At 72.9% G+C, this 112,683-nt stretch carries 101 protein-coding genes, 3 tRNA genes and 1 riboswitch (1 of these 105 running past the window's edge); of the genes, 46 read left to right on the top strand and 58 right to left on the bottom strand.

Features of this window, described 5'->3' with window-relative positions; translation table 11 throughout:
* Window positions 1–507: the 5' portion of a LacI family DNA-binding transcriptional regulator gene (locus tag ACFYSC_RS11580; protein WP_389960003.1), read on the bottom strand. The gene continues 447 nt to the left of window position 1, outside the view; the window shows 507 of its 954 coding nt (coding positions 1–507); its start codon is at window positions 505–507; its stop codon lies off the left edge, out of view.
* 200 nt (window positions 508–707) lie between these two features.
* Between ACFYSC_RS11580 and ACFYSC_RS11575 the strand changes: the two genes are divergently transcribed.
* Both ACFYSC_RS11575 and ACFYSC_RS11570 read left to right on the top strand, forming a co-directional pair.
* Window positions 708–1,625: an amidohydrolase gene (locus ACFYSC_RS11575; RefSeq protein WP_389960000.1), complete on the top strand. Its 918-nt coding sequence runs from the start codon at window positions 708–710 to the stop codon at window positions 1,623–1,625.
* Entirely contained in the window at window positions 1,622–2,263 is a 642-nt protein-coding gene (locus tag ACFYSC_RS11570) for a cysteine dioxygenase (RefSeq protein ID WP_389959998.1), read from the top strand. Before ACFYSC_RS11575 ends, ACFYSC_RS11570 begins: the two co-directional genes overlap by 4 nt.
* A gap of 60 nt (window positions 2,264–2,323) precedes the next feature.
* On the opposite strand, the gene ACFYSC_RS11565 is transcribed toward ACFYSC_RS11570, so the two are convergent.
* Both ACFYSC_RS11565 and ACFYSC_RS11560 read right to left on the bottom strand, forming a co-directional pair.
* Window positions 2,324–4,075 (bottom strand): cytochrome bc complex cytochrome b subunit, encoded by a 1,752-nt coding sequence (locus ACFYSC_RS11565; protein WP_389959995.1) that lies wholly within the window; start codon window positions 4,073–4,075, stop codon window positions 2,324–2,326.
* 314 nt (window positions 4,076–4,389) lie between these two features.
* Complete coding sequence (locus ACFYSC_RS11560) at window positions 4,390–5,715, bottom strand: MFS transporter (RefSeq protein WP_389959992.1); 1,326 nt, start codon at window positions 5,713–5,715, stop codon at window positions 4,390–4,392.
* A 101-nt stretch (window positions 5,716–5,816) separates the two neighbouring features.
* Between ACFYSC_RS11560 and ACFYSC_RS11555 the strand changes: the two genes are divergently transcribed.
* On the top strand, window positions 5,817–6,803 hold the full coding sequence (locus ACFYSC_RS11555) for an ArsR family transcriptional regulator (RefSeq protein ID WP_389959989.1): 987 nt from the start codon (window positions 5,817–5,819) through the stop codon (window positions 6,801–6,803).
* Window positions 6,804–6,972: 169 nt separating this feature from the next.
* Here ACFYSC_RS11555 and ACFYSC_RS11550 read toward each other — a convergent pair whose 3' ends face one another.
* Together ACFYSC_RS11550 and ACFYSC_RS11545 are read right to left on the bottom strand one after the other, a co-directional pair.
* Window positions 6,973–7,755, bottom strand: coding sequence for an AMP-binding protein (locus tag ACFYSC_RS11550; RefSeq protein WP_389959986.1), 783 nt, complete (start codon window positions 7,753–7,755; stop codon window positions 6,973–6,975).
* A gap of 578 nt (window positions 7,756–8,333) precedes the next feature.
* Complete coding sequence (locus ACFYSC_RS11545) at window positions 8,334–10,820, bottom strand: ATP-binding protein (RefSeq protein ID WP_389959983.1); 2,487 nt, start codon at window positions 10,818–10,820, stop codon at window positions 8,334–8,336.
* Window positions 10,821–11,224: 404 nt separating this feature from the next.
* On the opposite strand from ACFYSC_RS11545, the gene ACFYSC_RS11540 reads away from it, so the two are divergent.
* The gene (locus ACFYSC_RS11540; RefSeq protein ID WP_389959980.1) at window positions 11,225–13,186 is read left to right on the top strand and encodes an ABC transporter ATP-binding protein; all 1,962 of its coding nucleotides are present in this window, start codon (window positions 11,225–11,227) and stop codon (window positions 13,184–13,186) included.
* A gap of 136 nt (window positions 13,187–13,322) precedes the next feature.
* Here ACFYSC_RS11540 and ACFYSC_RS11535 read toward each other — a convergent pair whose 3' ends face one another.
* Together ACFYSC_RS11535 and ACFYSC_RS11530 are read right to left on the bottom strand one after the other, a co-directional pair.
* Window positions 13,323–14,846, bottom strand: coding sequence for a peptidoglycan D,D-transpeptidase FtsI family protein (locus tag ACFYSC_RS11535; RefSeq protein ID WP_389959977.1), 1,524 nt, complete (start codon window positions 14,844–14,846; stop codon window positions 13,323–13,325).
* Between the two features lie 182 nt (window positions 14,847–15,028).
* Window positions 15,029–15,391, bottom strand: a complete 363-nt coding sequence (locus ACFYSC_RS11530; protein ID WP_389959975.1) for a MerR family transcriptional regulator — start codon at window positions 15,389–15,391, stop codon at window positions 15,029–15,031.
* 92 nt (window positions 15,392–15,483) lie between these two features.
* On the opposite strand from ACFYSC_RS11530, the gene ACFYSC_RS11525 reads away from it, so the two are divergent.
* Complete coding sequence (locus ACFYSC_RS11525; RefSeq protein WP_389959972.1) at window positions 15,484–16,422, top strand: aldo/keto reductase; 939 nt, start codon at window positions 15,484–15,486, stop codon at window positions 16,420–16,422.
* Between the two features lie 145 nt (window positions 16,423–16,567).
* Here the strand turns inward: ACFYSC_RS11525 and ACFYSC_RS11520 are convergent, their stop codons facing one another.
* Window positions 16,568–17,224, bottom strand: coding sequence for a TetR/AcrR family transcriptional regulator (locus ACFYSC_RS11520; RefSeq protein ID WP_389959969.1), 657 nt, complete (start codon window positions 17,222–17,224; stop codon window positions 16,568–16,570).
* A gap of 71 nt (window positions 17,225–17,295) precedes the next feature.
* Between ACFYSC_RS11520 and ACFYSC_RS11515 the strand changes: the two genes are divergently transcribed.
* The 3 genes from ACFYSC_RS11515 (at window position 17,296) to ACFYSC_RS11505 (ending at window position 20,713) form a co-directional block, all read left to right on the top strand.
* Entirely contained in the window at window positions 17,296–18,627 is a 1,332-nt protein-coding gene (locus ACFYSC_RS11515) for a GH1 family beta-glucosidase (protein WP_389959967.1), read from the top strand.
* Between the two features lie 311 nt (window positions 18,628–18,938).
* Window positions 18,939–19,337 carry a hypothetical protein gene (locus tag ACFYSC_RS11510; RefSeq protein ID WP_389959965.1) on the top strand — a complete coding sequence of 133 codons (399 nt, stop codon included), beginning with the start codon at window positions 18,939–18,941 and terminating at the stop codon, window positions 19,335–19,337.
* Between the two features lie 32 nt (window positions 19,338–19,369).
* Complete coding sequence (locus ACFYSC_RS11505; RefSeq protein ID WP_389959963.1) at window positions 19,370–20,713, top strand: hypothetical protein; 1,344 nt, start codon at window positions 19,370–19,372, stop codon at window positions 20,711–20,713.
* 229 nt (window positions 20,714–20,942) lie between these two features.
* On the opposite strand, the gene ACFYSC_RS11500 is transcribed toward ACFYSC_RS11505, so the two are convergent.
* Entirely contained in the window at window positions 20,943–21,869 is a 927-nt protein-coding gene (locus tag ACFYSC_RS11500; RefSeq protein ID WP_389959960.1) for a coiled-coil domain-containing protein, read from the bottom strand.
* A 186-nt stretch (window positions 21,870–22,055) separates the two neighbouring features.
* On the opposite strand from ACFYSC_RS11500, the gene ACFYSC_RS11495 reads away from it, so the two are divergent.
* Both ACFYSC_RS11495 and ACFYSC_RS11490 read left to right on the top strand, forming a co-directional pair.
* Complete coding sequence (locus ACFYSC_RS11495; protein ID WP_389959957.1) at window positions 22,056–23,489, top strand: aldehyde dehydrogenase; 1,434 nt, start codon at window positions 22,056–22,058, stop codon at window positions 23,487–23,489.
* A gap of 577 nt (window positions 23,490–24,066) precedes the next feature.
* Complete coding sequence (locus tag ACFYSC_RS11490) at window positions 24,067–25,218, top strand: serine hydrolase domain-containing protein (RefSeq protein WP_389959955.1); 1,152 nt, start codon at window positions 24,067–24,069, stop codon at window positions 25,216–25,218.
* A 95-nt stretch (window positions 25,219–25,313) separates the two neighbouring features.
* Here ACFYSC_RS11490 and ACFYSC_RS11485 read toward each other — a convergent pair whose 3' ends face one another.
* From ACFYSC_RS11485 to ACFYSC_RS11470, 4 genes are all read right to left on the bottom strand, one after another.
* Window positions 25,314–26,444, bottom strand: a complete 1,131-nt coding sequence (locus tag ACFYSC_RS11485; RefSeq protein ID WP_389959952.1) for an acetate/propionate family kinase — start codon at window positions 26,442–26,444, stop codon at window positions 25,314–25,316.
* A gap of 82 nt (window positions 26,445–26,526) precedes the next feature.
* Entirely contained in the window at window positions 26,527–28,572 is a 2,046-nt protein-coding gene (gene pta / locus ACFYSC_RS11480; RefSeq protein ID WP_389959950.1) for a phosphate acetyltransferase, read from the bottom strand.
* A gap of 159 nt (window positions 28,573–28,731) precedes the next feature.
* Window positions 28,732–29,664 carry an alpha/beta hydrolase gene (locus ACFYSC_RS11475; protein ID WP_389959947.1) on the bottom strand — a complete coding sequence of 311 codons (933 nt, stop codon included), beginning with the start codon at window positions 29,662–29,664 and terminating at the stop codon, window positions 28,732–28,734.
* Window positions 29,665–29,886: 222 nt separating this feature from the next.
* Window positions 29,887–30,861, bottom strand: a complete 975-nt coding sequence (locus ACFYSC_RS11470; RefSeq protein WP_362941422.1) for an AMP-binding protein — start codon at window positions 30,859–30,861, stop codon at window positions 29,887–29,889.
* 350 nt (window positions 30,862–31,211) lie between these two features.
* Here ACFYSC_RS11470 and typA point away from each other — a divergent pair, with 350 nt between their 5' ends.
* Window positions 31,212–33,065 carry a translational GTPase TypA gene (gene typA / locus ACFYSC_RS11465; RefSeq protein ID WP_389959944.1) on the top strand — a complete coding sequence of 618 codons (1,854 nt, stop codon included), beginning with the start codon at window positions 31,212–31,214 and terminating at the stop codon, window positions 33,063–33,065.
* Between the two features lie 297 nt (window positions 33,066–33,362).
* Window positions 33,363–34,013 carry a superoxide dismutase family protein gene (locus tag ACFYSC_RS11460; RefSeq protein ID WP_389959941.1) on the top strand — a complete coding sequence of 217 codons (651 nt, stop codon included), beginning with the start codon at window positions 33,363–33,365 and terminating at the stop codon, window positions 34,011–34,013.
* 84 nt (window positions 34,014–34,097) lie between these two features.
* Here ACFYSC_RS11460 and ACFYSC_RS11455 read toward each other — a convergent pair whose 3' ends face one another.
* Both ACFYSC_RS11455 and ACFYSC_RS11450 read right to left on the bottom strand, forming a co-directional pair.
* Complete coding sequence (locus ACFYSC_RS11455; protein ID WP_389959938.1) at window positions 34,098–34,931, bottom strand: polysaccharide deacetylase family protein; 834 nt, start codon at window positions 34,929–34,931, stop codon at window positions 34,098–34,100.
* Between the two features lie 320 nt (window positions 34,932–35,251).
* The gene (locus ACFYSC_RS11450; protein WP_362941434.1) at window positions 35,252–35,827 is read right to left on the bottom strand and encodes an XRE family transcriptional regulator; all 576 of its coding nucleotides are present in this window, start codon (window positions 35,825–35,827) and stop codon (window positions 35,252–35,254) included.
* Between the two features lie 85 nt (window positions 35,828–35,912).
* Here ACFYSC_RS11450 and ACFYSC_RS11445 point away from each other — a divergent pair, with 85 nt between their 5' ends.
* Window positions 35,913–36,761, top strand: a complete 849-nt coding sequence (locus ACFYSC_RS11445; RefSeq protein WP_389959935.1) for an EamA family transporter — start codon at window positions 35,913–35,915, stop codon at window positions 36,759–36,761.
* A gap of 57 nt (window positions 36,762–36,818) precedes the next feature.
* Here ACFYSC_RS11445 and ACFYSC_RS11440 read toward each other — a convergent pair whose 3' ends face one another.
* On the bottom strand, window positions 36,819–37,406 hold the full coding sequence (locus ACFYSC_RS11440) for a sigma-70 family RNA polymerase sigma factor (protein WP_389959932.1): 588 nt from the start codon (window positions 37,404–37,406) through the stop codon (window positions 36,819–36,821).
* Window positions 37,407–37,683: 277 nt separating this feature from the next.
* On the opposite strand from ACFYSC_RS11440, the gene ACFYSC_RS11435 reads away from it, so the two are divergent.
* On the top strand, window positions 37,684–38,772 hold the full coding sequence (locus tag ACFYSC_RS11435; RefSeq protein WP_389959929.1) for a PLP-dependent cysteine synthase family protein: 1,089 nt from the start codon (window positions 37,684–37,686) through the stop codon (window positions 38,770–38,772).
* Window positions 38,773–38,883: 111 nt separating this feature from the next.
* Here the strand turns inward: ACFYSC_RS11435 and ACFYSC_RS11430 are convergent, their stop codons facing one another.
* Window positions 38,884–39,912: an ABC transporter substrate-binding protein gene (locus tag ACFYSC_RS11430; RefSeq protein ID WP_389959926.1), complete on the bottom strand. Its 1,029-nt coding sequence runs from the start codon at window positions 39,910–39,912 to the stop codon at window positions 38,884–38,886.
* Between the two features lie 98 nt (window positions 39,913–40,010).
* Here ACFYSC_RS11430 and ACFYSC_RS11425 point away from each other — a divergent pair, with 98 nt between their 5' ends.
* The 3 genes from ACFYSC_RS11425 (at window position 40,011) to ACFYSC_RS11415 (ending at window position 43,062) form a co-directional block, all read left to right on the top strand.
* Window positions 40,011–41,066 carry a FecCD family ABC transporter permease gene (locus ACFYSC_RS11425; RefSeq protein WP_389959922.1) on the top strand — a complete coding sequence of 352 codons (1,056 nt, stop codon included), beginning with the start codon at window positions 40,011–40,013 and terminating at the stop codon, window positions 41,064–41,066.
* 68 nt (window positions 41,067–41,134) lie between these two features.
* Entirely contained in the window at window positions 41,135–42,220 is a 1,086-nt protein-coding gene (locus tag ACFYSC_RS11420; RefSeq protein WP_389959919.1) for a FecCD family ABC transporter permease, read from the top strand.
* Between the two features lie 59 nt (window positions 42,221–42,279).
* Window positions 42,280–43,062 (top strand): ABC transporter ATP-binding protein, encoded by a 783-nt coding sequence (locus ACFYSC_RS11415; RefSeq protein WP_389959916.1) that lies wholly within the window; start codon window positions 42,280–42,282, stop codon window positions 43,060–43,062.
* 66 nt (window positions 43,063–43,128) lie between these two features.
* Here ACFYSC_RS11415 and ACFYSC_RS11410 read toward each other — a convergent pair whose 3' ends face one another.
* Complete coding sequence (locus tag ACFYSC_RS11410) at window positions 43,129–44,043, bottom strand: LysR family transcriptional regulator (protein ID WP_389959913.1); 915 nt, start codon at window positions 44,041–44,043, stop codon at window positions 43,129–43,131.
* Between the two features lie 153 nt (window positions 44,044–44,196).
* Here ACFYSC_RS11410 and ACFYSC_RS11405 point away from each other — a divergent pair, with 153 nt between their 5' ends.
* The 3 genes from ACFYSC_RS11405 (at window position 44,197) to ACFYSC_RS11395 (ending at window position 49,570) form a co-directional block, all read left to right on the top strand.
* Window positions 44,197–45,138 carry a zinc-binding dehydrogenase gene (locus ACFYSC_RS11405; RefSeq protein WP_389959911.1) on the top strand — a complete coding sequence of 314 codons (942 nt, stop codon included), beginning with the start codon at window positions 44,197–44,199 and terminating at the stop codon, window positions 45,136–45,138.
* Window positions 45,135–46,136, top strand: coding sequence for an alpha/beta hydrolase (locus ACFYSC_RS11400; protein ID WP_389959908.1), 1,002 nt, complete (start codon window positions 45,135–45,137; stop codon window positions 46,134–46,136). The genes ACFYSC_RS11405 and ACFYSC_RS11400 overlap by 4 nt, the downstream gene beginning before the upstream one ends.
* Window positions 46,137–46,345: 209 nt before the next feature.
* On the top strand, window positions 46,346–49,570 hold the full coding sequence (locus tag ACFYSC_RS11395; protein ID WP_389960318.1) for a penicillin acylase family protein: 3,225 nt from the start codon (window positions 46,346–46,348) through the stop codon (window positions 49,568–49,570).
* 229 nt (window positions 49,571–49,799) lie between these two features.
* On the opposite strand, the gene ACFYSC_RS11390 is transcribed toward ACFYSC_RS11395, so the two are convergent.
* The gene (locus ACFYSC_RS11390; RefSeq protein ID WP_389959905.1) at window positions 49,800–50,405 is read right to left on the bottom strand and encodes a YdeI family protein; all 606 of its coding nucleotides are present in this window, start codon (window positions 50,403–50,405) and stop codon (window positions 49,800–49,802) included.
* Window positions 50,406–50,574: 169 nt separating this feature from the next.
* Complete coding sequence (locus ACFYSC_RS11385; RefSeq protein ID WP_389959902.1) at window positions 50,575–51,012, bottom strand: carboxymuconolactone decarboxylase family protein; 438 nt, start codon at window positions 51,010–51,012, stop codon at window positions 50,575–50,577.
* A gap of 183 nt (window positions 51,013–51,195) precedes the next feature.
* Between ACFYSC_RS11385 and ACFYSC_RS11380 the strand changes: the two genes are divergently transcribed.
* Window positions 51,196–52,146 carry a helix-turn-helix transcriptional regulator gene (locus ACFYSC_RS11380; protein ID WP_389959899.1) on the top strand — a complete coding sequence of 317 codons (951 nt, stop codon included), beginning with the start codon at window positions 51,196–51,198 and terminating at the stop codon, window positions 52,144–52,146.
* Window positions 52,147–52,376: 230 nt separating this feature from the next.
* Here ACFYSC_RS11380 and ftsY read toward each other — a convergent pair whose 3' ends face one another.
* The 12 genes from ftsY to ACFYSC_RS11320 form a co-directional block, all read right to left on the bottom strand.
* Window positions 52,377–53,495: a signal recognition particle-docking protein FtsY gene (gene ftsY / locus ACFYSC_RS11375; RefSeq protein ID WP_389960316.1), complete on the bottom strand. Its 1,119-nt coding sequence runs from the start codon at window positions 53,493–53,495 to the stop codon at window positions 52,377–52,379.
* 231 nt (window positions 53,496–53,726) lie between these two features.
* Window positions 53,727–57,425 (bottom strand): chromosome segregation protein SMC, encoded by a 3,699-nt coding sequence (smc, locus tag ACFYSC_RS11370; protein WP_389959896.1) that lies wholly within the window; start codon window positions 57,423–57,425, stop codon window positions 53,727–53,729.
* Between the two features lie 404 nt (window positions 57,426–57,829).
* A complete protein-coding gene (locus ACFYSC_RS11365) occupies window positions 57,830–58,021 on the bottom strand; it encodes a hypothetical protein (RefSeq protein WP_179824786.1) in 192 nt (63 codons plus the stop codon).
* A gap of 188 nt (window positions 58,022–58,209) precedes the next feature.
* Window positions 58,210–58,485, bottom strand: a complete 276-nt coding sequence (locus tag ACFYSC_RS11360) for an acylphosphatase (RefSeq protein WP_362941498.1) — start codon at window positions 58,483–58,485, stop codon at window positions 58,210–58,212.
* Window positions 58,482–59,348, bottom strand: coding sequence for a bifunctional DNA-formamidopyrimidine glycosylase/DNA-(apurinic or apyrimidinic site) lyase (gene mutM / locus ACFYSC_RS11355; RefSeq protein ID WP_389959892.1), 867 nt, complete (start codon window positions 59,346–59,348; stop codon window positions 58,482–58,484). Before mutM ends, ACFYSC_RS11360 begins: the two co-directional genes overlap by 4 nt.
* A gap of 168 nt (window positions 59,349–59,516) precedes the next feature.
* Window positions 59,517–60,257 carry a ribonuclease III gene (rnc, locus tag ACFYSC_RS11350; RefSeq protein ID WP_362941504.1) on the bottom strand — a complete coding sequence of 247 codons (741 nt, stop codon included), beginning with the start codon at window positions 60,255–60,257 and terminating at the stop codon, window positions 59,517–59,519.
* A gap of 210 nt (window positions 60,258–60,467) precedes the next feature.
* Complete coding sequence (rpmF, locus tag ACFYSC_RS11345) at window positions 60,468–60,647, bottom strand: 50S ribosomal protein L32 (RefSeq protein ID WP_179824792.1); 180 nt, start codon at window positions 60,645–60,647, stop codon at window positions 60,468–60,470.
* Window position 60,648: 1 nt separating this feature from the next.
* Window positions 60,649–61,203, bottom strand: coding sequence for a YceD family protein (locus ACFYSC_RS11340; RefSeq protein WP_389959890.1), 555 nt, complete (start codon window positions 61,201–61,203; stop codon window positions 60,649–60,651).
* A 65-nt stretch (window positions 61,204–61,268) separates the two neighbouring features.
* Window positions 61,269–61,745 (bottom strand): pantetheine-phosphate adenylyltransferase, encoded by a 477-nt coding sequence (gene coaD / locus ACFYSC_RS11335; RefSeq protein ID WP_389959887.1) that lies wholly within the window; start codon window positions 61,743–61,745, stop codon window positions 61,269–61,271.
* A 16-nt stretch (window positions 61,746–61,761) separates the two neighbouring features.
* A complete protein-coding gene (rsmD, locus tag ACFYSC_RS11330) occupies window positions 61,762–62,331 on the bottom strand; it encodes a 16S rRNA (guanine(966)-N(2))-methyltransferase RsmD (protein WP_389959885.1) in 570 nt (189 codons plus the stop codon).
* Between the two features lie 481 nt (window positions 62,332–62,812).
* Complete coding sequence (gene recG, locus ACFYSC_RS11325) at window positions 62,813–64,984, bottom strand: ATP-dependent DNA helicase RecG (protein WP_389959883.1); 2,172 nt, start codon at window positions 64,982–64,984, stop codon at window positions 62,813–62,815.
* 175 nt (window positions 64,985–65,159) lie between these two features.
* Window positions 65,160–66,749, bottom strand: coding sequence for a DAK2 domain-containing protein (locus ACFYSC_RS11320; protein WP_389959880.1), 1,590 nt, complete (start codon window positions 66,747–66,749; stop codon window positions 65,160–65,162).
* Between the two features lie 224 nt (window positions 66,750–66,973).
* Here ACFYSC_RS11320 and rpmB point away from each other — a divergent pair, with 224 nt between their 5' ends.
* Window positions 66,974–67,159 (top strand): 50S ribosomal protein L28, encoded by a 186-nt coding sequence (gene rpmB / locus ACFYSC_RS11315; protein ID WP_179824804.1) that lies wholly within the window; start codon window positions 66,974–66,976, stop codon window positions 67,157–67,159.
* A 184-nt stretch (window positions 67,160–67,343) separates the two neighbouring features.
* Here the strand turns inward: rpmB and thiD are convergent, their stop codons facing one another.
* The 3 genes from thiD to ACFYSC_RS11300 all read right to left on the bottom strand — a co-directional run bounded on the left by thiD (window position 67,344) and on the right by ACFYSC_RS11300 (window position 70,423).
* Window positions 67,344–68,138, bottom strand: a complete 795-nt coding sequence (gene thiD / locus ACFYSC_RS11310) for a bifunctional hydroxymethylpyrimidine kinase/phosphomethylpyrimidine kinase (RefSeq protein WP_362941523.1) — start codon at window positions 68,136–68,138, stop codon at window positions 67,344–67,346.
* Window positions 68,139–68,284: 146 nt separating this feature from the next.
* Window positions 68,285–69,226 carry a hypothetical protein gene (locus ACFYSC_RS11305; protein WP_389959876.1) on the bottom strand — a complete coding sequence of 314 codons (942 nt, stop codon included), beginning with the start codon at window positions 69,224–69,226 and terminating at the stop codon, window positions 68,285–68,287.
* Between the two features lie 231 nt (window positions 69,227–69,457).
* On the bottom strand, window positions 69,458–70,423 hold the full coding sequence (locus ACFYSC_RS11300; RefSeq protein WP_389959874.1) for a thiamine-phosphate kinase: 966 nt from the start codon (window positions 70,421–70,423) through the stop codon (window positions 69,458–69,460).
* A 51-nt stretch (window positions 70,424–70,474) separates the two neighbouring features.
* On the opposite strand from ACFYSC_RS11300, the gene ACFYSC_RS11295 reads away from it, so the two are divergent.
* The 3 genes from ACFYSC_RS11295 to ACFYSC_RS11285 all read left to right on the top strand — a co-directional run bounded on the left by ACFYSC_RS11295 (window position 70,475) and on the right by ACFYSC_RS11285 (window position 72,003).
* On the top strand, window positions 70,475–70,708 hold the full coding sequence (locus tag ACFYSC_RS11295; protein ID WP_362941532.1) for an Lrp/AsnC ligand binding domain-containing protein: 234 nt from the start codon (window positions 70,475–70,477) through the stop codon (window positions 70,706–70,708).
* Between the two features lie 130 nt (window positions 70,709–70,838).
* Window positions 70,839–71,318, top strand: coding sequence for a DUF3515 domain-containing protein (locus ACFYSC_RS11290; RefSeq protein WP_389959871.1), 480 nt, complete (start codon window positions 70,839–70,841; stop codon window positions 71,316–71,318).
* A gap of 175 nt (window positions 71,319–71,493) precedes the next feature.
* Complete coding sequence (locus ACFYSC_RS11285) at window positions 71,494–72,003, top strand: hypothetical protein (protein WP_389959869.1); 510 nt, start codon at window positions 71,494–71,496, stop codon at window positions 72,001–72,003.
* 120 nt (window positions 72,004–72,123) lie between these two features.
* Here ACFYSC_RS11285 and ACFYSC_RS11280 read toward each other — a convergent pair whose 3' ends face one another.
* The 3 genes from ACFYSC_RS11280 to ACFYSC_RS11270 all read right to left on the bottom strand — a co-directional run bounded on the left by ACFYSC_RS11280 (window position 72,124) and on the right by ACFYSC_RS11270 (window position 75,182).
* Window positions 72,124–73,233, bottom strand: coding sequence for a D-alanine--D-alanine ligase family protein (locus ACFYSC_RS11280; RefSeq protein WP_389959867.1), 1,110 nt, complete (start codon window positions 73,231–73,233; stop codon window positions 72,124–72,126).
* A 207-nt stretch (window positions 73,234–73,440) separates the two neighbouring features.
* Window positions 73,441–74,448, bottom strand: coding sequence for an NAD(P)H-dependent glycerol-3-phosphate dehydrogenase (locus tag ACFYSC_RS11275; protein WP_389959864.1), 1,008 nt, complete (start codon window positions 74,446–74,448; stop codon window positions 73,441–73,443).
* A gap of 20 nt (window positions 74,449–74,468) precedes the next feature.
* Window positions 74,469–75,182, bottom strand: a complete 714-nt coding sequence (locus ACFYSC_RS11270) for a lysophospholipid acyltransferase family protein (protein ID WP_389959861.1) — start codon at window positions 75,180–75,182, stop codon at window positions 74,469–74,471.
* 78 nt (window positions 75,183–75,260) lie between these two features.
* On the opposite strand from ACFYSC_RS11270, the gene cofC reads away from it, so the two are divergent.
* Window positions 75,261–76,001, top strand: coding sequence for a 2-phospho-L-lactate guanylyltransferase (gene cofC, locus ACFYSC_RS11265; protein WP_389959858.1), 741 nt, complete (start codon window positions 75,261–75,263; stop codon window positions 75,999–76,001).
* Window positions 76,002–76,030: 29 nt separating this feature from the next.
* Here the strand turns inward: cofC and ACFYSC_RS11260 are convergent, their stop codons facing one another.
* A complete protein-coding gene (locus ACFYSC_RS11260) occupies window positions 76,031–77,482 on the bottom strand; it encodes an MFS transporter (protein WP_389959856.1) in 1,452 nt (483 codons plus the stop codon).
* Between the two features lie 210 nt (window positions 77,483–77,692).
* Here ACFYSC_RS11260 and ACFYSC_RS11255 point away from each other — a divergent pair, with 210 nt between their 5' ends.
* Both ACFYSC_RS11255 and ACFYSC_RS11250 read left to right on the top strand, forming a co-directional pair.
* Window positions 77,693–78,529 carry a TetR/AcrR family transcriptional regulator gene (locus ACFYSC_RS11255; RefSeq protein ID WP_389959853.1) on the top strand — a complete coding sequence of 279 codons (837 nt, stop codon included), beginning with the start codon at window positions 77,693–77,695 and terminating at the stop codon, window positions 78,527–78,529.
* A gap of 151 nt (window positions 78,530–78,680) precedes the next feature.
* Entirely contained in the window at window positions 78,681–78,890 is a 210-nt protein-coding gene (locus ACFYSC_RS11250; protein WP_389959850.1) for a hypothetical protein, read from the top strand.
* Between the two features lie 135 nt (window positions 78,891–79,025).
* Here the strand turns inward: ACFYSC_RS11250 and ACFYSC_RS11245 are convergent, their stop codons facing one another.
* From ACFYSC_RS11245 to leuC, 4 genes are all read right to left on the bottom strand, one after another.
* Complete coding sequence (locus ACFYSC_RS11245; RefSeq protein WP_362945925.1) at window positions 79,026–79,325, bottom strand: HU family DNA-binding protein; 300 nt, start codon at window positions 79,323–79,325, stop codon at window positions 79,026–79,028.
* Window positions 79,326–79,469: 144 nt separating this feature from the next.
* Window positions 79,470–79,724 carry a hypothetical protein gene (locus ACFYSC_RS11240; protein ID WP_389959847.1) on the bottom strand — a complete coding sequence of 85 codons (255 nt, stop codon included), beginning with the start codon at window positions 79,722–79,724 and terminating at the stop codon, window positions 79,470–79,472.
* Window positions 79,703–80,290: a 3-isopropylmalate dehydratase small subunit gene (gene leuD, locus ACFYSC_RS11235; RefSeq protein WP_389959844.1), complete on the bottom strand. Its 588-nt coding sequence runs from the start codon at window positions 80,288–80,290 to the stop codon at window positions 79,703–79,705. The genes ACFYSC_RS11240 and leuD overlap by 22 nt, the downstream gene beginning before the upstream one ends.
* 5 nt (window positions 80,291–80,295) lie before the next feature.
* Window positions 80,296–81,684, bottom strand: a complete 1,389-nt coding sequence (leuC, locus tag ACFYSC_RS11230) for a 3-isopropylmalate dehydratase large subunit (RefSeq protein WP_389959842.1) — start codon at window positions 81,682–81,684, stop codon at window positions 80,296–80,298.
* Window positions 81,685–81,755: 71 nt separating this feature from the next.
* Between leuC and ACFYSC_RS11225 the strand changes: the two genes are divergently transcribed.
* Window positions 81,756–82,472 carry an IclR family transcriptional regulator gene (locus tag ACFYSC_RS11225; protein ID WP_362945935.1) on the top strand — a complete coding sequence of 239 codons (717 nt, stop codon included), beginning with the start codon at window positions 81,756–81,758 and terminating at the stop codon, window positions 82,470–82,472.
* A 64-nt stretch (window positions 82,473–82,536) separates the two neighbouring features.
* Window positions 82,537–84,282 (top strand): hypothetical protein, encoded by a 1,746-nt coding sequence (locus ACFYSC_RS11220; RefSeq protein ID WP_389959839.1) that lies wholly within the window; start codon window positions 82,537–82,539, stop codon window positions 84,280–84,282.
* 144 nt (window positions 84,283–84,426) lie between these two features.
* Here ACFYSC_RS11220 and ACFYSC_RS11215 read toward each other — a convergent pair whose 3' ends face one another.
* From ACFYSC_RS11215 to ACFYSC_RS11195, 5 genes are all read right to left on the bottom strand, one after another.
* Window positions 84,427–85,263: an SGNH/GDSL hydrolase family protein gene (locus ACFYSC_RS11215; RefSeq protein ID WP_389959836.1), complete on the bottom strand. Its 837-nt coding sequence runs from the start codon at window positions 85,261–85,263 to the stop codon at window positions 84,427–84,429.
* Window positions 85,260–86,225 carry a redoxin domain-containing protein gene (locus ACFYSC_RS11210; RefSeq protein WP_389959833.1) on the bottom strand — a complete coding sequence of 322 codons (966 nt, stop codon included), beginning with the start codon at window positions 86,223–86,225 and terminating at the stop codon, window positions 85,260–85,262. The genes ACFYSC_RS11215 and ACFYSC_RS11210 overlap by 4 nt, the downstream gene beginning before the upstream one ends.
* 332 nt (window positions 86,226–86,557) lie before the next feature.
* Window positions 86,558–86,630, bottom strand: a tRNA-Glu gene (locus ACFYSC_RS11205).
* A gap of 17 nt (window positions 86,631–86,647) precedes the next feature.
* Window positions 86,648–86,723, bottom strand: a tRNA-Glu gene (locus ACFYSC_RS11200).
* 62 nt (window positions 86,724–86,785) lie between these two features.
* Window positions 86,786–86,857: transfer RNA gene (locus tag ACFYSC_RS11195), tRNA-Gln, on the bottom strand.
* Between the two features lie 186 nt (window positions 86,858–87,043).
* Here ACFYSC_RS11195 and ACFYSC_RS11190 point away from each other — a divergent pair.
* Complete coding sequence (locus ACFYSC_RS11190) at window positions 87,044–89,020, top strand: M3 family metallopeptidase (RefSeq protein ID WP_389959831.1); 1,977 nt, start codon at window positions 87,044–87,046, stop codon at window positions 89,018–89,020.
* A 96-nt stretch (window positions 89,021–89,116) separates the two neighbouring features.
* Here ACFYSC_RS11190 and ACFYSC_RS11185 read toward each other — a convergent pair whose 3' ends face one another.
* Window positions 89,117–89,677, bottom strand: a complete 561-nt coding sequence (locus ACFYSC_RS11185) for a PadR family transcriptional regulator (protein WP_389959828.1) — start codon at window positions 89,675–89,677, stop codon at window positions 89,117–89,119.
* A 53-nt stretch (window positions 89,678–89,730) separates the two neighbouring features.
* On the opposite strand from ACFYSC_RS11185, the gene ACFYSC_RS11180 reads away from it, so the two are divergent.
* The 3 genes from ACFYSC_RS11180 (at window position 89,731) to ACFYSC_RS11170 (ending at window position 93,062) form a co-directional block, all read left to right on the top strand.
* On the top strand, window positions 89,731–91,098 hold the full coding sequence (locus ACFYSC_RS11180; RefSeq protein ID WP_389959825.1) for an MATE family efflux transporter: 1,368 nt from the start codon (window positions 89,731–89,733) through the stop codon (window positions 91,096–91,098).
* Window positions 91,099–91,274: 176 nt separating this feature from the next.
* Window positions 91,275–92,114: an ErmE/ErmH/ErmO/ErmR family 23S rRNA (adenine(2058)-N(6))-methyltransferase gene (gene erm / locus ACFYSC_RS11175; RefSeq protein WP_389959822.1), complete on the top strand. Its 840-nt coding sequence runs from the start codon at window positions 91,275–91,277 to the stop codon at window positions 92,112–92,114.
* A gap of 126 nt (window positions 92,115–92,240) precedes the next feature.
* A complete protein-coding gene (locus ACFYSC_RS11170; protein ID WP_389959821.1) occupies window positions 92,241–93,062 on the top strand; it encodes a MerR family transcriptional regulator in 822 nt (273 codons plus the stop codon).
* 168 nt (window positions 93,063–93,230) lie between these two features.
* On the opposite strand, the gene ACFYSC_RS11165 is transcribed toward ACFYSC_RS11170, so the two are convergent.
* The 4 genes from ACFYSC_RS11165 to ACFYSC_RS11150 all read right to left on the bottom strand — a co-directional run bounded on the left by ACFYSC_RS11165 (window position 93,231) and on the right by ACFYSC_RS11150 (window position 96,100).
* On the bottom strand, window positions 93,231–93,548 hold the full coding sequence (locus ACFYSC_RS11165; protein ID WP_389959818.1) for a type II toxin-antitoxin system PemK/MazF family toxin: 318 nt from the start codon (window positions 93,546–93,548) through the stop codon (window positions 93,231–93,233).
* Window positions 93,545–93,742, bottom strand: coding sequence for a hypothetical protein (locus ACFYSC_RS11160; RefSeq protein ID WP_389959815.1), 198 nt, complete (start codon window positions 93,740–93,742; stop codon window positions 93,545–93,547). The genes ACFYSC_RS11165 and ACFYSC_RS11160 overlap by 4 nt, the downstream gene beginning before the upstream one ends.
* A 221-nt stretch (window positions 93,743–93,963) precedes the next feature.
* Window positions 93,964–95,295 carry a glutamate--tRNA ligase gene (gltX, locus tag ACFYSC_RS11155; protein ID WP_389960314.1) on the bottom strand — a complete coding sequence of 444 codons (1,332 nt, stop codon included), beginning with the start codon at window positions 95,293–95,295 and terminating at the stop codon, window positions 93,964–93,966.
* Between the two features lie 28 nt (window positions 95,296–95,323).
* Window positions 95,324–96,100 (bottom strand): fumarylacetoacetate hydrolase family protein, encoded by a 777-nt coding sequence (locus ACFYSC_RS11150; RefSeq protein WP_362945951.1) that lies wholly within the window; start codon window positions 96,098–96,100, stop codon window positions 95,324–95,326.
* A gap of 332 nt (window positions 96,101–96,432) precedes the next feature.
* Here ACFYSC_RS11150 and ACFYSC_RS11145 point away from each other — a divergent pair, with 332 nt between their 5' ends.
* The 8 genes from ACFYSC_RS11145 (at window position 96,433) to ACFYSC_RS11110 (ending at window position 101,674) form a co-directional block, all read left to right on the top strand.
* Entirely contained in the window at window positions 96,433–96,930 is a 498-nt protein-coding gene (locus ACFYSC_RS11145) for an Asp23/Gls24 family envelope stress response protein (RefSeq protein WP_389959812.1), read from the top strand.
* Window positions 96,927–97,193 (top strand): hypothetical protein, encoded by a 267-nt coding sequence (locus ACFYSC_RS11140; protein WP_362945953.1) that lies wholly within the window; start codon window positions 96,927–96,929, stop codon window positions 97,191–97,193. The genes ACFYSC_RS11145 and ACFYSC_RS11140 overlap by 4 nt, the downstream gene beginning before the upstream one ends.
* Window positions 97,190–97,378, top strand: coding sequence for a hypothetical protein (locus ACFYSC_RS11135; protein WP_389959809.1), 189 nt, complete (start codon window positions 97,190–97,192; stop codon window positions 97,376–97,378). The genes ACFYSC_RS11140 and ACFYSC_RS11135 overlap by 4 nt, the downstream gene beginning before the upstream one ends.
* Complete coding sequence (locus ACFYSC_RS11130) at window positions 97,375–97,812, top strand: Asp23/Gls24 family envelope stress response protein (protein WP_389959806.1); 438 nt, start codon at window positions 97,375–97,377, stop codon at window positions 97,810–97,812. Before ACFYSC_RS11135 ends, ACFYSC_RS11130 begins: the two co-directional genes overlap by 4 nt.
* Window positions 97,813–98,090: 278 nt before the next feature.
* Window positions 98,091–98,597, top strand: a complete 507-nt coding sequence (locus ACFYSC_RS11125) for a DUF6286 domain-containing protein (RefSeq protein ID WP_389959803.1) — start codon at window positions 98,091–98,093, stop codon at window positions 98,595–98,597.
* Window positions 98,598–98,604: 7 nt separating this feature from the next.
* A complete protein-coding gene (locus ACFYSC_RS11120) occupies window positions 98,605–99,192 on the top strand; it encodes a hypothetical protein (RefSeq protein WP_362945963.1) in 588 nt (195 codons plus the stop codon).
* Window positions 99,193–99,251: 59 nt separating this feature from the next.
* On the top strand, window positions 99,252–99,644 hold the full coding sequence (locus ACFYSC_RS11115; protein WP_389959800.1) for an antibiotic biosynthesis monooxygenase family protein: 393 nt from the start codon (window positions 99,252–99,254) through the stop codon (window positions 99,642–99,644).
* A 350-nt stretch (window positions 99,645–99,994) separates the two neighbouring features.
* The gene (locus ACFYSC_RS11110) at window positions 99,995–101,674 is read left to right on the top strand and encodes a heparinase II/III family protein (RefSeq protein ID WP_389959797.1); all 1,680 of its coding nucleotides are present in this window, start codon (window positions 99,995–99,997) and stop codon (window positions 101,672–101,674) included.
* Window positions 101,675–101,743: 69 nt separating this feature from the next.
* On the opposite strand, the gene cimA is transcribed toward ACFYSC_RS11110, so the two are convergent.
* Window positions 101,744–103,321, bottom strand: coding sequence for a citramalate synthase (gene cimA, locus ACFYSC_RS11105; RefSeq protein ID WP_362945970.1), 1,578 nt, complete (start codon window positions 103,319–103,321; stop codon window positions 101,744–101,746).
* A 293-nt stretch (window positions 103,322–103,614) separates the two neighbouring features.
* On the opposite strand from cimA, the gene ACFYSC_RS11100 reads away from it, so the two are divergent.
* Window positions 103,615–104,268, top strand: a complete 654-nt coding sequence (locus tag ACFYSC_RS11100) for an O-methyltransferase (protein WP_389959795.1) — start codon at window positions 103,615–103,617, stop codon at window positions 104,266–104,268.
* Window positions 104,269–104,383: 115 nt separating this feature from the next.
* Window positions 104,384–104,968, top strand: coding sequence for a Uma2 family endonuclease (locus ACFYSC_RS11095; RefSeq protein WP_389959793.1), 585 nt, complete (start codon window positions 104,384–104,386; stop codon window positions 104,966–104,968).
* A gap of 206 nt (window positions 104,969–105,174) precedes the next feature.
* On the opposite strand, the gene ACFYSC_RS11090 is transcribed toward ACFYSC_RS11095, so the two are convergent.
* Both ACFYSC_RS11090 and ACFYSC_RS11085 read right to left on the bottom strand, forming a co-directional pair.
* Window positions 105,175–106,269, bottom strand: a complete 1,095-nt coding sequence (locus tag ACFYSC_RS11090) for a branched-chain amino acid aminotransferase (protein ID WP_389959790.1) — start codon at window positions 106,267–106,269, stop codon at window positions 105,175–105,177.
* Window positions 106,270–106,446: 177 nt separating this feature from the next.
* The gene (locus ACFYSC_RS11085; protein WP_389959788.1) at window positions 106,447–107,493 is read right to left on the bottom strand and encodes a 3-isopropylmalate dehydrogenase; all 1,047 of its coding nucleotides are present in this window, start codon (window positions 107,491–107,493) and stop codon (window positions 106,447–106,449) included.
* 141 nt (window positions 107,494–107,634) lie between these two features.
* A riboswitch (cyclic di-AMP (ydaO/yuaA leader) is annotated at window positions 107,635–107,867 on the top strand.
* Here ACFYSC_RS11085 and ACFYSC_RS11080 point away from each other — a divergent pair.
* Complete coding sequence (locus ACFYSC_RS11080) at window positions 107,855–108,559, top strand: C40 family peptidase (protein WP_389959785.1); 705 nt, start codon at window positions 107,855–107,857, stop codon at window positions 108,557–108,559. (Overlaps the previous riboswitch by 13 nt.)
* A 674-nt stretch (window positions 108,560–109,233) precedes the next feature.
* Here the strand turns inward: ACFYSC_RS11080 and serA are convergent.
* A complete protein-coding gene (gene serA, locus ACFYSC_RS11075; protein WP_389959784.1) occupies window positions 109,234–110,823 on the bottom strand; it encodes a phosphoglycerate dehydrogenase in 1,590 nt (529 codons plus the stop codon).
* A 212-nt stretch (window positions 110,824–111,035) separates the two neighbouring features.
* Between serA and ACFYSC_RS11070 the strand changes: the two genes are divergently transcribed.
* Window positions 111,036–111,902, top strand: a complete 867-nt coding sequence (locus ACFYSC_RS11070) for a hypothetical protein (RefSeq protein ID WP_362947360.1) — start codon at window positions 111,036–111,038, stop codon at window positions 111,900–111,902.
* A gap of 177 nt (window positions 111,903–112,079) precedes the next feature.
* On the opposite strand, the gene ACFYSC_RS11065 is transcribed toward ACFYSC_RS11070, so the two are convergent.
* Window positions 112,080–112,683, bottom strand: a 604-nt coding sequence (locus ACFYSC_RS11065; RefSeq protein ID WP_389959781.1) for a hypothetical protein, incomplete at its 5' end; no start/stop codon positions are given.

Below are 112,683 nucleotides of genomic sequence, written 5' to 3'. Positions count from 1 at the left end.
GTGCCCCCGGTCGCGCAGGTGCTCCAGTGCCAGGGTCACCCCCGCGCGGTTGTCGAAGACGACCTCCCCCGCCGTACGGGCCCCGGCCAGCGCGTCGCCGATCGACACCACCGGCAGGCTCTCGCACAGTTCAGCCCAGAACGGCGCGGCCGGATCGACCGGCTGCACGATCAGGGCGTCCACCCGCTGGTCCCGGAGCTGCCGGGCCAGCGTGCGCTCCCGCGCCGGGTCGCCCGCGGCGTCGAGGATCAGCGCGTAGCGGTCGTTGTCCTTCAGCGCCCGGCCGATGCCGACGGCCAGGGCCTGCTGCCAGAGGTCCTCCAGGGATCCGCAGAGCAGGCCGATCATCCCGGTCCGGCCGCTGGCCAGCGCGCGGGCGATGGGGTCGGCCTCGTAGCCGAGCTCGGCGGCGGCCCGCCGTACCCGCTCGATGGTCTCGCCGGACACCTGCATCCCGCGCAGCGCGTACGAGACCGAGGCAGGGGACAGGCCGGTGGCCTTCGCCACCTCACGTATCGTCGCTCGTTTCCGTGGCTGGGGCACCAGCCCAGGGTATGTCGCGGTCCGCCCCGGCAGGGGTCTCCCGCGCGGTATTCCGCTGTTTCAGCCTGTCACCTGGGGCGGTCCGACACGCCATCGCAAGAACGAGGATGCGGGCCGCCCAATTACCTGTATTCTAGGTAGGGAATAACAGAAGGGAGGTTCCGATGACCGTTGACGTGCACCAGCACCTGTGGACACCCGCGTTCACCGACGCGCTCCGACGCCGTACGGCCGCGCCGCGCCTCGACGGCTGGACGCTCCACCTGGACGGCGAGCCTCCCTACGAGGTGAACCCCGCCGACCACGACCCGGCCACGCGCCTGGCCGCCGACCCCGGCCTCGACCTGGCGCTGGTCTCGCTGTCCAGCCCGCTCGGCGTGGAGTCGCTGCCGCCCGAGGACACCTGGCCGATCATCGACGCCTACCACGAGGACGCCCTCGCCCTGCCCGCCCCCTTCGGCGCCTGGGCCGCGACCTGCCTGAGCGACATCGACCCCGGCGCGCTCGCCGGAGCCCTCGACCGGGGGGCGGCCGGGCTCCAGCTGCCCGCCACGGCCGTGGGAGACGCCGCCGGCCTGGCGCGGGTCGCCCCGCTGCTCGACGTGCTCGCCGAGCGGGACCTGCCGCTCTTCGTGCACCCGGGCCCGGCCGCGCCCGCCGTACCGGCGGCGGGCCCCGGGGCGCCCGCCGCGCCCGGGTGGTGGCCGGCCGTCGTGCCGTACGTGCAGCAGATGCACGCCGCCTGGTTCGCCTTCGCCGCCTTCGGCCGCCCCCGCCACCCCGGACTGCGCGTCTGCTTCGCGCTGCTGGCGGGCCTGGCACCGCTCCACTCCGAGCGGCTGGCCCGCCGGGGCGGCGACGGCCGGGGAGAGGTGGACCGCGACGTGTTCCTGGAGACCTCCTCCTACGGCCCGCGCGCCATCGACGCGATCGTGCGCGAGCTCGGTATCGACGTGGTGGTCAACGGTTCCGACCGTCCCTACGCCGAGGCCCCCGACCCCGCACTCGGCGAGGCCGCCCGGCACGCCGTCACGGTGGTCAATCCCAACCGCCTGCTGAACCGGAAGGAGACCGGAAGATGAACCAGGTGATCGCCCCGGCCCGGGAGCGGCACGCGCTCCCCCAGGGGCCGGGCACGGACGGCACGGGCGGCACGGGCTACGAGAGCCTGCCCGCGCGCCCCCTCGACCGGCGCGAGCTGCGCACCCTCGTCGAGGAGCTGGCCGCCGACCCGTCGCGCTGGGAGCGTCAGGTGGACTTCCCCGCCGAGGGGGGTCGCCACTACGCCTCGCTGCACCGCGACTCGCACGTCGACGTCTGGCTGCTGTGCTGGCGGCCCGGGGACGACACCGGCTGGCACGACCACGACATCTCCTCCGGGGCCGTCAGCGTGGTGGCCGGGGCGCTGCGGGAGTGCAACCCCAGGATCGGCGGCGAGCACGTGGAGACGCTGATCGAGGCCGGGGAGTCGTTCTCGTTCGGTCCCGACCACATCCACCGGCTGAGCGGGGCGGCGGAGGGCAGCGTGTCGATCCACGCCTACTCCCCGCCGCTGTGGCGTCTCGGGCAGTACTCGATCGACGAGGGCGGGGTCATGCGCCGCGTCTCGGTGAGCTACGCCGATGAGCTGCGGCCCGTGGACCCGTCGGAGGAGCCGCCGGGGACGCCGGACGTGCCGGACGTGCCGGACGTGCCGGTCGGCGAGGCCGTCCCCGTCTGACGTGGCCGGCCCCCACGGGGCCGGCCCGGCCGATGGGGCCGGTTCCCGGGCGGGGCGCGTCTAGCGGGGACCGCCGTTCCCGGCCGTTCCGCCGTTTCCGCCGTTTCCGGTCGCGCCACCGCCCTGGCCCGCGCCGCCGCCCCGGCCGCCCGCTCCGCGGGTGGCCATGACCGCGTGCTCCTCCTCCTCGTGCCTGCGGTACTCCTCGTGGCTCTCCTCCAGCGGCACCTTCTCGCCGCCGTAGGCCCGGCTCATCCTGGCCCGGAGTCTGCCGAGCCGGCCGCGCAGCTCCTCGGGCGGGACCGCGCCCTCCCCGTCGCCGTTCCCGTGACCGTTCCCGTGGCCGTCTCCGGCCCCGTGCAGGACCGGGATCAGCTCCTTGCCGCGGACCCGGTCCTCGAGGTCCGGGGTCGGCGGAGCGTGCACCTCGACGTACTCGCCGTTGGGCAGCCGCTTGATGACTCCGGCCTCCACACCGTGGGCGAGGATCTGGGAGTCGCGGCGCTGCAGGCCGATGCAGATCCGGTAGGTGACGAGGTACGCGAGAGCCGGCCCCAGGAAGATCAGGACGCGGCCGATGTAGATCAGGTCGTTCATCGAGAAGTGGAAGTACGCGGCGATCACGTCGTTGGAGGCGGCCAGCCACAGGATGCCGTAGAAGGTGACCGCCGCCATGCCGATCGAGGTGCGGTGCGGGTTGTTGCGGGGCCGGTCGGCGATGTGGTGCTCGCTGCGGTCGCCGGTGACCCACCGTTCCAGGAACGGATAGAGGACCAGGCCCAGCACGATGATCATGAGCGGGACCAGCGCCGGGATCAGCACGCTCAGCGTCAGCGTGTAGCCGGCGAAGTCGATCTCCCAGCCGGGCATCAGCCGGAGCGCGCCGTCCAGGAACCCCATGTAGAAGTCGGGCTGGGTGCCGGCCGAGATGTTCGCCGGGTTGTAGGGGCCGAACAGCCAGATCGGGTTGATCTGCGCGAAGCCGCCCAGCAGCGCGACGGTGGCGAAGGCGAACATGAAGTACGCGCCCGACTTGATCATGAAGGCGGGCCAGAACGGCGAGCCCACCACGTTCATGTTCGTGCGGCCCTTGCCCGGCATCTGGGTGTGCTTCTGCACCCACATCAGGATGAGGTGGGCGGTGATCAGCGCCAGCAGCACACCCGGGATGAGCAGGATGTGCAGCGAGTAGAACCGGGCGACGATGTCCTCACCCGGGAACTCCCCGCCGAAGAGCAGGAAGGTGGACCAGGTGCCCACGATCGGGATCATCTGGGCGATGCCCGCGGTGATCCTCAGGCCGGCGCCGGACAGCAGGTCGTCGGGCAGGGAGTAGCCGGTCAGGCCCTCGGCGAGGGTGATCAGCAGCAGGGCGACGCCGATCAGCCAGTTCAGCTCGCGCGGCTTGCGGTAGGCGCCGGTGAAGAACACGCGGAGCATGTGGATCATCAGGCCGCCGATGAACAGCAGGGCCGCCCAGTGGTGCATCTGCCGCATCAGCAGGCCGCCGCGCACGTCGAAGCTGATGTCCAGCGTCGAGGCGTACGCCTCGGACATCATGACGCCCTTGAGCGGCTCGTAGGAGCCGGTGTAGGCGAGTTCCTGCATGCTGGGTCTGAAGAAGAACGTCAGGAACGTGCCGGTCAGCAGCAGGATGACGAACGTGTAGAGGGCGATCTCCCCCAGAAGGAAAGACCAGTGGTCAGGAAAGATCTTCCGTAGGTTCCGCCGGAGGAAGTTCCCCGCCCCCAGACGATCGTCCAGGAAGCTGCTCGTGCTCGCTATGGGCTTCGGAACGGTTCCGCTGCTCACGCGTGGCCTCCGTTCTCAGGGCCTCGGCTCCGGCACGATCCGGCGCCCGGTGACCGGACCGGGGTGTACGGCGGAGCACGCCGTCGCCGACCAGGTCCTTCCATCATCCACAGCGGGTTACAAACGAACGTAAAGTCGGAAACCACGCAATACGCACGAAATGCCTAGAACTTATTCACCGGTCGGGTACGGGGCACCGAACGGGCCATCCGCACGGCAGGCGACGGCAGGGCCTTTGCCGCCCCTATACGTTCCCGGCCTGCTCCGTCACCCCTCCCGGATGACGCGGCGACGCCCGGTCGCCCGGACGGCGGTCAGGCGGGCTCCGGGCTCAGGTGACGGTGAAGCGCGAGCGAGCAGCCGATGACCGCGACCCCCGCCAGGACGATCGCCAGGTGCGGCGCGGTCGCCTCGGCCACCGCGCCCGCCAGGGCGGCGGCCAGCGCCTGACCGGTCATCGCTCCCGCACCCGCCAGGCCGAACGCCTGTCCGGCGACCGCTTCGGGCACCGCCGCCACGAACCGACGTTGCAGCCCGAGCGCGTAGGAGCCGCCGGCCATCGTGGCCAGCAGGACGAGGAGCGCGGCCACCGCGAGTCCCGGCCGGAGGACGAAACCGAGCAGCGGAACACCCGCCAGGGCCGCGAGCGGCAGTGCCAGGCGTTCCCGGCCGGACGGGGAGGTCAGCCGTCCCACCGCGAGGTTGCCGGCCGCCAGCCCGGCCGAGGCCGCGGCGAGCGCCACCCCGGCCGCGTCGCCGAGGTAGGGGACGAGCACCGCCTCGGCCGCCGTCACGAACGACACCGGCAGCCACTGGGCGAGCAGCAGCCCGCGCACCCGGGGGTCCGCCAGCAGCGCCCGGTTGACGCGCAGCGTCTCCCGCACGGCCCCGCCCCCCGCTCCCCGAGCCCGCGCGCCGGCCCCGCCCTCTTCTCCGCCCTGAGCCCGCGCACCGCCCGTGCCCTCGCGTCCGTCCCCGTCCTGAGCCCGCGCGCCGGCCCCGTCCTCACCCCGGACCCGCACGCCTCCGCCCCCGGCACGGGCCGGTACGTCCGGCAGGCCGAGCCGGAGCAGCACGGCGGCCACGGCGGACAGTCCCGCGGTGGCGGCCAGCGCGCCCGCGGGGCCGGCCGCGGCCAGCACGCCGCCGCCGGCCGCCAGCCCGGCGATCTGCCCGCCCGCGGCCGTCACCGACAGCACGGACCTGCCCAGGACGAACGCGTCCCCGGGCAGCAACGCGGGCAGCAGGGCGTTGCGGGACGCCATGAAGACCGGCGAGAACAGGCCACCGGCCAGTACCAGCGCCAGCATCGCCCAGACGGGCAACCCGGCGAAGGCCAGCAGCAGGCAGGTCACCGCCCGGACCAGCTCACCGACGATCATCAGCGTGCGGGGCCGGACGCGGTCGGCCAGGGAGAGCAGGAACGTCCCGCCGACGACGTACGGCAGGAAACCCAGCATGTAGGCCGCGGCCGACAGCCCGGGCGAGCCGGTCCTCGCGTACACCAGCGCCGACAGGGCCAGCGCCTTGACCTGGTCCCCGGCGATCAGGAGGGCGAAGCTCGCGAACAGCGTCCGGAACTCGGCGACGGCGAAGAGCTCTCTGTAGGTCGCGGCCCGTTCCCGCGAGGTGATCGTCATGTCCGTCAGGGTGGGGCGTCCCGCCGCCCGGGGATAGGCTTTCGGAAATCGCCGAAAGATCGCCGGGCGGCCCGCCGCGCCGGGACCGTCAGGGAGACGTCATGGCCATCAGGATCGAGGTCAGCCCGGGAGACGTCGTGGCCGCCAGGTTCGCCGTCTCCCCGCTCATCGTCACCAAGCTCGCCCTGTGGGTGCTGTCCGGCAGGAAGCAGGCCGGGATCTGGCGGGCCTGGGCGGACCGGCAGCGGAAGCCGTACGAGAGGTTGCGGGCCGAGCGGCCGGGGCTCGGGGCGATGGTGGCGCTGTTCCGCGACCGGAGTTACAACGTCGACTTCGCCGCGCCGCCGCCGGCCGGGGTGGGCACCCCGTTCGAGGCGGAGCTCGCGGTGGTGCGCGCCACCTCCGCGGCCCAGGCGCACCGGGAGATCGCCAGGAACCTGGACGGCATGCCCCGGCCGCCGGCCGCCGTGCTGGACGTCCTGTCCTCGCCCGACGTGGTGACGCTCTTCGCCGACGCGCTCCAGGCCCTCTGGGAGGAGATCGTCGCCCCCGCGTGGCCCCGCTTCCACGCGATCCTGGAACGCGACGTGATCCAGCGGTCCGGCCGCCTGGCGACGTACGGCTGGGCGGCGGCGCTCGCCGACCTCAGCCCGCGGGTGCGCTGGCATCCCGACGGGGTGATCGAGGTGCGGGCGGAGAGCCCCGGCGAGACCCGCCGGCTCGGCGGGCGCGGCCTGCTGTTCGTGCCCTCCCCCTTCCCGTCCGGGGTGGGCTCCTACCTGGAGGACGCCTGGCCGTACGCGATCTCCTATCCGGCACGCGGGGCCGGGATCCCGCACGAGGCGCCGGACGGCCTGACCGGGCTGATCGGCCGGACCAGGGCGCGGGTCCTGCTGGAGCTGGCCGTCCCGGCCACCACCAGCCATCTCGTCGCACTGCTCGGCCTGGGACTGGGAACCGTCGGCGACCACCTGGGCGCACTGCGGCGCGCGGGCCTGGTGGCCCGGTGCCGTACCGGCCGCGCCGTGCTCTACCACCGCACGGCGCTCGGCGACGCGCTGGTCAGCCCTTCGGTGCCCCCGCCATGAGACCGGGCGCGAAGAACCGCCCGGCAGGACGCATGGCCGCCGGAACGGACCCGCCGGGACGGCGGGCGGGTGACGGGAAGGGTGTGGGGGCCCCGCCCCGCCGCGGGACCCCCACCAGGCGCGCCTCAGGGGCCGCGCCGCCCGCCTGTGTCGTGGCGGGCCGCGCCGTTCACCCCTGGACGCGCTGGATCGCGCCGTCGGGCAGTGCCATCACGGTGACGCCGAAGTCGTGGACGGTCGCCGACAGCTCCTCGGGGGAGAGGCCGGGGGCCACCACGACCAGCGCGCCGCGCATGAGCGCCAGGCCGATCAGCGTGGTCATGGCCAGGACGCAGGTCAGGGACCACGTCACCAGCAGGACGTCCGACTTCTCCAGGACCACGAGCCGGTCGAGGACGTGCATCCGGCCGATGAGGTCCTCGTGGGTGAAGACCCCGGCGTCCTGGGTCAGCAGGGCGGGCTGGACCGACGGGTCGAGCAGGGGCAGCGGCCCGGGCTCCAGCAGCAGCAGGTCGGCGAAGTCGACGGTGTCCCGCGCCTGACCGAACGTGATCACCTGCCGGACCCTGGACGCCTCAGCCGCCCGCAGCGACGCCTCCGCCAGCCCGGGGGTCGTGATGAGCAGCCGGGCGTCCCACCGGGCCAGCAGCGTGCCGACCTCCCCGCTTCCGGGGTCGACGGGGGCCGCCACGCCCCCCGCCGCGATGACGGTGTGCACCGCGAGGGTCTGCGCCGCGGCGTCACCGACGTGGATCCCGGCCACCTGACGCCTGCGGGCGCCCCGCCGGACCAGACCGGAGGCGCCCAGCGTCACCTCGCCGGCCAGGCGGCGGTAGCCGTACACGACTCCGGCGCCGAGGTCGATCAGCGCGGGCCGGTCACCCCGTTCGTACGCGCGACCGAACACCGCCTCGGTGACGGTTCCCCTGATGGAGGAGGAGGTCGGTCTCATGGCGCCGACCGTAAGGCCGCTCTGACGGCCGGGGCATCGTTCGATGTATGTAGATGAGTGTGTATTCGAGATCGTCCTTTCCGGGGGTGCGGGCCCGAGCCCTGCGCGGCTCGGACCCGCTGTCGCGTGCCCCGTGGCCCCGAAGTCCCCACCCCTCCGAGGAGACCTCGGCCGACGGGCGGGACACGCGACGCCTCCGGTGTGCCCGGCCGTGACGCCGGGGATGGTGTGGGCCCGCCGCGTCCGCGGCCCTCGCCCCGGGCGGGACGGCGCGGAAGGCCGGCGTCACCGGCCGAACACGAGGGAAACGTACGGCGGACACCCGGGGCCGCACATGCGCCGAACTGCGTATCCCGAGGTGTAGCCGTACGGCCGCCGGGGTGTGTAGGCCGGGCGGCCGGCGCTCCCCGCCCGCCGGAGCGCCTCAGGAGCGCCGCGTACGGCCCGGCGGCCCCGGGCCCCGATCCGCCCCTTTCCGGCCGGGGCCGCGTCCCTCGGGCGCGGCCGTGGCCCGATGACCCTTCAGGCGCGATCGTGCTCCATGACCCTTTCAGGCGTGGCCGTGCTCGATGACCCCTTCAGGCGCGGTTGTGCTCGATGACCCAGGTGGCGACCTGGGTGCGCGAGGAGAACCCCAGCTTCGCCAGGATGTTGGCCACGTGCCGGGCCGCGGTCGCCGGGCTGATCACCAGTTCGTCGGCGATGGCCTTGTTGCTCAGGCCGCGGGCCACCAGCTCGGCGATCTCCCACTCGCGGCCGGTGAGGGTGGTCAGCGGGGTGGCCGCCGGGCCCCGGGCCGCCGGCGGCGGCAACCCGGCCTGCTCGCCGTCCGGCTCATCGTCCTGGAGGGCGTAGCGGATCGCCTGCTCCTGCGTCATCTCCTGGCCGTGCGCCCAGAGCTGGGCGACGAGGGCGTCGCCCAGACGCGTGCGGGCCGGCTGGAGCAGCTCCTCCATCCGGGCGCCGAACCCCGACGGCAGGAAGGCGCCGCACATCGAGCCGCGGATCGCGGCGGAGGCGCCGGCCAGCCGTACGGCCCGGCGGTCGTCCTCCTCGGCCAGCGCGAGCTGCGCGAGCGTCTCGATCCGCCGGGCGACGCCGAGCCGCTGGCCGGTGCCCAGGCACAGCCGCAGGCTCTCCACCAGCCGGGCGCGGGCGGTCGCCAGGTCGCCCTGGGCGAGGGCTATCCGGCCCAGCCCCGACAGGCAGGTGATCGTCTGCCAGTGCGAGGTGATGTCCTGCAGCAGGTCGAGGGCCTGCTCGTAGTAGGCGCGGGCCTCGGCCAGGTCGCTGCGCAGCCAGGCGACCTGCGCCAGGCCGATGAGCGCGACCGGCTCGGCCCAGTGGTTGTCGAGCTCGTGGGCGATGGCCAGTGCCGCCTCGAACGACCGCTGCGACTCCTTGGCACGACCCTCCGACAGGGCGAGGGTCCCCTCCATGGAGCGGATCACCATCTCGTGCCAGGGGTCGTCCACCTTCCGCACGGCCTCCAGCGCCTCGTCCAGGCAGGCCCTGGCCGCCTCGGGCCGCCGCTGGTAGATGGCCACCCAGGCCAGGATGGCGAGCGCCCCGCTCAGCGGCCCGTGCAGGCCCGTCGCCCGGCACAGCTCGGCGGCGGCCGCGCAGGCGACCTGCGCGGTGTCGGGGTCGCCCTGGCCGAAGGCCACCTGGCCGCGCAGCACGAGGGCGTCGCCGCGCACCCGCGGGGACAGCAGCGCGGGCTCGGTCTCCAGCAGGCGGTCCAGCCACTCGTCGGCCGGGGTGAACCTGCCGCCGGCGATGGTCGGCCAGCGCAGCAGCACCAGCAGGCGCAGCGCGCTCTCGGGTTCGCCGGTGTCGGCCGACCATCGCACCGCCGCCCAGATGTTGGACTGGAGCTCGTCCAGCAGGACGAGCTGCGGGCAGATCTCCTCCCACGTGGGGCGGGGGTGGCGGACGATCAGCCGGTGAACCCGGTCGGCGATGCCGATCATGTGGTCGCGGTGCCGCTGCCGCAGCGGGCACTCCTCGCCCGAGGCGTCGAGCTGCTCGGCGGCGTACTGGCGGATCGTCTCCAGCATCCGGTAGCGCGTCTCGCCCGCGGCCGCCGCGTCGGCCAGCACCAGGGACTTGTCGACCAGGCCGCACAGCACGCTGAGGATGTCCTCGGCGCCCAGTCCGTTGCCGGAGCAGACCTGCTCGGCCATGTCGAGCGTCCAGCCGCCGGTGAAGACCGCGAGCCGCCGCAGCAGGATCCGCTCGGGTTCCTTGAGCTGCTGGTAGCTCCAGTCGACGGTGGCCCGGAGCGTCTGGTGCCTGGCGGGGGCGGTGCGGTCGCCGGCCGACAGCAGCCGGAAGCGGTCGCGGATGCGGGCGTGGATCTGCTCCACGGTCAGCGCCCGGCACAGGGCGGCGGCCAGCTCGATGGCGAGCGGCATCCCGTCGAGCGCCTCGCACAGGCTGGCGATCTCCGCGGCGTTCTGGTCGGTGACGGCGAAGCCGCGCGAGGCGGCGCCGGCCCGGTCGACGAACAGCCGTACGGCCTCGCTGCCCGCCGGGTTCTGGGCGTCGTCCCCCGGCAGCGAGAGCGGAGGCACCCGCCACACCGTCTCCCCCGCCACCCGCAGCGGCTCGCGGCTGGTGGTGAGCACCCGCACCTCGGGACAGACGGTGAGGACCATGCGGCAGAACCGGGCGCACTCCTCGACGAGCGACTCGCAGTTGTCGACGATGAGCAGCAGCCGCCGGTCGGCGAGGGCGTCGATCAGCGTCTCGGCCAGCGGGCGCGACGGCTCGGCGGCGACGCCGAGCGCGGCGGCCACCCGGGGCACGATCTGGTCGCCGGGCACCGCCTCGGCCAGCTCCACCAGCCACACGCCCCCCGGGAAGCCGTCCGCCACCTGGGTGGCCACCCGGACCGCCAGCCTGCTCTTGCCGATGCCGCCCGCCCCGCACAGCGTCACCACCCGGGCGACGCCGAGCAGATGGGCGAGCTCCTCCACGTCGGCCTCGCGGCCGATGAAGGCGTTGGGTTCGAGGGGCAGGTTGCCCGCGGTGAGGGAGGAGTGCGCGGTGTCCTGTGTCATCGGCTCTTGGTCGCGGTGTCCTGGTCTCGGCGGTCGATGGCATCCGGTGGTGCGTCGCGGGGCGGCCGTCACGGAAAGTGTGACACCAATTACCGTGCCGTGCCCAGGCTTAACACCTTTTCGGATCTCCGGATCACCTGACCGTATCCCCTCACGAGCCCCCGATCGCCCCTCACGGCCCCGTCGCCGCCGTCACGGGACGCGGCCGGGGAAAGGGGCATCCGGTGGTGAACCCGCGTAACGATCAACGGCCGCATCCCACCGAACCGCCCACATAACGGTCATCCCTCACGTCCCGGCGGCAAGCCGCACGAGGGCCGCCGGCCGACCCGGGACGCGACCGGCTCCGGCCATCGGCAGCCGCCCTTCACCGGATTGTCAGTACCCGACTCCACACTGTCACCATGCCAGCCGAATCCCCAGCCCCAGCCACCGCCGCCTCCTCCGCCCCGGCACCGCGCGACGGCCGTGCGGGGCCCCCGGACCCCCCCGATCTCGCGGAGCCTTCGGACCTGACGGAGCTCGGCGAGCTCACCGCGCCCGACTGGTACGCCTTCTCGGAGCGGCTCTCCGGGATCGGGTTCCTGACCGTCGCCCGCCGGCTCCCCGCGCTGGTCCGCCGGGCGCTGGGCATGGCCTGGCGGGCGAGCCCCCGCGACACGGCGGCCACCGTCGTCCTCAGCCTGCTCGGCGGGGTGTTCACCGCCTTCGGCCTGCTGGCCACGACCGGTGTGCTGAGCGCCCTGTTCAGCGCCGGGCCCACCCCCGAGCGGGTCAGGGCGGCGCTGCCCTCCCTGGCGCTGGTCGCCGGGGCCGCCTGCCTGCGCTCCGCGCTGCAGGCGGGCGCCGGCTGGGTGCAGGGCCGGCTCCGCCCGCAGGTCGGCCGGATCACCGAGGAGCGGCTGTACGGCCTGACCAGCCAGGTCGACCTGGTCGCCTTCGACGACCCCGAGTTCCACGACGCGCTGCAGCGGGCCCAGGCGCGCGGGATGGACACCGCGCGCGTGATGGTGGACAGCACCATCGACACGATCACCGGCCTGATCGGCATCGCCGCCGCGGCGGGCGTCCTCGGCGTGCTCCACCCGGTGCTGCTGCCGCTGCTGGTGCTGGCGGTCCTGCCGGACGCCTGGGCGGCGGTGCGCGCCGCGAAGATGGGGTACGCCGCCGACCACTCGCTGATCTCGGCCCGCCGCCGCAAGTGGATCCTCGCCGACCTGATGGCCGAACGGGAGACGGCCGCGGAGGTGCGGTCGTTCACGATGCGCGGCTTCCTGATGCGGATGTACGACGCGGTGGCCCGGGCCGAGCAGCGGGTCATGCTCGACCTGGCCAGGCGCCGGGCCCTCACCCGGGTCATCGGGGAGGCGCTCGGCGGCCTCGGCACCCTGACGGTGTACGTGGCGCTGGGCGTGCTGCTGTCCCTCGGCACCGTCGCGCTGGCGGTGGCGGGCACGGCGGTGCTCGCCATCCGCTCGGGCAAGGGATCGCTGGAGAACCTCATGTTCGCCGTCAACCGCCTCTACGAGGGAGGCCTGTACTTCACCGACTTCCTGGAGTTCTGCTCCCTGGCCGAGCGGTACCTGCCCCCGCCCCGCCAGCGCCCGGCCCCCGAGGGGTTCGAGCGGATCACCGCCGAGGAGGTCGTCTTCACCTACCCCGGGGCCGACCGTCCGTCCCTGTGCGGCGTCTCCGTCCGCCTCGACCGCGGGGAGGTCGTGGCGCTCGTCGGGGAGAACGGCTCGGGCAAGACCACGCTGTCCAAGATCCTGGCGGGGCTCTACGAACCCGGTGGCGGCCGTGTCCGCTGGGACGACGCAGACCTGTCGGAGGTCGATCCCGCCTCGCTGCGCCGCCGCGTCGCGGTGATCGCCCAGGACCACAGCCGCTGGCCGCTGACCGTCCGGCACAACATCACCATGGGCGACGGCAGGGGGGAGGCGGCGCTGGTCTCGGCCTCCGAGGTGGCGGGCGCCGACGAGGTCGTCTCCGAGCTGCCGCGCGGCTACGACACCCTGCTCGACCGGCGGTTCAAGGACGGCAGGGAGCTGTCGGGCGGCCAGTGGCAGCGGATCGCGGTGGCCCGCGGCTTCCATCGCGACGCCCCGCTGCTGATCTGCGATGAACCGACCGCGGCACTCGACGCCCGGGCCGAGCACGCCCTCTTCGAACGGGTCAGGCGGCACGCCGAGGGTCGCACGGTTCTGATGATCACCCACCGGCTGGCCAGCGTCCGGCACGCCGACCGCATCTACGTCCTCAGCCGGGGCGAGGTCGTCGAGCAGGGCACCCACGCCGAGCTCATGGAGCTCGACGGCCTGTACGCCGAGCTGTACAACCTCCAGGCCCGCGCCTACTCCCCCTGACCGGCCCGCTCTCCCGGGTACGGCCCGCTCGGGCACGGCCCGGTCTCCGGGCCGCCCCGTCCCCCGACCGGTCTGCTCCTCCTACCCTCCTGCCCCCTGCCGGCCGGCGTCCGAGCCGGTCCGCGTCCCGGCCGGCCTACTCCCCCTCGGTCTCCCCCTCAGCCTCCCCTTCGGCGGCCCGCTCCTCCCGGCCGGGGGACGGAAGGACGGCGCGCATGACGGCCCTGGCGATCGGGGCCGCCACCTCGCCGCCGAATCCGCCGTGCTCCACGACGACCCCCACCGCGACCCTGGGGGCGTCGGCCGGGGCGAACCCCGTGAAGATCGCGTGGTTCTCCCGGGACGGGGCGTTCTCGGCGGTGCCGGTCTTGGCGGCGACGTCGATCCCCGGGATCGCCGCCGCCGCGCCGGTCCCGCCGGGCCTGGTGACGGCGACCATCATCGCGGTGAGCCGGTCGGCCTCGTCGGCGCCGAGGACCCGGCGATACCTCGACGGCTCGGCGTTACCGATCACCGTGCCGTCGGCGAGGCGGACCTCCTCCACTAGGTAGGGGCGCATCAGGTCACCGTGACCGGCGACCGCGGCCGAGAACATCGCGATCATCAGGGGGGTGGCCCGGGTGTCGAACTGTCCCAGCGCCGACATGGCGGTCTGTGCCCGGCTCATCCGCTCCGGGTAGACGCTCACGGCCACCGGCATGGGCACGGCGAGGTCGGCCGCGCCGAACCCGAACGCCTCGGCCTGCTCGCGCAGCGCGTTCTGGCCGAGGTCGAGGCCGATCTTCGCGAACGGGGTGTTGCAGGAGACCTTGAACGCGTAGGCCAGTGACGGGTGGCCGTCGCCGCAGGCCGCGCCGCCGGAGTTGCGCACGCGCACGCGGGTGCCGGGCAGGCGGAGCGAGGCGGGCGCGCTGACGGCGGTGGCCGGGCCGTACCGCTCGGAGCTGAGCGCGGCGGCGGTCGTGACGACCTTGAAAGCCGAGCCGGGCGGGTAGGTCCGCTGGATCGCCCGGTTCAGCAGCGGCCGGCCGGGGTCCCTCTGCAGCCGCCGGTCGGCGGCGTCGAGCGCGGCGGTGTCGAAGACCGTGTACAGGTTCGGGTCATAGGAGGGGTAGGAGGCCATGGCCAGGATCGCGCCGGTGTTCGGGTTGATCGCGACGACGGCCCCGGGCTTCCCGGTGGCGCGCAGCGCCCGGTAGGCGGCCCGCTGCGCACGGCCGTCGAGGGTGAGCTTGAGGGTGGCCCCGCTGCGGATGCCGTCCATCAGCGAGCGCACCCTGACCCCGGGGTCGCTCCCTGACAGGTCAGGGTCCTCGGCCGCCTCGATGCCGGAGGATCCGTAGAGGGAGAGGTAGCCGGTCACCGGCGCGTACAGGGGCCCCTGGGGGTAGACGCGCCGGTACCGGTAGGTGCGGTCGCCGCTCCTGCGGCTGGTGGCGATCACCGTCTCGTCGCGGAGCACGATGTCGCCCCGGGGGCCGTCGAAGCGCTCGATCATGCCGTGCCGGTTGCGGGGGTCCCCGGCGAGCCGGTCGGCCCGGAACGCCTGGATGTAGGTGGTGTTGACGAGCAGCGCGAACAGCATCACCTCGCACGCCACGGCGACGCGTCCGAGCGGAGCGTTCATCCGCCGCGCACGCTGCACCGTCACGGACCTCATGGCCCTCCCCCCGATCCCCTTTCCCGGTGTAACAGTCAGACCGGAAAGGGGCCGCCGCACAGGGGCAAAGCGCCCGTACGGCTTGCGCTCCGCCGCCGGGGCGAGGAGCCGGGCCGGGAAGGGCGGGGGCTGCGGGAAAGGGCCGAGGGGCCGTGGGAAGGCCGGGGCCGCGGGAACGGGCTCTAGTCCACCACGGACCGGTAGTAGCCGATCTTGGCGCGGATGGCCCGCTGCTGCTTCTGGAGGATGGCGATCTGCGCCTCCACTCGCTCGTCGTGGGCCTCCAGCACCGCGATGCGGTCGCGGACCGTGTGGTCCCCGGCCCTGGTCAGCTCAGCGAAGCGGATCATCTCCGCGATCGGCATGCCGGTGTCGCGCAGGCAGCGCACCATGCCGAGCCAGCCGACGTCCTCCTCGCTGAACCTGCGCTGGCCGGCCGCGTTGCGGCGGATCGACGCCAGCAGCCCGATCCGCTCGTAGTAGCGCAGGGTGTCGAGGCTGAACCCGGTCTCCTCGGCCACCTGTCCCGGTGTGTACACGCTCACGCCCGGCAGCATCCCACCTGGAGCCCACTCCACGTCAAGCACGACAATCCGAACTTGACCTGGAGCCCGCTCCAGGTTCCACAGTGGATCACATGACGCAGATCCCTTTTGCTCTGGGCACGATTCCCTTCGGCACCGCTCTGGACGACCGGGCGACCTTCGAGATCCTCGACCGGTTCAGTGAGGCCGGCGGCACGATTCTGGACACCGCGAACAACTACCCGTTCTGGGTGGAGGGCGCGACCGGCGACGAGAGCGAGCTGGCCATCGGCCGCTGGCTGGCCGCGCGGGGCAACCGCGACCGGATCACGCTGAGCACCAAGTGCGGCGCGCGTCCCACCGTCCCGGGCGACCGCACCCTCGACTCGATCGAGGGCCTGTCCGCGGCGGCGATCCGCTCGGCCGCCGAGGGCAGCCTGCGCCGGCTCGGCACCGACCGCATCGACGTCTACTGGGCGCACATCGACGACCGGTCGGCGCCGCCGGAGGAGACGCTGGGCGCGTTCGCCGAACTGGTCGAGGCGGGCAAGGCCCGGGAGATCGGCGCGAGCAACCTGACGGCCTGGCGGCTGGAGCGCGCCCGCGCCGTGTCGGCGGCGCACGGCCTGCCCGCCTACACCCACGTGCAACTCCGCCACACCTACCTCCGGCCCCGTCCGGGGACGCGGGTGCCGGAGGGCGGGCATGTCCTGGTCCAGGACGACATGACGGACTACCTGCGCTCGGAGCCGGGGCTGACCCTGTGGGCGTACAACACGCTGATGGCCGGCGCGTACACCCGTCCCGACCGGCCGCTCCCGGAGATCTACGACCACCCGGGCACCACCCGGGGGCTCGCCGTGCTGCGCGAGGCCGCCGCCGAGCTGGGCGTGACCGTCAACCAGGTGGTGCTGGCCTGGCTGATCGGCGGCGACGTCCCGACGATCCCGATCATCGGCGTGAGCTCCCTGTCCCAGCTCGACGAGGCGCTCGGCGCGGTGGACCTCAAGCTCGACGACGAGCTGCGCGCCCGCCTGGACGCCGCACGCTGAGCGGCCCGGCCGCCGTACGGCGACCCGCTCGACCCCGTACGGCGTGCCACCCGGACACCGCCCTCCCCGTACGGCGGGCCACCCGACGCCGTACGACGCAGCGGGCCGAACCGCCGGCGGGACGGGCGGCCGGCGGGACGGGCGGTCAGGTCCGGGGCAGGAGACCGGCGAGGTAACGGCGGACCAGCAGCTTGCACTCGGCGATCAGGTCGGGGTCGCCGTCGGGCCGGGTGCGGAAGGCGAGCTTGAGGACGGCGTCGGCCGCCTCGACCGCGACGACGAGCGCGCGGTCGAGTCCCGGACCGGCGGCGGCACCGGCCTGCTCGACGACGACGGCCCGGAGCCGGTCGGCCACGATGGCGTTGTTCTCCAGCGCCGCGTCGAGCATCCGCTCGGTCCCCCGGATCGCCGGGCCGCCGGGCGCGGACAGCACCTCGCCGAAGTCCACGACGCCGAATCCCGGCGTGGTCCGCTTCATGGCCACGAACTCGTCGACCGCCAGATCGGTCATCTCCGCCCAGTCCGACGGCGGGGCGGCCGACAGGCGGGCCACGATCCGGCCGAGGAATGCCTCCAGGTTGCGCAGTGCGAGCGCGCGCACCAGCGCCTGCTTGTCGGAGAAGAACTGGTAGAAGGTTCCGATCGGCACCCCGGCCCGGCGCGCGACCTCCTTGGTGGTCAGTGCCTCGTACCCCGCCTCGTCCAGCAGCCGCGCGCACTCGTCGAGCATCCGCTCGACGCGTTCCGCGCTGCGCCGCTGGGCGGGACGGCGGCGCAGCGTTCCCCCGGCGACATTCGTCATCGCTCCATCATCTCGCACGCGGGGGGACCGGCGGTTAACATGAGCCGCACTCATACCACTCGGAGGTCAGGATGTTCCTTTGGGGTACGGCCACCGCTTCCTACCAGATCGAGGGGGCCGTCTCCGAGGACGGCCGGGGCGCCTCGGTCTGGGACACCTTCACCCGCGAGCCCGGTCGCGTCCGGGACGGGCACACCGGCGAGGTCGCCTGTGACCACTACCACCGCTGGGCCGAGGACGTCGAGCTGATGGCCGGGCTGGGAGTGGGCTCCTACCGCTTCTCCGTCGCCTGGCCCCGCGTCCAGCCCGCGGGCTCCGGGCCGGTCAACCAGGCCGGCCTGGACTTCTACGACCGGCTGGTGGACGCCCTGTGCGCCAGGGACATCGTCCCGGCGGTCACTCTGTTCCACTGGGACCTGCCCCAGGCGCTGGAGGACCGCGGCGGCTGGCTGGACCGCGACACCGCCCACCGGTTCGCCGAGTACGCCGCCGTCGTGGCCGACCGGCTGGCCGACCGGGTGCCGATGTGGATCACCCTGAACGAGCCCTTCGTGCACATGGTCTTCGGCTACGCCATGGGGACCCACGCGCCCGGCAGGACCCTGTTCCTCGACGCGCTGCCGGTGGCCCACCACCAGCTCCTCGGGCACGGCCTGGCCGCGGCCGCGCTGCGCGAGCGGGGCGCCGGCCGGGTGCTGATCACCAACAACTGCACCCCCGTCCGGGCGGCCTCCGCCGATCCGGCCGACGTGGCCGCCGCGCACGCCTACGACACGCTGCACAACCGCCTGTTCAATGACCCCGTACTTCTCGGCAAATATCCGGATATGTCGGCGTACGGCGTGCGGCTCGACTGCGTCCGGGACGGCGACCTCGACCTGATCTCCGCCCCGCTCGACGGCCTCGGGGTCAACTACTACAACCCCACCCGGATCGCCGCCCCCTCCGGCGACGGCCTGCCGTTCACCGACGCGGGGATCACCGGGCATCCGACCACCGCCTTCGGCTGGCCCGTCGTCCCCGACGGCCTGCACGAGCTCCTGACCGGCCTCAAGGCCCGGTACGGCGACGCCCTGCCGCCCGTCTACGTCACCGAGAACGGCTGCTCCCAGCACGACGAGCCGGGCCCGGACGGCACGGTCGACGACCGTGCCCGCATCGACTACCTCGACGGTCACATCGCGGCGCTGGACCGGGCGCGCGCCGAGGGCGTGGACGTGCGCGGCTACTACGTGTGGTCCCTGCTGGACAACTTCGAGTGGGCCGAGGGCTACCACCAGCGCTTCGGGCTGGTCCACGTCGACTTCGCCACCGGGACGCGCACGCCGAAGGCGTCCTACCACTGGTTCCGGGAGCTGCTGGCGGAGCGGGAGCGGGTGGACGGCCGCCTCCGGGAGCCTTGACGGCCGTCCAGGCGTCGGCGCCGCCGAGCATCCGGGCACCGGGACGCCGGCGGCCGGGTTTCCAGGCGCCCGAACCCGGTGAGGGCCGGGACGCCAGGCGGCCCGGAAGCTCAAGCCCTTCGGGGAAATATCCCTTTTTCTCCGCCTAAAGAGGTGTTTTCTGTACGACCCATGGTCGTTCGAGTAGGCTCCGTGATCACCGGTGTCGCGGGGCCGCGGGCGCGGGAGGCGCCCCGTGAAGACCACCGGGATGGGGGCTGGGCGAACCCGCGCCGCCGCGCATGCCCAGGACGGTCGTGTGGAGGTGCACCATGGCGGATCCGGACAAGCGTCTGGCCGAGGACCACAGCTGGCTGGAGTCCCGGTGGCCCGGGCTGGAGATCAGGAAGGACCAGACCGAGCACAACCCCACAAAGATCAAGAACTGCGTGAAGGAACTCCAGGACATCCTGGAGCGTCTACAGGGCAGCGAGAAGGGCTCCTTCGGCACCGTGTCGGCCAAGACGAACGTCATGGCGCTGAGCGCGGTGGCCAAGGACTGGCCGGCGGGCAAGATCCTCAGTGACACCCTGGAGAACGGCAACCGGGAGTTCACCCAGGTGTACCAGGAGGTCATCCAGAAGCTCCAGGCCGCCATCCTGCTGCTCCAGAGCGGGGCCACCACCTATGGCGGCGCCGGCCACGCCAACGGCGGAACGAAGAGCGTCTAGGGGCCGGGATGGACATCTCCAAGAAGACCCACATGATCAAGACTTACTGCGGTGACTTCACCGTCAGGGGCGACCAGCCGGTGGCCAGGGTCAAGCAGATCATCGACGCCCTGGACGGCGACTCCATCAAGAACGCCGGGACCGCCTACCTCGACGCCTGCTCCCTGCTGGCGGAGTGCCAGCGCGCGGTCGAGAACGTCAGCAAGACCCTGGCCGAATGCTGGAACGACGAGGCGTCGGTCGAGGCGCAGACCGCGCTGCGGTACATCCACGCGACGGCGCGCGAGCTGTCCGGCAAGGGCAACATGATGGGCCGCCCCCTGGAGTCGCTCGGCAACGCCCTCCCCGCCTACAAGGAGACCGGCGAGGGAGGGTTCGCGTCCTCGTGGAGCGAGAACACCTTCACCTTTGAAGACGACATCCCGGACTTCTACGACACGAAAGACGGCGTGCAGTGGGGGTCGCAGAACCAGCTCGCCAAGGAGCACCTGGAGAAGCTCAACGCGGAGATCCAGACGTGGCACGACCTGCTCCCCGGCTCACTGCGCAAGGAGCTGCCGAGGATCGAGCCGCCGACCGGGCCCGACCCGAACTTCCCGTACGTGAACTACCCGCCGGGCACGGGGCCGTACGGTCCAGGCGGGACGGGACCGTACGGCCCAGGCGGGACGGGACCGTACGGGATCGACCCGAACGGAACCGGGCCGTACGGCACCGATCCCTTCGCCAACGACCCCAACGGGACGAACCCCAACGGGAACAACGGCCTGCCTCCGGGCGGCTACCTGGGTGACGGCACCGGGAACCCGCAGGGGCAGAACGGCCCGGGATCGGGGATGCCCGGGGGGCCGGGCGGGAGCGGCGCCGGCCCCACCGGCGGCCCGAACGACCCGTCCGGGAACCTGACGGACCCCTCCGGGAACCTGACGGACCCGTCCCGGAACCTGACCTACCCCGCCGGGTACGACCCCGCCAACGCGCGGACCACCGACCTGTCGTCGTTCCAGCCCCCGCAGGGCTACGACGCCAACGGCGTCGGGAACCCGAACCTGACCGGCCCGAACAACTCCACCGGCACCTCCCCCACGCACACGGGCCCGCCGGCGAACACCGGCACGGGTCCGGGCACCGGCGGCGGTGGCGGGGCCGGCTCTTCCGGGTCGTACGGCACCGCCGGCATGCGCGCCGCCGCCCTGAACGCCGCCGAGGGCGCGGCGGGCAGCGGCATGTTCATGCCGCCCATGGGCGGCATGGGCGGGGCCGGTGCGGGCGAGGAGCAGGAGAGGGAGACCGGCAGCAACCTGTGGGAGCACGACGACGTGTGGGGCGCCAACGACCACGACGGCGCCGTCGACGGCCACATCCGCAACGTCTGACGGCGACGCGGACGGGGCCGCCTCCCGGCGGGGTCCGGTCCGGTGTCCGGCCCGGACCGGACCCCGGACGGGCTCCAGGCCCCGGACGGGCTCCAGGCCCCGGACGGGCTCCAGGCCCCGGACGGGCTCCAGGCCCCGGACGGGCTCCGGGCCCGGTCACGCCCGGAAGGCGGCCGTCCGCGTCCGCCTCACGCGGCGGGCCCGGCCGGGGACACGCCGGAGGGCGCGGTCAGAACACCGAGACGTGGACGTGGTCATAGTGGTTGGCGGTGACGCCGCCCCGGTCGGACATCATCCGCCAGCCGCCGCCCGAGCGGACGTCGTAGTAGCGCTGCTGCCAGATGAGGTACATCACGCCGAGGCGCGGGCCGTTGTCGATGACCCACTGGGCCAGGCGGTCGCCGCGCTCCTTGTCCGCGGGGGACGGCATCCGGCCGCCGCCGCTCATCATGAAGTCGCAGGCCCGGCCGCTGCCGTGGTCGCCGGGGTCGCCGGGGCGCAGGCAGCCGTAGCTGTAGGGCATCGGGAAGTTCCGGAGCACCTCGTTGCGCACGCCGACCATGCGGGGGGTGAGGCCGTCACTGCCGGAGGGGGTCTCGAAGCCGTACTTGGCCAGCAGCCCCTCGATCCGGACCCGGTTCTTCTTCAGCCTGGCGATGTCGGCCTTCAGCGCGGCGATCCTCTCGCCGGCGGTCTTCTCGGCCTTCTCGGCCTTCTTGATCAGGTCCTGGATCCGGCTGAGCTGGCTGCTCCGCAGGCTGGCGAGGTAGGACATGGTGGCGGCGCCGCCCAGGGCGGCCGAGACGTCCCCCTGGAAGCTCAGCAGGGTACCGCCGTCCAGCGGGGCGCCCATGTAGGAGGTCTGGGCGAAGCGCACGACGTCGGTCCGGGCGGCCTCCAGCGACCTGCGCAGGCTCTTGACGCTCGTGGTCGCCTTGCCCGCCCGCACGCGGATGTCCTCCAGGCTCTGCACCTGGCCGCGGTACGCCTTGTCGAGCCGGTCGGCCTCCCGGGTCAGCCTGCGCAGCTCGGCCTCGGGGTCGGGCTTGGCGGCGGTGCGGGCGGCCGGGCCGGCGGCGGCCCCGGCGGACAGGAGGGGTGTCAGGAGCAGGGTGGCGAGCAGGAGGACGAGCACGGCCGGGCGGCTCGGTCTCACGCTTCGCTCACCTCCAGAGCCGCACGGACGGAGCGAAACTATAGGAGATGATCTTGTAAACCGCCACCGGAACGACCGAACTCGGCCCCGACGGCGCACCGCCGCCCCGTCCCCCTTGCCATCGACGGCAGAACATGATTCCGTCTCACCACCGGAAGGGCCCTCGGCGACAGGAGGCAGGACGACATGCGCCAGCACGACACGCTGTTCATCGGGGGCGACTGGGTGGCCCCCGCCGGCACCGGGACCATCGACGTCATCTCGCCCCACACCGAGGAGGTCGTCGGCCGCGTCCCCGACGGGACCGCCGCCGACATGGACCGCGCGGTGGCCGCCGCCCGGCAGGCGTTCGACCACGGCCCCTGGCCGCGCATGACGATGGCCGAGCGCGCCGCCGTCGTCGGCAGGCTCGCCGAGATCTACGCGACCCGGCAGGAGGAGATGGCCGAGCTCATCACGATGGAGATGGGCTCGCCCATCACCTTCTCCCGGATGGCGCAGGCCCCGCAGCCTCTCGGCATGCTGCAGTACTACGCCGAACTCGGCCGCACGTTCCCCGTGGAGGAGGAGCGCCCGGGCACCTTCGGCCCGGTGACCGTGCGCCGCGAGCCGGTCGGCGTGGTCGCCGCGGTGGTGCCGTGGAACGTCCCGCAGTTCGTCATCATGATCAAGCTCGCCCCGGCGCTCGTCGCGGGCTGCACGGTCGTGGTCAAGCCCGCCCCCGAGACGCCGCTCGACTCCTACCTGCTGGCCGAGATGGTCAAGGAGGCCGGCATCCCCGACGGCGTCGTCAACATCGTCGCCGCCGGGCGCGAGGCCGGCGAGCACCTCGTCTCCCACCCCGGCGTGGACAAGGTCGCCTTCACCGGCTCCACCGCGGCCGGCCGGCGCATCGCCGCGATCTGCGGCGAGCAGCTCAAGCGGTGCACCCTGGAGCTCGGCGGCAAGTCCGCCGCGATCATCCTGGACGACTGCGACCTGCCCTCGGCGATGGGCTTCCTGTCCATCGCCACGCTGATGAACAACGGCCAGGCGTGCGTGGCCCAGACCCGCGTCCTGGCCTCGCGGGCCCGCTACGACGAGGTGGTGGAGGCGGTCGCCGGGATGGTCCGCGCCATGCCGGTCGGCGACCCCGCCGACCCCGCCACCGGCATCGGCCCGCTGGTCGCCGAACGCCAGCGGGAGCGGGTCGAGAACTACATCAGGATCGGCATCGACGAGGGCGCCAAGCCCGTCGTCGGCGGCCTGGAGCGGCCCCGCGACCGCGGCTGGTACGTCGCCCCCACGGTCTTCGCCGGGGCCACCAACGAGATGCGCGTCGCCCGCGAGGAGATCTTCGGACCGGTCCTGACCGTGATCCCGTACGAGAACGAGGACGACGCCGTCCGGATCGCCAACGACAGCGACTACGGCCTGCACGGCACGGTGTGGACCGCCGACGCCGAGCACGGCATGGAGATCGCCCGCCGGGTGCGCACCGGCTCCTACGGCGTCAACCTCCTGATGATCGAGAACAGCTCGCCGTTCGGCGGGTACAAGGGCAGCGGCCTCGGGCGGGAGCTGGGACCGGAGGGCCTCGCGGCCTACCTGGAGTACAAGTCCATCGCCCGCCTGGGCTGAACCGGCGCCGGCTGGAACGACCCGGCCGCGCCGTACGGCTCTGCGGAGGACCGTACGGCGCGGCCGGAGGCACGGATGGGCGGCCCAGCGCGCCCCCGCGTCGCTGGACCGCCGCCGCTGCGGTGGAGCCTGTCACACGTGTCCCGGCATGCGGGTTCACGTACCCCTTGGACGTCTCCCGGCGGGTTCAACCCATCCGTTCTAGGTAGACGTCATTCATCCGGGATTGGTTCGGGGAATCCGGCAAAGTTTTTTACGGACCCGCCGGAACGGTCCCGCGGACCCGCATCCGGTGCGGCGGCGCCCTGCCGGCATCGCGATCTCCCTCGCGCCCCGTGGACGGCCCCATGGGGCCGTCCGGCGTTGCCCGACGCCTCCGCCATAGCGTTCACCTTCAACTCGTTGCAACGAACAACGGCCTCACGATTGCGTTAATCGACAGATGACTGCAACGATTAACACGATTCTAGCTGCATAAACGCTGCTACAACGCAAAGATCTTGTTGCGTATAAATGGAAAGCAACGTAGCGTTTCCGTTGTTCGAAACAGCTGGCAGCAAGCACGAGGGAGAGCACGATGCACACGTCCGACACCGCCGCCCCGATCCCCACCGGCCAGGACGGGTTCACCCCGGCCGAGCAGGACCGCCCGGAACTGCGCGAGATCATTCAGGAGATGGTCGACTCCGGTTTCGTCGGGGTGTCGCTGCGGGTGCACGACGAGCGGGGCGAGTGGGCCGCCGTCGCCGGGACACGTGAGCTGGGCGGCGCCGAAGCGCCGCCGGCCGACGGGCACGTCCGCATCGGCAGCAACACCAAGACCTTCGTCGCGACCGTGGTGCTGCAGCTGGTGGCCGAGGGCGGGCTCGGACTGGACGACGCGGTGGACGACCACCTGCCCGGGTTCGGCCTGGACCGCCGGATCACGGTGCGGATGCTGCTGCAGCACACCAGCGGGGTGTTCAACTTCACCGGCGAGTACTACGACGACGGCACGTTCGCACCGGGCATCCCCGCCACCCCCGCCGGCAAGGAGTGGGTGGAGGGCCGGTTCAAGACCTACCGGCCCGAGGAGCTGGTGAAGCTGGCGCTGTCGAAGCCGTCGCGGTTCGAGCCGGGCACCGGCTGGAGCTACTCCAACACCAACTACGTGCTGGCCCGGCTGCTGATCGAGAAGGTCACCGGCCGCTCGCTCGCCGAGGAGATGCGGAGGCTGATCCTGGAGCCGCTCGGCCTGTCGGGCACCCTGCAGCCGACCACCGAGCAGGACGTCCCCGCCCCGCACGCCCGCGCCTACTACCGCTACGAGGAGGAGGGCCGAACCGAGACGGTCGACGTCACCCGCCACAACCCCTCGTGGATCTCCAGCGGCGGCGACATGATCTCCACTCCCCGGGACCTGCACACGTTCATCTCCGCGCTGGTGGGCGGCAGGCTCCTGCCGGCCGAGCTGCTGACCGAGATGTTCACGCCGGAGTCCAGGGCCGGCTACGGCCTGGGGGTCTTCGTGCAGGAGGCGCCGGGCGGCGGCACCGTCATCACCCACAACGGCGGCATGGCGGGCCACGCGGCGCTGATGTACAGCACGCCCGACGGAGGCACCACCCTGACCGCCGCGCTGAACTACGTCGACGACGCCGCCATGTCCACGGGTGCGGCCTTCCAGCAGGCGCTCCAGCGGCTCGTCGCCGAGGTGTTCGGCGGCGGGCGGGCCGACGCGGCCCGGTAGCGGGAGCCGGGGAGGGGCCGGGCCGCCACGGCCCGGCGGACGAGGCGGTCAGGCGGACCCGCCTCACAGGTCTCCGGCGGGTCCCGGACGGACCCTCACCGGCGCCGTTCGACCACCTCGAGGGTCTGACGGGCGATCTCCAGCTCCTCGTCCGTGGGGATCACCGCCACCCGCACCGGGGAGCCGTCTGCCGAGACGATCCGCTCCCCGCGCGCGTTGCGGCCGGGGTCGAGCACGATGCCCAGCCGCTCCAGCCCGGACAGGGCCCGTTCCCGGACCGGCGCGGAGTTCTCCCCCACGCCGCCGGTGAACGCGATCACGTCCACCGTGCCGAGCACCGCGTAGTAGGCGCCCACGTACTTGCGCAGCCGGTGGCAGTAGACCGACATGGCCAGCTCGGCGGCCGGGTCTCCGGCGGTCAGCCGCTCCTGCACCGCGCGCATGTCGTTGTCTCCGCACAATCCGAGCAGGCCGGAGCGCCGGTTGAGCAGCGTGTCGATCTCCTCCGGGGTCATCCCCGCGGTCCGGGTGAGGTAGAGGAGCGCCCCCGGGTCGATGTCGCCGCTCCGGGTGCCCATGACCAGGCCCTCCAGCGGGGTCATGCCCATCGAGGTGTCCACGCAGCGCCCGCCGGACACCGCCGAGGCGCTGGCCCCGTTGCCCAGGTGCAGCACGATCACACCGGCCGACGGCGTCCCCGCCAGGCGGGCCGCCTCGCGGGAGACGTAGGCGTGCGAGGTGCCGTGGAAGCCGTAGCGGCGGATCCTCCACCGCTCGGCCAGCTCCCGGTCGATCGCGTAGGCCGTGGCGGCCGGGGGGATCGTGGCGTGGAAGGCGGTGTCGAAGACCGCGACCTGCGGCAGGTCCGGTCGGAGCCGCCGCACGGCCTCGATGCCGGCCAGACCGGCCGGGTTGTGCAGCGGGGCGAGCGGGATCAGCTCCTCGATCTTCCTGACCACCTCGTCGGTGATCAGGGTGGGTTCGGTGAAGGTGACGCCGCCGTGCACCACCCGGTGCCCGACCGCGGTCAGCTCCGGTGAGTCGATCCCCAGGCCCCGCTCGGCCAGCTCGGCGCCGACCAGCTTCAGCGCCGCCTCGTGGTCGGGCACCGGGGAGCCGGGCTCGCCGATCCGCTCCACCGTGCCGGACGCCAGCCGCTCGTCGCCCTCCAGCAGCCGGTACTTCACCGAGGAGGATCCGCTGTTGACCACCAGTACGCGTCCCACCGCTCCCTCTTCCCTCTCCGCTCCGCCCGCCTGTCCCCGCCTGTCCCCGCCTGTCCCCATCGGCCCACGGCCCGCCACGCGCCTACCCGGCGCCCTCCTGCGCCTGGATGGCGGTGATGGCGACCGTGCTGACGATGTCGGCGACCAGCGCGCCCCGCGACAGGTCGTTCACCGGCTTGCGCAGCCCCTGCAGGACCGGCCCGATCGCCACGGCCCCGGCGGAGCGCTGCACCGCCTTGTAGGTGTTGTTGCCGGTGTTGAGGTCGGGGAAGATCAGTACGGTGGCCCGCCCGGCGACCTCGGAGCCGGGCAGCTTGGCCGCGGCGACCCGGGGGTCCACGGCCGCGTCGTACTGGATCGGCCCCTCCACCAGCAGGTCCGGCGCCCGCCGGGCCACCAGGGCGGTGGCCTCGCGGACCTTGTCCACGTCGGCGCCCCGGCCGGAGGCTCCGGTGGAGTACGACAGCATCGCCACCCGCGGCTCGACGCCGAACCGCTCCGCCGTACGGGCCGAGGAGACGGCGATGTCGGCGAGCTGCCCGGCGTCCGGGTCGGGGTTGATCGCGCAGTCGCCGTAGACGAGCACCCGGTCGGCCAGGCACATGAAGAACACCGACGAGACGATCGAGGTGCCGGGGACCGTCCTGATGATCTGGAAGGCGGGCAGGATCGTGGCCGCGGTGGTGTGCGCGGCGCCGGAGACCATGCCGTCCACCATGCCGCGGTGCAGCATCATCGTGCCGAAGAAGTTGACGTCGCCGACCACGTCGCGGGCCCGTTCCAGGGTCATCCCCTTGTGCGCCCGCAGCGCCGCGTACTCCTCGGCGAACGGCTCGCGCAGCGGGGACGTCAGCGGATCGACGACGGTCACGCCGGACAGGTCGAGGCCGAGGGCGCCGATGCGCCTTCTGACCGCCTCCTCCCGCCCCAGCAGGGTGAGGTCCACGATGCCGCGGCGCAGCAGGACGTCGGCGGCCCGCAGGACGCGGTCCTCCTCCCCCTCCGGGAGCACGATGTGCCGCCGGTCGGCGCGGGCCCGCTCCAGCAGGGTGTGCTCGAACATCATCGGCGTGATCCGCTCGGAGCGGGCCAGCTCGATCCGGTCGGCCAGGTCGGCGGTGTCCACGTGGGCCTCGAAGTGGCCGAGCGCCGTATCGATCTTGCGGGGGTTGTCGGCGGTGAGCCGGCCCTCCAGCCCGGCCAGCACGGTCGCGACCGTGAAACTGTCCGCGGCGGCCGACAGCACCGGAAGTCCCGGTGCGAGGCGGGCGGTGAGGTCCCTGACCGCCTCGGTCGGCCTCTCCCCCAGGGTCAGCACCACGCCGGACGGCCTGGCCGTGCCCGCCGCCTCCGCCGCGGCCGAGGCGAGCAGCAGGTCGGCGCGGTCACCCGGGGTGATCGTCAGCGCCCCGTCGGCCAGGTGTTCCAGGAACAGCGGCAGCATGGCGCCGCCGAAGACGAACCCGAACACGTCGCGGCGCAGCCCGTCGTCGTCGCCCTGGACGTGCTCGGCGTCCACGGCCAGCATCACCTGGCCGACGGTCGGCGCCGACAGCGACGGGTTCTCGGGGATGGCGTAGCAGGGCACGGGCAGGCCGGGCCGTACGGTCACCCCCTCGGGCACCCGGTTGGCGACCACCGCGAGCACCGTGCCGCCCAGGTCGGAGAAGACCTGGTGGGCGGTGCGCATCTCCATCTCGGCCTCGTCGGAGCGGTCGCCGTGCGCGCCCACCACCACGATCACCGGCGCGCCGAACTCCGCGGCCAGGCGCGCGTTGAACGCCGTCGCGGGCGGCAGGGCCTCGGTGTCGAACGAGGCGCCCAGCACCAGCAGCGCGTCGCACTCCGTCTCCAGCGTGTGGAAGTGGCCGACCAGCCGGCTGACGAGTTCCTCGGCGCCGTGCCGGGTGTAGACCTCGGCGGCGGCCGCGGCCGTCATCCCGACCGCCGAGACCGCGGGGCTGTAGCGGGCGGTGAGCAGTTCGAGGGTCCGGTCCTCGCCGTCCCGGGAGATCGGCCGGAAGACCCCGGCCCGGCCCACCCGGCGGGTGAGCAGCTCCATCAGGCCGAGCTCGACGATCTGCCTGCCGTCACCGCGGCCCAGACCGGTCACGTAGATGCTCCGCATGGACGCCCGCTCCTCCCTCCGGCGCGATGCCGCGCAGGACCCGTGAGGCCCGTGGGACCCGTCGGACCCGTGGGCGGCGGTCCTCGTGGCCCGCGGTCCTCAGGACCCGCGGCCCGTAGAACCCGTAAGACTCGTAAGAGGAGTAAACACCCTCGGTGATCAGGTGTTGGCGCTGACCCACGCGCCGATCCGGCGGATCAGCTCCGGCGTGGCCGCCGTCTCGGCGTGGCCGAACCCGGGTTCGATCCACAGTTCCCTGGGGTCGCGGGCGGCGCCGTACAGCTGGAGGGCGTGCTCGACCGGGAAGAAGGAGTCGGCGTCGCCGTGCACGACCAGCAGCGGCGTCGGCGTGATCGTCGCGGCGGCCTCGTAGGGCGCCAGCGGCACCGGGTCCCAGCCTTCCTTGCGGATCCGGGTGCCCCGGCCCACCCGCGCGGCCCACCGGCCCAGCCGCCGCTCGATCGCCCAGTGCACCTGCCGCATCGGCTTGGTGCCGCGGTAGTACCACCGGGCCGGGGAGCTGACCGAGATCACGGCGTCGACCCGTCCCCGCCCGTCGGTGAGCGCGGCGTTCACGAGGTCCGGGCCCGGCCCGCCCCCGCCCGCGACCACCGCGCCGCCGTCCGGGTCCATCGGCCCGTCCATGACCGGGCTCAGCACCGCGCCGGCGCTCAGGCCGCCGCCGGCGCCGCTCAGCAGCCCGTCCCCGGCCGGGCCCACCATCGCCCCGCCGGTCCCGCCGGAGCGCGCCGCGCCGCGCAGCCCCGCGTGCCGCACGACCACGGCGGCGCCCATGGAGAACCCGACGGTGGCCACGCGGGTGTACCCGATCATCCTGGCGTGCCGTACGGCGGCCTCCAGGTCGAGGACCTCCAGGTCGCCGACCGTCGACAGGCCCCCGGAACGGCCGTGCCCGCGGAAGTCGAAGGACACGACGCCGCCGAACTCGCTGAGCACGTGGGTGATCCGCCGGGTGGTGAGCTCCCTGAGCGAGCCGGTGAACCCGTGCGCCACGACGATGCCCAGGTCCGCCGGGCCACGCGAGGGCGTGTGCGCGGCGTCGATCCGGACGTCGTCCTCTGTCATGAACATCGCGGCGAAAGATGGCGCGAAAGACATGTTCCGAGCTTAGAACGTGAGGTCAGGGCTCCTCCCCGCGACCGGGATCCCACGGGCCGCGGGACGCGGGAGGCCCCGCGGCACAGGGGATTCCCGCAGCCGGGGTGAGGCGCGGATGCCTCCGGTGTCCTCTGGCCCCTCCGATCGGCCCCTCCGGTGCCGGCCGGGGGCGGGTGCCGCGATCCCGGGGCCGGGTCAGCCCCGGGGGATGACGAGCTCCGTCGACCGGCCGTACGCCGACACGGTGACCCGCGGCCAGCGGCTCCCGGCCGGCCGCGTGAGCGCCCACGGCGGCACCGCGGCGACGGTGACGCCGTACTCCTCGATGAGCGCCCGGCACTCGCCCGGCGTGGCGCCCGGGGCCGCGACGACGTGCGCCCCGCCCATCAGCGCCAGGTCGAACAGGACGGTCTGGGCCCGCGGCTCGGTGGTGGCGACGAGCACGCGGTCGCGCTCCCTGAGCATCGCCTCCGGGGCCAGCCGCAGCAGCTCGGCCACCACCCCGGCGTGGCTGATCACCCGCCTGCCGTCGAAGGTCAGCGCGGGCGCCTCGGCCCCGCCGCGCGACCGGACGGCCGCGCCGCGCCGGGGAGGGAGACCAGGCCCGCGACGCGGCGGCGCGCTCGGCCCCCGCTGCGGCGGCACACTCGGCCCGCGCCGCGGCTGGACGCCGGGATCGCGCTGCGGCGGGACCACGGGCCCGCGGCGCGACGGGACGCCCGGACCGTCCGGCCGGGGGGACGTCACCTCCTCCAGGGTCTCCAGGGTTTCCAGGGCCTCCAGGGTGAGGATCTGCCGGACGCGGGACTCTCCGGCGACCCTCATCGACCGCTCGGCCTGCGCCCGGTCGGTGATCATCATCCGCGCGTGACTCGCCGACAGGCACTCGTAGAAGACGTCGCGGTCCAGATCGGCCGCGAGCGGGACCACGAGCGCCCCGGCCGCCGCGGCGGCGTGCACGGCGATGGGGAAACCGGGCCCCGGGGGGAGGCGGACGACCACCCGGTCCCCGGGACCGACACCGCGGTCGCGCAGCTCCGCCGTCGCCTGGCCGACACGTCCGGCGAGCGCGGCGTAGGAGAGGACGTCGCCGGTGGCGGCGTCGGTGACCGCGGGCCGCTCCCCGCGATGTCCGGCGGCGGTCAGCACCACATCGGTCCAGGTCGGCATGAGATCACGATAGAAATTCGGGTCCCGGCGCGCATGGTCAGGAATATGCAGACGGCTGACCATTTCCGCGGGGCCCCCTGTCCCCCGGCGTCTCCCCGGTGTCTTCCGGCGTCTCCCCGGCCGCGTCGCCGTCGTCCTCCCGAAAGGCCCTTCCCCGCCTCCTTCCCGGGGGTTCGTGGCGCGGCCGCCCGTGAGTCCCGGCCGGTCGGAGCGGTCTTCCGGCCGCCGGACCGGCTCCCTCCGCCCGCGAAGCACCGCGGTGAGCGTGAGAGCGATTGGCGGCATCGCCTAAAATGGGAAGGCCGCACGTTCGGCGGCCAGCTTCCACGATCACAGAGTGAGACTCCACCATGCCTTTGAACAGCCGCGATGACCTGCGGAACATCGCGATCATCGCGCACGTCGACCACGGCAAGACCACTCTCGTGGATGCCATGCTCTGGCAGTCCGGAGCCTTCCGGGCCAACCAGGACGTCGACGACCGTGTAATGGACTCCAACGACCTCGAGCGCGAGAAGGGCATCACCATTCTCGCGAAGAACACCGCCGTACGGCACGGCGGCATGACCCTCAACATCATCGACACCCCCGGCCACGCCGACTTCGGCGGCGAGGTCGAGCGCGGCCTGTCGATGGTGGACGGCGTCGTGCTGCTGGTCGACGCCTCCGAGGGCCCGCTGCCGCAGACGAGGTTCGTGCTGCGCAAGGCGTTCGCCGCGAAGATGCCGGTCATCCTGTGCATCAACAAGGTCGACCGCCCCGACGCCCGCATCAAGGAGGTCGTGGACGAGGTCTACGAGCTCTTCATGGACCTCGACGCCACCGAGGAGCAGATCGACTTCCCGATCGTCTACGCCTCGGCCAAGGCCGGCCGCGCCTCGCTGAACCGTCCCGAGGACGGCGGGATGCCCGACTCCGACGACCTGGAGCCCCTGTTCGAGGTCATCAAGGAGACGATCCCCGCCCCGACCTACGACCCCGACGCCCCGCTGCAGGCGCACGTCACCAACCTCGACGCCTCGTCCTACCTCGGCCGGATCGCGCTGTGCCGGGTGCACCAGGGCGTCATCAAGAAGGGCCAGCAGGTCGCCTGGTGCCGTACCGACGGCAGCATCCAGCGGGTGAAGATCACTGAGCTGCTGATGACCGAGGCGCTGGAGCGCAGGGCCGCCGACGAGGCCGGCCCCGGCGACATCATCGCGATCGCCGGCATCCCGGACATCATGATCGGCGAGACCCTGGCCGACCCTGACGACCCGCGGCCGCTGCCGCTGATCACCGTGGACGAGCCCGCGATCTCGATGGTCATCGGCACCAACACCTCGCCGCTGGTCGGCAAGGTCAAGGGTTCCAAGGTCACCGCCCGCATGGTCAAGGACCGTCTGGACAAGGAGCTGGTCGGCAACGTGTCGCTGCGCGTCCTGCCGACCGAGCGCCCGGACGCCTGGGAGGTGCAGGGCCGAGGCGAGCTGGCGCTGGCCATCCTCGTCGAGCAGATGCGCCGCGAGGGCTACGAGCTGACCGTCGGCAAGCCGCAGGTGGTCACCAGGGTCGTCGACGGCAAGGTGCACGAGCCGGTCGAGCGCCTGACCGTCGACTGCCCTGAGGAGTACCTCGGGGCCGTCACCCAGCTCCTGGCCGTCCGCAAGGGCCGCATGGAGCACATGACCAACCACGGCACCGGCTGGATCCGGATGGAGTTCGTGGTCCCGGCCCGCGGCCTGATCGGCTTCCGGACCGAGTTCCTGACCGAGACCCGGGGCACCGGCCTGGTGCACCACGTCTTCGAGGCGTACGAGCCGTGGTTCGGCGAGCTGCGCACCCGCAACAACGGCTCGCTGGTCGCCGACCGCTCCGGCCCGGTGACCGCGTTCGCCATGCTGAACCTCCAGGAGCGCGGCGTGCTGTTCGTGTCGCCGACCACCGAGGTCTACGAAGGCATGATCATCGGTGAGAATTCGCGCTCCGACGACATGGACGTGAACATCACCAAGGAGAAGAAGCTCACCAACATGCGCTCCTCCACCGCGGACGAGACCGAGAAGGTCATCCCGCCGCGGCAGCTCTCCCTGGAGCAGGCGCTGGAGTTCATCCGCGAGGACGAGTGCGTGGAGATCACCCCCGAGGCGGTGCGCATCCGCAAGGTCGTCCTGGACGCCGCCACCCGGGGCCGCTCCGCCGCCCGCGCCAAGCGCGGCAGCTGAGCCCTCCCGCCCCCGGCCCACGCCGGGTACGGTGACCGGCTCCGCCGCCCCGCCCCCTCCGGGCGGGGCGGCGTGCCCTCTCCCCCCGAAGCCCCCCGGATCCCCCGGATTCCCTCGTATCCCCCGGATCTCCTCGATCCTCCCGGCCCCGGTACGGACCCGCCCGGACCGGCGGAGGGCGGGGCGCGGTCCTTTCCCCTCCCTTTCCCCACCGCGTGATTGTCACCTGATCTTCGAGGTAGGAGACTCGCAGGGCGCTTCCCGCGCCGCGGGGAGCGGACGAATTCGGGGGAGATCATGCTTCGTGGAATCCATCTGACGCTGGCCCTCGCGCTCGGGGCGGGCGCGGCGACCGTGGGAGCCGCCGCTCCCGTGCCCCGCCCGCCGGGCGACGGGCCGTCGGCGCGCCCGTCCGGGCCGGCCGGCGAGCCCTCGGCGGGCCCGTTCGGCGGGCAGGTCGGCGCGACCATCAAGGACGCCGACGGCCGGACCGTCGGCATGCTGCGCATCGCGGGGACCGACTCCGACAAGCCCAGGGTCGTGGTCGTCGTCAGGGACCTGACGCCTGGACAGCACGCCTTCCACATCCACGCCAAGGGCGTCTGCGACCCCAAGGCGGTCGATCCGGCGACGGGCAGCCCCTTCGCCAGCGCGGGACCGCACTTCGACCTGGACTCGGAGGCCCACCCGTACCACTCCGGCGACCTGCCGGACCTCATGGTCGGCCAGGACGGCACCGGCCGGGCCGCCCTGGTGACGGACCGTTTCCGGGTGCAGCAGCTCTTCGACGCCGACGGCAGCTCCGTCGTCATCCACGCCCTGTCCGACAACCACGCCAACATCCCCGACCGCTATCGCAGCGGGAAGGACCCGGCCGGGCCGGACGCCGAGACGCTCAAGGCCGGCGACTCCGGCAGGCGCGTCGCCTGCGGCGTGATCGAGCGCTAGCAGGCCGAGCGCCGGTAGGCCGAGCGCCGGTGAAGCGCCCGTCCGCACCGGTGGCGCGGGCGGGCGGCTGCGAGCGGCGGACGGTCATCTGTCGCGTTCCCGCTCGCTGTAGCCCACTCCGGGGCGGAGCGGCCTGCCGTACAGCTCCGAGACGGTGACGAACGCGAAGCCCCGCCGGGTGAGCTCCTTCAGGATCCGGGGGGCGGCCTCCACCGTGGTGCGGTGGATGTCGTGCATGAGCACGATGGACCCGGGCTTGATCGCGGTCGCGCGCCGCGCGACGACCGGGGTGACGCGGTCGCGCCAGTCCAGGGTGTCCACGCTCCACAGGACCTGGGCCAGCCCCATGTGCCGGGCCACGGCCGCGACCCTCTTGTCGGTGGCCCCGTACGGCGGGCGCATGAGGGTCGCCCGGACGCCGGTCCTGCGCTCGATGACCTTCTGGGTGCGGGTCAGCTCCGCCCGGACCGCGCCCTCGGACATGGCGGTGAGCTGCGGGTGGCTCCAGGTGTGGTTGCCCAGCTCGTGGCCGTCGCGCACCATGCGGCGCAGCGCGCCGTCGGCGTTGGCCAGGACCATCTTCCCGACGAGGAAGAAGGTGGCCCTGGCGTGGTACCTGGCGAGGATGTCGAGCAGCTTCGCGGTGTGGTGCCCGGGGCCGTCGTCGTAGGTCAGCGCCACGCACTTGACCCGCCCGCAGTCGATCTTCCGTTTCGGAGGCGGGAGGGGGTAGCCGCGCCTGGGCCAGCCCGGCTGGATCCCGGCGAGCTTCAGGGCGAGCTCGGCGGGGTCCACCGGCCGCCGGCTGGGGGCCGCGGACGGGGCGGGGGCCGGTTCGCGGGTCTGCACGCGGTGGGCGGGGGCGGCGCACGCCCCGGCCGACAGGAGAAGCGCCACCGGGACGATCCGCAGCCGCATGCCCGCCCTCCGATAATCGCGGCGGGGCGAGAGGTGATCCTGGACCGCGTCTCCCCGCACGATCTCGGCCAGTTCCTCCCACCAGGATGGGACATCGACTGGCAATTCAACGTATCGACGCGCCATTGGGGACACGCGTCCGTGGTCGGTGTACCCGGACCGCGTCGGCGCCCCACCTGTCCTCCGGGCCACGGACGCCTACTGGCCGGGCGTTTCCGGCGGGGGACGGCCTGCGGGCCCCTGCCCTCCGGGCACCTCCCGGGGCCCGGCCACGGACGCCTACCGGCCGGGTGTCCCCCGGGACCCGGCCACGGACGGGCCTACTGGTCGGGTGTCCCCCGGGGCTCGGTCACGACCATCACGAAACGCAGCGGGGCGTCGCCGAGGTTGGCGTACCGGTGCGGCCGGTCGGCGCTGAACAGGACGGCCCCGTCGGCCGGGACGAGGTGGCTCCTGCCGTGGACCGACAGGGTCAGCTCCCCCTCCAGCACGCTCAGCATCTCGCGGGTGCCCGGCGGGTGGGCGTCGCCGTCGTGGTGCTCGCCCGGGGCCAGGCGCCAGTCCCACAGCTCCAGGATCGCGGGGGCGTCGCTGCCGACCATCAGCCGGGCGGAGCTCCCCTCGCCGTGCGGGAAGGTGACGACGTCGGCGGGGGAGACCACCCGGACGACCGGCGTGTCCGCGACCTCGACCATCCGGGCGACCGTCACGCCGAGCGCGTCGGCGATGCGGGTCAGGGTGTTGATGCTGGGGTTGGTCCGCCCCTGCTCGACCTGGACGAGCATGCCCCGGCTGACGCCCGAGCGCGCGGCGAGCTCGTCGAGCGTCATGTGCCGGTGCGCGCGCTGGGCACGGACGTTGTTCGCGATGGCGCCGGTGATGGTCTCAGGATCCACCGGTTCATTGTAGTGAACCAAAGTTGCACCGCAGTGCACCTTATGTGCTGTACTTATAGTGCAACCCATTGCACCAGGAGGAGACATGACGGCGGTGGTGCTGGCGACGGCCTGCGCGGTGGTGTACGGCACCGCGGACTTCTTCGGCGGCCTGGCGACCCGGCGCTCGAAGGTCGTCATGGCGGTGGTCGTCCTGTCGCAGTTCGCGGGCCTGGTGACGGTCGGCGTCCTGCTGCCGTTCCTGCCGGGCCACCCGTCGGCGGAGGCGCTGGGCTGGGGCATGGCGGCGGGCCTGTCGGGCACCGTCGGACTGGTGCTGTTCTACCGCGCGCTCGCCACCGGGACGATGTCCGTTGTGGCGCCGATCACCGCGGTCACCTCGGCGGCGCTACCGGTGATCTTCGGCGTGGCCACCGGGGACCGCCCGGAGCCGGTGGCGCTGGGCGGCGTGGCGCTGGCGCTGGTCGCGGTGATGCTGGTGAGCCGCGAGTCCCCCACGGCCGAGTCCGGCCCGCGGCGCACCCCGGTCCTGGCCGCGCTCGTCGCCGGGGCGGGCTTCGGCGGCTTCTTCGTGCTGCTGGCGCAGACCCCTGACGACGGCGGCCTGTGGCCGCTGGCCGGGGCCAGGACCGTGTCGATCACCATGATCGCCCTGCTGGCCGCGGTCACCGGCCGGACTCTGCGCCCGGGGCCCGGGGTGCCGCGCATCGTGATCACGGCGGGGATCCTCGACATGGCGGCCAACGTGCTGTTCCTGCTCGCCCAGCAGCGCGGGATGCTCAGCCTCGTCGCCGTCCTGGTCTCGCTCTACCCGGTGAGCACCCTGCTGCTCGCCCGGCAGGTGCTGGGCGAGCGGCTGAACGCGGTGCAGGTCGCCGGGGTCGGCGCCACCCTGGTCGCGGTCACGCTGATCGCCGCGGCGCCGTCCCCCTGAGGATCAGGCGGCGCGGCGCCGTACCGGAGGATCAGGCGGCGCGGCGCCCGGAGAGGGTCAGGCGGCGCGGCGCTGCTCCGGCAGCCGGACCGCGCCCTCCTCGCGGGCGTAGTCGGACAGCAGGGTCCGCAGCTGGCGGCGGCCGCGGTGCAGGCGGGACATGACCGTGCCGATGGGGGTGCCCATCCGGTCGGCGATCTCCTTGTAGGCGAACCCCTCGACGTCGGCGAGGTAGACCGCCACACGGAACTCCTCGGGCAGGGTCCGCAGGGCGTTCATCACCGCGGTGTCGGGGAGCTGCTCCAGCGCCTCGGTCTCGGCGGACTTGAGCCCGGAGGACGTGTGGGACTCGGCGGCGGCGAGCTGCCAGTCCTCGATCTCCTCGGTGGCCGAGAGCTTGGGCGAGCGCTGCCTCTTGCGGTACTCGTTGATGAAGTTGTTGGTGAGGATGCGGTGCAGCCACGCCTTGAGGTTGGTGCCCTCACGGAACTGGTGGTAGGAGCTGAACGCCTTGGCCACGGTCTCCTGGACCAGGTCCTCGGCGTCCGCCGGGTTGCGGGTGAGACGCATCGCGGACGCGTAGAGCTGGTTGGTCACCGGAACGACGTCTCGCTCGAACCAGTCGTTGCGCTGCTCTTCGGTCATCGTGATCACGTAATCCCCCTCGGGCCTTCCCCCAGTAACATCCGGCACATCGCGCGATGCCCCTTCCCCTGACAGGCCATCGCATGCTCGCAGGCACGCCGTAAAGGTGCCGTTAAGAGTTCCAGCTGGTCAGGGGGTCGGCTTCTGGCTGCATCGGTGGCGGACGGACACACGCCCCACAGCCGGACAAGTCTCGTTATCGTAACATCTTTCCCTCTGAATAGTCGTAAAGTGTGTCCACACTCACATCGCCGCAGCTCACGCTACCTTTACCCCCATGCAATCCCCGATGGACCAGGTGGATCGGCACGATCCCCGTACCCGCTCCTGGGTGGCCGAGGCCATCCGCCGCGTCGAGGCCGACGCGCACCGGAGCTGTGACACCCACCTCCACGTCTTCCCCCTCCCCGCCCACTGGGGAGTGAGCCTCTACCTGAAGGACGAGTCGGTGCACCCGACCGGTTCACTCAAGCACCGGCTCGCCCGCTCCCTGTTCCTGTACGGCCTGGCCGGCGGATGGATCGGCCCGTCCACCACGGTCGTGGAGGCGTCCAGCGGCTCCACGGCGGTGAGCGAGGCGTACTTCGCCCGACTCGTCGGCCTGCCGTTCATCGCGGTGATGCCCGCCTCGACCTCGCCGGAGAAGATCGCCCTGATCGAGTTCTACGGCGGCAAGTGCCACCTCGTGGACGACCCCAAGGCGATCTACGCGGAGTCGCGCAGGCTGGCCGCCGAGACCGGCGGTCACTTCATGGACCAGTTCACCTACGCCGAGCGGGCCACCGACTGGCGCGGCAACAACAACATCGCCGAGAGCATCTTCCAGCAGATGGAGATGGAGCCCCACCCCGAGCCGGCCTGGATCGTGGTCGGCGCGGGCACCGGCGGCACGTCCTCGACGATCGGCCGCTACATCCGCTACCGCCGCCACCTCACCCGCCTGGCCGTGGTCGACCCCGAGGGGTCGACCTTCTACCCCTCCTGGGAGAGCGGCGACACCGCGGTCACCGCCCCGGGCTCGCGCATCGAGGGCATCGGCCGCCCCCGGGTGGAGCCCTCCTTCATGCCCGAGGTCATCGACCGCATGATCCGCGTGCCCGACGCGCTGTCCGTCGCGGCCATGCGCTGGGTCCGGGAGGTCACCGGCCGCGACGTCGGCGGCTCCACCGGCACCAACGTGGCGGCGGCCGTGCGGATCCTGCGCGAGATGCGCGCGGCGGGCGAGCGGGGCAGCGTCGTCACGCTGATCTGCGACGGCGGCGAGCGCTACCGCGGGACGTACGACAGTGACGCCTGGCTGGCCGAGCAGGGCCTGGACATCACCCCCCACCTGCGCGACCTGCGGGCCTTCCTGTCGGAGGTGTGACGCAGGAGAGCGGACCGGCCGGCCGGGGCGTCTGCGGCCCCGCACCCGGCCGGCGGCGGGGCGCGCACTCCGCCGGCCGGGGCGTACGCGCCGTCCACCGGCCCGGCGCGCTCAGGCCGCCTTCGCCGGGTCGACCTCGAAGATCTTCGCCAGGTCGTCGAGTATGGCGTGGGCGCCCTGGATGCCGACGGCGCTCATCCACGTGGTGTCGGAGACGTCATGCCTGGCGCCCTTCAGCCGGTCCCACAGCGGGTTGGCCTCGAACTTCTTCCTGATCGGCCCGACCGACGGGTCGTCGTAGGCGGCGACGAAGATGTGGTCGGCGTCGAGCTGGGAGATGTTCTCCTGGCTGACGTCCACCGCGATGGCGTCCGCGCTGGTCGGCTGGTCCTTCGGCCGCGGGAAGCCGACGTCCTTCAGCACCAGGCCGGAGTAGGAGTTCTCCACGTAGAGGCGGACGGTCGGCTCGCCGGCGAAGCGGGCGACCGAGACGGTGGGCATCCCGCCCTCCTTCGCCTCGATCGACTCGCCGATCTTCGCGGCCCGGTCCTGGTAGGCGGTGATCCGCTGCTCGGCCAGGTCCTCCCTGCCCAGGGTGCGCCCCACGAGCCGGAGGTTCTCCTTCCAGATGGCGCCGGTGGTCTCGCTGAACACCGTCGGCGCGATCTTCGACAGCTTGTCGTAGAGCGCCTCGTGGCGGACCTTCGCCGAGACGATCAGGTCCGGCTTGAGGGCGACGATCTTCTCCAGGCTCGGCTGCTCCAGCGTGCCGACCGACGTGGCGTCCCCGGCGTGCCCGAGGACCGGGGCGAGGTAGTCGGGCAGCTTCTCCTCGATCGACCGGTAGGTGGTGTAGCCGACGACGTCGGTCTCCAGGGTCAGCACCGCGTCCACGAAGCTCTGGTCGAGTGCCACGACCCGCTTGGGCCGCGCCGGGATCTCGGTCTCGCCCATGGCGTGCTTGATCGTCCGGGGGAACGCGGCCGCGCCGGCCGTACCGCTCGCCCGCGGGCCGGACGCCTGCGCGTCCGAGCCCGGACCGGCGGCCGTGCCGGTGGACGAACCCGACCCGCAGGCGGCGAGCCCGAGGGCCAGCACGGCCCCCGCGACGCCGGCGGCCAGGGTGCGCAACACTCTCATCAGATTTTCCTTTACCGAAGCCATGCCTAATTTAGTTTAGGCATACCTAACCTGACATACTTGCCTGAAATCCGGCAACCGACCCGAGAGGAGCACGGGTGAGCACAGCGGTGACCGCCGTCCGGCCGCCCGCGCCCGGCAGGCCCCGGACGGGCCGCCCGCGCCCGCCCCTCGTGCTGGCCGGGCTGCTGGGCGCCGTGGCGGTGGCGGCCGTGCTGAGCGTCATGGTCGGCGCCCGGCCGGTGCCGCCCGCCGACGTCTGGCACGCGCTGACCGGCCCCACCGGCACCGAGAACGACATCGTCGTCTCCTCGCTGCGCGTCCCCAGGACCGCCCTCGGCCTGCTGGCCGGGGTCGCGCTCGGCGTGGCGGGCGCGCTGATGCAGGGCCACACCCGCAACCCCCTGGCCGACCCCGGGCTGCTCGGCGTCACCCAGGGCGCGGCCTTCGCGATGGTGGCGGCCATCATGGTGTTCGGCGTGACGAGCCTGTACGGCTACATCTGGTTCGGCCTGGCCGGGGCGCTGGTGGCCAGCGTGGGCGTCTTCGCCCTCGGCATGGCCGGCGGCGGCCGGGGCGGCCCCACGCCGGTGACGCTGGCCCTGGCCGGCACCGCGGTCAGCGCCTTCCTCTACGCCCTCACCTCAGCCATGGTCCTGATGGACGAGCAGGCCATGGACGTCTTCCGGTTCTGGCAGGCCGGGTCGATCGCCGGCCGGGGCGCCGACGTCGCCTGGCAGGTGCTCCCGTTCGTCGCGGCCGGACTGGTCCTGGCGCTGGTCAACGCCCCGGGCCTCAACACCCTCGCGCTCGGCGAGGACGTGGCCCGTGCCCTGGGGCAGAACGTCACGCTGACCCGCACCGTCGGCGTCGCCGCGATCACGCTGCTCAGCGGCGCCGCCGTCGCGGCCTGCGGGGCACTCGCCTTCCTCGGGCTGATGGTGCCGCACCTGGCGCGTCCCCTGTCGGGACCCGACCACCGGCTGCTGCTGCCGTACTCGGGGCTGCTCGGCGCCGCGGCGCTGCTGGGCGCCGACGTGGTCGGCCGGGTCGTGGCCCGGCCCGGCGAGCTGGAGGTCGGCGTCGTGCTCGCCCTGCTGGGCGCGCCGTTCTTCGTCGCGCTGGTCAGGCGCAGGAAGCCGCTGAGTCTGTGACCTCCCCGCAGAGCCCCTCGCAGGCCCCCTCGCCGAAGCCTCCGCCCCGTCCGGAAGACGTCCCGCCCGTGACCCCCGTGACCTCCGTGCCCGTACGGCTCGCCCACGAGCGGCCGCTGCGGCTCGGCCCGGCCTCCTGGCTGCTGCGCCTGCGCTCGGCCGCCGCGTCCCTGGTCCTGCTGGCCGCCGCGGTGCTGCTGATGGCGCTGAACATGCGCATCGGCGACATCCCGATGAGCGTCGCCGAGGTGTTCCGGGCGGTCGCCGGCGGCGGGCCGGACCACTTCGTCGTGATGGAGCTGCGGCTCCCCCGCGCGCTGACCGGCGTCCTCGTCGGCGCGGCGCTGGCGCTGGCCGGCGCGATCACCCAGGCCATCGCCCGAAACCCGCTGGCCAGCCCCGACGTCCTCGGCGTCACCACCGGCTCCAGCGTCGCCGTGGTCGGGATCATCGTGACCGCGGGCAGCGCGGCGGGCGGCGCGGGCGGAGCCCTGGCGAGCGTGGGCGTCCCGCTGGTCGCCCTGGCCGGCGGGCTGGCCGGGGCGCTGGCCGTCTACCTGCTGGCCTGGCGCGGGGGCCTGGACGGCTACCGCCTCGTCCTGGTCGGCGTCGGCGTCTCGGCGGTGTTCACCAACGTCAAGTACTGGCTGCTGACCGTGGGGGACGTCACCGACAGCGGCCGGGCCATGGTGTGGATCAGCGGCTCGCTCAACGGCCGGGGCTGGGAGCACGTGGTCCCGGTCGCGATCGCGCTGGCCGTACTGGTGCCGGCGGCGCTGGCCGGCACCCGGTCGCTCGGCGCGCTGCGCTTCGGCGACGACACCGTGACCGGCCTGGGCGTGCGGACGAACCTCGCCAGGGGCCTGCTGGTCCTGGCCGCGGTGCTGCTCGCGGCGGTGGCCACCGCCGCGGCCGGTCCGATCGCCTTCGTCGCCCTGGCCTCGCCGCAGATCGCGCTGCGCGTGGCCGGGGTCGCCCAGCCGCCGCTGATCGTCTCGGCGCTGTGCGGGGCCGTCCTGGTCACCGCCGCCGACCTGGCCGCCCGTACGGTGGCCTCCCCCGCCGAGCTCCCGGTGGGCGTGGTCACTGCGGTCCTGGGCGCCCCCTACCTGATCTACCTGCTGGTCCGCGCACGCCGGGGGGCACGCGCGTGAACGGCGGGAACCGTACGGACGACCACGGAGAGCACAGAGAGCACGGAGAGGAAGCGAACGTGAGGCTGCAGGCGGTCGGCGTGAGGCTCGGCTACGGTGACCGCGTCATCGTCGACGGCCTCGACCTCGGCATCGAGGCCGGGACGGTCACCACGATCATCGGGCCCAACGGGTGCGGCAAGTCCACGCTGCTGCGCGCGCTGGGACGGCTGCTGAAGCCGTCCGGCGGCGAGGTGCTGCTGGACGGCAAGCGCATCGACCGGATGCCGACCAAGGAGGTCGCGCGGATCCTGGGCGTGCTGCCGCAGGCGCCCACGGCCCCCGAAGGGCTGACCGTGGCCGACCTGGTGGCCCGGGGCCGGCACCCGCACCAGACCTGGTACCGGCAGTGGTCGTCCGGCGACGAGGCGGCGGTCGGCGAGGCGCTGGCCATGACGGGCCTGGACGGCCTGGGCGAGCGCCCGCTGGACGAGCTGTCGGGCGGGCAGCGGCAGCGGGCGTGGATCTCGATGGCCCTGGCCCAGGGCACCGACCTGCTGCTGCTGGACGAGCCGACGACCTTCCTGGACCTCGCCCACCAGATCGAGGTGCTGGAGCTGGTGCGGCGGCTGCACGGCGAGCACGGCCGGACCGTGGTGATGGTCCTGCACGACCTCAACCTCGCGGCCCGGTACGCCGACCGGCTGGTCGCCATGCGCTCCGGCCGGGTGCTCGCGGCCGGGACGCCGCACGAGGTCCTCACCGAGCCGCTGCTGGCCGAGGTCTTCGACCTGGAGGCCAAGGTCATCGAGGACCCGGTGGCGGGCACCCCCCTGGTCGTCCCGGTCGGCGTCCGCCACTGAGCCCTTCCTGAGCCCTCCCCGGGGTCTCCGTGCGAAGTCCCCGCGCGAGGTCCCCGTACGGCGCACTCAGGGCAGCCAGTCGCGCCGCGGGTCGTACTCCAGCCACCGGTTGCGGCCCGCCTCCGCCAGGAACGCCTCCACCAGCGGTTCGATCGGCGGGTGCCCGCCGGAGCCCCGCCACAGCAGCGACCAGGCGTACAGCGGGGTCGGATCTACCAGCGGGATCGTCCGGACGCCGGGGACGTCCGGCAGGGGACAGTCGGCGGGCAGCAGCGAGAAGCAGCCGGGGTCGGCGGCGATGCGCGCGGCGAAGTGGTCGAGGCCGAGGTTGGGCCCCTGCTCCCGGGCGGTCACGCCGAAGTGGTCGGCGAAGCGGCCGAGGAAGTCGAGCCGGTCCAGCGGCCCCGGCGTCCACAGTACGCCGGCGCGCAGCCGCTCGGGCCGCAGGACCGGCTCGTCCGCCAGGGGATGGTCGGCGCTGACCACCGCGTCGACGGGTTCCAGCCGCACCAGCCGGTGGGTGAGCCCCTCCGGCAGCGGCGGATGGACCCTGCCGAACCCGATGTCGGTCTCCCCGCGCAGCAGCGCCGCCGCCACGGACGGCAGGTCGCGGGCGTGCCCCAGTTCGAGCTCCAGCCCCTCGGCGCGTTCCGCGGCGCGGGAGAGCGTGCGCATCGGCGCGTAGAGGTGGCCCCACACGTCCACCCGCAGCGGCCGGCGCTCCTCGCGCGCGGCGGCCACGGCGAGGTCCCCCGCGGCGAGCGCCTGCCGGGCGGGGGCGAGGAAACGCAGCCCGGCCGCGGTGAGCCGTACTCCCTGTCCGCCGCGGTCGAGCAGGCGCGCGCCGAGCCGGGCCTCCAGGGCGGCGATCCGCTTGGACAGGGCCTGCTGGGAGATCGAGAGCTCCGCCGCCGCCCGGCCGAAGTGCAGCTCCTCCGCGGCGAGCACGAACGCGCGGACCTGTGCCAGATCGAGATCCACGGCCCACACCCTATGACCTGGCCCGAGGGTCGATCACCGGTCCAGGTCACCCGGGCGGTCCCCCGCCACGGACCCCGGACGACAACCGGTGGTTGTGGCCTCCACCCGCCGGTTGTTGGCCGGAGCGCCCCGGCCTCCGATTCCATGACGGACATGAAGAGACTGATCCCCACCGGCGACCCGGAACGCCCGGTACGCCTCGCCGAGGACGTCCAGCCCGTCCCGGCCGCGGACGAGGCCCTGGTCAGGGTGGAGGCGTTCTCCGTCAACCGGGGAGAGACCTTCCTGCTGGAGGACCCGCGCCCGGGGTTCGTCCCGGGCAAGGACGTCGCGGGCCTGGTCGTGCAGGCGGCGGCCGACGGCTCGGGCCCGGTGGCCGGGACCCGCGTGGTGGGGCATCCGCCGTACGGGGGCTGGGCCGAGTACGTCGCGGTCCCCACCCATTCGCTCGCCGGGCTGCCCGGCTCCGTCACCTCCGTCCGGGCCGCGGCCCTGCCCCTCGCCGGGATCACCGCGCTGCGTCTGCTCCGCGCGGCCGGCGCCGTGACGGGCCGGCGGATCCTGCTCACCGGCGCCTCGGGCGGGGTGGGCCACTACGTCACCGAACTGGCCGCCGCGGCCGGAGCCGAGATCACCGCGGTGACCGCCTCGCCCGAACGCGGCCGGCGGCTGATCGAGCTGGGCGCCGCGGAGGTCGTGCACGACGTCGCCGACGCGCGCGGGCCCTTCCCGCTGGTCCTGGAGTCCACCGGCGGGACCGCCCTGCCCGTCGCCCTCGCCGCGCTGGCCTCGGGCGGCACGCTGATCTGGTACGGCCAGGCCAGCCGGACCCCGGTGACCCTCGACTTCTTCGATCTCCTCGCCGGGCCGGAGAACGCCGTGATCCGCCACTTCCACTACGCCGGCGTCCCCTACGGCGAGGACCTCGCCACGCTGGTCCGGCTGGTGGACGCCGGACGGCTGCGCCCCGAGATCGGCCGGATCGCCGGCTGGGAGCAGGCCGCGGACCTCCTGGTCGACCTGCGGGAGAGGCGGGTGCGGGGCAAGGCCGTCCTCACCGTCGGATCCCCCCTCACTCCGAAGGAGTCGCGATGAGCGTCGCCGTGTTCGCCGAGGCCAACTTCAGCCGCGCCACCGCCGCCGGCCTCGACCCGCACGAGTACCGTCGCGTCACGGCCGGGCTCGCGTCCCTCGACGACTGGCCGGACGCCTTCGTCCGAACCGGCCGGCGCCACCTCGGCCTGGCCGGGGCGGCGGCGTCCGCGGTCTCGGCGGGCGAGCACTTCCGGACGGCCGCCAGGTGGTTCCACTTCGCCGCCCTCGTGCCGCATCCGGACCGCGCGCTCGCCGCCGGGGCGGCCGCGGAGGCCGACGCCGCCATGGGCCGCGCCCTGGAGATCCTGGAGCCCGCCGCCCGGAGGATCGAGGGCCCCGGCTTCACCGGCCGGCTCCGCGGCCCCGCCGACGCGGCCGCGACCGTCGTCATCGTGCCCGGCATGGACTCCGCCAAGGAGGAGTTCCACGCCGTCGCCGATGCGTTCCTGCGCAGGGGCGCGGCGGTGTTCGCCATGGACGGCCCCGGTCAGGGCGCGCTCGCGGCCACCACCGTCGTCCGCCCCGACTACCACCGGGTGGTGGGGGACGTCGTCGACGCCCTCGGCGTCGAGGGGATCGTCCTGGTGGGGCTCAGCCTGGGCGGCTACTACGCCGCCGAGAGCGCCGCCAGGGAGCCCCGGGTCAGGGCCGCCGTCACCGTCAGCGGCCCCTTCCGCCTCGACTGGGACGGGCTGCCCGCGTTCGTGCACGACACGCTGACCCAGCGCGCCGGCGGCGTCGAGGCCGCCCGGGACTTCGCCCGCCACGTGGACCTGACGGACCTCGCCCCGCGCGTCGCCGTACCGCTGCTGGTGGTGGACGGCGGGCGGGACGCCATCCCCGGCGTGGTCAACGGCGAGCCGCTGGCCCGCCTGGCGCCGTACGGCGAGTACCTGCTCGTGCCGTACGCCGACCACCTGCTCGGCGAGGCCCACCCCGACTGGCTCCCCGCCGCGGCCGACTGGCTGATGGCGCGGCTGGGGGCGTCCGAACGCTGACGGAGTGAGCGGGGACGCCGTGCGCGCCCGCCCCGCCCCGGCCCGGCCCCGGGTGGGCGGCGAAGGCCCGGCGCCGCTGAAGGCTCGGGGGGCGGTGAAGGCCCGGCCGATGGCGGGGACGGGCGGAAGAGGCAGGCGCGGTTACCGGATGGGCTGTTGATCGGCCGGTCCCCCGGGCGTATGTTCCTCCCAACATCCGAGTGCTCCTCATGTTCTGGGGGTTCCCCGTGCACTCACGTCTCCGGCGGATGATCGCCGCCGCCTCGGCGTTCGCGATCGTCGCGCTCACCCTCCCCCTCACCTCCCCCGCCCCGGCGTCGGCGGACACCCTCGCCCCCGACGACCACTGCCTCGGCCAGTGCGCCGACATCCTGCCACCCGGCGAGAACGGCAACGCCACACTGGTGGAGATCCTCGCCAACCAGTCGCTGGGCACGATGCCCCGGCACAGCTCCGACCAGCTCGGCCGGTATGCGGACCTCGTCTCCGGCTACACCGGGCTGACCGACGAGCAGATCGCCGCGTTCTTCAACGACGCCTCCTTCGGTGTACCGGACGGGCAGGTGGAGAGCACCGTCAGCCCGCGGTCCGACGTGAAAATCGTCCGCGACCGGGCCACCGGGGTCCCGCACATCACCGGCACGACCCGCGAGGGCACCATGTTCGGCGCCGGATACGCCGGCGCGCAGGACCGGTTGTGGGTCATGGACCTGATCCGGCACGTCGGCCGGGGCGAGCTGACGCCCTTCGCCGGCGGCGCGCCCGGCAACCGCGCGCTGGAGCAGAGCGTCTGGCTCAACTCCCCCTACACCGAGGCGGACCTGCAGACGCAGCTCACCCGCCTGCGCGACTCCGGCCCCCGGGGCGCGCAGCTCTACGCCGACGTGCGGTCCTACATCGACGGCATCAACGCCTACATCGACCACTGCATGGCGGGTCGCAACTGCCCCGGCGAGTACGTCCTCACCGGCCACCTCGACGCCGTCACCAACGCGGGCGGCCCCCAGGACTTCACGATGACCGACCTCATCGCGATCTCCGGGGTGGTCGGCGGCCTGTTCGGCGGGGGCGGCGGCGCGGAGATGCAGTCCGCGCTGGTACGGGTCGCGGCCCGCGCCAAGTACGGCGTCGCCGCCGGCGACCGCGCCTGGGAGGCGTTCCGGTCGCGCAACGACCCCGAGACCACCCTCACCCTGCACGCCGGCCAGAGCTTCCCCTCGGGCGACGCGCCCGGCGCCACCGGCGTCGTCCTGCCCGACGCCGCCACGACCGCGCCGGTGGACATCACCCAGAACGAGAAGGGGTCGGCCACCGGCCCGGCCCTCACCGCCCGCTCCGGCGAGGCGGAGAAGGGCGTGCTCGGCGGGCTGACCGTGGACAACGCCAGGCCCGGGATGTCCAACGCCGTCGTGGTGTCCGGCGCCGAGTCCACCACCGGCCACCCGGTCGCGGTGTTCGGCCCGCAGACCGGCTACTTCGCCCCGCAGCTGCTCATGCTGGAGGAGCTGTCCGGGCCCGGCATCCGGGCGCGCGGCGCGGCGTTCGCCGGGCTCAACCTGTACGTGCTGCTCGGCCGGGGCACCGACTACGCCTGGAGCGCCACCTCCAGCGGCCAGGACATCACCGACACCTACGCCCTGGAGCTCTGCGAGCCCGGCGGCGGGACCCCGACCACGGCATCGGACCACTACCTCTACCGCGGCGTCTGCACGGCCATGGAGACGCTGCGCAAGACCAACTCCTGGAAGCCCACCGTCGCCGACAGCACCGCGGCGGGCTCCTACGACCTGGTGATCAAACGGACCAAGTACGGGCTGGTGACCTGGCGCGGCACCGTCGGCGGGCGGCCCACCGCCTTCGCCTCGCTGCGCTCGACCTACGGGCACGAGGCCGACTCGGCGATCGGGTTCCAGCGGTTCAACGACCCGGCGCAGATGGGCGACCCGGCGGGCTTCACCGCCGCCGCCTCCGACATCGGGTTCGCGTTCAACTGGTTCTACGTCAACTCGGCCCGCTCGGCGTACTTCATGTCGGGCAACACCCCCGTCAGGTCCGCGGTCTCCGACCCGAACCTGCCGATGACGGCCGACGCCGCCCACGAGTGGGCCGGCTTCGACCCCGACGCCCGCACCGCGACCTACACCGCCCCGGCGACCCACCCGCAGGCCGTAGACCAGGACTACTTCGTCAGCTGGAACAACAAGCAGGCCAAGGACTACGGCGCCGCCGACGGCAACTTCAGCTTCGGCCCGGTCCACCGGGTGGACCTGCTGGACGCCCCCGTCAAGGCGGCCCTGGCCGGGCCCGGCAAGCTCGACCGGGCCGGCACCGTGAAGATCATGGCCGAGGCCGCAGTCACCGACCTGCGCGGCAAGAAGGTCCTGCCCCACCTGCTGCGGGTGATCGGCGACGCCCCCGCCGACCCGGCCCTCGCCTCTGCGGTCGCCGGGCTGAAGGCATGGGCGGACTCCGGGGCGAAACGGACCGAGACCGCGCCGGGCAACCGGACGTACGCGCACGCCGCGGCGATCCGCGCGTTCGACGCCTGGTGGCCCCGGCTCGTCCAGGCCGAGTTCCGGCCCGGGATGGGCGAGGGCCTCTACCGGTCCCTGACCGGCGCCCTGCAGATCAACGAGTCCCCCTCCGGCCACCAGAACGGTGACTCGGGCTCGCCCGGCTCGGCCAACGAGGCCCAGGCGCACAAGGGCTCGTCGTTCCAGTACGGCTGGTGGGGCTACGTCAGCAAGGACCTCCGGGCCGTGCTCGGCGAACCGGTCTCCGGGCCGCTGCCCGCGAAGTACTGCGGCGACGGCACGGTGGCGGGCTGCCGGACGGTGCTGCTGGACAGCCTGGCGGCGGCGCTCGCCGAACCCGCGGCGACGACCTACCCCGCCGACGACGTCTGCGGCGCGGGCGACCAGTGGTGCGCCGACAGCGTCCGCCACTCCCCGCTCGGCGGGATCAAGCAGTCGCTGATCTCCTGGCAGAACCGGCCGACCTACCAGCAGGTCGTGTCGTTCCCCTCGCACCGGGGCGATCCGATCGGCAACCTCGCGGCCGGCCGTACGGCGAAGGCGTCCAGCTCGGAGCTGTTCCTGCTCTACCCGGCGAGCAAGGCCGTGGACGGCGATCCCGGGAGCCGCTGGTCCAGCGCCCGCAGCGACGACCAGTACCTCCAGGTGGACCTGGGCTCGCCGCAGACCGTGGCCCGGGTGCTGCTGCGCTGGGAGGACGCCTACGGCTCGGCGTACTCGATCCAGACGTCCGCCGACGGCTCGTCCTGGACGACCGTCTTCTCCACCACCACCGGGAACGGCGGCGTGGACAACGTGACGTTCGCCCCGGCGACCGCGAGATACGTCCGGATGAAGGGCACGAAACGCGCCACCTCCTACGGCTACTCGCTCTACGAGATGGAGGTCTACTCCCGCTGATCCCGGCCGGAACATGCGGACGCCTCCGGGATGGTTCCCGGAGGCGTCCGCGCGGCGGCCGTCGCCCCGTGTCATGGCCCCGTTGCAAGCCCATCTCGTCGAACGCGGCCGGACCTGTGGCTCCCGGCTCCGGGAGAATCCAGAAGCACGAGTGAGCAAGGTCCCGGGTCTGGCCGAACGCCGAGCCGCCATGTGCGTGGGCTTGGCGGAGCGAGGGGTGGGCCGGCGTTCAACCGCCGAGGGCGCGCTTTTGCGGGTGGATCGCCTCGCCGCGGGCGAGCATGTCAACGAGCCGGGTGATACGGCGGGCTCGGGTCTCGGCGCGTTTGGCGTTCGTGATCCGATAGAGAACGGCGTAGCGGTTCTGGGAGGTGAGGATGTCGAACATGGCTTGTGCCTGGGGTTTCGCGGCCAGTGCGGCGGCCAGGTCGGCCGGCACCTCGATGCCGGCTTGTCCCGCGTAGGCCGCCTCCCAGCGGCCGTCGGCCTTGGCGCGTTCGACCTCGGTCATTCCGGCCGGATGCATCCGGCCCTCGCCGATCAGACGGGTGACGATGGAAACGTTCCGCGCCGACCAGGGACTTCGCCTTCCGCGAGGGGTGAAGCGCCGGCAGAAGGTGATCTCATCCCGCCGTCGTAGCCGACCGTCGATCCAGCCGTGGCAGAGGGCTTCGTCGAGCGCCTGGTCATAGGTCAGGCTGGTGGGCCGGGTCGTGTTCCGCTTGGCGAGGACCAGCCACACCCCTGCCGAGCTGTCGTGGTGCCTGCCGAGCCACTCCCGCCAGGCTCGGGCATCGGTGACGGTCAGTTCCGGTGGTTCGTCGCTCATCGTCATGCGCCCCTGATGATCATAGAAGGGATGGTTGCCGGCGGTCACCCGAAGGTGGAAGCCCAGGACGGGGACCTGCCGGAAGCGGCGCCGGATCGGCCGGCGAGGAGCCGGCCGATCACGTCCTTCACCACGCCGCCACCGCGGCCTCTGGCCGGATGGCGCCCGCCCGCCTTCACCAGGCCTTGCCGGCCTGCTCCCGGATCGTGTGGTTGATCCGGTTGAAGAAGTTGGTGAGTGCGATGTTCAGAATGATCGCCGACATCTGGTTCTCGTCGAAGTAGGTGGCGGCGGCATCCCAGATCTCGTCGGTCACCCCCGGCGCGCCGTCCTGGATCCGGGTGGCGGCCTCGGTCAGCGCGAGCGCCGCCCGCTCCTCCTCGGTGAAGAACGGGGCCTCGCGCCAGGCGACCACGTTGTGCAGCCGCTCCTCGGTCTCGCCATGCTTCTTCGCAGACTGGACGCCGGCGAACACACACGGGCTGCAGCCGTTGATCTGGCTGGCCCGCAGATGGACCAGCTCGAGCACGAGCGGGTCGACGCCACCGGCGTGAATCGCCTTCTGGAGATGCTGAATCGCCGTGATCACATCGGGATTCGCCACGCTCTTCATACGTGCTTCCATGGATCCTGCCCCTCATCGGTTACGTGCGCCCACCCTGGCCCGTCATCTGAGGCGCCCTGGCGGAGGTCATCGCCGTAATGGACTTCTCGGCCGAGGAGTTCCCGGCCACGCGGTGACGTTACGGTATGACCCGGTCAGAAACGGTCCTGGTCATCGAGCAGACTGTGAGCCGTGGTCAACACCTCGGCACGGCTGCTGCGGCTGCTGTCTTTGCTGTCAACGCGGCGGTCCTGGACGTGCGCTGATCTTTCCGCCCAGCTGGAGATCACCGAACGGACGGTTCGCCGGGACATCGCCCGGCTACGTGAGCTCGGCTACGGCATCGAATCCGAGATGGGCCCATGGGGCGGCTACCACCTCGGGCCCGGAACCAGCATTCCGCCACTGATCCTTGACGAGGAGGAGGCCCTCGCAGTCGCTGTCGGGCTGCGCACCGCCGCCTTCAGCGGAGTCTCCGGCAGCGACCAGGCAGCCCTGTCGGCGCTGCTGAAACTACGCCAGGTGCTGCCGGCCAGGATCGCCGACCGGCTCGGCGGGCTGGACACCGCGTTCACCCACACCGCACGACCCGACGACAGCCAGATCTCCCCCGCGCTGCTCCTCGACCTGGCCACCGCGTGCCGGCGAGGCGAACGCACCCGGTTGACCTACCGCGACCGGACCGGAACGACGTCCACCCGCCGAGTGGGCCCCCACCGGCTCATCTACACCGGCCGCCGCTGGTATCTCCTCGCCTACGACCTGACACGGCAGGACTGGCGCACCTTCCGCACCGATCGCATCATCGATGCCACGGCCACCGGGCAGGCCGCCGCCCTGCCCGACCCGCCGGATCCGGCACAGATGGTCGGTACGGGCATCGCGCTGAGGCCCCACCCGGTGCGGGTGACCATCCGCCTGGCCGTACCGGCCGATGAGGCGCGCAGGCTGGTGCCGTCGACGGTCGGCGTCCACCACCCGGACGGCGATGACGCAACGATCATCGACATCGGCGGGCCGGACGCCGACGGCCTGGCCCGCTACCTGCTCAGCCTCGGCCGACCACTCCAGATACTGCACCCAGAAGAGGTCCGCCAGGCATTCCTCACCCGCGTACGACAACTCCTCGAGGACAACGTGTGACGTGAACACCCACCGATCGCCGACGCGGTCACCCGCGGTGACAGATGTCGCCGGCCACCATGAAGTGTGACCGCGGTGTCGACCGTCTCAATCGAGGTTCCCTCAGTGAGACATCCTCGGGTGCAAGGGCCGGAACGGCCGGCCCATGGCCCATGGCCCATGGCCCGGTCCTGGGACGGCGGACGCCCCCGGGATGTCCCGGGGGCGTCCGCCGTCTCGTGTGAGCAGGATCAGTCGCCGAGGAGCGCGTCCACGAAGACCTCGGGGTCGAACGGCGCCAGGTCGTCCGGGCCCTCGCCCAGGCCGACCAGCTTGACCGGGACGCCCAGCTCCCGCTGGACGGAGATGATGATCCCGCCCTTGGCGGTGCCGTCCAGCTTGGTCAGGGCGATGCCGGTGACGTCCACGACCTCGGCGAACACCTGGGCCTGGCGCATGCCGTTCTGGCCGGTGGTGGCGTCGAGGACGAGCAGGACCTCGTCGACCGTGGCCTTCTTCTCGATGACCCGCTTGACCTTGCCCAGCTCGTCCATCAGGCCGGTCTTGGTGTGCAGCCGGCCGGCGGTGTCCACGATCACCACGTCGGCCTTGTCGGCCGTGCCCCTGGCGACGGCGTCGAAGGCGACCGAGGCGGGGTCGCCGCCCTCCGGGCCGCGCACGACCTCGGCCCCGACCCGGTCTCCCCAGGTCTGGAGCTGGTCGGCGGCGGCGGCGCGGAACGTGTCGGCCGCGCCGAGCACGACCGAGCGGCCGTCGCCGACGAGGGAGCGGGCCAGCTTGCCGGTGGTGGTGGTCTTGCCGGTGCCGTTGACGCCGACCACCAGCACCACGGCCGGGCGCTCGCCGTGCGGCTGGACGTGCAGGGTGCGGTCGAGGTCGGTGCCGATCTGGGTGAGCAGCTCCTTGCGGAGCAGGGCGCGCGCCTCGTCGGGCGTGCGGCTGCCCAGGATCTTCACCTGCGTCCGCAGATCCTCGACCATCGCCTGCGTCGGGGCGATCCCGACGTCGGCGGTGATCAGGGTCTCCTCGATCTCGTCCCACGTGTCGTCGTCGAGACGGTCACGGGAGAGCAGTTCGAGCAGGCCCTTGCCGAAGGTGTTCTGCGAGCGGGCCAGCCGGGCGCGCAGCCGTACCATCCGGCCCGCGGACGGCGGCGGGACCTCCACCGCCGGGGGCGGGACGACCATCGGCTCGGCCGGCGTGGTCCGCGGAGGCGGGACGGTGGTCGTCGCCTCCTGGTCCTCCACCGCCGCCCTGGGCGGTGCCTGTGTCTCCTCCGGGATCCGCACCTCGGGCGGCTCGACCGGCGGAGGCGCCGCCTTGCCACGCGGCCGGAGCAGCAGGACCATGCTGCCGGCCGCCAGCACAAGGATGGCGACGACGATCGCGATTATGCCGATGGGTTCCACAAGACCACAGTTTTCCAGACGGCGGGTGATGCTCCGTACCCCGAGGGGCCCGAACCGGCCCCGTGTCCCCTCGTCCGGGCGTCGGTCCCGCGGCCGGACCGCCGCGCCCGTACGGCTCGGCCGCCCGTACGGCTCGGCCGCTCGGCCGCGCGCCCGCGACCGGACCCCGGGTCAGTCCTCCTGCTCGCGCAGCCGCTGGCTGATGACGTGGGAGACGCCGTCGCCGCGCATCGACACGCCGTACAGCGCGTCGGCGATCTCCATCGTGCGCTTCTGGTGGGTGATCACGATGAGCTGGGAGGTCTGCCGCAGCTCCTCGAACAGGGTCAGCAGGCGCTGGGTGTTGGTGTCGTCGAGCGCGGCCTCGACCTCGTCCATCACGTAGAACGGCGAGGGCCGGGCCTTGAAGATCGCCACGAGGAAGGCCACCGCGGTCAGCGACCGCTCGCCGCCCGACAGCAGCGACAGCCGCTTGACCTTCTTGCCCGGCGGGCGGGCCTCGACCTCGACTCCGGTGGTGAGCATGTCGGAGGGGTCGGTCAGCAGCAGCCTGCCCTCGCCCCCGGGGAAGACCCGGGTGAAGATCTGCTCGAACTCCCGCGCCACGTCCTCGTAGGCGGCGGCGAAGACCTGCTCGACCCGGTCGTCCACCTCCTTGACCACGAGCAGCAGGTCACGGCGGGTCTTCTTCAGGTCCTCCAGCTGGGAGGTCAGGAACGCGTGCCGCTCCTCCAGCGCCGCGAACTCCTCCAGCGCCAGCGGGTTGACCTTGCCGAGCTGGGTCATCTGCCGCTCGGCCGCCTTCGCCCGCTTCTCCTGCTCCTCGCGCACGTAGGGGACGGGGTCGCCGTCGGCCGCCGGGACCGGCTGGTCGGGGCCGTACTCGGCGACCAGGACGTCGGTCTCGACGCCGAACTCCTCCGTGGCCCGCGCTTCGAGCTGCTCCAGGCGCAGCCGCCGCTCGGTCCGGGCCACCTCGCTGCCGTGGGCGCGGTTGACCAGCTTGTCCAGCTCCGCCGTCAGCTCGCGGACCCGGACGCGCATCGACTTCAGTGAGGCGTCGATCCGCCCGCGCGCCTGCTCGGCCTCGTCGCGTTCGGCGGCGGCGGCCGCCAGCGACACCTCCAGCACGGCCAGCGCCCGCTCGGCGCCCCGGACGACCGCCTGCGCCGTGCGGGCCTGCCGGCGCCGCCGCTCCCGCAGCTCGGCCGCCCTGGCCCGTTCCTCGCGCTCCTGCTCGGCGGCCCGCTCCAGTTCCTCGGCGCGGCCCGCGATGCCCCTGACCCGCTCCTCGGCCGTCCGCACGGACAGGCGGGCCTCCATCTCCCCCTGCCGGGCCTCGGCGCAGATCTCGGCCAGCTCGTCGCGCAGCTCGGTGGTGGGCTCCTCGGTGAGCTCCTCGGCGCTCTCCGCGGCGGCGAGGCGCTCCTCCAGCTCGGCCAGGCCCGCCGCGTCGCGGTCGCGGGCCTCGCGGGCCGACGCCACGCCCCGGGCCAGCCGCTCGCACTCGCCGCGGGCCGCGGCGGCGGCGGCGTCGAGCTGGGCGAGGCGGCGGGCCGCGGCGGCGGTCCGCTGGTCGGCGTCGCGCTGGCGGGACCTCAGCTCGTCCAGTACGGCCTGCGCCGCGTTCACCCCCGCCTGGGCGGTCTGCACGCCCGACTGCGTCTCGGCCACCCGCGCCTGGGCCGCCTCGACGGCGAGCTGCGCCTCGCCCTCGGCCTCGGCCGCCTCCTCCAGCGCGGCGGCGGCCTCCTCGGCCCGGTGCCGGGCCTCCTCCAGGTCGGCGGCGGCCTCGTCCAGCGCGGCCCGCATCCGCAGCGCGGAGCCGCCGTCGGCGGAACCGCCCCGGGCGACGTGCGCGCCCAGCAGGTCGCCGGCGCGGGTCGCCGCGCGCAGCCCTGGCCACTGCTCGACCGCCTTGCGCGCGGTCGCGAGGTCGTCGACCACCAGCACGCCGCCCAGCAGGTGCTCGGCGGCGGCGCTCAGGGCGGCGGGGACCTCGACCAGGTCGAGCGCCCACTCGGCCCCGGCGACCGGCACCGGGTCGCGGGGGGAGCCGCCCCCGGAGCCGTCGGCGGTGATGACCAGGTCCGCCCGGCCGCCGTCCCGGCCGCGCAGGAAGTCGATCGCGTCGGCCGCGCTCTGCAGCGACTCCACCGCGACGGCCTCGGCGGCGGCGCCCAGCACCGCGGCGACGGCCGCCTCCGCGCCCTGCCGTACGGCGAGCATCGCGGCGACCGGGCCGAGCACACCGGCGAGGTCGGCGGCGAGCAGCGCCGCGCCGCCGTCCACCCCCCTGGCCAGGCTCAGCTCCAGCGTCTCGCGGCGGGCCTCCAGCGCGGCGACCTGCCGCTGCGACTCCGCCTCGGCCTTGCGCGCCGCGGCGAGGGCGGCCCGCGCCGTGCCCAGGGCGGAGGTCGGGCCGGTGACGGCGGCCTTGGCGTCGTCCACCAGCGCCCTGGCCCGCTCGACGGCATCCCGGGACTCCTCGACGGCCGCGAGGGCCATCTCCAGCTCCTCGGCGAGGGCGGTGAGGGCCGGGTCGGCGGAGGCGGGGTCGGAGCCCTCCTGGCTGTCGTGCTCGGCCTGGGCGGTCTCGGCGCGCCGCAGCGCCTCCTCAAGGGAGCGCTCCAGACGCCCGATCTCCGCCTCGGCGGCCTCGGCGCGGCTGCGGGCGGCCCCGACGCGGCCCCGCAGGGCCGCCAGGCCCTCGCGCCGGTCGGCGGCGGCCCTGGCCTCGGCGGCCAGCCGGCGTTCCTCCGTCGCGAGAGCCGACTCGGTCTCGGCGCGCCGGGCCACGGCCGCGGCGAGCGTCTCCTGGGCGTCGGCGAGCAGCTCCTCCAGCACCCGTTCCTGCTCGCGGACCTCCTCGGCCTCGCGTTCGTAATCCTCCGGGTCGCGGCCGCGCCGTTCCACCGCGGTGTCACTGGCGTGCCGGTGGCGCTCGGCGGCCAGCCCGGACAGGCCGCGCAGCCGGTCGCGCAGCGAGGCGAGCCCGAAGTAGGTCTCCTGGGCGGCGGCCAGCCTCGGCTGGGCCTCGGCCTCGGCGGCCTCCAGCTCCGCCTCGGACCGCTGGCCCTCCTCCAGCTCGGTCTCCACCGCCGTACGGCGGGCAAGCACCGCGGCCTCGTCGGCGACCTCCCGCTCCAGCGCGGCGCGCAGGGTGAGCACGTCGTCGGCGAGCAGCCGGAGCCGGGCGTCGCGCAGGTCGGCCTGGATGACGGCGGCCCGGCGGGCGATCTCGGCCTGCCGTCCCAGGGGCTTGAGCTGGCGGCGCAGCTCGGTGGTGAGGTCCTGGACCCGGGTGAGGTTGGCCTGCATCGCGTCCAGCTTCCGCAGCGCCTTCTCCTTGCGCTTGCGGTGCTTCAGGACGCCCGCGGCCTCCTCGATGAACGCCCGGCGGTCCTCCGGGCCGGCGTGCAGCACCTGGTCGAGCTGGCCCTGGCCGACGATGACGTGCATCTCCCGGCCGATGCCGGAGTCGGACAGCAGCTCCTGGATGTCGAGCAGGCGGCAGGTGTCGCCGTTGATGGCGTACTCGCTCTGGCCGGCCCGGAACATCAGGCGGCTGATCGTGACCTCGGTGTAGTCGATGGGCAGCGCACCGTCGGTGTTGTCGATGGTGAGCGTGACCTCGGCCCGGCCCAACGGGGCCCGGGAGGAGGTGCCGGCGAAGATGACGTCCTCCATCTTGCCGCCGCGCAGGGACTTGGCGCTGTGCTCGCCCATGACCCAGGCCAGGGCGTCGACCACGTTGGACTTGCCGGACCCGTTGGGGCCGACGACGGCGGTGATGCCCGGCTCGAAGCGCAGGGTGGTGGCCGAGGCGAACGACTTGAAACCGCGCAGGGTGAGGGTCTTGAGGTACAACGAGATCCCCCGTCCTCCCGCGTGATGACCGGCCCGGACGCCGCGCGTCGGCGCGGGTCGGGCGCGGGTGCCGGTGCCCCTCGTCGCGCGGGCGGCTCGGCTTCTCCGCCCGTCCGCCCGGGAGGTCACCGCTCCCGCCTGGGAAGACTACCGTTCTTCGGCGGCGTCCGCCCGCGGGAGAGCGGGCCGTTCCCCGGGAGGGAGGGGCGCGGCCGGCCGGTGAGCGGAAGACACCGCTACGGGCCGATCGGGTGTGATCCGCGGCGGGGAACGCCGGAAAGGGCCGCGTCGGACGCGGCCCGGAACGGGAGACGTCATGGCGGGCCGCCTGGTGCGTGCGGCCCGCGACATGACAAGGGACGCCTCAAGAGGCGTCCCTGGACAATGTGTGTTCGCCCCGGCCTCTAGGTGAGAGCCGGCTCACGATCCTGCAGGCGGGTGAACTCCTCATCACGGTTGCCCGTGAGTTCGGCGTTCTGGGCCTGGAGCCGGGTGAGCTCTGCCTCGAGATCACGGATGCGCTGCTGGAGACGGCGCATTTCCGAGACCATCCGAGGGTCAGGACCGCCGACGTGGCCGAGTAGAGCCTTCGCCATGTTAAGGGTCCTCCACGCTGAGTGACCAGACTGGTTCGCGCACTTCTTGCCGCGGGAGGGGTGCGCGTGGTTCTTATCAAGAGTCGCACCGGCGAGAGAGACGGTCAAGCTGAACGCTCCCTATGGATGCACCTGTGGGCACTCTCGACATTGAATTATACCCTAATTTGGCGAATCAGGGAAATGGTTTAACGTTCCGCGAAGCCGACGGGTGATCCTTTCGCCTCACTCCAACGTTCCGCCACCCCGTCGACCCGCCCCGGAGTGCGGCCGCCGCGCAGCAGGGTGAGCAGCTCCTCGCAGGACTCCCGGGGACCCTCCGCCACGACCTCCACCCGGCCGTCGGCGGTGTTCCTGGCCCAGCCGGCCAGGCCGAGCTCCAGCGCCCGGGACCGCGTCCACCAGCGGAAACCCACCCCCTGGACGTCCCCCCTGACCCAGGCGGTCAGCCGGACGGCGCTCACGCCGCGACCCCGCCCGGACGCGGCTGGCAGCGGGGACAGCTGTAGGAGGAGCGGTTCATGAACGACTCCCGGACGATCGGCGCGCCGCACCGCCCGCAGGGCTCGTCGCGCCTGCCGTACACGTTCAGCGACCGCTCGAAGTAGCCGCTCTCGCCGTTGACGTTCACGTACAGGCTGTCGAAGGACGTGCCGCCCACGGCCAGGGCCGCGGACATCACCTCGCGGGCCGCGCCCAGCAGTTCGGAGATCTCCGGCCGGGTCAGCGCCGAGGTGGGCCGCGACCCGTGCAGCCGGGCCCGCCACAGCGCCTCGTCGGCGTAGATGTTGCCGACCCCGCTGATCAGCGACTGGTCGAGCAGCGCCCGCTTGACCTCGGTCCGCCGGGCGCGCAGCCGGTGGGCGAAGCCGTCCTCGTCGAAGTGCTCCTCGAACGGGTCGGCCGCGATGTGGACGATCGGCTCGGGGACGTCCCGGCCCCCGGCGCGGGCCAGCGGGGTGACCAGCACGTGCCCGAAGGTCCGCTGGTCCACGAAACGCAGCTCGGGGCCGCCGTCGGCGAAGGCGATCCGGATCCGCAGGTGCTTCTCCAGGGGCGAGTCCGGCTCGACCACCAGCAGCTGGCCGCTCATCCCGAGATGGGCCAGCACCGCGTCGGAGCCGTCCAGCGGCAGCCAGAGATACTTGCCCCGCCGCTGGGCCGTCCCGACCGTGCGGTCCGCCAGCCGGGAGGCGAACTCCTCCGCGCCGGGGACGTGGCGGCGGATCGCCCGGGGGTGCAGCACCTCGGCGCGGGCCACGACCCGGCCGGACACCCAGCGCTCCAGGCCGCGCCGTACGACCTCCACCTCCGGCAACTCGGGCATGCCGGCCCCCTCTCTCAGGACGTTGGCCACGGACGCCGCGCCGGGCGGCGCGACGTGCGGAGACACGGTGGGACGCAGCGCCGCCGACCGCTCAGGCGCCCACGGTACCCGTGGGGCCCGGCCGACACGCCCCGGACGCTCAGGGCGCGCCCCGGACGTTCAGGGCGCTCAGGGCGCGGTGCCGGCCTCGCGCCTGTCGCGGTCGCTGCGGATGCGGTTCCAGGCGGCCTCGGCGGCCTGCTGCTCCGCCTCCTTCTTGGAACGCCCGGAGCCCGAGCCGTACTCCTCGCCGCCGAGGCGGACCACCGCGGCGAAGGACTTGGCGTGGTCGGGGCCGCTCTCCTCGACGTGGTAGTCCGGCACGCCGAGCGACTCGGAGGCCGTCAGCTCCTGCAGGGAGGTCTTCCAGTCGAGCCCGGCGCCCAGCGACGCCGAACGCGTGATGAGCGGGTCGAACAGCAGGTGGACGACGCGGAACGCCTCGCCGAGGCCCTTGTCGACGTACACCGAGCCGATCAGCGCCTCCAGCGTGTCGGCGAGGATGGAGGACTTGTCACGCCCTCCGGTGCCCTCCTCGCCCCGGCCCAGGCGCATGAACCTGCCGAGCTCCAGGGTGCGGGCCACGTCGGCGAGGGCGCGCATGTTGACCACCGCGGCCCGCAGCTTGGCCAGCTGCCCCTCGGGCAGGTCGGGGTGGTTGCGGTAGAGGGTGTCGGTGACCACCAGGCCCAGCACCGAGTCGCCCAGGAACTCCAGGCGCTCGTTGGTCGGCAGCCCGCCGTTCTCGTAGGCGTAGGAGCGGTGGGTCAGGGCCCGCTCCAGGATCGCGGCCTCCAGCCGCACCCCGAGGACCCGCTCCAGCTCGTCACGGGCCAGTTCGACGGCCATCGGCTTGACGCTCGCACCCATACGTCTTCTCCTCGCTCTTCGACGGTGAACGCGCGATGGCGAAGAGAGACGGGAGTGCCCGAAGACGTGGTGGGCGTCGGGAGGGTGCACGGCACCGTGACCCCGGCGTCCACCACAGCCGCGGGCGAGCCGCCATCGCGCCGGATGGAACGGAAGACGCCGGCCAGGCCCGAAGGGGACCCGGCCGGCATCCGTACAGTCAGAACGCGATCAGGCGGAGGGCTCGATCACCTGACGGCGGTTGTAGGTGCCGCAGGACGGGCACGCCACGTGCGGACGCTTCGGCGAGCGGCACTGGGGGCAGCTCACGAGCGAAACCGCGGCGGCCTTCCACTGCGACCTGCGGGAGCGAGTGTTGCTCCGCGACATCTTGCGCTTGGGGACAGCCACGTCAGCTCTCCTGATCGTTGTTATGTTCCGGAACCAGACCTTGCAGCTTGGCCCAGCGGGCGTCGATCACCTCGTGCTTGTGACCGGGCTCGGCGTCCGCCAGCCTGACCCCGCACTCCGCGCAGAGCCCCTCGCAGTCTTCACTGCAGACCGGGCTCAGCGGCAGTGTGAGCACCACCGCGTCACGGAAGACGGGTTCGAGATCGAACAGTTCACCGTCGAGAAGCGAGTCGTCCTCGGCGGCATCCTCCGCCGAGTAGAAGAACAGCTCCTGGAAGCCCACTTCGGTCTCCGAAGTGATCTCTTCCAGGCACCGTGCGCACTCCCCCCGCAGCGGGGTCTGCGCCGTGCCCGTGACGAGCACGCCCTCCATGACCGCCTCAAGGCGGATGTCCAGCTCGACGTCGGCGTCCACGGGGACGCCGATCATCTCGACGCCGAGGTTCGCCGGTGCCGGAAGGGTGAGGGACATCTGCCGCATACTTCCCGGCCTCCGCCCCAGATCATGGGTGGAGATCACCCACGGGGCTCGGGGGTCGAGGGTCTGCAGAGTCATGTCACTCTCATCAGGCATGGCGAATCACCGCCGTCGTGCAAGGCAAAACAAGAGAATACCAGGGCCTAACCCCTGAGCCGTTCCACCAGCCGTCGCTCGACCAGCTCCGGCACCAGACCGGTCACGTCCCCGCCGTAGCGGACGATCTCCTTGATGCGGCTGGACGACAGGAACGACACCTCCGGGCCGGTCGCCATGAACAGCGTCTCCACCCCGGACATCCGGTAGTTGAGCTGGGCCTGCTGCAGCTCGTAGTCGAAGTCGCTGACCGCGCGCAGCCCCTTGACGATCGCCGGGATCTCCTGCTGCCTGCAGTAGTCGACCAGCAGGCCGTGGAACTTGTCCACCCGGACGTTGCCGTACTCCTTGGTGACGGACCGGAGCATCTCGATGCGCTCCTCGACCGTGAACAGGCTCTTCTTCTCGATGTTGATCAGGACGGATACGACGACCTCGTCGTACTGCCGGGAGGCCCGGCCGATGATGTCCAGGTGGCCGTTGGTGACGGGATCGAACGATCCCGGGCATACGACGCGACGCAAGGCGCGACCCCCTGCTCTATGGATTCCCGGCGGCGCGACCGTACCAAACGGACGCTTCGCCATAGCGACGGACCCTCTCCTCTTCGTACCCCGAAGGCCACCGAAGGGCCTCGCCCCGGCTCTCCCGCTCCACCGCCACCAGCGCGTCCCCGGCCAGCCAGCCGTGGTCGCGCAGCCGCTCCAGGACGGCCCGCACCTCCGCGTCGGCCACCGCGTACGGCGGGTCGGCGAACACCAGGTCGTACGGCTCGGCCGCGCCCCTGGCGAGCACCCGCTCGACCCGGTCTGCCGCGAGCTCGGCTCCGGGCAGGCCCAGGCTCGCGATGTTCGCCCTGATCGTCCGGACCGCTTTGGCGTCGGACTCCACCAGCAGCGCGTGCGCGGCCCCGCGTGACAGCGCCTCCAGCCCGATCGCGCCGGACCCGGCGTACAGGTCGAGCACCCTGGCGCCGTCCAGCGGGCCGAGGAGCGAGCCCACGGTGGAGAAGATGCCCTCCCTGGCCCGGTCGCTCGTGGGGCGGGTGCCCCGGCCCGGCGGCACCGCCAGCCGCCGCCCCCCTGCGCTTCCCGCGATCACTCGGCTCACCGGCTCATTGTCCCAGTCCTCCCGGCGCGTCCGGCCGCGCGGCCGCCCGGCCCCCTCCCGGCAGGCCGGCGACCGGTCGCCGGAAAAGCGCGGCAGCGGTACGGCGGCGCACCCCGGCGTGTCGCGGCGCATCGCATAACCGCAGGTCAAAAGGGTTTCGCCAGGTGATCTAGGTCAAGAGTGGGCAAGGAGCGGCGACGAAACCGCAAGGGTCGTTCCCCCCGGCCCCCACGCCTTGCATGATGAGTCCTGCGGCCTTCGACAGTCCCAGGGGAAGGCCGACCGGCGTGGTCGTGAGCCCTTCCGCACGCCGGTGCTCTCGGCACCTGACCCGAGAGTGGGCCCAAGCGGGGACGGCATTCGGGGGGAGGCCGTCCCCGCAGTTGGGCCCTCGGGACCTCCGCGTCCCCGCGCCGCCGGACCCTCGCCTCCGCCGATCCCGCGCCGCCGTTCCGGCACGGCCCTTCCGGGCACGCCGCCGTCAGGCCTTCTCCAGATACTCGGCGCGCTCGTCGGCCAGCAGCCGGTCGATCTCCGTACGGAGCACCGGGTGCCCGATCAGCTCGGGGTCGGCCGCAAGCATCTCCTCGGCGTCCGCGCGGGCGGCGAGGATCACCTCCTCGTCACGCAAGAGCTGGAGCATCTTCAGCGACGACCGGCGCCCCGACTGCGCCACGCCGAGCACGTCGCCCTCGCGGCGCTGCTCCAGGTCGACGCGTGACAGCTCGAAGCCGTCGAGGGTCGCGGCCACCGCGTCGAGCCGCTGCCGGGCGGGCGTGCCGCCCGGGGCGTCGCTCACCAGCAGGCACAGCCCCGGCAGCCCGCCCCGGCCGACCCGGCCGCGCAGCTGGTGGAGCTGGGAGACGCCGAACCGGTCGGCATCCATGATCACCATGACCGAGGAGTTGGGGACGTCCACGCCGACCTCGATGACCGTGGTCGCCACCAGGACGTCGACCTCGCCGCGGGCGAAGGCCCGCATCACGGCGTCCTTCTCCTCGGGAGGCAGCTTGCCGTGCAGCACCGCCGTACGGAGGCCGGAGAGCGGCCCCTCCGACAGCATCTGGGCCACGTCGAGCACGGCCAGCGGCGGCCGCCGCTCGTCGTCGCCCTTCGTCAGGTCACCCTCGTCGCCCTCCAGGTCGCCGATGCGGGGACAGACGATGTACGCCTGCCGGCCCAGCCCGACCTCCTCACGCAGCCGCGTCCAGGCGCGGTCGAGGAAGTGCGGCTTCTCCGCGGCGGGCACCACGTGCGTGGTGATCGGGGCGCGGCCGGAGGGGAGCTGGGAGAGCGTGGAGACCGTGAGGTCGCCGAAGACCGTCATGGCGACCGTGCGCGGGATCGGGGTGGCGGTCATGACCAGCACGTGCGGCCGCCCCTCCCCGGCCTTCTCGCGCAGCGCGTCGCGCTGCTCGACGCCGAAGCGGTGCTGCTCGTCCACCACCACCAGGCCCAGGTCGGCGAACTGCACCCGCTCCTGGAGCACCGCGTGGGTGCCGACCACGATGCCGGCCGCCCCCGAGGCCGCGTCGAGCATGGCCGAGCGGCGGGCCGCGGCGCCCAGCGAGCCGGTCAGCAGCGCGACGGAGGTGCCGCCGAACATGCCGCCCGTGGCCAGGTCGCCGAGCATGGCGGTGATCGAGCGGTGGTGCTGCTGGGCCAGCACCTCGGTGGGGGCCAGCAGCACGGCCTGCCCGCCGGCGTCGACCACCTGGAGCATGGCGCGCAGCGCGACGACGGTCTTGCCCGCGCCGACCTCGCCCTGCAGCAACCGGTGCATGGGGTGGGGCCGGGCGAGGTCGTCGGCGATCTCCTCGCCGACGTCCCGCTGCCCCTCGGTGAGCTGGAACGGCAGGCGCGCGTCGAAGTCGGCCAGCAGGCCGTCGCCGCGCGGCGGCCGGGGCGTGGCGGGCCAGGATCCGGCCGCCATCTTGCGCTGCACCAGCACCGCCTGCAGCGTGAACGCCTCGTCGAACTTCAGCCGCTTGCGCGCCCGGGAGACGTCGGCGTGGTCGCGCGGCCGGTGGATCGCCAGCAGCGCCTCGGCCAGGCCGGGCAGCCGGTGGCGGGCACGCAGGTCGGCCGGGAGCGGGTCGTCGAGCGGGCCGAGGGTGTCGAGGACGACCCCCAGCGCCCGGCGGATCGCCCAGGGCGTGACGTCCTTGCCCGCGGGGTAGATCGGCACCAGCGCCGCGGCGAACTCCTCGGCGGCCGCCTCGGTCTCGTCGAACATCTCGAACTCGGGGTGGGAGAGCTGCCACCTGCGCTTTTCGCCCTGCCCGAACGCGCCGACCTTGCCGGCGAACATGCCGCGCCGCCCGGGACGCAGCCGTGTCTCGGCGATGTGGGACGCCCGGCCGAAGAAGGAGAGATAGATCTTGCTGCGGCGGCCGTCGACGACCTCGACCTCCAGCCAGGTGCCGCCCTTGTTCCGCATCGGCCTGCGCATGAGCCTGGTCACCTCGCCCACCACGGTGACGTGCTCGTCGATCTGCAGGTCGTCGAGGTCGGTCAGCTCGCCCCGCTCGGCGTAGCGGCGCGGGTAGTGCCGCAGGAGGTCACCGACGGTGCGCAGGCCGAGAACGCTCTCCAGCAGCTTGGAGGTCTTGGGGTCCAGCGCCTTCGTCAGCGGCTCGTCGAAGCTCGTCACCCCACGTTTCTACCGCGTCCGGCGGACAGAACCGGCTCGCCGCCGCCCCGCCGGTCCCGCCGTGCCGTACGGCACGCCGCACCGCCGTCCCGTACGCCGCCGTCCCGTACGCCGCCGTCCCGTCGCGCCGTCGCGCCGTACGCCGTCGCGCGACCGTGCCGGGATCGGGCGCGGCTCACTCGACGCCGACGAGCAGCGGGTAGCCGCCCTGGCCCCCCTCGTACACGACGACCTCCACGTCGGGCCGCTCGGCGGCCAGGTGGTCGCGTACGGCGCCGGCCAGGCCGGGCGGCGCGCCGGCGCCCTCCAGCATGGTCACCAGCTCGCTGGCGGGCGTCACCATGCGGCGGACGATCTCGATCGCGACGCCGGCGACGTCGGCGCCGACGACCGCGGCGTCGCCGTCGACCACGCCCAGGACGTCCCCCGGCGCGACCAGCCCGGCGCTCGTCATGACCTCCCGGTCGGCCACCCAGACGTGCCCGTGGCGGGTGTGCGCGGCGGCCTCGGTCATGGCGACCACGTCGTCGTCGAAGCGGCGCAGCGGGTCGTGGACCGCCAGCGCGGCCAGCCCCTGCACCGACGCCCTGGTGGGCAGCACCGCCACGGTCAGGCCCTCCTCCCGGGCGATCTCGGCGGCGGCCGTCGCCACCTCCCGCGTGCCGTCGTCGTTGGGCAGCACCGCGACCTCCTCGCCCGCCTCCCGGATCGCGGCGAGGACGGCCGCCAGCGGCGGACTGGACCCGGGACTCCTGCGCACCACCACCGCCCCCGCCTCGCCGAACACCGCGCCCAGCGCGGGACCCGCGGCCACCGCCACCACGCCCCGGCTGCGGGCGGGCGGATGGGTGTGCCCGGGACCGCCGAGGTAGGTCACCCTGATCCGGTGGGGCCGGCCCGCCGCCATGCCCGCCTCGATCGCCGCCCCCGCGTCGTCCACGTGGACGTGCACGTTCCACAGGCCGTCGCCGCCCACGACCACCAGGGAGTCGCCGAGCGCGTCGAGCTCCCGGCGCAGCCGCCCGACCGCGTCCGCGCCCGCGTCCAGCAGGTACATCACCTCGTAGCAGGGTCCGCCCGGCGGCTCGGCGGCGGGTCCGGGCACGGCTCCGCGGGCCGGCGCGGGGATGTCGAGCCGGGCGGGGTGGGAGCCGGTGACCACCGCGGCGAGGCTCTCCAGGATGAGGGCCAGGCCCGCCCCGCCGGCGTCCACGACCCCGCTCCTGGCCAGCACGTCGAGCTGTCCGGGCGTACGGCGCAGCGCCGCGCGCGCCTCCTCTGCGGCCTTCCCCGCCACCGCGGCCAGGTCCGCCGTCAGGTCGGCCGACAGCCCCCGCACGGCCCCGGCGGCGGCGGTGAGCACGCTGAGCACCGTGCCCTCCACCGGCCTGGCCACCGCCTCGCGGGCCAGTTCGGCGGCCCTGACCAGCCCGCGCCCGAGGTCGGCTCCCCTGCCCTCGGCGGTCCGCAGCACCTCGGCGAGACCGCGCAGCGCCTGGCTGACGATGACGCCGGAGTTGCCGCGGGCCCCGAGCAGGGCGCCCCGGGCGAACGCCTGCCAGGTGGCCGCGGTGTCGGCGTCGCCGGGCAGCTCGTCGAGCGCCTCGGCCGCCGAGAGCATCGTCAGGTGCAGGTTGGTGCCGGTGTCGCCGTCGGGGACGGGGAAGACGTTCAGCGCGTCGATCTCCCGCCGGGCCCTGCCCAGGGTCTCCGCGGCCAGCCGGGACCAGCGTCGCACCGCCGGCGCGTCGAGAACCTGCAACATGCCCGCCCTCCTGCTCGTCCCCGCGGATCGCGGAGGCTGCCCATCCGGGATGCGCTACGGTTGTCCTGGAGATTATCTCCGTTCGACCAGGCGTGACGGCTCCTGTTGGCACGCACGGCCGGACATCGGATATCCTCGTGTGGCCAGCCGGTCGTCCCGGCGTGCCCGATGACCGCCCGCTAGCGAGGCGGATCGAGCCTCTCTACCGATCTAAGGAGCGAATCGTGGCTTCCGTCTGCGACGTCTGCGCTAAGAAGCCGACCTTCGGCAACAACATCTCCCACTCGCACCGCCGCACCCGCCGCCGCTGGAACCCCAACATCCAGACCGTGCGCGCAGTGGTGAACGGCACGCCGAAGCGGATGAACGTGTGCACCTCCTGCATCAAGGCCGGCAAGGTCGCCCGCTAGTCGGACCTCCCGCGCAGCCCGTCGTACCCGTCGAGGGAACGGCGGGCTGCCGCCTTTCCCGGGTCCGCCCGGCACGGCCCGCCGGGCCCCGTCGCGGCAGGCCCGCCTCACCCGGACCCGGCACGGCCCGCCGCGGAGCCGGGGCCGAGGGAAGCGGGTCCGGGTGGGAGCGGCGGCCGGGGCGTCAGCGCCAGAGCCAGCCGTGGTCGACGGGGCCGATGCCCGCGCCCAGCGGGAACCCCCGGGCGATCGCGCCCGTGACGTACTCCTTGGCCCTGCCCACCGCCCCCGGGACGTCCTCGCCGAGGGCGAGGTGGGAGGCGATGGCCGAGGCCAGCGTGCATCCGGTGCCGTGGGTGTGCCGGTTGTCGTGCCGCTCGGCGGTGAAGCGGAACTCCCGGACGCCGTCCGTCAGCAGGTCGACCGGCGCGCCCGGCAGGTGACCGCCCTTGACCAGCACCCAGGCGGGCCCCATCTCCAGGACCGCGTCGGCGGCCCGGCGCATGTCGCCCTCCTCCTCCACCTTCACCCCGGTGAGCTGGGCCACCTCCCAGAGGTTGGGGGTGACGACGGTGGCCGTCGGCAGCAGCCGGGTCCGCACCGTGTCCACGGCCTCGGCCGCCAGCAGCGCATCGCCGTGCTTGGAGACCCCCACCGGGTCGACCACCACCGGCACGCCCACCCCGGCGAGCACCTCCGCGACCGTCTCGACGAGCACGGGGGAGGCGAGCATCCCCGTCTTGACGGCCTGTGCCCCGATGTCGCCCAGCACCGAGTCGAGCTGCGCGCGCACCGCCTCGGGGGGAAGCTCCCAGTATCCCTGCACACCCAGCGAGTTCTGCGCCGTCACGGCGGCGATGACGCTCATGCCGTGCACGCCGAGGGCCAGCATGGTCTTCAGGTCGGCCTGGATGCCCGCGCCGCCGCCGGAGTCGGACCCGGCGACGGTCAGCACGCGGGGAGGGATCGAATCGGTCATACAGCCATCCAACCAGGTCCCGCCCGGGTGACCGCGCTCTCCCCGGAGGACGGGCGGGCCCGCGGGACCACGCCACGGCCCGGTCGAGCCCGGGTGGCCGCGCACTCCCCCCGCGTGGCGTGACGGTCCGGCGGGGCCGGGCCGGTTCAGGTGACCGTGCACTCCCCCTGCGTGCTGTGGCAGGTCCTCGGCGTCTCGGCCCGGCCCTGCGCGGTGACGGTGAGGACGAGCCTCTCCCCCGCGTCCATGTCCTCGGCCGACTCGATCACCAGGGTGTCGCCGTCCTGCCGCCAGCCGGCCCCCTCGACCGAGGTGACCTCGCCGCCGACCGGAAGGCTCAGGTCCAGCTGGGGCAGGCGCTCGTCCGCGGCGACCACGAGCCGGGCGGTGTAGGCCTGCTGCCTCTGCCGTACGACGCCGAACCCGACCCGCAGGGCCGCGCCCGGGACGGAGGCGGCGGCCGGCTCCGCGGTGGCCGACTGCGTCTCGGGGGTCTGCTCGACCGGCGGCGGGGTGGTGGCCTGCGGGGTCTGCGGTGTGTCGTTCCGGGAACCGGTGGTGGGGCCGACGACGTGCGACTGGTCGCCCGGACCGGCGGTGGAGTCGTCGCCGGACCCGTCGTCCGAACGCGGACGCTCGGCGCGGCGCGGGGCACGGGTCTCGTCCGGCCGCGGCGTCGCGGTGGGCGTGCGGCCGGAGCGGTGCTGCGGTATCCGGGGCGGCGCCGGGGACGGGGTCGCGCTCTCCGTGGCGGCCGGCGTCCCCTCGGCGGGCGGTTCGTCGGCGGGCGGGCTCTCCTCCTCCGGGGGGAGCGAGGCGGACCCGTCGGTCTCGTCGAAGGCCGTCGCGTGGCAGCCGCCCGGCGGGCACGCCGCGTCCGGCGCCGTCTCCGAGCCGCTCAGCAGCCGGACGCCTCCGAAGGTCCCGCCCAGCACCGCGGTCACCGCGGCGACGGCGAGCAGGGTCTTCTTCCCCCGCCCGGCCCGCCGGCGGTCCTCCGGCCAGGCCGGTTCCTGCATCTCGGACGTGGCCGTCCAGCCCGAGCCCAGGAAGCCCGTGCGGGTGACGGTCTCGTCCGTGCCGGTCACCGTCTCCGCCGACTCCTCGGGCCGGAGGCGCCGGCCGACCGGCGTGTCGAGACTGCGGGTCTCCTCGGGGAGCTCCGGGTCACGTTCCCGCTGTACGCGGCGAGCGTCCTCCCTATGTCCACCATGGCGGCCCATGTCGCCCCTTCCACCAGGAATTCCGACAGCACATCTTCATACCAGTTCAGTAACCCTTGAGGGCAAATTTCACTGGGGTCACACCAGTGGCACGCGTCACTCGCGGAAGTGGTCCCAGCCGCCGTGCTCCACCGAACGTCCCTCGACCCGTGCGCCCCCGCCCTCGACGACCCGGCCGACCGTGGTCCACTCCGGGGGCAACGCTACGCCGTCCGGGAAGGTCGCGGCGAGCGCGTGGTCGTCTCCGCCGGAAAGGACCCATTCCAGCGGGTCGGCGCCGAGCAGGTCCGCGGCCCGGCTCAGCGTGCCGGGCACGGGGAGGCGCCCGGGGTCGAGCACGACGCCGACGCCGCTGGCCCGCGCCACGTGGCCGAGGTCCTGCAGCAGGCCGTCACTGACGTCGAGCATCGCCGTCGCGCCGAGCGCGGCCGCCTCCGGGCCGCGGGCGTAGGGCGGCAGGGGACGGCGGTGGGCCTCGACGAGCCCGGCCAGTTCCCCGGGGACGGGCGGTCCCGCGCCGAGCAGGGCCAGGCCGGCGGCGGCGTGCCCGAGCCGTCCCGTCACCGCGACGATGTCTCCGGGGCGCGCCCCCGAGCGGGTGACCGGCGGGCGTCCGCCCAGGTCTCCCAGGGCGGTGACCCCGATCACCACCGGGTCGCAGCGGGTGATGTCGCCGCCGACCACACTGGCGCCGACCAGGTCGCACTCGTCGCGGAAGCCGTCGGTGAGGTCGTCCAGCCAGTCGGTGGACGCGCCGGCGGGCAGGCCGAGGCCGACCACGATGCCGGTGGGGCGGGCGCCCATCGCCGCGACGTCGGAGAGGTTCTGCGCGGCGGCCTTGCGGCCGATGTCGTAGCCACTGGACCAATCGCGACGGAAGTGCCTACCCTCGATCAGGAGGTCCGTCGTCACGACGACCCGCCCGTCGGGGGCCCGCAACAGCGCCGCGTCGTCACCGGGACCGAGTAAAACCGTCCCTCCCTGTGGCAAGCGTCCGGAAATACGTGAAACAATCCCGAATTCGCCGAGATCTCCGACTGTGATGACGCACCTCCTGTTCATCACAGGGTACGGTGGCCCTTCGGCACTGATCCAATCGCCCCGGAGGACGTTATGGTGCAGGCCTACATCCTTATCCAGACCGAGGTCGGCAAGGCCGCGAGCGTGGCCGGGCAGATCTCCGGAATCCCCGGTGTCACGCAGGCGGAAGACGTCACCGGGCCCTACGATGTGATCGTCCGCGCCGAGGCCCGGAACGTCGACGAGCTGGGCAAGCTCGTCGTGGCCAGGATCCAGGGAGTCGAGGGGATCACGCGCACGCTCACGTGCCCCATCGTCCACATCTGAGCGTCACGGGGAGCCGAGCGTCACGGAAGGTCTGAACGTCATCGGGGGTTCCGGCGCCGCGGGAGAACCGGGCGTCGCCGGAGGCCCAGGGCTCTCGGGGGGCCCGGACGGCACGGGGAGCACGAGCGTCATGAGGGGTCCGGGCGTCACGGGGAGACGCCGGACGCCGTTCCGGTCCGCCCGCTGGGCCGCCTCCGCCTGCGCGCTCCTGGCGCTGGCCGGGTGCGGTGGCCCGGTCCGGGTGGAACCTCCCGTCCCGCAGGGCGAGGCCGCCGCCGGATGCCGGGCGCTCGGCGGGCGGCTTCCCGCCGATCTCGACGGCGCGGAGCGGACGGAGTCGGAGCCCGCGTCGCCGTACGTCGCGGTCTGGGGCGGCGGCGAGATCGCGCTGCGCTGCGGGGTGCCCAGGCCGCCGTCCATGTCGGCCACCGCCGAGGTGCCGGAGATCGACGGGGTGGCGTGGTTCTCCGACCCGGCCCGGCCCCTGCTGTTCACCGCGATCGGCCGGGAGGCGTACGTCGAGGTGACGGTCTCCCGCAAGCACGTGCCCGAGAGCGTTCTCGTCGACCTCGCGGCCCCGATCAAGGCGGCGCTGCCCCAGACCGGGTGACCCGCCGGGGCCGCGTGCCCGTTCTCCCGGAGGCCGGAAGCCTGGAGGCCGCAGCCCGGAGGCCGTGAGCGGGAAGAGGTCCCCGGCCACGCGGGGACGCCCGCGCGGGCCGCTTAACCCGACCCGAAGCGGGCATCCAGCACGAATGTGGGGAAAAGCGGTATTCGAAGGACTGGTGGCAGGGGCGGCCGGCGCGGTCGCCATGACCCTCGCCGAGAAGGTGGAGCAGCGCCTCACCGGCCGGCCCGACTCCCACGTGCCGGCTCGGGTGCTGGAGCGGCTGACCGGACTGCCGGAGGCGCCCGCCCGGCAGCCCGTCCCACTCAATCTGGCGATGCACCTCGGGCAGGGATGCCTGCTCGGCGCGTTGCGCGGCGTGATGGCGACCGCCGGGCTGCGCGGCCCGTGGTCCTCGGCGATGTTCTGGGTCGTACGGCTCACCAACGACCAGACGCTGGAGAACGCGACCGGCGCGGGCGCCCCGCCGTGGACCTGGCCCCGGCGCGAACTCGTGGTGGACCTGCTGCACAAGGGCGTCTACGCCTTCACCACCGGGATCGTCGCCGACCGGCTCGCCGAACGGCACGGCCTCGGCCCCGGGCAGGTGCACGCCAACATGGCGCCTGGCCGCATCGCGGGCGTGGGCCCGCCGCCCAGGGGACGGCGGACACTTTCCCGGGGATGACACGGGGCCGGGCCGGCGCGGGCCGGCGGCGCGGGGCCGTACCCCGGGCCGGGCCGGCGCGAGCCGACGACGCGGATCGGCGGGGCGGCGCGGATCGGCGGGACCGTACCCCGGGCCGGGTCAGCGCAGGCCGGTGGCGCGGTGCAGGGCGAGCTGGATCAGCCGGTCGACCAGTTCGGGGTAGGAGAGCCCGCTGGCCGCCCACAGCCGGGGCGCGACCGACGTCGCGGTGAAGCCGGGCATGGTGTTGATCTCGTTGACGAGCAGCCGGCCGTCCGGGGTGTAGAAGAAGTCGACCCTGGCCAGGCCCTCGCAGTCCAGCGCCTCGAAGGCGCGCACGGCCATCGCCCGCAGGTTCTCGGCGACGTCGTCGGGGACGTCGGCGGGCACCGCCACGGAGGTGGCGTCGCTGATGTACTTGGCCTCGAAGTCGTAGAAGTCGTGGTCGCCGGCGACCACGACCTCGCCCGCCAGGCTGGCCCTCGGCGCCTCGTCCCCGGGGGACTCCAGCACCGCGCACTCGATCTCGCGCCCGGGGATCGCCGCCTCCACCAGCACCTTGGGGTCGTGCTCCCGGGCGAACTCGACGGCCCGCTCCAGCTCGCCCAGATCGGTGGCCCGGGAGATGCCCTGACTTGAGCCGGCGCGGGCGGGCTTGACGAAGACCGGCCAGCCGAGCTCCTCGACCTCCTTCAGGACGCGCTGGCGGTCGGTCCGCCAGTCACGGTCGCGGATCACGACGTAGGGGCCGACGGGCAGCCCCGCGGCGGCCAGCACCAGCTTCATGTAGCCCTTGTCCATGCCGACCGCGCTGGCCAGCACCCCGGAGCCGACGTAGCGGACCCCGGCCATCTCCAGCAGTCCCTGGAGGGTGCCGTCCTCGGCGAACGGCCCGTGCATCACCGGGAAGACGACATCCACCTCGCCGAACTCCTCCGGGACGCGGCTCGGCTCGTAGGAGACCAGCGCGCCGCTGCCGGAGGGCAGTGCCAGGGCCGTGCCGTCCGCGTCGACGGACGGCAGCTCCCGGCCCTCGATCGCGTACCGCTGCCGGTCGGAGACGAGCACCCAGCGCCCGTCCTGGGCGATCCCCACGGGGATCACCTCGTATCTGGACCGGTCGATGACGTCGAGCACGCTCCCGGCTCCGAGGATGGAGACGGAGTGCTCGGAGTTACGGCCGCCGAAGACGACCGCGACCCGGGGCCGGGTTTCGTGCTGCTCGCTCATGATGACCGAATGTACCGTCTCCAGCGGGTCGTCCCGGTTATCTGACGCGCTGGTGGGCGGGCCGGGCCGCCCCGGCGTCCGGCCGCGCGGCCGGACGGGCGCGTGACGCGAGCGTCGGCGGGGCAGGCACCGGGGGCGGGACGCGAGCGCGGGCGGGCGCCGGGGCGCGGGCCTCCCGGGCGGGAACGGCGCGCGGGCGGTGCGGCGTCAGACGCCGTACCGCTCCGGCTTGGGGGTCCGGGACATCAGCAGCACCGCCGCCTCGTCCGGCGGCATGCCGTCGTGGACGATCGCCACGACCACCTCGGTGATCGGCATCTCCACGTCGTGCTTCCTGGCCAGCGCCAGGACCGACTCGCACGACTTGACGCCCTCGGCGGTCTGCTTCGTCGCGGCGACGACCTCGGCCATCTTCATGCCCCGGCCGAGGTTCTCGCCGAAGGTGCGGTTGCGGGAGAGCGGGGAGGTGCAGGTGGCCACCAGGTCGCCCATCCCGGCGAGGCCGGCGAAGGTGTGCGGGTCCGCGCCGAGCGCCGCGCCCAGCCGGGAGATCTCCGCCAGCCCGCGCGTCATCAGCATCGCGCCGACGTTGGCGCCGAGGCCCATGCCGGCCGCGACGCCGACCCCGAGGGCGATGACGTTCTTCACCGCCCCGCCGAGTTCGACGCCCACCACGTCGGGGTTGGTGTAGGGGCGGAACCACGGCAGGTGGCACGCCTCCTGGAGGCGCTCCATGGCGTGCTCGTCGGTGCAGGCCACGACGGTCGCCGCGGGCTGGCCCCGGACGATCTCGCCGACCAGGTTGGGGCCGGACACCACCGCGACCCGTTCCCCGGGCACCCCGGCGACCTCGCGGATCACCTCGCTCATCCGCTTGGTGGTGCCCAGCTCGACGCCCTTCATCAGGCTCACCAGCACCGTCTCCGGCGGCAGGTGCGGCGTCCAGCGGGTGAGGTTCTCACGCAGCGTCTGGGAGGGCACCGCGAGGACCACGAAGTCGGCTCCGTCGAGGGCCTCGGCCGGGTCGGTCGTCGCGTGCAGCGACTCCGGAAGCGTCACGCCCGGGAGGTAGTCGGGGTTCTCGTGGCGGCGGTCGATCGCCTCGACGATCTCGGGCCTGCGGCCCCAGAGCGTCGTCCGGGTGCCCGCCCTCGCCATGATCATCGCGAAGGTCGTGCCCCATGAGCCCGTACCGAATACAGCCGCCTTGGTCATTTCATCACCGTACGTCGAAGTCAGTGGTGCGCAGGTCTCTTGTACGGCGTCCCCGGCGGCTCCTCCCCGCGCAGTTCGGCGAGGAGCGCCGTGATCGCCGCCATGATGTCGGCGGTCGCCTCGCGGAGGACGTCGGCGTGCGGTGGCCGCCCCTCGTACCTCGACAGGTCCACCGGCGGCCCGGTCAGCGTGCGGAACGTCTTGCGCGGCAGCGGCCTGGGCTTCTTGGAACCGTACGGAAGGATCTCCTGGGCACCCCAGTGTGCCACCGGGATGACCGGCACGCCGGTGGCCAGGGCCAGCCGCGCCGCGCCGGTCTTGCCCTCCATCGGCCACAGGTCCGGGTCGCGGGTGCAGGTGCCCTCGGGATAGAACAGCACGCACGCCCCCTCGGCGAGCCTGCGCTCGGCCTCGGCCAGCGAGCGGGCGGCCTCGGCGCTGCCCCGGTACACCGGCACGGCCATCAGCGACCGCACCGCGTGCCCGAGCAGCGGCACCGAGAAGAGACCCGACTTGGCCAGGATCGTCGGCCAGCGGCCGTTGTTGACGAGGAAGTGGGAGATCAGGATGGGGTCCACCCACGACAGGTGGTTGGCGACCAGGATGATCCCGCCGGTCCTGGGCAGCCGGTCGGCACGGCGCCAGTCCTTCCTGACCAGGAGCCACGAGACGGGCTTGACGATCACGACCGCCAGGGCGACCCAGAACCGGGAAGGCCATCCAGGGCGTCTCATAGCTCCTCCATGTAGGTGTGGTGCGGCCCCAAGTGTCCCGGTTGGCCGCGGGAGGTGTCGAGGCGGGATGCTAAGGCTATGCCTCCTGCGGAGAACCCCGGCTGGACCCTGGTCGTGCCGGTCAAGACACTCGTCGCGGCCAAGACGCGCCTGTCGGAGGCGGCCGGGCCGCACCGGGCGGCGCTGGCCGTGGCGATCGCCTGCGACACGGTGGAGGCGGCCCTGCGCTGCGCCGCCGTGGCCCGGGTGGTGGTGGTGACGGGCGACCCGGTGGCGGCCCCGGCGCTGGCGGAGGTGGGCGCCCACGTCACCGGCGACCCGGAGGCGGGGCTGAACGCGGCGCTGCGGCACGGCTGCCTGGAGGCGGTACGGCTGGCGCCCGGCGGCCCCGTCGGCGCGCTCCAGGCCGACCTTCCCGCGCTCCGCCCGGCGGAGCTGGCGCTCGTGCTGGCCGCCGCCGGGGAGTTCGACCAGTCCTTCCTCCCCGACGCCGTCGAGGTCGGCACGACCTTCTACGGCGTGCGCCCCGGCGTGCCGTTCACCCCGGGATTCGGCGGCCCGTCCCGGGACCGGCACCTGCGGCGCGGCGCGAAGGAGCTGTGCCTGTACGGGGTCGACTCGGTCCGCCGGGACGTGGACACCCCCGACGACCTGCGGGCGGCCCTGCGTCTGGGTGTCGGCCCCCGTACGGCGGGGATCGCCGGGAGGCTGGCGGGAATCGGGGGGCCGGGGGCCGCCGGCACGCCCGGGGGAACCGAGGGGCCGGAGATCGCCGGGGGGCCGGGAAGGGAGTCCCCGCCGGGGGACTCCCCTCGCTGAGGTCCCGCCCGAGCCGGGCGGGATCGGGATCAGTGGCCGGCGGGCTCCCCCTCGCGGGCCTGCTTCGGCAGCAGGAAGGACGTCACGAGGGTCGCCACGAGCATGGCCGCGACCACCCACAGCACGGTCCGCATCGCGGTGCCCATGTCGGTGCCGGAGGTCAGCAGGTTGAAGAAGACCGTGCCGAGCAGCGCGACGCCGAAGGAGCCGCCGAGCTGCTGGACGGCCGTCAGCGTGCCGGAGGCCGAGCCGGTCTCGTGCTGCTCGACCCCGGCGAGCACGATGTCGAAGAACGGCGCCATCAGCAGGCCCATGCCGAATCCGGTGACCACCAGGGCGGGGACGAACTGCCAGGCGGTCACGGTCTGGCCCGCCAGGGCGACGGTGAGCAGCACGCCCAGCGTGCCGAGCGTCATGATCACGATTCCGCCCTGGAGCGCCCGGCGCCCGAACCGCTGCACCGCCTGGGCGGCGCCGAAACCCGCGATCATGCCCAGTGACCAGGGGATCATGACCAGGCCGGCCTTGAGCGCCGAGTAGCCGAGCCCGATCTGGGTGTAGAGGTTGAACACCAGCGTGAAGCCCGTCATGGACGAGAAGAAGACCATGCCGGTCAGCAGGCCGCCGGTGAAGGCCCGCTTGCGGAAGAGGCTGGGCACGACCAGCGGGTCCCCGCCGGCGCGGCTCCTGCGGGACTCGAACCAGCCGAAGACGGCGAAGACGGCGATCGAGGCGGCCATCATGACGAAGGCCCAGACGGGCCAGCCGCTCTCCCTGCCCTGGACCAGCGGGTAGACCAGCAGGAAGCTCGCGGCGGAGACCAGCAGCACGCCGGGCACGTCGAGCCGGAGCGGATGCGGCGAGCGCGACTCGGGCAGGAAGCGCAGTCCCGCGAGCACGGCGGCCAGGCCGAGCGGCAGGTTGATCAGGAAGATCATGCGCCAGCCCGTCCCGAGGAGGTCGGCCTCGACAAGCCATCCCGCCAGGGTGGGACCGCCCACCGAGGACAGGCCCATGACGGGCCCGAAGAGGCCGAACGCGGCGGCCATCTCCTTCGGCGGGAACATCTCCTTGATCATGCCGAGCCCCTGCGGGAGCATGACCGCGCCGAACAGGCCCTGCACGACCCGTGCGGCGATGAGCAGCTCGGGAGTCTGGGCGACGGCGCACAGCAGCGAGCCGGCGGTGAACCCGGCCGCGCCGATGAGGAACATCCGCCTGCGGCCGAAGATGTCGCCCAGCCGTCCCCCGGTGATCAGGCCGACGGCCATGGAGAGCGTGTAGGCGGCGCCGAGCCACTGGATCGTGGCGGCGGTGCCCCCGATCTCGGCGCGGATGGTGGGTGCGGCGATGTTGGTGACCATCGCGTCGAGAAGGTCCATCACCTCGGCGGCGAGGATCACGAACAGGGCGGCCCAGCGCCAGCGGTAGGCGGGCGCCTCCGCCTCGGGTGGAGCGGGGGTGGTCAGCTCTGCGGCCACGGGGGACTCCTCAGGGATCTGCGGGAACGACGTCCAGCATTGGTGAACAGTGTTCAGGATAGCCGATCACTGTTCTCCTAGAGAACATCGTTCAACAATCGGTACGCCGTTCTTAAGATATGTCGCATCATGCCGCAAGACAAGATATGACGCGAATGAGAGCGGTGTTCAGTGCGGTGATCACTGTTCACCTGGGCATACACTGGCGTCATGAGCGACGAGCTGCCCGCCCTGCCCTGGGACCGCCCACGCGGCCGGACGCGCCCGCCCCGGATCCCCCTCTCCAGGGACCGGATCATCGAGGCCGCGTTCACCGTGCTGGACCGGGAGGGCTACGACCGGCTGAGCATGCGCATGGTCGCGGCCGAGCTGGGCGTCGCCGTCTCGGCCCTCTACGCCCACGTGAGCAGCAAGGACGAGCTGCTGGAGCTGATGTACGCCCGGTTCTTCGCCGATCTGGAATGGCCCGAGCCCGATCCGGAGCGCTGGCGGGAACAGCTCAGGGACTACACCCGCGCCGCGCTGGCCAGGCTCCGCTCCCACCGCGACATGGCCAGGGTCTCGATGGGCGCCGTGCCGTTCAAACCGGAGATGCTCCCCCACATGGACGCGCTCCTCGGGGTGTTCCGCGCCGCGGGCCTGCCCGACCGCGTCGCCGGGGCCGCAGGCGACGTGCTCTCCACCTTCGTGGACGGCTTCGCCCTGGAGGAGAACATGTGGCAGGACCGCTACTCCGCCTCCGACGAGCTGACGTGGCAGGGGATGCGCGAGGCGCTGGAGCGCTACTTCGCCGAGCTGCCGCCCGAGCGCTTCCCGCACCTGACGGCGCTGTCGCACTCCATACTCGGCCGGTCCAACGACGAGCGCTTCGACCTCGGCGTCGAGATCATCATCCGGGGCCTGGCGTCATTCGCCGCCGAGGCCGCGGCGAACGACGAGGCGGCGACCGCCGGGACGGGGAGCCCGGAGCGCCCGGCGGCCGGGACCCCCTCGGAGACGCCGGAGGCCCCGGAGACCTCGGAGCCCGGCGAGACCCGCCAGCGCTGACGACGACGGAGTCGGGGACGGACGTCCGTACGGCCCGGCGGCCGGACGCGGGCCGCCCGGTGCGCGCCGGAGACGGACGCCCCCGCGCACGGCCCGGCAGAGCGGCCATCCGTACGGCCCGGCGCGGGCGGTCGCGGGCTACGCTGGTCGGGTGCAGGCGACGGTGCGGATCTTCGACGCGGCGACCCGGTCCGGGTCGGTCTTCCTCGACGACGGGGCCGAGCTGCCGTTCGGCGCGGAGGCGTTCGACGCCGGGCCGCTCCGGCTGCTCCGGCCCGGCCAGCGGGTGAACATCCTCCTCGAGGACGACCGGGTCGCCTACGTCACGCTGTCCACCTTCCCGCTGCCCGGCCGGCCCTGACAGCCCTGACGGCCCGGCGTCCCGCCTCACGCCTCGAGCAGCCGGGCCCCTCAGACCCCCGGACAGCCGGACAGCCGGACCCCCGGACAGCCGGACGCCCGGACCCCCCAGGGCCCGGGCGTCCGGAAGAAGGCTCTACTTTTTCTTCGCGGCCTTCTTTCCCTCCGTGTTGACGAGCTCCTTGAAGTCGGAGCCGGGACGGAACTTCGGCCCCCAGCTCTCGGCGACCTTGATCTCGGCGCCCGTGGAAGGGTTGCGGGCCGTACGGGCGGGCTTGTTGACCATCTCGAAGGCGCCGAACCCCGTGATGGAGACCTTGTCCCCTCGGGCGACGGCCTTCTGGATGGTGTCGATCACCGCGTTCACGGCCTCGGTCGCCGTCTTCTTGTCGCCGACCCGATCAGCGACCGCGTCGACGAGTTCCTTCTTGTTCATAGGTTTGCTCCCCCTGCTTACCGATGTCTGGGAGTGGGCCATGAGGTATATCGCCCCGTCATCACCCGATTTGTCACGGCATGAGGTCTCAACAGAGCGAGAAACCCCTTGCCCGCTTGAAATTAGGGGACGGAGCCGTATGACTCAATCACCTTCCGCAATGTTTCCAGGACTCGGTGTGTCTGAAACCAGAGCATCTAGGTCCAGAAGGAAGGAATCCAGGCGTCGGGCGGCATGACCCACGTTGTGCTTGGCCGCGTCGTTGATCGAAATCAGCCGCCGGGCCAGCCGCTCCCGCCGGTCGGCGGGCAGGTGGAGACCGCGGACGCGGCGGTGCGCCTCGCGCAGCCGCCGCGCCAGTTCCCCTTCGGGATCCGTCAGACGGTCGTCGGCAACCATGGCTGCCGGCCGTTCTCGTACGCGGCCACGTCGTCGGCGTGGCGGAGGGTCAGCCCGATGTCGTCCAGGCCCTCCATCAGCCGCCAGCGGGTGTAGTCGTCGATCTCGAAGGCGGCGGTCCCGCCGGCCCAGCGCACCTGGCGTTCCGCCAGGTCGACGGTGATCTCCAGGGAGGGGTCGGCCTCCGTCGCCGCCTGGATCTCCTCGACCACGGCGGCCGGCAGGACGACCGGGAGCAGGCCCATCTTGGTGGAGTTGTTGCGGAAGATGTCGCCGAAGCGGGCGGCGATCACGACGCGGAAGCCGTACTGCTGCAGGGCCCACACGGCGTGCTCACGCGAGGAGCCGGTGCCGAAGTCGGGGCCGGCCACCAGGATCGACGCGCCCTGGCGGGCCGGGTCGTTCAGGACGAAGCCGGGGTCCTCCCGCCAGGCCGAGAACAGTCCCCTGTCGAACCCGGTACGGCTGACCTGCTTGAGCCAGACGGCCGGGATGATCTGGTCGGTGTCGACGTTGCTGCGGCGCAGCGGCACGGCCCGGCCGGTGTGGGTGGTGAAGGCTTCCATGATGATCAGACCTCCTGGTCCAGGTCGGCGGGGGCGGTCAGCCTGCCGGTGACGGCGGTCGCCGCGGCGACCTGGGGCGAGACCAGGTGGGTGCGGCCGCCCCGGCCCTGGCGTCCCTCGAAGTTGCGGTTGGAGGTGGAGGCGCTACGCTCGCCGGGGGCCAGGGTGTCGGGGTTCATGCCCAGGCACATCGAGCACCCGGCCTCCCGCCACTCGGCTCCGGCGGCCTTGAACACCTCGTGCAGCCCCTCCTGCTCGGCCTGGAGCTTGACCAGCATCGAGCCGGGGACGACGAGCGTGCGGGTGACGACCCTGCGGCCGCGCAGCACCTCGGCCGCGGCCCGCAGGTCCTCCAGGCGGCCGTTGGTGCACGAGCCCATGAAGACCGTGTCCACCTCGATGTCGCGGAGCGGGGTGCCCGCGGTCAGGCCCATGTACTCCAGGGCGCGCCGGGCGGCGGCCGGGTCGGAGGTGTCCTCCGGGTCCGGCACCGACTCCCCGAGCGGGGCGCCCTGGCCCGGGTTGGTGCCCCAGGTGACGAACGGGGTCAGCGTCGAGGCGTCGATCTCCACGACCGTGTCGAAGACGGCGTCCTCGTCGGTCGCCAGGGAGCGCCAGTGCTCGACGGCGGCGTCCCAGTCCGCGCCGGTGGGGGCGTGGGGGCGGCCCTCGAGGTAGGCGAACGTGGTCTCGTCCGGGGCGATCAGGCCCGCGCGGGCGCCGGCCTCGATGGACATGTTGCAGACCGTCATCCGGCCCTCCATCGACAGCCCGCGGATCGCCTCGCCGCGGTACTCGATGATGTGCCCCTGGCCGCCTCCGGTGCCGATCTTGGCGATGATGGCCAGGATGAGGTCCTTGGCGGTGACGCCGGGCGGCAGCTCACCGGACACCTCGACGGCCATCGTCCTCGGCCGGTAGGCCGGCAGGGTCTGGGTGGCCAGGACGTGCTCCACCTCCGAGGTGCCGATGCCGAAGGCGATGGCCCCGAAGGCGCCGTGGGTCGAGGTGTGAGAATCGCCACAGACGATGGTCATGCCGGGCTGGGTCAGCCCGAACTGCGGGCCGATGATGTGCACGACGCCCTGGCCGGCGTCGCCCATCGGGTGCAGCCGGATGCCGAACTCGGCGCAGTTCTTGCGCAGCGTCTCGACCTGCGTGCGCGAGACGGGGTCCTCGATCGGGCCGAGGACGGTCGGGACGTTGTGGTCCTCGGTCGCGATGGTCAGCTCGGGCCGCCGGACGGGACGGCCCGCCATGCGCAGGCCGTCGAAGGCCTGCGGGCTGGTCACCTCGTGGATGAGGTGAAGGTCGATGTAGAGCAGATCGGGTTCCCCTTCGGCACGTCGCACCACGTGCTGCTCCCAGACCTTCTCCGCCAGCGTGCGGCCCATGTCGCCTCCTTGCGATCAGTCATTCCGCACCCGACTTGCTTTCTCATATGTCGAGACGGCAGTATCGGTGTATGGACAACTCTAGCGGAGTCGGCGTACTGGACAAGGCCGTGCTCGTGCTCAACGCCCTCGAAGCCGGCCCGGCCTCCCTGGCACAGCTCGTCCAGGCCACCGGTCTGGCGCGACCCACGGCCCACCGGCTCGCCGTCGCACTCGAGCACCACCGCATCGTCTCCCGTGACACGCAGGGCCGCTTCGTGCTCGGCCCGCGCCTTTCCGAGCTGTCCACGGCCGCGGGCGAGGACCGGCTCCTGGCCGTGGCGTCGCCGGTCCTCGCCCAGCTGCGCGACCTGACCGGCGAGAGCGCCCAGCTCTACCGCCGCCAGGGCGACGAGCGCGTGTGCGTGGCCGCCGCCGAGCGCTCCAGCGGGCTGCGCGACACCGTGCCGGTCGGCTCGGCGCTGCCGATGCTCGCCGGGTCCGCCGCGCAGATCCTGCTCGCGTGGGAGGAGCCCGACCGGCTGCACCGGGGGCTGCGCGGCGCGAAGTTCACCGCGGCGACGCTGGCGAGCGTGCGGCGCAGAGGCTGGTCCCACAGCGTCGGCGAGCGCGAGCAGGGCGTGGCGAGCGTGTCGGCCCCGATCCGCGGCACGGCCGGGAAGGTGATCGCCGCGATCTCGGTCTCCGGGCCGATCGAGCGCCTCACCCGCACGCCGGGCCGCCTGCACGCGGCGCCGGTGGTGAGCGCCGCGGAGCGGATCACCGAGGCGATGCGACGGGCCAACTGAAAGGGCCCGCGGAGGGGCGCGATATGAGGGGGCGAGCACCCTTCCGGAGCCCTAGTCTGGGTGCGTGACAGATCGCATCGAGGCGGCCGCGGCGGAACTGCGTCCCCTGCTCCAGGACTTCATCCTCTGGGCGCGCGAGAACGCGCCCGGCACCGATTCCAACCTGGTCGGTCCCGTCGCCCTGTGGCACCGGCTGACCGCCTCCGACGACGTCAGCCGGTGGAAGCGTGCCGATCTGCGCAAGGTGCTCCTCGAACGGATGCCCCAGGTCGTGGAGGACCCCGACGCCGCGGCGGACGGCATGGTGCCCGCGCTGCGGGCCTACCTGACGTTCCTGTCGGAGACCGGCCGGCTGTCCAAGGGGTCCTCCCCGCTCCGGGACCTGATGGCCGAGCTCGACCGCCTGGAGGACGACTTCGTCGACGCGATGGAGGACCTCGTCGCCGAGCAGGACGACGAGGAGTACGACGAGGAGGACGAGGAGGAGATCGAGGGGCTGGGCGACTTCGAGCCGTTCGCCGACGATCTCGCCGAGCTGCCGACGATCCGCCTGCGCCCCGACGCGGAGCTGGCCGGGGCCGTACGGAGGTCACCGCTGATCGGCAAGGCTCGCGACCTCGCGCTCTGGGTCGGCTCCGAGCGGCGGGTGGGCGAGACGAGCCTGCTCACCGACGCCGAGATCACCGAGGCCGTGGCCGCCCTCGGCCTGCCCGTCCCCCAGGGCGGCGACCAGCCGCTGTCGGACCGCGTGCCCGCGCTCTGGAACATCTGGAACCTCGCCATCGACCTGGACTTCCTCCAGCCCGAGGGTGAGGACACCGTCGGCGCCGACCCCGACGCCGCCGACTGGCCGTTCGAGGACGACGACGACGCCCTGGACGTCTGGATGGCCGGCCTGCACTCGGTCGACTACGGCGACCCCGAGCTGGACGACGAGGACGCCACGATCGCCCTGTCCGGGCTGACCCGGGCGCTGCTGGTCCGGGTGCTCCTGGCGAGCGGGTCCAGGTCGCTTCCGGAGCTGCGCGCCGAGCTGGCCGAGGCCGCCGCCGAGTACGACGAGCGCGGCGCCGAGGCGTGGGCCGCGGCCACCGCCAAGTACGGCGACCCGCTCAACCCCGTCCTCGACTGGCTCGCCGGGTACGGCATGGCCGAGGTCGAGCACGACCAGGTACGACTGACCCCGCTCGGCATGGAGGGCGTGGTCCACCTGGCCGACGACTCCGACATCGAGCTGGACGCCCGGCCCGCCATCGACGCGATGACCGCGTTCGACCTGCTGACCTTCAGCGCGGAGCTGCCCGAGGAGGAGGCGGACGCCGAGTTCGCCGCCTGGATGGAGCTGCGCGAGCCCTCCAAGGCCGCCAGGGAGCTGCTGGAGGCCGCGGCCGAGGACGACGCCGACGCCCTGATCCGGGTGCAGGCGGCCAGCATGGTCGGCTCGCTCGGCGAGGTGGCGGTGCCCGCCTGGCAGGAGGCCCTGGACGAGCCGTCCCTGCACCCCTACGCGGCCACCCACCTGGCCCAGCTCGGCGTGGACGACGCGCCCACGCCCACCCAGGCCGACACCCACTGGCTGATCCTCGACATGCTGACCATCTCCGCCGGTCTCGGCCGGCCGGAGTTCGTCAGCAGCCTCGACGACATCGGCACGGCGTCGAGCCTGGTCGGCCTCCTCGACGTCATCTGGAAGGTGCCGCACCCGCACCTGGAGGAGCTGCTGGAGGCGATCGAGCAGGCCCACCCGGACAAGCAGGTCGGCAAGGCCGCCAAGAGGGCCCTGTTCAAGGCCCGCTCGGCGCACAACTGAGCGCACCGCGGCCGGCCGCCGGGAATCCCGGGGCCGGCCGTGCCGTACGGCGGTGCGCCGCAGGGGGCCTCGTGGCCGTCAGCGCGTGGCCGGCGGGCCCCGCGGCGTCTCCCGATCCCTGACCGGCCGGCCTCGCGATGCGCCTCAGCCCGCGGCGGGCAGGCCCGGCAGGGCACGGACCAGCGCCTGGGCCCAGTGACGATAGCCGGTCGCCGACGGATGGAACCCGTCGGAGGCGAAGAACCCGGCGATCTCGACGGGCACCTCCGCGGTGGCGTGGACGACCCCCTCGGCGTCGCGCGCCACCTCGCGCATGACGTGGTCCAGCGCCCGCGCCCGCAGGCCCAGTACGGCCCGCAGCGGCTGGGGCAGCGCGGGGAACCTCCCGACCGGCGGCATGCCCGCCACCACCACCGGCACCCCGGGCAGCCTCCGGCGCACCGCCTCCACCAGCTCCCGCAGCTCGCCCCGGAACCTGCGCGGCCGGTTGAGCTCCAGCAGCTCGTTCACCCCCAGGGCGACCACGACGACGTCGGCGGGTTCCAGCAGCGGGACCAGCTCGGCGGTGGTGGTGCGGGTGTTGACACCGCTCCTGGCTGCCACCTGCCAGCGCACCGGGCGGCCGGTGCGCGCGGCCGCCTCGCGGGCCAGGAAGCCGGCCAGTCCCTCGTCGTGGGTGGCGACGCCCACGCCCGCCGCGGTGGACTCCCCCAGCACGGCCAGCCTGAACACCGGCCCCGATTCCCCGCCGGGCAGGGTGCCCGCGGCCCCCGCGGCTCCCGCGGCCCCTGGCGTCTCGGAGACCTCCGCGGCCGACGCCCCGCCGCCCCTGCCGGTCACGTCGATCACATCGGTCATGCCGGCGAGCGGTCCCGCGGCCTCGGGGAGCCGGGGTGTCCCGCGCCGGATCCGCAGCCCCTGCACGGCGAGCACCGGCGCCAGCGCGACGGTGGCCGGCGAGGCCAGCCATTCGGCGCTCACGCGTCCTCTCCCTGCCAGTCGGGCAGCGGCCGGTAGATCGCGACGCCCGCGCTCTCCAGTTCCTCGCGGACGCGGAAGTACTCCTCCCCGAACGGGTCGACGCCGGCCAGCGGCATCAGGCCGCGGCGGACGGCGAGGTCGTGGGGGGCCAGGGCGGCCGCCTCGTCGAGGTGGCGCCGGGCGGCCTCGGCGCGCCCGCGGCGCAGCAGCCACGCCGCCAGGCGCCCGTGCAGCCGGGCCAGGCGTTCCCCGTCGGTGGGGGGGCGCAGCCGCCGGGTCGTCGCCCCGGCGTCGCCGTCCACCACCCAGCGGCGCAGGGCCGCGACGGCGCGCTCGGACGACAGCCCGTTCATCGACCGGAAGGTGTCGGTGGCGGTCATGGTGTCCTGCGGCCGGGCGATCCGGCCCTCCTCGTCGACCCAGACCACGGTCGGCACGTTGATCACGTTGTACAGCTCGGCGATCCGGCCGTCGGCGTCGACCACGGCCGGATGGGCGACGTCGGCGAGCCACTCGTCGGCGTCGGCGGGGTCGCGGTCGAGGGAGACGCTGAGCAGGCTGAAGCCGTACCCGCCCAGCTCGCGGTGGAGGGCGTCCCAGGCGGGCAGGTCGTAGCGGCAGCCGCACCAGGAGGCCCAGAAGACCAGCGCGACCTTGACGCCGCGCAGCGCGACCAGCTCCGGGAAGTCCGGCGCGCGGTCCAGGGCGGTCCCGGCGGGTTCGCCGATCGCGACCACGCCCTCATCCTCGTCGGTGACCGCCGGTCGGCCGAGCAGCTCGGCGAACCTCACCAGGTCCACGCCGTCGCCGGTCTCGGCGGGCGCGGCCCGGAAGGAGGGGATGCACGCCTCACCCCTGCACCAGCCGTGCGGCTTGCGCTCCCAGCCGAGGATCGGTGTCCCGTGCGGCACGACGAGCCCGTCGGCCTTCTCCTCGCGGCCGTCCGCCAGCAAAGTGATCATCTTCGCCCCCTATTGGATAGTGCTGCTCTCTAATTATTGGGAAGCACCGGCATCCGGGCAAGAGCGCGATCACGGAAGACGCGCCGGGACGCGGAGGATCACCCGGAACGCCGAGGAGCGGAGGAGCCCGGCCGGAACACGGGAGAGCGGAGGGCCGGCGGAGACGCGCCGGAACGCAGGAACGCGTAGGCCGGCGGAAACGTGTCCGAACGCGCAAGAGCGAAGGACCTGGCGAGGAGGCGCCGGGATGCGGAGGACACGGAGGACCGGCAGGGAACCGCCGGAACGCAGAAAACCCCCGGAAGCCATTGCTTCCGGGGGTTTCACCGATGTAGCCCCGACCGGATTCGAACCGGCGCTACCGCCTTGAGAGGGCGGCGTCCTAGGCCACTAGACGACGGAGCCTTGCAGAGATGACAGTGTGGTAGTCCCGACCGGATTCGAACCGGCGTTACCGCCTTGAGAGGGCGGCGTCCTAGGCCACTAGACGACGGGACCGAGACACTGTCGTCGGATTCGGGGGGAACCAAATCCGCGACGCCTTCGCGAGGAAGACGCAGCTGGGGTACCAGGACTCGAACCTAGAATAACTGAACCAGAATCAGTCGTGTTGCCAATTACACCATACCCCACCGCGGTTGAGCTCCTTGCGGTGCTCGCTTGCGACTCCGAAAGAATAGCCCAGGTTGGGCGTGGAGACCAAAACGATTGGCCCGCGCCTGGCCGGGCGTCCGATCGTGTGACACCGGCATGGCCTCGACCGGCCGGGTGTGTAACGCTGCTGGGGCAGACAGAACCCCACATGAGGAGCCCGCGTCGTGGCTGAGAGCCCCTTCTTCGCCCCAAGCACCCTGCCCTACCAGCTCCCGCCGTTCGCCGAGATCAAGGAGGAGCACTACCTGCCCGCCTTCGAGCGCGGCATGGCCGAGCAGCTTCGCGAGGTGGACGCGATCGTCGCCGACCCCGCCCCGCCGACCTTCGCCAACACCGTCGAGGCTCTGGAGCGCTCCGGCCAGATCCTGGAGCGGACGGCGATCGTCTTCTTCAGCGTCGCCGCCTCGCACGCGACGGACGCCATCCGGGAGATCGAGAAGGAGGTCGCCCCCCGGCTGACCAAGCACGGCGACGCCATCCACCTCAACCGCGCCCTGTACGCCCGGATCAAGCAGGTCGCCACCGACGACCCGGAGGAGGCGTGGCTGCTGGAGAAGTACCGCGTGGACTTCGTCCGGGCCGGCGCCGACCTGTCGGAGGCCGAGCAGGAGCGGCTCAGGGAGCTGAACGAGGAGCTGTCCACGCTCGGCACCGCCTTCTCCCAGAACCTGCTGGCCGCCACCACCTCCTCGGCGCTGGTCGCCGAGGACGCCAAGGAGCTCGACGGCCTGTCCGAGACCGCCCTCAAGGCGATCGAGAAGGACGGGAAGTACGTCCTGCCGCTGCTCAACTTCACCAACCAGCCCGCGCTGGCCGAGCTGACCGACCGGGAGACCCGCCGCAGGCTGTACGGGCTGTCGACCGGCCGGGCCCCGGAGAACTTCGGGCTCGCGGCGAAGATGGCGGCGCTGCGCGCCGAGCGGGCCGCCCTGCTCGGCTACCCGAACCACGCCGCCTACACCGTCGCCGACCAGACGGCCAAGAGCACCGACGCCGTGGAGGAGATGCTCGGCAAGCTGGTCGGCCCGGCGGTGGCCAACGCCCGCCGCGAGGCCGAGGCGCTGAGTGAGCAGGCCGGCTTCCCGATCGAGCCGTGGGACTGGTCCTTCTACGCCGAGAAGGTGCGCAAGGCCCGTTACGACTTCGACAGCTCCGAGCTGCGCCCCTACTTCGAGCTGGACCGGGTGCTGCGCGACGGCGTCTTCCACGCGGCGGGCGAGCTGTACGGCCTGCGCTTCGCCGAGCGGGACGACCTCCGGGGCTACCACCCCGACGTCCGGGTGTTCGAGGTGTCCGACGCCGACGGCTCGGAGCTGGGCCTGTTCGTGTTCGACCCGTACGCCCGGCCGACCAAGCGCGGCGGCGCCTGGATGAACAACCTCGTGGACCAGTCGCATCTGTTCGGCCGGCTGCCCGTGGTGATGAACAACCTCAACATCACCAAGCCGGCCGAGGGTCCGACGCTGCTGACCTTCGACGAGGTCAACACCGCCTTCCACGAGTTCGGGCACGCCCTGCACGGCCTGTTCTCCAACGTGCGCTTCCCCAGGGTCTCCGGCACCGCCGTGCCGCGCGACTTCGTGGAGTACCCCTCGCAGGTGAACGAGATGTGGGCGACCTGGCCGTCGATCCTCGCCAACTTCGCCAGGCACCACGAGACCGGCGAGCCGGTGCCGGCGGAGCTGGTGGAGAAGATGCAGGCCGCCGAGAAGTTCAACCAGGGCTTCGCCACCGTCGAGTATCTCGCCGCGACCCTGCTCGACTGGGCCTGGCACAAGCTCGCCCCGGGTGAGACCGTCGAGGACGCCGAGGCGTTCGAGGCCGCGGCCCTGGAGCGCGCCGGCATCGCCTTCGAACTGGTCCGGCCGCGTTACCGGACCAACTACTTCGCGCACATCTTCTCCAGCGGCGCGGGCGGCTACAGCGCCGGCTACTACTCCTACATCTGGAGTGAGGTGCTGGACGCCGACAGCGTCGAGTGGTTCAAGGAGAACGGCGGCCTGGTGCGCGCCAACGGCGACCACTTCCGCTCGACCCTGCTGTCGGTCGGCGGCGCCAAGGACGCGCTGGAGGCCTTCCGCGCCTTCCGCGGCCGCGACCCGCGCATCGAGCCCCTGCTGGAGCGCCGCGGCCTGGTGTGACGACCCGCCCCGGGTACGGCCGCGCGGCGCTTCCGGCCGCGGCCGTACCGAGGCGCGCACCCGGGCGCGCTCCGGAACGCTCCAGGCCCGCCCGGGTCACCCCGGGCGGGCCTCGCCGGACGCGGACTCCAGCTCCGCGATGACCTCCCGGAGCCATTTCCGCTCCGCCGCGCCGGCCGAGCGGGCGACCACGAGCATGCCCCGGTGGAAGGGGTCGCCGACCTCGTCGGCCCGCAGCGGCCTGCCGTCCTCGTAGAAGAAACTGGCGGGCGTCTCCAGGAAGTCGAGGCGGCGGCGCAGCACCCGGGCCTGCGCCTCGCGGCCGGGGAGCTGGGACAGGAAGGCGAGCAGGCCGAAGAACCGCGTCTGGTCGCTGATGTCGAGGTCGGCGGGCTCGCGGAGCCGCCGCAGGAGCTCGCGGCGGCCCGGCTCGGTCAGCGTGAGGACCTGGCGGCGGGCCGCGCCCGCCCCCTCCTCCTCGTGCCGCTCGACGAACCCCTTCTTCTCCAGGCGGGCGATCGCCGGGTACAGCGCGCCGTCGCTGACCGGGCGCAGGTGGCCGCTCAGCCCGTGGATGCGGGCCTTGAGCTCGTAGCCGTGCATCGGCCCCCGTCCGAGCAGGCCGAGGATCGACAGGGTCAGATCGCCGCTTGCCATGGGCGCATCGTAACGCTATACCTCTAAACGAGATAGCTCGAAAAGAGGTAAAGATGAAGCTGCTCCGCCTCGCCCTGCCCGTCTACGTGGAGCTGCTGACCGCCGTGGTCGCGGTCGGCCTGATCGACCTGCTCTGGGTGTCCCCCCTGGGCGGTCCGGCCGTCGCGACGGTGACGATCGCGACGGCCGCCGAGAACCTCGCCCTCGGCGTCGTGCTCGCCGTCTCCACCGGGACCACCGTCGCGGTCGGCCGCCGCGACGGCCGGGAGCCGCTCGGGCCGGTCGTCCGTACGGCCTGGCTGCTGGGCGGGGCGGTGAGCCTGGCGGTGGCGGTCCCCGGCGTGCTGCTGCGCGAGCCGCTGGCCCGGCTGTTCACCGAGGACCCCGGGACGGCCCGGCTGACCGCCGGCTTCTTCCTCGTCTCCCTGGCCGGCCTGCCGGTCTTCTACGCCCAGACGCTCACCGACGGGATCTTCAAGGGCCTCGGCGACACCGCCACCCCGATGCGCACCGCGCTGCTGTGCAACGCGCTGGTGATCGTTCTGGATCCCCTGTTCGTCTACGGCCTCGGCATGGGCGTCCAGGGGGCCGCCGCGGCGACCGTCACCGCCCGCGCCGCGGCCCTCGGCGTCGCACTGACCCTCCTGTCCCGGCGTCTGTCCCGCCGCGCGGCCGCCGGGCCTCCGGCGCGAAGGCTCCGCCTGGTCACAGCGGAGACCGGGGACGCCGGGGACGCCCCGGACACCGCGGGGCCGGGAAGGCTCACGGAGCCGGGGAGAGCCGGGAACGTCCGGGACGCCGGAGAGATCGTCCGCACCGGCCTGCCCATGTCCGGGGACTTCCTGGCCCGATCGCTGGTCGGCATGCTCATGGTGGAGCTGGTCGGCGGGTTCGGGGTGACGTCACTGGCCGCGTACGGCACCGGCACCAAGATCATGATGGCCGGGGTGATGGCCTTCTACGCGCTCCGGCAGGCCGCGATGATCCAGACGGCCCGGTCGGGCCGGGCGGGTCCCGCGCTGTCCCTCGGCCTGGCCGCGGGCGGGGTCGTGGCGGCCGTGCTCAACGCCGTCGCCGTGCCCGTGGCCGGGCTGTTCACCGCGGACGCGGCGGTGGCCGCCGGGACCGTGGACTTCCTGCGGTGGATGACGCTCTACCTCGTCCCGTTCGGCGCGCTGATCGCCGCGGGCGGGACGCTGCAGGCGAGCGGGCGCGGGAGCCGGGTGCTGTCCGCCACCCTGACGGGCTTCGCCGTACAGCTCGTCCTGGCCCACGCGCTGGGCGCGGCGCTCGGCGTCACCGGCGTCTGGCTGGCCATGGCGGCGGGCACCGCCCTGGCCGCCGCGCTCGTCACCGTGTTCGTCACCGCCGGGTCTCCCGTGGGAAAACCGGTTGCGGCCCTCCCTAACCTGGAGCCATGAACCACGCACTGTGCTACGCCCACCTCCGGGTGGGCCTGGTCAAGCGGCCTCGCGCCACCCGGGCCCTGGCCCGCTAGGACGCGCGCTCCGCATCTCATGACGCGCGTCCGCACGCGTGCGCCCAGGGCTTCTCCGAGACCCGATCCATCTCTCGGACCCCGAAGGGGCGAAACGCTGTGGCGCGTTCATTCGCACACGGAAACCATTCACACACCCAGAAGAAGGTCAGGGCCGGCGGCGGCGGGAGAACCACCCGCGACCAGGCGAGGCGTGCCCTCTCGCAGAACTTCATGGCCGATCCCCGCGAGATCGACCGTGTCGTCGCCGCCGCGGCGCCGGAACCCGGGGACCTCGTCCTCGAACCCGGCGCGGGAGAGGGCCCCCTCACCCGGGTCCTGGCCGGCCGTTGCAGAAAGGTCATCGCCTACGAGATCGATCCGCTGCTGGCCGGAAAGCTGGCCGCACGCACCCGCGACGACGACCGGATCGAGGTCGTCCGCGGCGACTTCACCGCCGCCAGGCCGCCCGCCGAGCCGTTCGCCGTCGTGGGCAACATCCCCTACGCGGTGACCTCGCGCATCGTCGACTGGTGCCTGCGGGCGGGGAACCTCACCTCGGCCACTCTCGTCACCCAGCTGGAGTACGCCCGCAAACGCACCGGCGACTACGGCAGGTGGAGCAGGCTCACCGTGGTGAGCTGGCCCCGCCACACCTGGCACCTGCACGGCGTGATCGACCGCGCCGCGTTCCGCCCGGTCCCCGGGGTCGACTCGGCGATCCTGCGCATCCGGCGCAGGCCCGCCGGCCTGCTTCCTCCGGAGGCCATGGACGCCTACCGCGATCTGGTCGAACTCGGCTTCAGCGGGGTCGGCGGCACCCTGCGCGCCTCGCTGCGCCGCCGCCACTCCGCCGCCGAGGTCGACGCGGCCCTCGCCGGGGCCGGCGTCGATCCGGACAGCGTCGTCGCCCACGTCCACCCGGACCGGTGGATCGCCCTGTTCCACCGTCTCCACTGACCCGCCGGCGGCGCCGGGCCCCGCGCCCGGCGCCGCCACCGGAGCGGACCTCCCCGGAACGCCGGCCCGCCGGAAATCGGGCAGGCTTGACCCTCACATCGTGTGAGGCCCTGAAGTGGGAGGACCATGTTCACCATCGGAGCCTTCGCCAGACACGGCCGCGTCTCGGTCCGCATGCTGCGCCACTACGACGCCGTCGGGCTGCTGCGCCCCGCCCACGTCGATCCGTACAGCGGTTACCGCTTCTACGAGGCCGGTCAGCTCGCCCGGCTCAACCGCATCGTCGCCCTGAAGGACCTCGGGTTCACCCTCAGGCAGGTGGCGGCGATCGTGGACGAGCCGGTGAGTGCCGAGGAGCTGCGCGGGATGCTCCGGCTGCGGCGGGCGGAGCTGGAGACGGCGCTCGCGGCCACGGCGGCCCGGTTGGCCCAGATCGAGGCGAGGCTCCGGACGATCGAAAGCGAGGGACGCATGAACATCGACGACGTGGTGGTCAAGCGCATTCCCGCCGTACGGGTGGCCGAGCTGAGCGGCACCGCCGCGAGCTACGAGCCCGAGGACATCGGCCCGGTGGCCGGGCCGCTCTTCGACGAGCTGTGCCGCAGGCTGGAGCGGGCGGGCGTGACCCCGGTGGGGCCGGGCATCGCCTACTACCAGGACGCCCCGGACGGCGAAGCCGTCCTCGTGCACGCCGCGATGCCGGTCGCGGCCGGCCCCGCGGACGGTCACGGCCTGACGATCGTGGACCTGCCCGCGATCGAGCGGGCCGCCACCATCGTGCACCGCGGCCCGATGGACGACGTCCTGCCCACGGCCCAGACCCTGACCAACTGGATCGAGACGAGCGGCCACCGTTCGGCCGGCTACCCCCGGGAGCTCTACCTCGAATGCCCCGGCGATCCGCGGGGGTGGGTGACCGAGCTCCAGGAGCCGATCGCCCCGGCGTGACCTTCCCGGCGTGCGAACGGTGCCCGGACACGAAGACCGCATCCGGGCACCGGCGCGTTCCCCGGGGACTCGGGAGAGGTCTCATTCGGGGAAACCGGGATGGGACCTCCCGGAGCCCGGGAGAGGCTCAGCCCTTCGAGGAGATGAGGGCGGCGCGGGAACGGGAGCCTACAGCCCCAGGTAGAGGGTGACGGCGTGCTCCACCTCGGCGAGTTCGTCGTGGTCCAGGTAGTGCACCGGGTCGCCGTGGATGAAGGCGATGTCGACGGACCGGATCTGGTCCACCAGGAAACGGGTGAGGGTTCCCGCCATCTCCAGCTCCGGACGGAAAGCCGCCGGCTGTGCGCTGGTAGAGGTGGGGACGACGGTCGCGACGTTCCACGGCATGGAGCTCGGGCTCAGCACCAGGCCGTAACGGCGCCCCCGCTGTTCGTGCCCTCGCTTCGCGTCTCCGAAGTCCACGCGGTAGACCGCGCCCCGGATCACCAGGCGTCCTGCTCTTCGGACAGATCTTCGTCGGCCAGCCGCTCGGCGTCGACACGAGCCTGGGCGAGCCACACCTCACGTTCCAGGAGACGCAGGGCGCGGCGGATCACATCGCTGGTGCGCTCGCCGCCCCGCTGTGCCGCTTTGATGATCCGCTCGTCCTCTTCGGTGGGCCTGAAGCCGATCGTTCCCATGCGTTCATGCTACGCGGCCGTTGAACAATCGTCGCGCATTCGTATAACAGCCCGCGGGCTCCGCCGAGGCGGCATCCGGGCCGCAGAGGTCCGTCCAGGCTCAACACACACGACGAGCCGGCACCGCATACGGCTTGGCAGGAGAACCCGTGTACGACCGGTGCCCGGACGCGAAGGCCGCGTCCGGGCACCGGCGCGTTTCCCGGGGGTCCGGGAGAGGCTCAGCCCTCCAGGCGGGTGAGGGCGGCGCGGAGGCGGGCGACGGAGCGCTCGCGGCCCAGCGCCTCGATCGACTCGAACAGCGGCAGGCCGACGGTCCGGCCGGTGATCGCCACGCGGACCGGGGCCTGGGCCTTGCCGAGCTTGAGGCCGTGCTCGGCGCCGACCTCCTCCAGCGCGGTCTTGAGCGACTCGGGGTCGAAGTCGGCCTTCTCCAGACGGGCGAGGTAGCCGGTGAGGATCTCCCTGGCGGAGGTCTTCATCGCCTTGTCCCACGACGCCTGGTCGAAGACGGGCTCGTCCAGGAAGAGGAAGTCGACGTTCGCCGTGATCTCGCTCAGCACCGCGATGCGGGTCTGGGCGAGCCCGGCGACCTTGGCGAAGGTCTCGCGGTCCCAGTCGGGCGCGAGCCACGGGTCGCAGCGGTCGATGAAGTCGTCGAGCGCCAGCGCCCGGATGTACTCGCCGTTGAACGCGCGCAGCTTCTTCTCGTCGAAGAACGCCGAGGAGGGGTTGACGTCCTCCAGGCGGAACAGCGGCACCATCTCCGACCAGGGCATGATCTCCCGGTCGCCGCCGGGACCCCAGCCGAGCAGCATGAGGTAGTTGACCATCGCCTCCGGCAGGTGGCCCTCGTCGCGGTAGGACTCCAGGGCGACCTTGTCGCGGCGCTTGGAGAGCTTCTGGCGCTTCTCGTTGACGATGACCGGCAGGTGCGCCCAGACGGGCGGGGTCACGCCGAGCGCCTCCCACAGCAGCTGCTGCTTGGGCGTGTTGGACAGGTGCTCCTCGGCGCGGACCACGTGGCTGATCCGCATCTCGATGTCGTCGACCACGTTCGCCAGCGCGAACAGCGGCGAGCCGTCGGCGCGGGCGATGACGAAGTCCTCCATCGCGTCGTTGGGGAACTCGACCCTGCCGCGCACGAGGTCGTCGACGACCGTCACGCCCTCGTCGGGGGTGCGGAAGCGGACCGCGCCCTCGGTGAGGCCCCGCTCGCGGCAGAAGCCGTCGTAGCCGCGGTGCTCGGAGCCGGTGCGGGCCTTGACGTCGTCGCGGGTGCAGGTGCAGTGGTAGGCGCGGCCGGCGGCGAGGAGCTTGGTCACCGCCTCGCGGTGCTGCTCCTCGTAGGACGACTGGAAGTAGGGGCCCTCGAAGAACGGGCTGTCCTCGTGGATGCCGATCCAGGCCAGCGCCGAGATGATGCCCTCGGTCCACTCCGGCCGGTTGCGCGCGGCGTCGGTGTCCTCGATGCGCAGGACGAACCTGCCGCCGGACTGCTCGGCCAGCGCCCAGTTGAACAGCGCCGAACGGGCGCCGCCGACATGGAACATGCCGGTGGGCGAGGGAGCGAAACGAACCCTAATCACGGGAGACCACCCGGTTGGTGAGAGTGCCGATTCCTTCGATGCCGACGCTGACCTCGTCGCCGACGTCCAGCGGTCCGACTCCCTCGGGGGTCCCGGTGAGGATGACGTCGCCGGGGATCAGGGTCATGACCGCGCTGACGTGGGCGATCAGCGCCGGGATGTCGTGCATGAGCTTGGAGGTGCGCGAGCTCTGCCGGAGCTCGCCGTTCACCGTCGTGGTGATGGCGAGGTCGTCCGGGTCGAGCACGGTCTGGATCCACGGGCCGAGGGGGCAGAACGTGTCGAAGCCCTTGGCCCGGGTGAACTGGACGTCCTTCTTCTGCAGGTCGCGGGCGGTGACGTCGTTGGCGCAGGTGTAGCCGAAGATGACCTCGCGGGCCCGCTCGGCGGGCACGTCGCGGCAGAGCCTGCCGATGACCACGGCCAGCTCGCCCTCGTAGTCGACCCGCTCCGACAGCCCGACGGGGTAGGCGATGGTCTCTCCGTGGCCGATCACCGAGGTGGACGGCTTCAGGAAGATCAGCGGCTCCTCGGGGACGTCGCCGCCCATCTCGCGGGCGTGCTCGGCGTAGTTCCTGCCGATCGCCACGACCTTGCTGGGCAGCATCGGCGCGAGCAGCCGGACCTGCGAGAGCGGGTGGCGCTCGCCGGTGAACTGGATCGAGCCGAACGGGTGCCCGGAGATCGCGGAGACGAACTCCTCGCCGGGGCCGCCCTCGACCACCCCGAATCCGACACCTTCACCTGTGGAGAACCTCGCGATACGCACAGGACAAGGCTAGTCGCGCCCGTGGGCCGCCCGGGACCGCCGCCGCTCCCCGGCCCGCCGCCCCGGGTCCCCGGCCGTCCGGTCCTCACCGCTCCCCCGCCCCCGTACGGCTCCGGACGGCCGCCGCCGGGAACATCGGGAACGCCGGAACGATCACCGGGGATCCCTTTTCGGAATTTCCCCGGAAAACCGCGGTAATCAATCAGCCATCTATTTCCATTATCCGCCCAATAATTATCATGTCCTGATTTCTATTGTTATTAGGGGTACCACCCTTTACAGGCACTGGTTCGGGGGAGCAGGCGGACTTCCCCTCGGGGGAGGGAGTCGACGTGACCGAAGCGAGCACGGCGAACAGGCCGAGGGACGAGGGCGCCCCGCCGTCGCGGACGCGGACCGACAACCCGGGATCCGGCGGAGACCTGATAACGCCGAAGGGCACCACGAGCATCGAGAGCGGCGTCGTCGCGAAGATCGCCGGCATGGCCGCCCGTGAGATAGAGGGCGTCCACGCCATGGGCACCGGCGGAACACGCGCCCTCGGCGCGGTCCGCGGCATGGTCGGCGGCGGCGACCGGAACGTCACCCAGGGCGTGGCCGTGGAGGTGGGCGAGCGGCAGGCCGCCGTCGACATCGACCTCGTGGTCGAGTACGGCGTCGCCATCCCCGACCTGGCCGGCTCGGTGCGCCGCAACGTGATCTCGGCGGTCGAGCGCATGACCGGCCTGGAGGTCACCGAGGTCAACATCCGGGTCGACGACGTCCATCTGCCCGAGCCGGAACGACCGGAAAGGGAACGGGAGAGCGAGCAGGAGGCGCGTGTCCGGTGAGTGAGCTGGCCCATGAGGTCGCCGACGCCGTACGGCACTGCCCCGGCGTCGCAGGGCTCTCCGGCGGCCCGTTCGGCGCGGTGGCGACCTACCTGCCGGGAGAGAAGGTGCCCGGCGTCGCCGTACGGGACGACCAGGTCGAGGTCTCCATCGTCGTCCGGCCCGGACGGCCGCTGCCGGAGATCGCCGAAGACGTGCGCGCCGCCCTCGCCCCGCTGGTGGGCGGCCGCCCGGTGAACATCCACATCGGAGGTATACGGTGAACGGATTTCCCATCTGGTCGCTCATCGGCCTGATCGCCGGCGTGGCCCTGGGCTTCGCGGCGGCCTTCGGCGGCCTGGGCGCGTTCCTGCTGGTGCTGGTCCTGGGCGCCGTCGGGTTGATCATCGGCCGCCTCGTCGACGGCGACGCGGTGGACCTGTCCAAGCTGTCCGCGAGGCGCAGATGACCGCTCCCGCCGGGTCCGCGCCGCCCGCGGCGGCGGATGTCCCGCCGGAGCCGGGCGGCGTCCCCGCGTGGGAGGCGGCCCGCGCCGGGCCCGGCCCGTCGGGTGTGCCGCCCGAGCGGCGGGGCAGGACCGACATCCCCGAGCGGGTGGTGGCGCGCATCGCCGCCCGGGCCGCCGGGGAGGTGCCGCACGTGCACCGGGTCCGTGAGCGCGGCGGGCTGGCCCCGGGCGGCACCCACGCCGTCGTGCACGACGAGCTCGCCGTCCTGGAACTGGACGTGTCGGTGGCCTACCCCGTCCCGCTGCGGCAGGTCGCCGAGGAGATCCGGCGGCACGTCGCCCGCCGCGTCCACGACCTCACCGGCCTCTCCGTCGGCCACATCGACATCGGCGTGACCGACCTCGTGCCGTCCCCGGGAGATGACACGCCATGACCGCCTCCGCCGCCCCGGAACCGCCGGAACCGCCCGGACCGCCCGAACCGGCAGGACCGCCCGGACCGCCAGGACCGCCCGAACCGGCAGGACCGCCCGGACCGGCAGGCCCGGCTTCCGGGGGGACGCCCACCGGGTCCCCTCCCCCGGGCCCGCCGACCGCACCCGGCGCGGGGACTCCGGAACAGACCCCGGCCGCCGGCCCGTCCGCGTCCGGCCCGGTCCCACGGAACCGGGCCGCCGACCGGGCGGCCGTCCGGGCCTTCCGCCCGCGCCGGGTGGTCCCCGCCGTCGTCACGGCCGTCCTGATGCTCGCCGTCGGCGGCCTAGTGGCGGCTGAGATCATCTCCGCGCTGCTCGGCATGCCGCTGCGCGTCGTGCCGTACGACCGCATGCTCGCCTGGGCCTCCTCGACGCCGTGGCGGTCCCCGCAGGCGCTGGGGGCCGCGACCCTGCTCACCGCGCTGGGCCTGCTGCTGATCCTGCTCGCGCTCATCCCCGGCAGGCCCGGGACGGTCCCGGTCAGGACCGGCGACCCCGACCTGATCGTCGGCGTGCGGCGGCGCGGGTTCACCGGCGCCCTGGCCCACGCGGCGGACCGGGTGCCGGGGGTCGAGCACTCCCGGGTACGGCTGGCCGGCCGGACCGCGCGGGTGACCGCCCGCACCACGCTGCGCGACGCCTCCGGACTCCCCGAGGCCGTACGGCAGGCCGTACACGCGCGGATCGAGGAGCTCTCCCCCGTGCACGACCATCCGGTGACCGTGCGGCTGCGGGGGAGGTGAGCCGGAGGTGGACAGGAGGACCGCGCGGGGCAACCGGCTGGGGCTGCTGATCATAGGTCTGCTGCTGACCATCGCCGGCGCCTACGCGCTCGCCCGCGGCACCCGGCTGCTCCCGCAGAGCTGGGCGTCCGCCACGGAGCCGCTGATCAGCCCCGCGACGCGCGCCGGATTCGCCCGCAACGCCCCGTGGAGCTGGGGGGCGCTCTCCCTGGCCGCGACGCTGCTCGCCCTGTTCGGGCTGCGCTGGCTGATCGTCCAGGGACGGAGCGGCAGGCTGCGCGGCATCCGCCTGGAGCACGGACCGGGCGGCGCCACCGACGTCCGCGCGGACACGGTGACCGAGGCGGTGGCGGCCGAGGTCCGCGCGCACCCGGCCGTCCACGACGTCACCGCCGCCATGACGGGCACGAGCGCCCACCCCGCCGTACGACTGCGCCTGACGGCCGACGAGACCGCCCCGATGAGCGCGATCTGCGAGCAGATCGGCGGGGTGGCCGTCTCACACGCGCGGTACGCGCTGGAGGCCGAGCACGTACCGGCCGTGGCCAGGGTGAACCTGGCCGAGCCGCCACGCCCCCGCCGGACCGTCGCCTGAGGGACGCCGGTCGTAGAGTGGCCTTCCGCAGGCAACGCCTCGAACGCCAGGGAGAAGATGTGTCGGTCGTGAAGATCAATGTCCTGACGGTGCCGGCGGAGATGCGCCGGGAACTGGAACGCCGGTTCTCCTCACGCGCCGGGATGGTCGAGTCGGCGGACGGGTTCGAGTGGTTCGAGCTGCTCCGCCCGGTCGAGGGCACCGACCGCTACATGGTCTACACCCGCTGGCGCTCCGAGGACGACTTCAGGCGCTGGACCGAGAGCCAGGCGTTCCAGCGGGGTCACGCCGGGGAGGGCGGCGGCGCCGGACACGGGCACGGCCACGGCCACGGGCAGGAGGCCGGTCAGGGACACGGGCACGGACAGGGCCAGGCGCCGGCCGCCACCGGGTCCGAGCTGTGGTCGTTCGAGGTCGTCCAGAGCACCGGCCCCGGCGGCCAGGAGTCCTGAGCGCCCGGCGCTTCTCAGGCAGGCGGACCCCCGGGGCGCACCCGGGGATCCGCGGCGCCGAAGACCCGGGCGACGCGGCCTGCGGGCGGAGCGGACGGGATTTCGGCGAGACCGCGTGGGCGGAGCACGACGGGCGAAGGCGGGTTGACGGGCGGACGTGATGACGGGCGGACGTGATGACGGGCGGACGTGATGACGGCCGGCCGAACCCGCCTCCGGAGCCGTCGTCGGACGCGCCGCGCGCATCTGGTTGCTAACGATCCCCTGAAAGCGCCCTTCCCAACTTGACCGGTTTGGTGGGATACGGACAGCATGATCCGCCCCCGTCGTCAGCCCCGGAAGGAACAGGCGTGCGCCGCCGCACCAGAGCACTCATCCTCTCCACCGTCCTCCTCGCGAGCCAGGCCACGGTGACCGGTCCGGCTCAGGCCGCGGTGGAACGCACCTCCGAGTGCCAGGGCGACTGGCTGCCGGCCACCCCGACCGCGCCGGACATCATGAACGGCGAGGTCGAGTTCCTGGACCTCCCGCCGGTCAAGGTCGGCAAGGACGTCGACTGGCGCACCGACCCCTACCGCAACCGCTCCTGGAGCATGGTCTTCCACTCACTGCGCTGGATGGGGCGGCTGGTGGCCGAGTACGAGACCAGCGGGGAGAAGTCCTACCTGACCCGCGCCACCGAGATCGCCAAGGACTGGGTGGCCGACAACCCGCGCCGCGGCGGCCCGAAGGCCAGCCCGTACGCCTGGCAGGAGCACCCCGTCGCGCTGCGCGCCCCCGCCCTGGTCTGTCTCAGCAAGCACGTCCAGGAGCCCTGGCTGTCGAAGAGCCTGGCCGAGCACGCCGCGGTGCTGTCCGACCCCCGCCTGTACGAGAAGGGCCACAACCACGGCATCGACCAGGACATCGCGCTGCTGGGCATCGGGTGCCGCTACAAGCGCCCGAAGTGGTCCGGCCTCGCCCTGCGGCGTCTGACCGAGACGGTCAAGCTGGACGTCGACTCCCAGGGCGTGCTGCGCGAGCAGGCGCCGCGCTACGCGCTCTACGTCCACGAGCGGCTCAGCGTCGCGATGGAGAACATCAAGGCGTGCGGCCTCAAGGTCCCCGCCGGGATCGCCGACCGGTGGGAGGGGCTGGAGACCTTCATCTCCCACTCCACCCAGCCGAACGGGTTCATGGTCCCGATCGGCGACGGCGGCGCGGACGTGCGGCCGACCGGCTACGACCACCCCAAGGCGAAGGTCAAGGTGTTCGGCAACGGCTACGTCTACGGGCGCACCGCCTGGGACAAGCCCGAGTCGGCGTTCTACTCCATCCGCTTCGGTCCCGGCCTGAAGTACCACGGGCACGAGGACCACCTGGGCGTGACCTACTACGCCCAGGGCCGCGACGTACTGGTGGACGTGGGCTTCCACTCCTACGAGGAGAACGCCTACCGTCGCTGGACGGGGTCGCCGCAGGCGCACAACACCCCGGCCGTGGCGGGACGGCCGTTCCGTGGGAAGACCGCCACCTCCCTGAGCAGGTCGTCCCTCGGCGAGGACCGGCAGAGCTACCGGCTGACCGACCGGGCCTACGGCGTGCCGAGGACCCGTTCGGTGCTGGTCGGCCACGGGCGCGACGTGATGGCCGTGCTGGACACCGTGGCCAAGGGCTCCAAGGTCACGACCACCTGGCACCTCGCCTCGGAGCTGTCCGTCGTCTCCGCCTCCGGCGGCCGGGTCGTGGTCAAGGACAAGGCGGGCTGGAAGGCCACGCTGGCGCAGGTCTCGATGCCCTCGTGCAAGCCGGTCGGCGGGCTCGAGGTGATCCGCGGGCAGCGGAACCCCTACCAGGGCTGGGTCTCCACCGCCTACCTCAGCAAGCAGCCCGCCCCGGCGGTCGTCTCCCCCGCGTCGGCGGACCCGGTGCTCACCGTCGTGGTGCCGGGGACCGACAGGCCCTCGGTCTCCTGCTCCGGTTCCAAGGTGACCGTGGAGACCTCCCAGGGCCCGGTGAGCTTCCGGGTCTCCGGCGCCGACCTGCGCTGAGCCCCACCCGGATACGCCCGGGGTACGGCCCGCCGTACCCCGGGACACGGCGGGCACGGCGGGCGGCGGTCAGCCGGCGACGTGGCCCGCCCGGAACAGCCCGTAGGTGACGGCCTGCTCCAGGGCCTGCCAGGACGCCTCGATGATGTTCTCGTCGACGCCCACGGTGGACCACTCGCCGTCCGCGTCGCTGGTGGTGACCAGCACGCGGGTGACCGCGCCGGTGCCGGACGTGCCCTCCAGGATGCGGACCTTGAAGTCGGTGAGCTCCAGCTCGGCCAGCTCGGGGTAGAGCCGCTCCAGACCCAGCCGGACCGCCTTGTCCAGCGCGTTGACCGGGCCGTTGCCCTCCCCGGTGGAGACGATCCGCTCCCCCTTGGCGTGCAGCTTGACCGTGGCCTCGCTGACCAGCTCGGCCCCGCGGGTCCGCTCGACGATCACCCGCCAGGACTCGACCGTGAAGTGGCGCAGCCGGCGGCCCGCCACGGTGTCGCGGAGCAGCAGCTCGAAGGAGGCGTCGGCCGCCTCGAAGGTGAAGCCCTTCGACTCCATGTCCTTGACGCGGTCCACCAGCTCGCGTGAGGTCTCCGGGGGCAGCTCGTAGCCCAGCTCGCGGCCCTTGAGCTCCACGGAGGCCCGGCCGGCCATGTCGGAGACGAGCATCCGCATGTCGTTGCCCACCTGCGCCGGGTCGATGTGCTGGTAGAGGTTGGGATCGACCTTGATCGCGCTGGCGTGCAGCCCGGCCTTGTGCGCGAAGGCCGAGACGCCCACGTAGGGGGCGTGGGAGTTGGGGGTGGCGTTGGTCACCTCGGTGATCGCGTGCGCGATCCGCGTCATCTCGGACAGCGACTCCGCCGGGACGAGGTCGAAGCCCCGCTTGAGCTGCAGGTTGGCCACGACGGTGAACAGGTTGGCGTTGCCGGAGCGCTCGCCGTACCCGTTGGCGCAGCCCTGCACGTGGGTGGCGCCCGCCTGGACCGCGGCGAGGGTGTTGGCCACGGCGCAGCCGGTGTCGTCGTGGCAGTGGATGCCGATCCGGGCGGAGGTGCCCACCGCCGCCTGGACGACCTCGGCCAGCTCGTCGGGCAGCATGCCGCCGTTGGTGTCGCACAGCGCGATCACCGAGGCGCCCGCCTCGGCCGCGGTGTGCAGGACCTCCAGCGCGTAGGCCGGGTTGGACAGGTAGCCGTCGAAGAAGTGCTCGGCGTCGAGGAAGACCCTCTGGCCCTCCGCACGAAGATGGGAGACCGTGTCGCGGATCATCGCGAGGTTCTCCTCAAGGGTCGTGCGGAGGGCCAGCTCGACGTGCCGGTCGTGGCTCTTGGCGACAAGGGTCACGACCGGCGCGCCGGATTCGCGCAGCGCGGCCACCAACGGGTCGTCGGCCGCCTTCACGCCCGCCCGGCGGGTCGCGCCGAACGCGGCGAGCTGCGCGTGCTTCAGGCCGAGCTCTGTTCGAGCCCGCCTGAAGAACTCGGTGTCCTTGGGATTGGCGCCGGGCCAGCCGCCCTCGATGAAACCGACGCCCAGGTCGTCCAGGTGACGGGCGATGGCCAGCTTGTCGGCCACCGTCAGGTTCAGGCCCTCCTGCTGGGCTCCGTCCCGTAGCGTCGTGTCGTACACATGGAACCGGTCGTCGTTCATGCGAGTCTCCTTGCGGGTCCGGGTCGTCCGCCGCGTGTCCGTCCGGCTCCCCAAGGTCCGCGGAGCCCGGCAAACAAAAAGACCCCTCACGGACGTGAGAGGTCTGCGCGCCGGCGTTGTCCCTTTTTCAGCCGGCGCGCCTGCCGATAATGAGCAGACCGTAGAACATGGTGACTCGGAGTCTACCCATACTCCACCACCATCTGACACGTACATCTCACCATCCGGGACACGCGCCGCGCCGACGGATGTTTTCCGGTGTCGGAACCCGGTGGGCGGCAAGAATGGCCGCCATGAAGGCGACTTACATCGACCCGGCGATCGGGCAGTATCTGCTGGCGCACACCACGCTCCCCGACGATGTGCTGGACGCGCTGGCCATGGAGACCCGCGAGCTGACCGGCGAGGGCGCGAACATGCTCGTCTCCCCGGACCAGGGGCGCTTCCTGACGATGATCACTCAGATCAGCCGCGCCGCGAACGTGGTGGAGGTGGGCACCTTCACCGGCTACTCCTCCATCTGCATCGCCTGCGGGCTCGCCCCCGGCGGCAGGCTGACCTGCTTCGACGCGAGCGAGGAGTGGACGGACGTCGCCCGGCGCTACTGGGACAAGGCGGGCGTCGCCGACCGGGTGGAGCTGCGCCTCGGCCCGGCCGCCGAGCGGCTCGCGGAGCTGCCGCCGTGGCAGGGCGTGGACCTCGCGTTCGTCGACGCCGACAAGGCGGGCTATCCCGTCTACTACGAGCTGCTGATGGAGCGACTCGTCCCCGGCGGGCTGATCCTGGTCGACAACACGCTGTGGGGCGGACGGGTCGCCGACCCCACGGCCGACGACGAGGAGACCCGGGCGATACGCGAGTTCAACGACCTGGTCACGGCGGACGACCGGGTCACCTCGATCATGCTGCCCATGGCCGACGGGCTCACCGTGATCAGGAAGAGCTGATTCGAAAACACTGGCGAGAGTCTCTCCGAATCCGGGGCGGGGGCGCACCTTTGCCGTTACTTTGGGTGGCGTCTCGGATACGTTACGCTCGCCCCCCGGAGGGAACGGTGAAGCCATGGCCAAGGCGCTGGAACGACCTGCCGCGGAGTCGGCACAAGAGGACGACCTGGAAAAATTCCTTCCAGAGATGCAGGAAAGATGGCCCGATCGGCGCGTCGAGCTCATCAACGGCCGGATCGTGGTGAGGGAGTTGCCGAGCAGAACCCATAACACCATCGTTTTCTGGATCCTGGGGCAGATCTTCGGGTTCGTGACCGAGCGAGGCTGGTTGATCTGGAACGACATCATGCTTCACCTGGGCACGCAGAGCGACCGGTATCGTCCTGACCTGACCATCGTCCCGGCCGAGCCCCGGATGTGGGATCAGAACGAGGTCCACGGCGACTCGACACTCCTCGTGGTGGAGGTGGTCTCGTCAAGCAGCAGCAATGACGATCACGTCGTGAAACCACGAAACTGCGGGCGAGCGGGTGTTCCGCTCTACCTGGTCATTGATACGTTCCAGAAGCAGATCCGCCTTCTCAGCGGTCCCGGTGAAGCCGGTTACACCCAGGAGGTCGTCATCAAGTTCGGCGCTTTCCTCGACCTGCCCGCACCCTGGGATCTGACCATCGACACCAGCAAGCTGGTCAATGAGTAGACCCCGCGCACAGAGTCCGGCCATTGTCGGCTGAACTCTCTCGTGCCCATGCCCGGAAGCCCTCCGAGGACCCGCTTCCGCGCCATGAACGTCCGGCGGTCCGGGCTCTTCACGGTTTTCCCCGCAGGCCTCCTGTGCTTGGTCGACTCTGGGACAGAGGGCGGGTGGCGCGGGGATGCCCGCGCCGCCCGCACCCGGATGTCCGCTCAGCAGATCTTGTGGACCCAGTGGTAGGGGTCGGGGCGGGTGCCGTACTGGATGCCGACCAGTTCCTCGCGGATGCGGGTGGTGACCGGGCCCTGGCCGCCGTCGCCGATCGTCCAGGCGCGGTCGGCGCCCTTGACAGTGCCGACCGGGGTCACGACGGCGGCGGTGCCGCAGGCGAAGACCTCGGTGAGCTCGCCGGACTCCGCGCCCGACTGCCACTCCTCGATGGACAGGCGCCCCTCCTCGGCGGTCAGGCCGAGGTCCGCGGCCATGGTGAGGATCGAGTCGCGGGTGATGCCGGGCAGGAGGGTGCCGGTGAGGGCGGGGGTGAGGAGGCGGTCGCCGTAGACGAAGAAGAGGTTCATCCCGCCCATCTCCTCGACGTAGCGGTGCTCGTTCGCGTCGAGCCAGACCACCTGGTCACAACCCTCCGCGACGGCCTGGCGCTGGGCCACGAAGGCGGCGGCGTAGTTGCCGCCGCACTTGGCGAACCCGGTGCCGCCGGGGGCGGCGCGGGTGTACTCGGTGGACAGCCAGACCGAGACGGGCCGGCTCCCGCCGAAGTAGGAGGCGGCCGGGGAGGCGATCACCATGTAGGAGTAGGTCGAGGACGGGTGGTTCACCCCGAGCGCCGGCTGCGTGGCGATCATGAAGGGGCGCAGGTAGAGGCTGTGGCCGGAGGTGGTGGGCACCCAGTCGCGGTCGGTCTGGACGAGCAGCTCCAGCGACTCGACGAACGCCTCCTCCGGCAGTTCGGGCATGGCCATCCGGCCCGCCGAGAGGTTGAACCTGGCGGCGTTGGCCTGCGGCCGGAACGACACGATCGAGCCGCTCTCCTGGCGGTACGCCTTCAGCCCCTCGAAGAACTCCTGGGCGTAGTGGAAGACCGCGGTCGCCGGGTCGAGGCTCAGCGGGCCGTACGGCATGAGCCGCGCGTCGTGCCAGCCCCGGCCCTCGGTGTAGTCGATCCGGATCATGTGGTCGGTGAAGACCTGGCCGAATCCGGGGTTCGCCAGTACCTGCTCGCGCTCGGCCGCGGTGCGAGCGTGGTCGGAGTGCTGCACGTTGAAGCTGAGCTTCTGAGCGGTGGCCATGGCGGGAATCCTTCTCTTCGAGTCGAACTGCACCTCAGTCCATTCTGCGATGGACTGGATACCGGGAAACTACTGCATCTAGGACAAAGTCGGCAGTGGACGTGGCACTGCGGACAAAAAGCAGCGCCCGGCGGCTCGCGGAGCCGCCGGGCGCGTGGGTGAATCGAGCAGGCGGCCTCAGCCGGCTACTCGCGCGACGATGTCGTCGCCGATCTCGTGGGTGGTCCGGCCCGCCCAGCCGGTCTGCCGCTCCAGGAGGTCGTCGGCCACGGCCTGTTCGATCCGGGCGGCCTCCTCGGACAGGCCGAGGTGGTCGAGGAGCATGGCGACCGACAGGATCGTGGCGGTCGGGTCGGCCTTGCCCTGGCCCGCGATGTCGGGCGCGCTGCCGTGGACCGGCTCGAACATGCTCGGCGCGGTGCGGTCGGGGTTGACGTTGCCGCTGGCCGCCAGGCCGATTCCTCCGGCGACGGCGGCGCCGATGTCGGTGAGGATGTCGCCGAAGAGGTTGTCGGTGACGATCACGTCGAACCGCTCCGGCTGCGTGACGAAGAACATCGAGGCCGCGTCGACGTGGCAGTAGTCGGTCTGGACCTCGGGGTACTCCTGGCCGACCCGGTCGAACGTGCGGGCCCAGAGGTCTCCGGCGTAGGTGAGCACGTTGGTCTTGTGGACCAGCGTGATCTTCCGGCGGGGGCGGCTCCGCGCCTTGTCGAAGGCGTAGCGGACGACGCGCTCGACACCGAACGCGGTGTTCAGCGACTCCTGTGTGGCGATCTCATGCGGGGTGTCCCGGCGCATCACGCCCCCGGTCCCGGCGTACAGCCCCTCGGTGCCCTCGCGGACGACGACCATGTCGATGTCCTCGGGCCGGGAACCGCCGAGCGGGGTCTCCACGCCGGGGAAGAGCTTGACCGGGCGGAGGTTGACGTAGTGGTCGAGCCGGAAGCGGAGCTTGAGCAGCAGGTCGCGCTCCAGGACGCCGGGGGGCACGCTGGGGTCGCCGATCGCGCCGAGCAGGATCGCGTCGTATCCGCGCAGCTCGTCCAGAACAGCTTCGGTGAGGACCTCACCGGTCGCGTGGTAACGCTTGGCGCCGAGGTCGTAGGTGGTGGTCTCGGCCTTGGCGCCGACCGCTTGGAGGACCTTCAGCCCCTCGGCGACGACTTCCACTCCGATCCCGTCGCCGGGGATGACTGCCAGGCGAATGTTGCGCGAGTCCATGTTCGCACCCTACCGGTTTGTCTCGACTGCCGAACACCCATCTCACGCTACGGACAGAACGGCGTGTCACAAACCCTTGATCGATTTGTCCGACTTTGCGACGTATTGACCGATTCATGAACCTTCGTTATGGTCCTCCCATTCGTATCGACGCCTAATCCCCGTGGGCCACCCCCATGTCCGGCCCCGGGGAGCCGGGGACCCACCTTCCGGAAAACCCGGGGCGCCGGAACACATGACTCCGCTGTCAGCGAGCGCGTTCCGGCTGCCCACACGGGTTTTCCTTGGGGCGAATCAGCGCGTTTCCCGCGCCGTAGGGCGGCCTCCACGCCCGAGCCCGACAGCTAACCCGGCAGGCCTTATGGAAGGAACCACCCTGTCCGGCAAGTTTTTCCCCCGTGCCCTGTCCATCGTCGCCGCCGGCACCGCCGCGCTCGCGACCCCCGCCGCCGCCATGGCGGACACCCCGGCCCCCTCACCGGTGGTCGCCCCCTCACCCACGCTCTCCGCGGCCCTCCCGGCCGCCGTCCCCACGCCGGCCCCCGCCCCCGCGGCCGCCGCCGAGTCCGGGTCCACGTCCGAGCCCGCGAAGGCCGCCCCCGCCAAGGCGATCGTTCCCGCCTGGAAGCAGGCCGTGCGGTGGGCGATGTCCAAGCGCGGCGTCCCCTACGTCTGGGGCGGCACCGGCCACGGCGGCTTCGACTGCTCCGGCCTGATGCAACGCGCCTACCGCGCCGCCGGCATCAAGCTCCCCCGGGTCACTTACGACCAGTACGCGGCCTTCCACAAGAAGGTCTCCTGGAAGAACCTCAAGCCCGGTGACCTCGTCTTCTTCAGCGGCCTCGGCCACGTCGGCATGATCAGCCGGCCCGGCTACATGGTCCACGCCCCGCGCACCGGCGACGTCATCCGCGAGGAGAAGCTCAGCTCCTGGCGGCGCAGCGTCTTCGCCGGGGCCGTCCGCCCCGACCGCTCTGGTGTCAAGATCTCGATCGAGAACGGCACCATGACGACCGGCAAGGACACCGGGAAGGACGACAAGAAGGGCGACGCGAAGGACGCCTGACGCGGCGCGGGAGACCGCCGGCCCCGATCCCGGCCGGCGGTCTCTCCCGGTCACTCCGGGCCGGTCGATCCGGGCCGGTCACTCCAGGCCGGTCACTCCGGGCCGGTCGATCCGGATCGGTCGATCCGGATCGGTCGATCCGGGTCAGCGGATGGGCACCCCGCCGTTGTCGCGCCGGTCCAGCGCGGTCTGCAGCGCGTCGGCGGCCTCGTCCTTGCTTTCTTCCGGACGGTTCCAGGGATACATGTCGTACATGACAAGCCTCGTCTCGTTCACGGGCGAGCGGGAAATGTGATGGGGGACTCCGGTCACGAGTCCGACCGGGCCTGGGGCCGCGGATCCGGGACGCGGATCCGCGACGCGAAGGTGAAGCCGGCGAACGCCATCGCACCGCGGCGAGGTGCCGGCCTGTCCGTCAGGCCCCGCCGCGGCAGGTAAGGATTACGAGAACCTGGCGCATTTCCTGTCACAGTACCCGCCCGCCGGAACGCCGTCTCGCCCGCCGTACACATTTCTCACATGATGAGACGACAGCGCGCGCTCCGCGTGACGGCCCGTCCCGCCGTGCACGCCCGGGATCCGCTCCGCCGTACGGGCTCGGGTCCGCTCGCCGTACGGGCTCGGAGACGTCTCCGCGGGCCCCCGCCGTACCGGGGACCCGCGGAGACGGCGGGCTAGTCGGCCAGGTCGACCGAGCGGCCGCTGTCGGCGCCGATCTCGGCGGCGATCTGGTCCACCACGTCGGCCGGGATGGCGGTGTCGACGGTCAGCGCGATGAGCGCCTTGCCGCCCTTGACGTCACGGGCCACCTGCATCGAGGCGATGTTGATGCCGTGGTCGCCCAGGATGCGCCCGACGACGCCGACGACGCCGGGACGGTCGCTGTAGGCGAAGAACGACAGGTGGTCGGTCGGCTCGATCTCCATCTGGTAGCCGTTGACCTCGACGATCTTCGTGATCTGCCGCGGGCCGGACAGCGTGCCGGAGACCGAGACCGTACGGCCGTCGGCGAGGACGCCGCGCACGGTCACCACGTTGCGCCAGTCGGGGCTGTCCGGGCTGGTGACCAGCTCGACGGTCACCCCGCGGTCCCTGGCGAGCAGCGGGGCGTTGACGTAGGTGACGGAGTCCTCCACCACGTCGGCGAAGACGCCCTTGAGCGCGGCCAGCTCCAGCACCCGGACGTCGTGCGCGGAGATCTCACCGCGGACCTCGACGTCCAGGCGGGTGGCGACCTCGCCGGCCAGCGCGGTGAAGACCCGGCCGAGCTTCTCGGCCAGCGGCAGGCCGGGCTTGACGTCCTCGGCGACGGCGCCGCCCTGGACGTTGACGGCGTCCGGCACGAACTCCCCGGCAAGGGCCAGCTTCACGCTGCGCGCGACCTGGGTGCCGGCCTTCTCCTGGGCCTCGTGGGTGGAGGCGCCCAGGTGCGGGGTGACGACGACCTGGTCCAGCTCGAACAGCGGGCTGTCGGTGACCGGCTCCTTGGGGAAGACGTCGACGCCGGCGCCGGCGACCCGGCCCTCCTTGATCGCCGAGTACAGGGCGTTCTCGTCGATGATGCCGCCGCGGGCGACGTTGATCAGGCGCACCGTCGGCTTGACGGCCCGCAGCTCCTTGTCGCCGATGAGCCCGATGGTCTCCTTGGACTTGGGCAGGTGCACGGTGATGAAGTCGGCCTCGGCGAGGGCCTCCTCCAGCGACACCAGGCGAACGCCCATCTGCGCGGCGCGGGCCGGCTGCAGGTAGGGGTCGTAGGCGATCAGCTCGACCCCGAACGGCTGCAGGCGCTGGGCGACGAGCTGGCCGATCTTGCCGAGGCCGAGGATGGCGACGACCTTCTGGTCGAGCTCGACGCCGGTGTACTTGGAGCGCTTCCACTCGCCGCCCTTGAGCGCGGAGTGCGCCTGGGCGACGTTGCGCGCGGAGGCGAGGATCAACGCGACGGTGTGCTCGGCGGCGCTGGTGATGTTGGAGGTCGGGGCGTTGACGACCATGACACCGGCCTTGGTGGCGGCCTCGACGTCGACGTTGTCCAGCCCGACGCCGGCGCGGGCGACGACCCGGAGCTTCGGCGCGGCGGCGATCGCTTCGGCGTCCACCTGGGTGGCGCTGCGCACGATGAGGGCGTCGACCCCGGCGAGGGCGGGCAGGAACTGCGCGCGGTCGGCGCCGTCGACGTGGCGGACGTCGAAGTCCGCGCCCAGGACCGCGAGACCGGCCTCGGAGAGTTCCTCTGCGACCAGTACGACGGGCTTGTTCACAGGCGGGATCCTTAAGACGAGAGGCTGCTGCACGACCTCTCGAGTCTACCGACGCTTGTGAACGTGTTCACGAGTGTCCCGGCATACGAGACGGGTCTTGCCGCTACCCATCCGGGACGATCTCATGCGTACAAAATTCAACTTGGTATTGCTCACCACAAAAGTTCACGATTACCCTCATAAGCCGTGGTCCCCTACCTATCGTTCCTCATATGAGCATCGGGAACCCCGCTCTCGGCGACGTGCTCGCACAGCACGGCGGCCCGCACCGGCTGCTGGCGGCGCTCGCCGAATGGGGACTCCTGGTAGCCGTGCGACCGGACCGCTCCGTCGTGCTCGGCACGACGCAGACGGGTGAACGCGTGCTCCTCGGATACACCTCGACGAGCACCTACGCACGGCACCGTGGCAGCCACTCCCTGTCGGCCTGCGACGCCGACACCATCCTCGACATCCAGCGCGTCACCGGTGTGCGGGAAATCGTGATCGACGCAGCGGGACCGGCGGCCGCCGCCGTCCCCATCGAGGACCTCAGGCGATATCTCGACTCCACCCGCAGCGGTCCCGCGCCCGCGCTGACGTCCAGCACCCCGACGGCGTACGCCACCGGGGCGATGGCCACGGTGTCGCGTCCCGCGCCGGTCCGCCCCCAGCAGCGGACCGCCGCACCCACCGGGGCCGCAGTGCCCGCGCAGCCGTGGATCCCCGCCCCCCGGCCCCACCTGTCGGGGCCGATGCAGATGGTGGATCCGGGCTACCGTCGCTGCCGCCATCCCATCCTGCCCGCGCTGCGGGCGGCGATCGCGCAGGTCCTCGCCGACTACCCGCTCGTCCACCACGTGTGGATCTCCGAGGCCAGGACCTCCTCCGGCGCGCCCGGGATCATGTTGCACGTCAAGGTGCACATGACGGCGGCCGAGGACGTGGTCCGGGACATCCACCGCGGGGTGCGCGCCCGGCTGCCGCAGCTCGCCGCCAGCGAGGCGCCGATCCTGATGGCACGGGTCGCCGACGCGCGCACCGAGCGGCGGATGATCGAGCTCTGCGCCCACGTGGTCTGCGCCGACGTCATCGACTGAGACCGTCCTCCGGCGTGGGCGGGACGTCCCGCCCACGCCGCCCGGGCCGGTCCCCGCCCGGTGGACGACGCCCGGCTCGCGACCCCGAGCCGCCCGGGTCCGTCCCCGTGCCCTCGCGACGCCTTCGCGTGAACCGGTACGGCCGGCGCCACCCTCCCGGCACCGGCCCCGGGCGGGTCACTTGATCAGGACGTTCGCGGCGACGACGAACAGGCCCAGCAGCATGCTCGCGCCGCCCGTCCGCAGGGCCGCCCAACGGGCGCGGCCGGAGACCCGCGCCGCCCACACCCCCAGGCCGAAGAGCGTGAACGCGTTGAGCACCAGGACCGCCTCGACCGCGATGTAGGGGTCCCACCACCGCAGGTGCGCCGCCAGGAGCGAGGCCACCGCAGGCAGCGCCGCCGCCACCAGCGGCCACTCCGCCAGCAGCGAGCGCGCCGCGTGGGCGAACGACCCGCCCGTCCGCGCCGGTTCAGCGATGGCGTGCGCGTAGGCGTGGGCCGCGGCCGAGACGAGCGCGGACACCAGGATCCACAGCAACTCGTAGCCGGGGTTCGGCGGGACTCCGGTCTTGTCGAGCGCCGCGGCCAGGCTGCTGGCCAGGACGGTCCCGTAGACGGCGCCGAACAGCGTCCGCCGGGACGGCCGGCGCCACAGGTCCCGCAGGAACGCCGCCGCGCCGGAACGGCCGGTGCCGGGGGGCCCCGGGCCGCCCGCCCCCGCCCCGCCCAGCCGCCCCTCACCGCCGCGCCCCCAGCCCCCCCCCGCGTCCCCCGGCCCG

The organism is Streptosporangium sp. NPDC004379 (assembly GCF_042873875.1).
Lineage (GTDB): Bacteria > Actinomycetota > Actinomycetes > Streptosporangiales > Streptosporangiaceae > Streptosporangium.
The sequence above is the reverse complement of the archived record's forward strand: the minus strand, read 5'-3'. Positions and strand labels throughout refer to the sequence as shown.

Excerpts from the sequence above, each read along its gene's own strand:
- ACFYSC_RS11505 (WP_389959963.1), top strand. The coding sequence starts at position 19,370 with ATGATCAAGACTTACTGCGGTGACTTCACCGTCAGGGGCGACCAGCCG.
- thiD (WP_362941523.1), bottom strand. The coding sequence starts at position 68,138 with ATGACCGATTCGATCCCTCCCCGCGTGCTGACCGTCGCCGGGTCCGAC.
- ACFYSC_RS11295 (WP_362941532.1), top strand. The coding sequence starts at position 70,475 with ATGGTGCAGGCCTACATCCTTATCCAGACCGAGGTCGGCAAGGCCGCG.
- ACFYSC_RS11525 (WP_389959972.1), top strand. The coding sequence starts at position 15,484 with ATGACGCAGATCCCTTTTGCTCTGGGCACGATTCCCTTCGGCACCGCT.
- gltX (WP_389960314.1), bottom strand. The coding sequence starts at position 95,295 with ATGTTCCATGTCGGCGGCGCCCGTTCGGCGCTGTTCAACTGGGCGCTG.
- ACFYSC_RS11085 (WP_389959788.1), bottom strand. The coding sequence starts at position 107,493 with ATGGACTCGCGCAACATTCGCCTGGCAGTCATCCCCGGCGACGGGATC.
- ACFYSC_RS11225 (WP_362945935.1), top strand. The coding sequence starts at position 81,756 with ATGGACAACTCTAGCGGAGTCGGCGTACTGGACAAGGCCGTGCTCGTG.
- ACFYSC_RS11475 (WP_389959947.1), bottom strand. The coding sequence starts at position 29,664 with ATGTTCATGACAGAGGACGACGTCCGGATCGACGCCGCGCACACGCCC.
- ACFYSC_RS11490 (WP_389959955.1), top strand. The coding sequence starts at position 24,067 with ATGCACACGTCCGACACCGCCGCCCCGATCCCCACCGGCCAGGACGGG.
- ACFYSC_RS11365 (WP_179824786.1), bottom strand. The coding sequence starts at position 58,021 with ATGGCGAAGGCTCTACTCGGCCACGTCGGCGGTCCTGACCCTCGGATG.
- ACFYSC_RS11470 (WP_362941422.1), bottom strand. The coding sequence starts at position 30,861 with ATGCCGACCTGGACCGATGTGGTGCTGACCGCCGCCGGACATCGCGGG.
- ACFYSC_RS11560 (WP_389959992.1), bottom strand. The coding sequence starts at position 5,715 with ATGACGATCACCTCGCGGGAACGGGCCGCGACCTACAGAGAGCTCTTC.
- ACFYSC_RS11245 (WP_362945925.1), bottom strand. The coding sequence starts at position 79,325 with ATGAACAAGAAGGAACTCGTCGACGCGGTCGCTGATCGGGTCGGCGAC.
- ACFYSC_RS11570 (WP_389959998.1), top strand. The coding sequence starts at position 1,622 with ATGAACCAGGTGATCGCCCCGGCCCGGGAGCGGCACGCGCTCCCCCAG.
- ACFYSC_RS11160 (WP_389959815.1), bottom strand. The coding sequence starts at position 93,742 with ATGGGAACGATCGGCTTCAGGCCCACCGAAGAGGACGAGCGGATCATC.
- ACFYSC_RS11460 (WP_389959941.1), top strand. The coding sequence starts at position 33,363 with ATGCTTCGTGGAATCCATCTGACGCTGGCCCTCGCGCTCGGGGCGGGC.
- ACFYSC_RS11385 (WP_389959902.1), bottom strand. The coding sequence starts at position 51,012 with ATGAAGAGCGTGGCGAATCCCGATGTGATCACGGCGATTCAGCATCTC.
- leuD (WP_389959844.1), bottom strand. The coding sequence starts at position 80,290 with ATGGAAGCCTTCACCACCCACACCGGCCGGGCCGTGCCGCTGCGCCGC.
- ACFYSC_RS11520 (WP_389959969.1), bottom strand. The coding sequence starts at position 17,224 with ATGACGAATGTCGCCGGGGGAACGCTGCGCCGCCGTCCCGCCCAGCGG.
- ACFYSC_RS11340 (WP_389959890.1), bottom strand. The coding sequence starts at position 61,203 with ATGACTCTGCAGACCCTCGACCCCCGAGCCCCGTGGGTGATCTCCACC.
- ACFYSC_RS11100 (WP_389959795.1), top strand. The coding sequence starts at position 103,615 with ATGAAGGCGACTTACATCGACCCGGCGATCGGGCAGTATCTGCTGGCG.
- ACFYSC_RS11515 (WP_389959967.1), top strand. The coding sequence starts at position 17,296 with ATGTTCCTTTGGGGTACGGCCACCGCTTCCTACCAGATCGAGGGGGCC.
- ACFYSC_RS11390 (WP_389959905.1), bottom strand. The coding sequence starts at position 50,405 with ATGACGATGAGCGACGAACCACCGGAACTGACCGTCACCGATGCCCGA.
- ACFYSC_RS11555 (WP_389959989.1), top strand. The coding sequence starts at position 5,817 with ATGGCCATCAGGATCGAGGTCAGCCCGGGAGACGTCGTGGCCGCCAGG.
- ACFYSC_RS11455 (WP_389959938.1), bottom strand. The coding sequence starts at position 34,931 with ATGCGGCTGCGGATCGTCCCGGTGGCGCTTCTCCTGTCGGCCGGGGCG.
- ACFYSC_RS11430 (WP_389959926.1), bottom strand. The coding sequence starts at position 39,912 with ATGAGAGTGTTGCGCACCCTGGCCGCCGGCGTCGCGGGGGCCGTGCTG.
- ACFYSC_RS11440 (WP_389959932.1), bottom strand. The coding sequence starts at position 37,406 with ATGACCGAAGAGCAGCGCAACGACTGGTTCGAGCGAGACGTCGTTCCG.
- ACFYSC_RS11095 (WP_389959793.1), top strand. The coding sequence starts at position 104,384 with ATGGCCAAGGCGCTGGAACGACCTGCCGCGGAGTCGGCACAAGAGGAC.
- ACFYSC_RS11550 (WP_389959986.1), bottom strand. The coding sequence starts at position 7,755 with ATGAGACCGACCTCCTCCTCCATCAGGGGAACCGTCACCGAGGCGGTG.
- ACFYSC_RS11320 (WP_389959880.1), bottom strand. The coding sequence starts at position 66,749 with ATGTTGCAGGTTCTCGACGCGCCGGCGGTGCGACGCTGGTCCCGGCTG.
- ACFYSC_RS11400 (WP_389959908.1), top strand. The coding sequence starts at position 45,135 with ATGAGCGTCGCCGTGTTCGCCGAGGCCAACTTCAGCCGCGCCACCGCC.
- ACFYSC_RS11495 (WP_389959957.1), top strand. The coding sequence starts at position 22,056 with ATGCGCCAGCACGACACGCTGTTCATCGGGGGCGACTGGGTGGCCCCC.
- ACFYSC_RS11210 (WP_389959833.1), bottom strand. The coding sequence starts at position 86,225 with ATGATCACTTTGCTGGCGGACGGCCGCGAGGAGAAGGCCGACGGGCTC.
- ACFYSC_RS11395 (WP_389960318.1), top strand. The coding sequence starts at position 46,346 with ATGTTCTGGGGGTTCCCCGTGCACTCACGTCTCCGGCGGATGATCGCC.
- ftsY (WP_389960316.1), bottom strand. The coding sequence starts at position 53,495 with ATGGTCCTGCTGCTCCGGCCGCGTGGCAAGGCGGCGCCTCCGCCGGTC.
- ACFYSC_RS11510 (WP_389959965.1), top strand. The coding sequence starts at position 18,939 with ATGGCGGATCCGGACAAGCGTCTGGCCGAGGACCACAGCTGGCTGGAG.
- ACFYSC_RS11090 (WP_389959790.1), bottom strand. The coding sequence starts at position 106,269 with ATGGCCACCGCTCAGAAGCTCAGCTTCAACGTGCAGCACTCCGACCAC.
- ACFYSC_RS11540 (WP_389959980.1), top strand. The coding sequence starts at position 11,225 with ATGCCAGCCGAATCCCCAGCCCCAGCCACCGCCGCCTCCTCCGCCCCG.
- ACFYSC_RS11185 (WP_389959828.1), bottom strand. The coding sequence starts at position 89,677 with ATGGCAAGCGGCGATCTGACCCTGTCGATCCTCGGCCTGCTCGGACGG.
- ACFYSC_RS11270 (WP_389959861.1), bottom strand. The coding sequence starts at position 75,182 with ATGAGACGCCCTGGATGGCCTTCCCGGTTCTGGGTCGCCCTGGCGGTC.
- ACFYSC_RS11290 (WP_389959871.1), top strand. The coding sequence starts at position 70,839 with ATGAGGGGTCCGGGCGTCACGGGGAGACGCCGGACGCCGTTCCGGTCC.
- ACFYSC_RS11435 (WP_389959929.1), top strand. The coding sequence starts at position 37,684 with ATGCAATCCCCGATGGACCAGGTGGATCGGCACGATCCCCGTACCCGC.
- ACFYSC_RS11130 (WP_389959806.1), top strand. The coding sequence starts at position 97,375 with ATGACCGCTCCCGCCGGGTCCGCGCCGCCCGCGGCGGCGGATGTCCCG.
- ACFYSC_RS11300 (WP_389959874.1), bottom strand. The coding sequence starts at position 70,423 with ATGAACAGGAGGTGCGTCATCACAGTCGGAGATCTCGGCGAATTCGGG.
- ACFYSC_RS11180 (WP_389959825.1), top strand. The coding sequence starts at position 89,731 with ATGAAGCTGCTCCGCCTCGCCCTGCCCGTCTACGTGGAGCTGCTGACC.
- cofC (WP_389959858.1), top strand. The coding sequence starts at position 75,261 with ATGCCTCCTGCGGAGAACCCCGGCTGGACCCTGGTCGTGCCGGTCAAG.
- cimA (WP_362945970.1), bottom strand. The coding sequence starts at position 103,321 with ATGAACGACGACCGGTTCCATGTGTACGACACGACGCTACGGGACGGA.
- typA (WP_389959944.1), top strand. The coding sequence starts at position 31,212 with ATGCCTTTGAACAGCCGCGATGACCTGCGGAACATCGCGATCATCGCG.
- ACFYSC_RS11275 (WP_389959864.1), bottom strand. The coding sequence starts at position 74,448 with ATGACCAAGGCGGCTGTATTCGGTACGGGCTCATGGGGCACGACCTTC.
- rnc (WP_362941504.1), bottom strand. The coding sequence starts at position 60,257 with ATGGGTGCGAGCGTCAAGCCGATGGCCGTCGAACTGGCCCGTGACGAG.
- ACFYSC_RS11545 (WP_389959983.1), bottom strand. The coding sequence starts at position 10,820 with ATGACACAGGACACCGCGCACTCCTCCCTCACCGCGGGCAACCTGCCC.
- ACFYSC_RS11575 (WP_389960000.1), top strand. The coding sequence starts at position 708 with ATGACCGTTGACGTGCACCAGCACCTGTGGACACCCGCGTTCACCGAC.
- ACFYSC_RS11445 (WP_389959935.1), top strand. The coding sequence starts at position 35,913 with ATGACGGCGGTGGTGCTGGCGACGGCCTGCGCGGTGGTGTACGGCACC.
- ACFYSC_RS11240 (WP_389959847.1), bottom strand. The coding sequence starts at position 79,724 with ATGGTTGCCGACGACCGTCTGACGGATCCCGAAGGGGAACTGGCGCGG.
- pta (WP_389959950.1), bottom strand. The coding sequence starts at position 28,572 with ATGCGGAGCATCTACGTGACCGGTCTGGGCCGCGGTGACGGCAGGCAG.
- mutM (WP_389959892.1), bottom strand. The coding sequence starts at position 59,348 with ATGCCCGAGTTGCCGGAGGTGGAGGTCGTACGGCGCGGCCTGGAGCGC.
- ACFYSC_RS11070 (WP_362947360.1), top strand. The coding sequence starts at position 111,036 with ATGAGCATCGGGAACCCCGCTCTCGGCGACGTGCTCGCACAGCACGGC.
- ACFYSC_RS11255 (WP_389959853.1), top strand. The coding sequence starts at position 77,693 with ATGAGCGACGAGCTGCCCGCCCTGCCCTGGGACCGCCCACGCGGCCGG.
- ACFYSC_RS11170 (WP_389959821.1), top strand. The coding sequence starts at position 92,241 with ATGTTCACCATCGGAGCCTTCGCCAGACACGGCCGCGTCTCGGTCCGC.
- ACFYSC_RS11535 (WP_389959977.1), bottom strand. The coding sequence starts at position 14,846 with ATGAGGTCCGTGACGGTGCAGCGTGCGCGGCGGATGAACGCTCCGCTC.
- leuC (WP_389959842.1), bottom strand. The coding sequence starts at position 81,684 with ATGGGCCGCACGCTGGCGGAGAAGGTCTGGGAGCAGCACGTGGTGCGA.
- ACFYSC_RS11080 (WP_389959785.1), top strand. The coding sequence starts at position 107,855 with ATGGAAGGAACCACCCTGTCCGGCAAGTTTTTCCCCCGTGCCCTGTCC.
- ACFYSC_RS11405 (WP_389959911.1), top strand. The coding sequence starts at position 44,197 with ATGAAGAGACTGATCCCCACCGGCGACCCGGAACGCCCGGTACGCCTC.
- ACFYSC_RS11280 (WP_389959867.1), bottom strand. The coding sequence starts at position 73,233 with ATGAGCGAGCAGCACGAAACCCGGCCCCGGGTCGCGGTCGTCTTCGGC.